The following is a 111,264-nucleotide window of genomic DNA, read 5'->3' as shown; positions in this document are numbered from 1 at the left end:
TTCCTCACTCATCCTTCGTCCTGCCTTTTTCTCGCTGAAAATATCCCGGGGAGCGCGAGGGGCTGGCCCCTCGCCCGGGTCCTTTGCGTTCCTGCGCTCAATGGGCGGGGGCCGCCACCGGGTCCAGAAGGGTCCGCCCGCCATCCACGGTAATCACCTGGCCGGTCATAAAGCCAGAGCCGTCCGATGCCAGGAACTGAACCGCGTCGGCCACTTCACCGGGGGACGCGACACGCGCCAGCGGCGTGTGGCTTTCGATATCCTGCCGATAGTCGCGATGTTCCTTGAGGATCGATTTCAGCGACGCGCTCATGACCGATCCAAAGGCAACCGCGTTGACCCGAATCCGATTCGGGGCCAGCGCCACGGCCATCGACCGCGTCATCTGGTCCAAGGCTGCGGAACTCACCGAATAGGCCAGCAAGTCAGGGTGGGTGCGGCGGGCAGCGATCGAACTGAGGTTGATGATTGAGCCCGATTGCTTCTCGCTCTCGGGGTCGGATTGCTTGATCATCCTGCGCGCCACCTGCTGGGTCAATCTCAATGCTGGCATAAGGTTCTGATTGAGCAGGTTGATGACCGACTCGTCATCTGGATCCAGCGGGTTCGAGGACACCACCTGCCGTGATCCATTGACCAGAATGTCGATTTCGTCGAACGCATCCAACGTTGCCGACACAAGGTTTGCGATGGTCAGGCGTTCGCGCAGGTCTCCGGCAAAGTAGCGGATATTGCTATCGTCGACCTGCTCGCCCAGCTCGTTCTTGAGCCGCTTTTCATCCATGTCGGCGAACATCACATTCGCTCCTTTTTCGGCAAACTGGCGTCCAATGGCGAGGCCAATGCCGTTGGCCGCACCGGTGACGATGGCGGTCTTGCCGGCGATGGAAAAGGACATGGGTTGTCTCCTCGTGCAGGGAAACGGCGCGGGTCAGCGTCGCATTCGGGTGGGCGTCGATTTGCTCGCTGTCTTTGGGCGCGCAGCGTGGAAAATCTTGAAGCGGCTGTCGCCACCAGCATCCTCGACCTTGGCAAAGCACTCGTCCAGCGTGCGTTCATAGGGCAGGTGCCGGTTCGCCACCAGCCAGAGCTGTCCCGACGGGGCCAGCATCCGCGCCGCCGCCGCTACAAAGGCCCGGCCCAGTGACGGATCGGCGGTGCGCCCGATGTGAAAGGGCGGGTTCATGACGACGGTATCGACACGGCCCTCTGCGGCCCAGTTGGTGGCGTCCGCCCAGTGGAACCGGGCGCGCGGATCGGACAGATTCTGGCGGGCGCAGTCGAGGGCAAATGCGTCGGCCTCGACAAGGTCCAGCCGCTCGACCGGTGAACTCTTCAGCACCTGCGCCGCGAGATACCCCCAGCCGGCCCCCAGATCGACGATCCGCGTGCCAAGCTTTGCTGGCAATGCCTGTCCCAGAAGCTCAGATGCCGGGTCGATCCCGTCGGCAGAGAACACCCCCGGCGCCGTAACAAAGCCGCTGACGGTTTGAGGAACGGCCTGCCAGTCTGCGAAGGCCTCCGGATCGGCGGCGAACCAGAAGAGCTTGCCATGTGATTTGGCCACCGGCCCGCAGACATCCACGCGCTTGCGGCATTCCCTGAGCATGCTGTCGATACCGTCGGTCTTGGCCCCGTCGACGATGACCAGTCCGGTGCTGCGCCGACAGGCAGTGGCGATCTGCGCGCGTGCAAGCGCCTTGGCGCGGGGCAGGCAGACGAGCGCGGCGCTACATCGGGTATCACTGGACGGAACACAGGAGTATCCCAAGGCCAGAAAATGGTCAAAATCCGGTTTGAACGACTGCACCACCTCGGTCCGCTCAATGGGCAGCGCCGACAGATCTGCTGATGCGACCGGATGTAGAACAGACAGCACGCCCGTTTCAGGCAGCAGGAGCCCGCCTGTATCAATCGCCAGAGGCAGCCGGGCGGACATGATCGGGGCTAGTCTTCCTTTTCCATCGTGCACTGCAACGGGTGCTGATGGCGGCGGGCGAAATCCATGACCTGGCCCACCTTGGTTTCCGCGATCTCGTGGCTGAAAACGCCAACGACGGCGACGCCTTTCTTGTGCACCGTCAGCATGATTTCGAACGCCTGTGCATGTGTAAGTCCGAAAAACCGTTCGAGCACATGCACGACAAATTCCATCGGAGTGTAATCGTCGTTCAACAGCAGCACCTTGTAGAGCGGCGGGCGCTTGGTCTTTGGGCGCGTCTCAAGCAGGACTGACGTGTCTGCATCGTCGTCTGCCTTATCCGACAAGGTTACGGGCACAAGTGTCATTGCAGTAGGAGGTCCGTTTTCGCGATTTTCTCTCAACGTTCATGGCTTATATAACCTTCCTGCAAGATTCGGAAAGAGCCAGTGATCAACCCAGTTTACACCAATACCCTGACCACTGTCGCGTTCGATGCCGACGATACGCTCTGGCATAACGAACGGTTCTTTCAAGACACGCAGGCGCAATTCACCGAATTGCTTGCCGATTATGCAGATCCCGAACATCTGGCAGACCGGCTTCTGGCAGCGGAAAGGCGAAATATCGGCCAATATGGCTATGGGATCAAAGGCTTTGTCCTTTCGATGATCGAGACCGCCATCGACGTCACCGATCAGCGTGTTCCGGCCAGCGTCATTGCCCGCCTGATGGAAGCAGGCCGCGAGATGCTGGCTCACCCGATCGAATTGCTGCCACATGCGCAGGAGACCGTCGAAGCAGTGGCAGCGACTCACCGCGTACTTCTCATTACCAAGGGCGATCTTCTGGATCAGGAGCGCAAGCTGGCCCAGTCGGGGCTGGGCGACCTGTTTGACGGGGTCGAGATCGTGTCGGAAAAATCCGCCGAGAGCTATGCCGCGATTTTCGCGCGCCACGGCGAGGGACCGGAAAGAGGACTCATGGTTGGCAATTCGATGCGCTCGGATGTGGTGCCGATGATCTTGGCCGGCGGTTGGGGGGTATATGTGCCGCACGGTTTGGCATGGGAAATCGAGCATGCGGACCCTCCGGTGGATGCGCCACGGTACCGCGCATTGGATGATCTGGGCGGCCTGGCCTGGCTGGTCGCGCAGATCGGTTGACAATTTGGTAATCTCTGCGGAAATCGCGAGTTTAGTTGCCGGCGATCCATTTACCACAACATCTAGCGCATTTCTTCGTGTGCCGATCGGGTAACAGCCTGCAACCAATGGGTTTATTTCAAACGACTCCTGTGCTACGGTCATCGCAATAATCAAAGTGCCAGTCGGAAAACCGGCGGCCCGAGGCAGACAGAGGCAATGATCGTGCAGGTTCGGCGGATACGTCCGGCCCAGAGGGGCCATTCTATTTTTCTCGCATTCTGGTTGTCGGTGCTGATTCCCATCAGCGCAATGGCAGCTCCGTATGCGGCTCATGTCATTGACGCCCGAAGTGGCAAGGTGCTGCATTCGCGAAATGCGGACACGCGGCTGCATCCGGCGTCCTTAACCAAGATGATGACGCTCTACATTGCGTTTGAGGCAATCAGGAACGGTGAAATCACACTCGATACCAAGGTGCGGATTTCCAAGCATGCCGCATCCGAGCCGCCATCGAAGCTGGGCCTGAGATCCGGTCAGCGAATTGCCCTGAGATATCTCATTCGCGCCGCGGCAGTGAAGTCGGCCAATGATGCGGCAACCGCGATCGGTGAAGCCATCAGCGGCAGCGAAGCAGCCTTTTCCCGGCGGATGAATCGCACTGCCAAGGCCATGGGGATGTCGCGTACAACGTTCAAGAACGCCCACGGGCTGACCGAAAGCGGGCACCTGTCAACCGCGCGCGACATGACCACCCTTGGACGGCACATGATCTATGACTATCCGCAGTACTATAACCTGTTCTCCCGCCAAACGGCGGATGCAGGGGTCAAGAGAGTCAGCCATACCAACCGTCGCCTGCTGCAATCCTACAAGGGAGCGGACGGGATCAAGACCGGGTACACACGGGCTGCGGGATTCAACCTCGTGGCATCGGCACAGCGGCGCAACGAGCGCATCATTGCCACCGTGTTTGGCGGAAAATCCACGGCGTCACGCAATGCCAGGGTGGCCGAATTGCTTGACATGGGCTTTCGCCGTGCGCCATCGCGCGCGGCACTGCGCAAGCCCGCCCGCCCGGCCTACGCGGGAAACGTGGCGTCGGGCGGGGGCGCGACAGTGGCAAAGACCGTTAGAGTCATCGCATCGGTACAAAAGAGCCTGAGACCGCGTCCGCGTCCAAGCCCGTCGGTTGAGGTTGCCGAAACCGTCGTCACGGCAGCTGTGGCCGATGGGGACAAGATGCAGGCCAGCGTCGAGGCGGCGATTGCCGCAGCCGCGCAAAGCGTAGCGGCGGCCGCAGACGAGACACCAAAGGTTGAGGTTGCAGATGCCTCGCCTTCCTCCGCACGCGCGTTAGCGCCGAGGCCCGAGGCTCGTCCTGCGGAGTTGACCGTTGCCCTGGTGAAGCCGACCGCCGCACCACCGAAACCGGCAGAGCCGGAAATCGTCACGCGGCTGTCGACTTCCGGAGGACAGTATTGGGGTATCAATGTCGGACGTTATGGCAGCCGCTATCAGGCGGAAAAGGTCCTGCTGCGCACCGCGCTTGCGGAAATGGCGACGCTTGACGGTTCCCTGCGCAAAGTGAATCAGACTTCCGCAGGTTTTGATGCGAATTTCGTTGGTATGACCCGGGACACCGCCGATCTCGCCTGTCGCCGTCTCAAGGCGCGCAACGTGACCTGTTTCATGATCGGTCCCTGACCGAACCGGCGACCGGCTCCTCGGCTGACATGCCGGGGACAACGCACTATCAGGATCGGAGTGATTGAACTCTCGCGGGACTCTGCGAGAGGCGCTCCCATTGAATACAAATCCCCGACACATGCCCCTTTCGGGAGCGTCGTTACTAAAGCAATTCGTGTTGGGTGATACCGGATGGCCCAGTTCAAACGCGAAACGCTCTAGTCCGGTAGCACCTTGCCGGGGTTCAGGATGTTGTCTGGATCGAAGGCCGCCTTGATCGCCGCCATGTAGCGCGTACTGGCACCCAGTTCCTGGGTGAGATAGGGCCGTTTGCCCTGCCCTATGCCGTGTTCTCCGGTGCAGGTTCCGTCCATCGAGATCGCAAGCTCATTCAGTCTTCCGACGAACGTGTCGGCACGGGCGATTTCGTCCTGATCCTCCATGTCGACCAGCAGGGTGGTGTGAAAATTCCCGTCCCCGACATGGCCGACAATCATGCCGGTCAGCCCGAGTTCCTCGACCATTTCATTGTTGCGCGCGACGCATTCGGCGAGGCGTGAGATCGGCACACAAACATCGGTGGCGATGGCGGTCTTGCCGGGGCTGATCTGAAGCGTCGCCCAATAGTAATCATGTCGCGCTTGCCAGAGTCGGTTGCGTTCTTCGGCATTCGTGGTCCATTCGAAACCAGTGCCACCCGCGTCCTCGGCAATTTCGCCAAACGTGGCCGACTGCTCGGCGACGCTGGCTTCCGATCCGTGGAACTCGAGCAGCAGCAGGGGAGACACCGGCAGGTCGAGTTTGGAATAGGCGTTGACGGCCTCGACAGAAGCGGTGTCGAGCAGTTCCATCCGGGCCACCGGAACGCCAAACTGGATCGTCGCCATCACCGCCTGGCAGGCGGCATCGACGGTTTCAAAGGAACAGCGGGCGGACGACATCGCCTCGGGGATACCCTGTAGCCGAAGAGTGACCTTGGTGATGACACCCAGCGTGCCTTCGGAGCCGACCATAAGCCGGGTCAGATCGTATCCGGCAGAGGATTTCTTGGCGCGCTGAGCGGTCTTGATGATGTCGCCATTGGCCATGACAACCTCAAGCGCGATCACGTTGTCCTTCATCGTCCCGTAGCGCACGGCGTTTGTGCCTGAGGCCCGTGTTGCGGTCATGCCGCCGATGGTCGCATTCGCGCCGGGATCGATCGGAAAGAACAGCCCCTGATCACGCAGATAGGTGTTGAGTTGTTCGCGGGTGACGCCCGGTTGCACGACACAGTTCAGGTCTTCTGGATAGACTGCGAGGATCTCGTTCATCTGGCCCAGATCCATCGAAATGCCGCCCGCCGGGGCGTTCACATGTCCCTCCAGCGACGTCCCCACGCCAAACGGGATCAGCGGCACCTTGTGGGTGGCGCAAACCTTGATGACATCGGCAACCTCGTCGGTCGACCGCGGGAACACCACACCATCCGGCGGCTGGTTCCTGATCCACGTCGTGGTGTGGCCGTGTTGCTCGCGAATCGAGTCGCCGGTCTGGAACCTGTCGCCAAATTGTTGCTTCAAGATACCAAGCGCTGAGGCGATGCCATCTTCGTTGCGTGGCAGGTCTGTTGCCTGGACCATTTGTCTTTCTCCCCTGTGCTCCGCGATTTCTGAAGCAGTTTGGGCCAGCCTACAATGGCGGGGCCATTCGCCCAAGGCGATTTCCTCGCGCCTTGGGTCAGCGCCCCATCGGCGTTTGTCCGTGTCGCCTGCGGCCGCGACTTCAGGTCACGCAGGTTGACCGGGTATCCCATGTTTCTCAGCGGCCCTTGCGGGGTCGTGGCATCGGTTCCGTTCTCCAGAGCATAGGTGTCAAACCGGTTGAGGGTATGGGGCGAGGCGTCACTGTGGCTGCGAAACGAGAAATCCGTGCGTTCGTTGTTCACCAGAAGAACCCGGACTTTCAGGCGCGACCCAAAACCACTTGCAATGGCGGTGGTCATCGGCAGCACATTGCCATGCAGATCGAAAATCGAGCTATAAGAGGTCGACGGCAGTTCGGTGGGATCGCCCTACGCTCGCAACCCTCGCCTCCTAAAGCGTTCCGCGTTAAACCTGAATCACATAACGCTGCCTGAAATCATAGATTTCAACGCGTTAGGTGACACCAGATGATCCAAGTTAAACGCGAAACGCTCTAGACCAGATCATAACGGGCAAGTTCGTGATAGATCGGTCCGTCGGGATGCAGATCAGAGCGATAGAGCGAGAAAGAGCTGACAGGTGTGGCGGGAAACAGCAGGTCGTTGAGCGTGGCGATTGCATTGGCAATCCGATCCCCCCTACCTGCGCCGGGGCGCATCCGGGCGAGGGTGACATGCGGATGAAAACGGCGGCGCGCGACGATAATTTCCGCACGGCGCGCCGCGTTCAGAACCTTGCGGTGCAAGTTTTCCAGTGCCGGATTGTGCAGGACATTCGCAAAAATCAACCGGGGCTTGTCGCCGCCAAAGCTGCCGAGACCAGACAGGGAGACAGTGAATTCCGGTGCCCGGAGATGTTCCAGTTCCGCGTGCAGAAGTTCCAGTGCTTCTTCGGACTGATCGTCAAGAAATGCCAGAGTCAGATGCAGGTTCTCGCGTACGACCAGCCTGCCCAGGGGCAACCGTAATTGGGCCGCCTCCAAGGCATCGCGCGTGTCATCCGGAAGGGGAATGGCAACAAAGGACCGCACCGGTCAGAGCATCGACGGAACCACCTGATCCGGCGGACGGTGGCCGTCTTCGAAGGTCTTGATGTTGATGATGACCTTTTCGCCCATTTCGATCCGGCCTTCGAGCGTCGCCGAACCCATATGCGGCAGCAACACGACGTTGGGCAGTTCACGTAGGCTTGGGTTCACATCGGTGCCGTGTTCATAGACGTCGAGCCCGGCCCCGGCCAATTCACCGGCACGCAGCATCCGGGTGAGGGCGCTTTCGTCGATCACTTCGCCCCGGCTGGTGTTCACGATCACCGCAGTGGGTTTCATGAGCTTGAGCCGTCGCGCGTTCATCAGGTGGAACGTGCTTGGCGTCGAAGGACAGTTGACCGAGATCACGTCCATGCGCGCCACCATCTGATCGAGGCTTTCCCAATAGGTCGCGTCGTATTGTTCTTCGATCTCGGGACGCAGGCGTTTGCGGTTGTGATAATGCACCTGCATGCCAAATGCGGCGGCGCGGCGCGCGACCGCCTGACCGATCCGGCCCATGCCGAGAATGCCAAGCCGTCGCCCACCGACGCGCCCACCCAGCAGCGCAGTGGGTGCCCAGCCCTGCCATTCACCTTTTTGCATGATGGCCAGACCTTCGGGAATGCGGCGGGTCACGGCAAGCAGCAACGACATGGCCATATCGGCGGTATCATCCGTCAGAACGCCGGGCGTGTTGCTGACCAGAATGCCGCGTTGCCGTGCCGTGGCCACGTCGATGTGATCCACACCCGCGCCATAATTGGCGATCAGCTTGAGCCGCTCCCCGGCCTGACCGATCAGCCGGGCGTCGATTTCGTCGGTCACGGTCGGCACAAGCACATCGGCGTCGCGCATGGCTTCGGCCATCTGTGACCGTGACATAGGCGTGTCGTCGTCCCGCAGCTTGACGTCGAACAACTCGCTCAGTCGTGTCTCGACCGCATCTGGCAACCGTCGCGTAACAACAACACTCAGACGTTCTCTTGGCACTCTGTCTCTCCCGCCGCTTTTCAAATCGCTTCGCACCGTGTCATGGTGGCGTAGTACGCATCGGGGCACAAGAACCCTGGGCCGAAAAACACGTGGCAGTTTTGTAAAGAGCAGGCAGACCGACAGTGACAGTTCAGGTTTCGATGTGGCGCCTTTTGGGGGCGGGTTGTCTGGTGTTCGCGCTGGTCGCAAGCGCTGCTGTTGCCCAGAGCAACGTGGGGCGCGGGCCGATCACCAACCTGCCGATGCCACGCTATGTCTCGATGAAGGCCAGTGAAGGGAATGTGCGACGCGGACCATCGCTGACCCATCGCATCGATTGGGTGTTCAAGCGTCGTGACATGCCGGTGCAGATTACTGCGGAACATGGCCATTGGCGGCGGGTACAGGATCGCGACGGTGCGGGCGGATGGGTGCATTATGCGCTGCTGTCCGGTGTGCGGACGGTGCTCGTGGAAAAGGACATGCTGGCTGTGCATGCGCGGCCAGATCCGACCTCTCCGATCAACGCGGCATTTGAACTGGGCGTGGTGGCCCGGTTGGGATCCTGCGTTTTGGACTGGTGTCAGATCAGCGCAGGCGGCTATCGCGGCTGGGCCTCGAAAGAAGACCTGTGGGGCGTGGCGCCCGATGAAATTCGCGACTGACGCATTTGTCGTTCGGGTGACCGGCTAACCGATCGACACTCGACCATCGTGCGATGCGCAGTATGGTCCCGCGAGGGAAACCCAAATCATCTGAAGGAACCGGGTAATGAAAGCCATCACCTATGATCGGTTCGGCGCGGCGCGCGATGTGCTGCGCCTGCAAGAACTCGAATCCCCGCGTGCCGGACCGGGCGAGGTCACCGTTGATCTCGTCTTTTCCGGGGTCAATCCATCGGATGTCAAAGCGCGCGCCGGATCACGCCCCGGCGTCACCAAGCCGCCATATCCGCAGGTCATTCCGCACAGCGACGGCGCCGGGGTGATCACCGCTGTGGGCGAGGGCGTGAACGAAGCACGGATCGGGGAACGCGTCTGGATCTGGAACGGTCAGTGGCGGCGCGCATTCGGAACGGCTGCGAGCCGGATCACCCTGCCGCAGAAGCAGGCGGTGGTGTTGCCTGATAGTGTGAGCTTTGAAACCGGCGCGATCCTTGGAATTCCCGGCCTGACGGCTGCTTTCACCGTGTTCAACGGGGGAGAAGTGGCGGGCCAGACCGTGTTGATACAGGGCGGCGCGGGCACTGTCGGCCTGTTGGCGGTGCAACTGGCAAAATGGGGCGGGGCCAAGGTCATCGCGACGGCACGAGGGGCCGGGGTGGATCGCGCGCGCGAAGCTGGTGCCGATGCCGTGGTCGACTACACCGATGCCGACCGTGTCGCGCGCATTCTTGCGGCCAATTCCGGCCAACCGGTTGATCGCATCATAGAGGTGGAATTCGGCAAGAACATTGCGGTCGACACCGACGTGATCGCGGAAAACGGCACAATCTGCGCCTATGGTTCTGCGCTGGAGATGGAGCCGGTGCTGCCGTTCTATCCGTTGCTCTTCAAGGCAGTGACCATCGAGATCGCGCTGATCTATCTGCTGACCGAGAGCCAGCGCCACGCAACCGTCGACCGGCTCACGCGCGCCTTGAGCGAAGGCGCGCTGCACTGCCCGGTTGAGCGGATATTTCCCCTCGCCGACTGCGCGGCGGCGCATGAGGCGGTCGAGGCCGGAAACCGGGCAGGGGCCATTCTGCTGGGCACCGCCTAGAGCGTTTCGCGTTTAACTTGGATCATCTGGTGTCACCTAACGCGTTGAAATCTATGATTTCAGGAAGCGTTAGGTGATTCAGGTTTAACGCGGAACGCTTTAGTCAGGCCGCCGAGTAATATTAGTCTTGATCAGTGGCCCAGGTGGTATCTTACGCCATGCGATCCGCGATCAGGGCGATCAGCTTCTTGTGGTCGGCGTCAAAGTTGCGAATGCCTTCGGCAAGCTTCTCGGTGGCCATGGCATCGCTGTTCATGTCCCAACGGAAAGTCTTTTCATCCATCGCGATCCTGGCGGCACCGCTGGTACTGTCAGGCGACAGGGCGCGCGGCAACGTGCCTGATTCGTCGCCGAGCTGGTCGAGAAGCTTTGGCGCGATGGTCAGGCGGTCGCAGCCCGCCAAAGCCTTGATCTGATCGATGCTGCGAAACGATGCGCCCATCACGACCGTGTCGATGCCGTTCGATTTGTAGTAGTCGTAAATCTTGCGAACGGATTTCACCCCGGGGTCTTCGTCGGGCGCATAGCTCTCCACGCCTTCGGCTTTCTTGTACCAATCGGTGATCCGGCCCACGAAGGGCGAAATCAGAAATGCCCCGGCGTCCGCACAGGCCACGGCCTGTGCCATGCTGAACAGCAGTGTCAGGTTGCAGTCGATGCCTTCGTTCTGAAGCACCTCTGCCGCGCGAATTCCTTCCCACGTCGATGCCAGCTTGATCAGGATGCGGTCCTTGCCGACCCCGCGCGAGGCATAGTCGGCAATGATGTTGCGGGCGCGGACCAGGGAGCCCTCGGTGTCAAACGAGAGGCAGGCGTCGACCTCGGTCGAAACCCGGCCGGGAACCAAAGCGGCCAGCTCCGTTCCAACGGCCACGGTCAGCGCGTCACAGACCGCTTCGGGGCTGAGCCCGGCCTTGCGTCCCGCCTCGATCTCGCGCACGACAAGCGCTTCGGAGGCCGGGTCTTTCAGAGCGCCCAGCACCAGCGATGGGTTGGTGGTGCAATCAACCGGCGCGTGGGCCTTTACCGCTTCGACTTCGCCAGTGTCGGCGACTACGACAGTCATTTCCCTGAGTTGATCAAGCACGTTTGTCATTTGTTTTCTCCTCTGCCCGGACCCGGGCGCGATGGCGGGTGTCGATGGTCCGCCTTAAATCGTCTGTGCAGGCTTTCAAATTAGCGTTTCGCCAATTTGACCCGTTTGCGCATGGGCAAGACCGCGTTTGGGCGAAGTCGCGTACATTGCTGGTCACGGTGCCGACGTCCTTGTTGCTGGCATATCGGGTTCCGCAGAAATTGGCCACCGCGTAGATGCGATGACGTCGATCACGACGATCGCGGATCAGGCGGCGTCAAGCGCCTCTATGATGCCGGAGAAATCGGACGAATTCAGCGACGCGCCCCCGACCAAAGCGCCATCGACGTTGGACACCGCGAATATCTCCGCGGCATTGCCGGGTTTGACCGATCCGCCGTAAAGCAGGCGCAGATTTGCGCCTTCCGTGCCGAGTTGGCGCGTGAGGGTGTCGCGCAGGAAGTCATGCACCTCGCCAATCTGCTCAAGCGTCGGGGTCCGGCCCGTTCCGATGGCCCAGACGGGTTCGTATGCGATCACGGTGCTGTCACCCGTCACGCCATCGGGCAGAGAGCCGGCAATCTGCGCGCCGACAACGTCCAGGGCACGGCTGTCGTCCCGTTCTGCCTCGGTCTCACCAACGCAGACAATCGCGACCAGCCCCGCGGCGTGGGCGGCGCGGGTCTTGGCCTTGACCATCGCATCGGTTTCGCCATGGTCTGCGCGCCGTTCGGAATGGCCGAGAATGACGTGGGTTGCGCCGGCATCGGCCAGCATCGCTGCGGAAATGTCGCCGGTGTGGGCGCCGGATTCGTTGGCATGGCAATCCTGCCCGCCAATCAAGAGGTCCGAGCTCCCTGCCCAGTTCTTCATGGACGTGACAAGCGTCGCCGGAGGGCAGAGCAGCACCTGGCAACTGACATCGGCGATTCTCGGAAGCAGAGCGGCGACCTCGGGCGCAGAGGCGCTGGACCCGTTCATTTTCCAGTTTCCGGCAGCAAGTTTCTTGGGCATGATTTTTCCTTACCAACAGCAAATGCCGTCGTGATTGCGTCGGCCTGAATGTTTGAGTGTCGGATCATTTCGATGGCGGATTACCGACTCGATCTCGGACCCATCGTTGACTTCCAGATGACCACTGACAAGGCCCGTTGGCCTTTGATGGTGAGAGTGAAACGGTGCGAGAGCCAATGCAAATCCTCAACGTCGGAACCGCTGATGATAACGGCATCACTCGCGTCTGCAAGGCCGCGAACCGGTCGGCGACATTGAAACGTACCGGTTGATCCGGGTCCACGATCTCGCCGAGCCGCCTGATGCCGGAAACAAAAAAACTCCCGCATCGGAATGCGGGAGTTGATCTTGAACAACAGGGTTGGATCAGGCGGTTTTCTTGCCTTTGATCGGTGCCCAGATTCGCTTGTTTGTCAGGTACAGCAGAACCGACAGCATCGTCAGGAACAACACGCCGACAAAACCGGCCTGCTTGCGGGCCATCATCTTGGGTTCTGCGGCCCACATCAGGAATGCAGACACGTCCTGGGACATGTGATGCACCGTGTTCGAATGCCCGTCGGCGAACTCAACCAGCTCGTCAGATAGAGGCGGTGCCATGCTGATCCAGCCGCCGGGGAAGGCGGTATTTTCATAGAGGATCGAGCCCGCTTCCTCTTTTTCCTCACCGGTGTAGCCCGTCAGGAGCGACGCGATGTACTCCGCTCCGCCCATGCCCTTGAACATCTGATTGATGCCCAGACCATAAGGGCCGTGGAACCCGGCGCGGGCCTTGGCCATCATGCTCAGGTCCGGTGCCCCGGCCGCATTGTTCTCGGGAAAATGATCGACCGGCGTTGCGGGTCGAAAATCATCCAGTTCGGGGTCGAACACTTCAAAGTACTCTGCCGCATAGGCCCGGATCTGATCTTCGGGCATGTGAGGCCCGCCTTCATCAGACAGGGTGCGGATGGGCACCAGCTTCAGCCCGTGACAGGCGGCGCAAACTTCGGTGTAGATCTGCAGGCCGCGTTGCAGCTGGTGTTGGTCGTAGGTGCCGAACGGTCCCTCGAACGAGAACGCAAAATCCTCGATATGCTGCTCTCCGCCGCCAGCCGCGAACGTCGCGGCAGGGGTCAGAGCCAGGGCGAGGGCGGCACCGATTGCGAGTTTCTTCATCATCTGTCCCGGTCCTCTTCTTATTCGGCTGGGGCTGTTGCGGCATCACTACCTGCATCAGCTTTCTTGCCATAATGCGCCTCGAAATCCTCTTCGATGGTCGCCGGTTGCGGATCGGGTTTCTCGATGACGCCAAGGATCGGCAGGATCACCAGGAAATAGGCGAACCAGTAGGCCGAGGCGATGAGCGAGAAGCTGGCATAGGGTTCTTCCGCAGGCATGGCACCCAGCCACATCAGTGCGAAGAAATCGATCACCAGCAACCAGAACCACCACTTGAACATCGGGCGGTATTTGCCCGACCGGACGCCGGATGTATCCAGCCACGGCACCAGCGCCATTACGGCGATGGCCCCAAACATCGCCAACACGCCAAAGAACTTGGCGTCGATGATGCCACCGGTGACAAACGAGGCGATTTGCACGACCCAGACTTCCGACGTAAAGGCCCGCAGGATTGCGTAGAACGGCAGGTAATACCATTCCGGCACAATATGCGCAGGTGTGACCAGCGGGTTGGCTTCGATGTAGTTGTCGGGGTGGCCGAGATAGTTCGGCATGAAGCCGACGACCGCCCAGAAGATCGCCATGATAACGGCCAGTGCGAACAGGTCCTTGATCACAAAATAAGGCCAGAACGGAACCGTGTCTTTTTCCGCCTCGGCCTTGGACCCGCGCCGCACTTCAACCCCGGTCGGGTTGTTGTTGCCGGTGGTGTGGAACGCCCAGATGTGTACGGCGACCAGGCCGACGATCACGAAGGGCAGCAGGTAGTGCAGGCTGAAGAAGCGGTTCAGGGTGGCATTGTCCACCGCAGGTCCGCCCAGGAGCCATGTTTGCAGCGGTTCGCCAATGAACGGGATCGCGCCAAACAGGCCGGTGATCACGGTTGCACCCCAGAACGACATCTGCCCCCAGGGCAGAACATAACCCAAGAACCCGGTTGCCATCATCGCGAGGTAGATCAGCATTCCGATGATCCAGGTGATTTCGCGGGGTGACTTGTAGCTGCCATAGTACAGGCCGCGGAAAATGTGGGCATAAACCGCGATAAAGAACAGCGACGCGCCGTTCATGTGCAGATATCGCAGAAAGTGCCCGCCGTTCACGTTGCGCATGATGTGCTCGATGCTGGCAAACGCCATGTCCACATGCGGCGTGTAATGCATCACCAGGATGATGCCGGTCACGATCTGCAGAACAAGGCAGAACGTCAGAACGATTCCCCAGATCCACATCCAGTTCAGGTTCTTGGGTGTGGGGATCATGATCGTGTCATAGAGCAGACCAACGATGGGCAGGCGGCTGTGCAGCCACTTTTCTGCGCCCGTCTTCGGCTCGTAGTGATCGTGCGGAATTCCAGACATGAGCGCGCCTCCTTATCCCAGTTTGATTGTGATTTCATCCTCGAAGGCCGAGATCGGCACGTCGAGGTTGCGGGGGGCCGGACCCTTGCGGATGCGCCCTGATGTATCATAGTGCGATCCGTGGCAGGGGCAGAACCAGCCGTGGAACTCGCCCGCGCCCTCACCCAGCGGCACACAGCCGAGGTGCGTACAGACGCCCATCATCACCAACCATTCGCCGGCTTCGTCAAGCGAGCGGTTCTCATCGGAGGCGTCGGTGCCGGGCTTGTTTGCGTTCTCGGAATTCGTGTCGATCAGATCGGCCATCGCGACTTCGCGTGCCTCGATGATCTCACCCTCGGCGCGGCGGCGAATGAATACCGGTTTGCCCAACCATTTTACCGTGATCTGGGTGCCGACTTCGACATCGCTTATATCGACGAGGATCGAGGACAGCGCCTTGACGTCGGCAGACGGGTTCATCTGGTTGACGAGCGGCCATATGGCTGCCCCTGCGGTTACGGCTCCGGCGCCAGCGGTGGCATAGTAGAGGAAATCTCTCCGGGTGCCTTCGTGGTCTTCTGCGTGGGACACGAGGTTTACTCCAATTCCTGCGCCCGGATCCGGGCAAACATGCATAGGGGTTGCATTTTCATGCAACTTCTCAAGGGCGTATTACCGTTGTGGTCATGGTTCGTCCAGCGGTCATAGGCGCGCAGGATGCCGCAATTCGGTTCCTGTGTCGCAACTGCGTCGGTTCAGCGCGCCCTGGAGGCCCCAGATTCGGGTCTTGCAAGCGGATCATCAGCTGGCAGGTGGCAGGGTTGCCTGCATCGACGGGCGCGATTCGAAGTCCGCGAACCATGCCGCAAGCGCGTCGTTTCCCTGCCTCCAGTTGCGTGCGTCGTGGCGAAAATCAAGGTAGGCAAGCGCGCAACCAACCGAAACATGCCCCATGGTGATCGGTCCGGAAAGATGACTGATCCATCGTGCATTCAAAACAGATAGCGCGCGCGATATCTTCGTCCATTGCGCCTCGATCCATTCCGTTGATTGCGCCTCTTCGGGGCGCAGCCGCACTTCATAGGTCATGGATACTGCTGAATCCATGATGCCATCGCCTGTGGCCTCAAGCGTCAGGGTATCCCAACGCCCGCTTGTCTGGGGATAGAGCGCGCCGCCGTAAAGATCGTTGAGATACGCCGTGATCACCCGACTGTCGTAGAGTGTGGTCCCCTCCGGGCGCTCGAGCGCGGGCAGCCGGGCCAGGGGGTTGGCCGCCTTCAGCGCCTCATCAGAGGCCAGCGCCGTGGTCGTGACCGTTGCCAGCTCGACCGAGTCCTGCCGGTTCAGTTCATGCAACAGAACGCAGACCTTGCGCACATAGGGTGAGGCCGGCGAGTGAAAGAGCTTCATATCAAGTGTCCCGTCTTGTTTATTGCAGACTAACGCACCGCTCAGCCCTGTCCATCCGTGCCGCGCATCAGCGCCGCGAGCAGCGCGGTTTCAGACCCGATACCAAAGGCCTCCATATGCTGTGCCGCACCAAGACGGGCGGCGTCGGGCTTGTTTTGGTTCAGTTTCCAGGTTCCATCGACTGCGTCCACCCGCATTCGAAACGGGACGATCATCCGCATCATGCGGTCCAGCGCCTCTCCGTCCATCTTGTCGGCGCGCCAGGGCGTTTTGGGGAGTAATCGCTTTTCGAAGAACGCCGTTTCCCGGTCGAGCAAATCGCGAAGCTCTTCCTGAGGGCGCATTTCCAGTATGCCAGTCAAATGCACCGCGACATAGTTCCATGTCGGCACCTGATCCTCTAGCCCGTACCAATCCGGCGACACGTACCCGTCCGGTCCCGAGATCGCGACCCGGACGGGGCGCGGCGATTTGGTGATCCGCGTGATCGGGTTCGAGCGCACCAGGTGCAGATCCGCGATGGCCCCGTCCTTGGACAGAAGGAACGGCACATGCGACAACAGCGGTGCGCCGGTCTCATCCGATACGGCCAACACGCCAAAGCCACGATCCCGCGCAAAGGCGATGTTCGCCGGTGAGTCGGCGGTGTGAAAAACCGGATTGGGATGCATATCGCCGTCTCCTGTGCGCCATTCCTCTTGCAGAGCGGGGCGGTGTTTGGCAAGTGTGCTTTCGTTCTCAGGGCGGGGTGAAATTCCCCACCGGCGGTATGCAGGTCCAATCCTGCGAGCCCGCGAGCGCAAGGGAGAGCCCTTGGTCAGCAGATCTGGTGAGAGGCCAGAGCCGACGGTCAAAGTCCGGATGGAAGAGGACGTGCATGTGCGCTGCATTCGCAGCGTGCCTGTTCGTGATCGCCTTGGGTGGACGTGTCTGAACCAAAGGAGATTACCGATGACACTCACCCGATATGCCTTTGTCAAAGCCAGCTGGCACGCCGATATCGTCGATCGCGCGCTTGACGGGTTTTGCGAACTGGTCCCCGCCGCACAGGTCGATGTATTCGCCGTTCCCGGTGCGTTTGAGCTGCCCTTGATGGCGCGCGATCTCGCGCTGAGCGGGCGCTATGGGGCCGTAACTGGTGCAGCGTTCGTGGTCGATGGTGGCATCTATCGCCACGACTTTGTGGCGCAGGCGGTTGTCGATGGGTTGATGCGGGCAGGGCTGGACAGCGGTGTCCCCGTCTTGTCGGTGTCCCTGACCCCACACCACTATCAAGAGACCGATCATCACAACGCGGTGTTCCGCGCGCATTTCGTCGAAAAGGGCCGCGAGGCCGCAAAGGCCGCGTTGATGATGGCAGAGTTGCGCGGCAGTCACGCAGCGTGAAATACGGAGCGCGAGCCTATCCCAGATAGGCGCGCAATGCCGGAGGCGGGTTATCAAGCAGGCTGATCGTTTCCCGCGGCGGATGGGCCGCGCCCTCGGCGACCAGAATGACCTGATCCGCGATCCGCCGGGCATCCTGCGGGTCGTGGCTGACCATCAGCAGGGTGGCCTTGGTCTCGGCAACGAGTGTGTCCACTAGATCGAGCATTTCGACCTTCAGGGCTGGCCCCAACGCAGCAAAGGGTTCATCCAGCAACAACAACGGTCGCCCCTGGATCAACACCCTTGCCAAGGCCGCGCGACTTTGCTGGCCACCGGAAAGCGCAGCAGGCTTGCGCGTGCCCATACCTTCCAGACCGACGCGCGCGAGGGCCTGATTGACCCGATCCCACTGCGCTGCACTCAGCCGCAGATCAGGGTTCAGTCCCAGACCGACATTCTGTGCGATGCTCAGATGCGGAAAGAGGTTGCCGTCCTGAAACAGCATTGCAAGCGGGCGGGCGCCGGGTGTAGCGCCGGTCAGGTTCTCGCCATTCCAGCACAAGCGGCCGCTAACAATCGGGTGAAATCCCGCAATGCCACCGATCAGCGTCGATTTACCCGCGCCCGATGGCCCGATGATGGCGGCCTTGCTGCCGGCCGCCAGCGTGAAATCCGCCGAAAGTTCGAAACCGCCATTGTCGATGACCAGTTTCTCAAGCTTCAGCATGCCAGCGTCCTCCGCGATCCAGAAGCCAGAACAACGCCATCGACATGGCCAGCAAGAGCAATGCCGCCGCCGCCGCCGCCTGCATTTGATAGGCGCCCATCAGGCGATAGACCTGCAACGGCAATGTCGCGCGTTCGGAATCGGCAAAAAGCGTGATAACCCCAAGATCCCCCATCGACAACGCCGCCGACAATCCGGCGGCAAAACCAATCTGTGCGCGCATCCGGGGCAACAGAACCCGCCGCAGAAACGGCCGCCCCGCCATGCCAAGTGTCAGCGCCAGCCGCCCATAACGGTCAATCACCTGTCGGGCGCGTGGCACGAGGATGCGCAAGGCAAAGGGCAGGGCCATCAGTGCGTTGACCAGCGCCGTCACAGGCAAGGCAAGAAGGGCCGGGTCCACCACCGGATAGATCACGACAAAAAAACCCGTCCCGATAACCAGTGGCGAGGCCGCCAACCCCAAAAGGCCGGAAAATTCGACAAACCCACCACGGCCAAGTGCCACTGCAATCGCCATCGGCAGCGCCAGCGCAAGGGTGACCAATGTGCTGATCCCGGCGACAAAGACCGAATTCAGGGTGGCCGCGAGTACCGTGACCGGCAGGTCCACCAGACCCGGAAGGCCAGCCAGGACAATTGCCGCCAGCGGCACCAGCAAGAACCCTGCCGCCAGCATGATGAGACCGCCATCCAACACGCGCGCGGCTTTGCCCCGCGCATCCCACCGCTGCACCGGGCGATCAAGACCGCTGCCAAACCCATCCCCGCGTGCGGTGCGCAGCGCGATCAGCGCGGCGGTTCCGGTCAGGGCGATCTGAATGCAGGACAGAAGCGCGGCACGCCCAAGGTCAAAATCAAACCGGAACGCCTGATAGATCGCCAATTCGATGGTGGTGGCCCCGGGTCCGCCCCCCAACGTCAGCGCAACGGCGAAACTGGTCAGACAGATCGCAAAGATCACGGCCAGCACGCTGGGCACGATCTGTCGCAGCATCGGCCATTCCAATAGCTGCCACATCGCGCGCGGCCCGGCACCAAGCTGTGCGGCGAGGCGGAATCGCTCAGCCGGAATTTCCTGCCAGCCCTGCAAGATCAGCCGCGTTGCCAGAGGCAGATTGAAAAACACATGCGCCAGAACCACGCCGTGCAACCCATAGATTTGTAGTGGAGGGAGGCCGATCCAGCCAAGCGCAACGCTGATCCAGCCGTTGCGCCCGAAGACCGCCAGCAGGCCCAGTACCGCAACGATGACAGGCAGGATGAAAGGGGCCCCCAGGAGCGCGATCAGGATGCGGCGGCCAGGAAAACGCCGCCGCGCCAAGGCCCGGGCAACCGGCACCGCAATGGCAACGCTGAACCCGGCAGAGAGCGCGGCCTGAACCACGGTGAACTGCACCGCGCCCCAGTCAGACGGCCCCAATCCGCGCCCGGACTCGGCGCGCAGGGCGACTGCAACCAACGCACCCAGAATCAGCGCTGCGACAATCGCCGCCGCGCCAACCCCGCTGCGATGGCCTATTGGCTGAGCGCGCCGAGCCATTCCGCCAACGCTTCATCCCGCAGTGTCGCGACTTCGTCTGTGGGAATGATCAGTGCCTTTTCCGGTTTGGCCAAAGTTTCGAAACCCTTCGGAAGCCCGTCTGCGGGGGTCACCGCCGGATACATCCAATTCGTTGTCGGGATCACGGATTGAAACGCATCCGTGACCATGAAGTCCAGAAACGCCTCCGCCAGTTCGGGGTGATCGGAATTGGCGAGCTTTGCTGCCACCTCGATCTGCAGATAATGCCCCTCGTCAAAAATCGCCGCCGCCTTGCCGGCATCCTCTTCCGCGATCAGATGATAGGCAGGCGAGGTGGTATAGGACAGGACCATATCCGCTTCCCCATCCAGAAACAGCCCGTAGGCTTCGCTCCAGCCTTTGGTCACGGTGACGATATTATCTGCCAGTCCTTGCCAGATGACCGGTGCCTCATTGCCATAGGCCGCCTTGATCCACATCAGCAACCCCAGCCCCGGTGTCGAGGATCGCGGGTCCTGAATGATAATCTTGGTATCGCTTTCTCCGAGTGCGCGAAAGTTGGAAGGAGCGGACCCGTCGGCCTGATGCACAAAGGCAAAATAGCCCCAGTCATAGGGCACGAATACCGGATCGTTCCACGGCACCGGCAGCGCGTATTCGGCGCTGACCGCGTGAGGTGCAAACAGGCCGGTTTCCATCGCCGCCTCGGTCAGGTTGGTATCCAGCCCCAGAACGATATCCGCGTCACTGCGCGCGCCCTCAAGCTTGATTCGCGCCAGAAGGGCAGCACCATCACCGGCCCCGACCAGCTTCAGGTCACAGCCGCAACGTTCTTCAAACGCCGTCTCGATCACCGGGCCAGGGCCCCATTCCGCGACGAAACTGTCATAGGTGTAAACGGTCAGTTCCGGTGTCTCGGCACTCGCCGCCGTGGCACAGGACAATCCCGCTGCAATCGCAAGATACTTCATGGCATCCTCCATTTGCGGCGATGGGCAAGGATGGAAGACGATCCAGACCTTCCCTACGCCGGTGTTAGCCGGTTCAGGTTCAACGGGTCCGCATCGCGCGTCTCAGCCAATCAAGGCACCCCGAGGTAGGCCGGACCCTAGATCGCGGCCTACGGAAAGACAAGCTCTCCGCCCCTTCATCTTTGTCAAAATACTCCGGGGGAGCCGTCCGCAGGGCGGCGGGGGCAGCGCCCCCTGCAGCACGACAATCGCTTGCGACGCTTCCATCCCCCCGCTAAAGCACAAGCCAAAAGGAGCTTTGCCCATGTCGATCAACAGCTTTGGCCACCTGTTTCGCGTCACCACCTGGGGCGAGAGCCACGGCCCCGCCATCGGGGCGACGGTCGATGGGTGTCCGCCGGGTGTCATGGTCGACGAAGCGATGATCCAGCACTGGCTCGATCGGCGCAAACCGGGTCAGAACAAATACACCACCCAACGGCGCGAGCCGGATCAGGTGCGCATTCTGTCGGGCGTGTTTGAAGGCCAGACAACCGGCACCCCGGTTCAGCTGATGATCGAGAACACCGATCAGCGCAGCAAGGACTATGGCGACATCAAGGAGAAGTTCCGACCGGGCCACGCCGATATCACCTATTGGCAGAAATACGGCATCCGCGACTATCGCGGTGGGGGCCGGTCTTCGGCACGGGAAACCGCCTCGCGCGTCGCGGCGGGCGGGCTGGCCCGCGAGGCGATCCGGGCGCTGGTGCCGGATGTCCAGATCGCCGGATACATGGTGCAGATGGGGGAACACGCCATCGACCGGGGGCAGTTCGACTGGGCCCAGGTCGAACAGAACCCGTTTTGGGCCCCTGACGCAAAGGCGGCCAAAACCTGGGCCGCTTATCTGGACGGGCTGCGCAAATCCGGAAGCTCGGTCGGTGCCATTGTCGAGGTCGTTGCGCGTGGCGTTCCAGCGGGTTTGGGCGCGCCGGTCTACGGCAAGCTCGACACAGATCTGGCCGCCGCGATGATGAGCATCAACGCGGTCAAGGGGGTCGAAATCGGAGAAGGCATGTCGGCGGCGATGCTGACCGGCGAGGCCAATGCCGACGAGATTTTCATGGGGCAGGGCGGCCCGAGATACAGTTCCAATCACGCGGGCGGTATTCTCGGGGGGATCAGTACAGGGCAGGACGTTGTGGTACGCTTTGCCGTGAAACCGACCAGTTCCATCCTGACCACGCGCAAGACCATCACCAAATCCGGTGAAGAAACCGAGATCATCACCAAGGGCCGTCACGACCCCTGTGTCGGTATCCGCGCGGTGCCGGTAGGCGAGGCGATGATGGCCTGCGTCATCCTCGACCACATGTTGCTGCACCGTGGGCAGGTGGGTGAGAATCGCGGCAGGGTCGGCTGACTCTTGGCGGCCATTCCCCGCATCCCCTTTCCGATCTATGCCACGATTGCGATTGGCTGTCGTCTGGTGCGGGCCGGTTGATTTTCAGCCGCCGACATGAGGCTCTTGGGAAATTCTGTTCTGCACATCGCGATGCCCGCCCTGCTGTTCAGGGCGCTGGCGACCCGGGATTTTGCGCAGGAGTTCCAGCAGGGGTACGTGCTGGCCTATCTTGGTGGCGGGCTTTCCGTCATCGTGGTCGCCTACCTGTGGTTCACCCTGAAAGATATCGACCCCGTGCGCAGGGCACTGGCGGTGATGGGCCGCTCCTGCTCAAACTCCGGCTTTGTCGGATATCCGATCATGCTTCTGGCGTTTCCGGATGTCGCGGGGATCGTGCTGGCGCTGAACATGCTTGTGAAAAACATCCCTCTGAACCCGCTTTGCCTGGTCTTGATCGACTTTGTCCATCGCCAAACAGGCGAGTGTCATGGTGCACGGCTGGGCGTGAGCCTTTCGACCGCGATGCCGATGTTCGGACTCTACGTGGTGTTTGCGCAAGAGCAGGGGCTTGAAGGGGCCGCGCCCATTGCCATGCTTGTCGCTACATCCGGTGGGTTTCTGTTGCTGAACGCACTGATGCGCTGGCTGATCTGAGCAAATCCCATTGATCTTTGAGCCTGCGCGGCGCAGGAATGCGCAATGGCGAAAATGTTAACATCGCATCGACCGGGACTCGCCGTTTCGCTCAAGTTGTGTGCGGTCGGCCTGTTCACGATCATGGCGGCGCTGATCAAGGCCACGTCGGCAGAGGTGCCTCCGGGCGAAGCGGTGTTCTTCCGATCGTTCTTTGCAATCCCAGTGATTGTCATCTGGCTGGTCGCACGAGGTGAATTGCGAAACGGCTTGGTGAGCAAACAGCCAATGGGCCATTTCTGGCGCGGGCTGCTGGGCACGATGGCGATGGGGCTGACCTTTGCGGGGCTGGGTTTGCTGCCGCTGCCCGAGGTCACCGCGATCGGCTATGCAACTCCGATCTTTACGGTAGTCCTCGCTGCGCTGATGCTGGGCGAAACCATCCGCATGGTGAGAATTTCGGCGGTTCTGATCGGCCTGGTTGGCGTGATGATCATGGTTTGGCCGCGCCTTGGCGGCGGCAGTCTGGAGGACGGGGCGACGTTGGGGGCGATGTTCATCCTGGCGGCAACGATCGCCCGTGCTTTTGTCCAGATTCATATCCGCAAGCTGGTTCAGACCGAACACACGGCGGCGATCGTGTTCTATTTCTCGGCGACGGCCTCGCTCATCTCGCTCCTGACGCTGCCATTTGGGTGGGTCATGCCGAGTGCCGGCACGCTGGGCCTGTTGATCATCGCCGGGCTCATTGGCGGCATTGCCCAGATACTGGTCACGTCGTCCTATCGGTTCGGCCCCGCTTCGATGCTCGCCCCCTATGACTATGCCTCGATGATATTTGCCATCCTGCTTGGCTATTTCTGGTTCGGCGAATTGCCGACCGCCGTCATGTTGACCGGGGCCGCGCTGGTTGTTGCGGGCAACATCCTGGTGATCTGGCGCGAACACCAACTTGGCCTGGAACGCGCGCGGGCAAGGGCAGTCACCGATCCGAAAAGCTGAGCGTTGGCACCTTCACCTGTCTTCACATGCGCGTGTGTGTGCCAAAATCTCCTGCCTTCAAATGATCCGCGACGCGTATCGAGGCGTACCCCCTGTTATCGCGCATCCGAGAAACGGTGCCCTGACGCTCGCCAAATGAGCCCAAGAGCCTTGATCAGCGGGTGCCATGCCAACAGACCAAAGGGAGATCAGCATGTCATTTCTAAGTTTTCTGTCAGATATCTTGGACCGGTTCTTTCCACCCGCGCCGGAATCGAAACCAACGCTGTCGATTGGTGAAATCGCTGCGGCAAACGATAATTTCGACATACTCGAAGCCGCTCTGAGCGCGGCCGGGCTTGCCGATACGTTCACGGCTCCCGGTGATTTTACCGTTTTCGCCCCAACCGATGCGGCCTTTGTCGAACTGGCGTCCAACACGCTGGGGCTTGACGTGGCGGGCAAGACAGAAACTGAAATCGCGACGCTTCTGGTCGAAACGTTGGGGGTCGAGACGCTGACGGATGTTCTGACTTATCACGTGCGGGCCGGGAGCGCCGAGGTCAGCGACCTGCAAGCGGAAGGAACCGTTACAACGCTGTTGGGCGCGACGTTTGACGTGAACGGTACGACGCTTGTCGACGCAGATCCCGACGTTGAGAACCCGGACTTCATCGCCGGTTTGACCGATATTCAGGCCACCAATGGCGTCATTCAGGCCATCGACCGGGTTCTGCTGCCAATCGATGTCGCCGAAGCGATGGTTCGTCCGACGATCGCGGATGTTGCCGGTTCAAATGACAGTTTCGAAGTGTTGAATGCCGCGCTTGCGGCAACGGGTCTTGATGCGGTGGTGGATGATCGCGATGCCTCGTTTACGGTATTCGCTCCCACGGATGACGCCTTTCGCAAACTTGCAGCGGATTTGAACCTTGACGTCACCCATCTCGACGACGCGGATATCGCGGGCGCGCTGGTCGCGGCTTTGGGTGCGGAACTGGTCACGGATGTCCTGCTGTATCACGTCAAGGCAGGCGGAGCGTCGGTTGCCGAACTTCAGGACAGCGGCTTGATCGAAACCGCGCTTGATGGCGCACGTCTGGGCATCGACGGGACCGAGCTGATCGACGCCGACCCCGAGATCGCCAATGCCAATTTCATTGAGGGGCTGACAGATATCAGCACCGCAAATGGCGAAATTCAGGCCATCGACCGGGTTCTCATCCCGCTTGATCTGGGCGAGCCCACCGGCGGCATCATCAAGGGAACGCACAAGAAGGACATCCTGATCGGCAGCGGCGGAGATGACATCATCTTTGGTCGAAAGGGCAATGACATCATTCTTGGTGGCGACGGCGACGACTATCTTGTCGGCAATCGCGGCAGGGATACGCTCGTCGATGATGACGGCGACGACCGGTTCGTCGGAGGTTTCGGAGCGGACACGTTCGACTTCACCAATCTGTCTGGCGACAATATCGTCCGGGATTTCTTCTGGCGTGATGAATTGTTGCTGTCTCGCGACGACTTCGCAACAGAGCAACATGTCCTGGACGCTGCGACGGTGACCAAGCGCGGCCTCAAGATCGAGTCGGGCGAGGATTCAGTCCTCTTGCAATACGTGCACAAGATCGACGCGGACGACTTTGTCCTTGTCTGACCCTTGAACGATCAGGGCCCCGGAGATTTTCCGGGGTCCACATTTTTTCCTGCAGATGCCGGTCGCTCAGCTTCGCACCAGTTTTTCGTAGTCTTCCGCAATCTCACGGGTCAACGCGCCGACTTCGAATGTGTAGTCGCCGATTTGCCCGACCGGTGTGACCTCGGCGGCTGTGCCGGTCAGCCAGCATTGCTCGAACCCTTCCAGCTCTTCCGGCATGATGTGCCGCTCGTGCACCGGGATCTGGCGATCCTTCAGCATGCCGATCACCGTCTGCCGGGTCAGGCCATTCAGAAAGCAATCGGGATCAGGCGTGTGGACCTCGCCATCCTTGACGAAGAAGATGTTGGCCCCCGTCGCTTCCGCCACATAGCCGCGATAATCCATGAACAGCGCATCCGAGCAACCCTTGGCTTCGGCCTCGTGTTTCGACATGGTGCAGATCATGTAGAGACCGGCGGCCTTGGCGTGCACGGGGATGGTTTCCGGGCTGGGACGCTTCCATTTGGAAATGTCGAGCTTTGCGCCCTTCATCTTGGCGTCGCCGTAATAGGCGCCCCATTCCCAGACGGCGATCGCCATACGCACCGGGTTGCGCGCCGATGCGACGCCCATGTCCTCACCCGCACCACGCCAGGCAAGCGCGCGCACATAGGCATCCTTGAGCCCGCTGGCGGTGAGCACCTGTTGTTTGGCGGCCTCGATCTCATCGACCGAATAGGGGATTTCGAAACCCACCAGTTCGGCAGACTTCCTGAGACGCTCGGAATGTTCGCGTGATTTGAAGATCTTGCCGTTGTAGGCGCGTTCCCCTTCAAACACCGACGATGCATAGTGCAGTGCATGGGTCAGGAGATGTACGTTCGCACCCCGCCAGTCTACCAGCTTGCCATCCATCCAGATCTGGCCATCACGATCATCATAACCCGACATTGCGCATCCTCCTGTGCATTGGGCGCTTTTCATTTGTTGCGTGATTATGTCCGAACCGGACATTTTATTACGCCAAAATCGTGATTCGATACCTCTTCGCTCTTGGAATGTCAACAAGGCTGACGTATGCTGCAACAAATTGGGGAAGAGGCACATCATGTCTGACGGGCGTGCAGCGCAGGTCTACAGCGGCGAAAGCCTGTTGTTCCTGACGGATGAGCAGCTGAGACAGGGGATTGAGGCGATGTTTTTTGCCTATCGCGGATTTACCGCCGACCCTGACCGTATTCTGGGTGAAATGGCCTATGGCCGCGCCCATCATCGCGCGGTTCACTTCATCAACCGCGCACCGGGCACCACGGTCAACAACCTGCTGGCCATTCTGGGCGTCACCAAGCAATCGCTGAACCGGGTACTACGAACGCTGATCTCGGACGGGCTGGTGGAAAGCCGCATTGGCACCAGCGACAAGCGCGAACGCCACCTGTTCCTGACCGAAACCGGTTTGCAACTGGAACAACAGCTGAGCGACGCGCAGCGGGCCAGGATGCGCGCGGCCTTTCGGGATGCGGGCCCCGAAGCGGTCGCCGGGTTCAAACAGGTCCTTGAGGCAATGATGGATGCTGACATGCGGCGTGCTTATGTCAAACTGAGGGATGGTGTTTGATGGCTGAACTGGACGCACATCTGCTGATTGTGGATGACGACGAGCGGATCCGGGATCTCTTGCGCAAGTTCCTGATTCGGCATGGGTTCCTCGTTACCGCTGCACGGGATGCAGCACATGCCCGCCGGATCCTGGCCGGTCTGGATTTTGACCTTATCGTGTTGGACGTGATGATGCCGGGCGAGGATGGCGTCACACTGACCCGCAGCCTGCGGGAAACCCTGGCGACGCCGATCTTGCTGCTTACGGCGCGCGGCGAAATCGAAAACCGGATTTCCGGGCTTGAGGCGGGCGCCGACGACTATCTGGCAAAGCCGTTTGAACCCAAGGAGCTGCTCTTGCGGATCAATGCGATCCTGCGGCGGATGCCAGATACGCCGGCCGGGGATACGGTGCCAAAGATCCTGCATCTGGGGCCGATCCGCTATGATATCGAGCGTGGCGAGATGTGGCAGGGCAGCGATCTGGTGCGGCTCACGGCAACCGAGAGCCAGTTGATGAAGATTTTTTCGTCCTGCCCCGGCGAACCGGTCAGCCGCAACAAGCTGGTTGAGGATCTTGGTCGCGACAGGGGACAGGCACAGGAGCGGGCGGTCGATGTTCAGATCACCCGGTTGCGCCGCAAGATCGAAACCGACCCCAAACAGCCCCGTTATCTGCAAACGGTGCGGGGCGCGGGATACATGCTCGCGCCCGACTAGGGTACGCTCAAGGGCCAATCGGCCCTGAACAAGACGCAAGGAAGGACTCAGCAATGAAAACTGCGATGCTGACACATGCCGACTGTCTGACACATGTCACGCCCGAGGGTCATCCCGAGCGCGTGGCAAGACTCGAGCATGTCCTGCACACGCTGGAGCCGCTGGAGGTGAACCGGGTAACCGCGCCGATGGCTGCGGATGACGATATCTTGCGCATTCATCCGGAAAGCTACCTTGATGGATTGCGCCGCGCGCTTCCTGCCGACGGTCAGGTGGCGCTCGATGGCGATACATGGATGTCGCCCGGAACGTTGAACGCGGCCTATCGCGGGGCGGGTGCCGCAGTGCGCGCGGTCGATATGGTTCTGGGCGGTGAAGCGCCAAACGCCTTTGCCGCAGTGCGCCCACCCGGACACCACGCGGAAACCGAAACGCCGATGGGGTTCTGCCTGTTCGGAAATGCGGCGCTGGCGGCGAAACACGCGCTCGATCATCATGGGCTAAGCCGCGTGGCCGTGGTGGATTTCGATGTGCATCACGGCAATGGCACCCAGGATCTCTTGTGGGATGAACAGCGCGCGTTGTTGATTACCAGCCAGCAGATCCCGCTGTTTCCGGGCACGGGCCGCGCCAATGAAACCGGGGCCTATGATACGATCCTGAATATTCCCCTTCCGCCGGGTTCGGATGGCGCGCTGATGCGTCAGGAATATCAGGACAAGGCGTTTCCGCGCCTGCGGGCGTTTGCGCCGGAACTGATCATCATTTCGGCAGGGTTTGACGCACATGTGGATGATCCGTTGGCAAATCTCGAATGGCAGACCGAAGATTTCGCCTGGGTCACCGCCGAACTCTGCAAGTTGGCGGATGAGCTTTGCGATGGCCGGGTGGTCTCGACACTTGAAGGCGGATATGATTTGCACGCGCTGTCCGCGTCGGTGCTGGCGCATGTACAGGAACTGATGAAGGCCGCGAAATGACCGATACCCCCGTTTCAGAGATGAGTTTTGAACAGGCAATGAAAGAGCTTGAGACCGTGGTCGAGCGGCTGGAGCATGGAGATGTGGCGCTGGACGATTCGATCACGCTCTATGAACGCGGAGCGGCGCTGAAGAAGCGATGCGGCGAAGAACTGAAACGGGCCGAAGAAAAGGTCGCCGCGATCAAGCTCGACAGCGACGGCAACCCGACAGGCACGACCCCGGTCGACGCGCAATAGATGTTTTCACAACGACTGGCGGAGGCCGCAGAGCGGATCCAGAGCCATTTCGATGATGTTCTTGGCGCGTTTGAACCGGTTCCTGTGGTTCAGGCGATGGGTTATGCCACCCAGGGTGGCAAACGTCTGCGTGGCTTTCTGGTCCTTGAATCCGCGCGCCTGCACGGCATTCCGGCGGAACGCGCGATCTGGTCCGCCACAGCGATCGAGGCGCTGCACGCCTATTCGTTGGTGCATGATGATCTGCCCTGCATGGACGATGACGACCTGCGGCGCGGGCGACCCACCGTGCATATCAAATGGGATGAGGGCGTGGCGGTTCTGGCGGGCGATGCCCTGCAAAGCCTCGCCTTCGAGTTGGTCAGCCGTCCCGAAAACGGAGCGGCTGACAGACGTGCCGAGCTGGCCATTTCGCTGGCGCGGGCCAGCGGTGCACAGGGTATGGTGCTGGGCCAGGCGCTCGACATCGCGGCAGAAGCGGCAACAGCGCCGCTGACCCTTGATCAGATCACCGGGTTGCAGGCGGGCAAGACCGGCGCCCTGATCGAATGGTCGGCCTGCGCAGGCGCGCGACTGGCCGGAGCCGATCCGGACGCGTTGCGTCGATATGCCGGGGCGCTTGGGCTTGCATTTCAGATTGCCGACGACATCTTGGACGTAGAAGGTGATGCAGCGAAGGCCGGAAAGCGCCTGCAAAAGGATGCTGGCGCAAACAAGGCCACGTTTGTGTCTTTGCTGGGGCTGGATGGGGCCAAGGCCCGTGCGGCGGAACTGGTTGCGCAGGCTTGTGCTGCACTGGATCCCTATGGAACCGAGGCTGATACATTGCGCGCGGCCGCCCGCTTCGTTATTGCCCGCGACAGTTGAAACAGCCCCGTATGGAGGCGCAGATGGCAGACAGACCAAATACGCCCTTGCTGGACGGTGTGATCCGCCCCGCAGACATGAAACAGCTCAGCGATGCTGAGCTGACCCAGCTTGCTCATGAATTGCGCGCCGAAACCATTTCGGCAGTCTCCGTTACCGGTGGTCATCTGGGCGCCGGGCTTGGCGTGGTTGAACTCACCGTTGCCCTGCACGCGGTCTTTGATACGCCGCGCGACAAGATCATCTGGGATGTGGGGCATCAATGCTACCCGCACAAGATCCTGACAGAACGGCGCGAACGCATTCGCACCTTGCGGATGAAGGACGGGCTGAGCGGATTTACCAAACGGAGCGAGTCGCCCTATGATCCGTTCGGGGCAGCGCATTCCAGCACGTCGATCAGCGCGGCGCTGGGCTTTGCGGTAGCCCGCGATCTGGGGGGCATTACGCCGGAGGGACTCGGGGACGCCGTTGCGGTGATCGGAGACGGGGCGATGAGCGCCGGCATGGCGTTTGAGGCCATGAACAACGCCGGCCATCTGGACAAGCGGTTGATCGTGATCCTGAACGACAACGAGATGAGCATCGCGCCTCCGGTCGGTGCCTTGTCCTCGTACCTGTCGCGGCTCTACGCCGAAGAGCCATTTCAGGAACTGAAGGCTGCGGCCAAGGGCGCTGTGTCACTGTTGCCGGAACCGTTCCGCGAAGGGGCAAAGCGCGCCAAGGATGTTCTCAAGGGCATGGCCGTTGGCGGCACGCTGTTTGAACAGCTCGGATTTTCCTATGTCGGGCCGATTGACGGGCATGATATGGATCAGCTCCTGCCGGTCCTGCGGACGGTCAAGGCCCGCGCGCATGGCCCGATCCTGATCCATGTGCTGACCAGGAAGGGCAAAGGGTATGCGCCCGCCGAGACGGCTCAGGACAAGGGTCATGCAACCGCCAAGTTCGATGTTATCACCGGAGAGCAGAAAAAGGCGCCTTCGAATGCGCCAAGTTATACCAGCGTTTTTGGCAAGACGCTGACTGGGCTGGCCAAGGCCGATGACAAGATCGTCGCCGTGACCGCCGCGATGCCGGACGGCACCGGGCTGAATCTGTTCGCGGAACGCTTTCCCAGCCGGTGTTTCGATGTCGGTATTGCCGAACAGCATGGGGTGACATTTGCGGCGGCATTGGCGGCAGGTGGAATGAAGCCGTTCTGCGCAATCTACTCGACCTTCCTGCAGCGTGGGTATGATCAGGTCGTCCATGATGTTGCGATCCAGCGACTGCCGGTTCGCTTTGCGGTCGACAGGGCGGGGCTGGTCGGTGCCGACGGTGCGACGCACGCTGGCAGCTATGATATCGCTTATCTCGCCAACCTGCCGGGCTTTACGGTCATGGCTGCGGCGGATGAAGCGGAATTGATGCACATGGTGGCAACCGCCGCGGCGCATAACGACGGGCCGATCGCCTTTCGTTTTCCCCGTGGCGAAGGGGTCGGTGTGGAACTGCCCGAGCAGGGTGTGCCGCTGGAAATCGGCAAGGGCCGCGTGATTCAAGAGGGCAAGCGCGTGGCGATCCTGTCCTTTGGCGCGCATCTGGCCGAAGTTCAGGCCGCCGCCGAGGGTCTGGCCGCAAAGGGGATCAAACCCAGTGTTGCCGATGCCCGGTTTGCCAAACCCCTGGATCGCGATCTGATCCTGTCACTGGCGAATGGGCATGAGGCCCTGATCACCATCGAGGAAGGCGCGGTCGGTGGTTTTGGCAGCCATGTCGCACAATTGCTGGCGGAGGAAGGCGTGTTCGATACCGGGCTGAAGTTCCGGTCGATGGTCTTGCCCGATACGTTCATTGATCAGGCAAGCCCGGCGGATATGTACAAGGTCGCCGGCATGAGTGCCGCGCAGATCGAGGCCAAGGTACTGGATGTACTGGGCGTGGCGAGCATTGGTGAACAGCGCGCCTGATCAGCCCTTGTGCAGCGCCTCAAGCCCGACCCGATAGTTCGGATAGCGAAGCGTCACGCCAAGTTCACGCTTGATCCGGTCATTTCGCACGCGTTTGTTTTCGCTGTAAAAGCTGCGGGCCATTGGCGTCATGTCCGCCTCGTCAAAGGGCACCGCCGGCGGCAGGGGCAATCCCTGCAGCTCTGCGGCATAGGCGATGACGTCCTGCGGGGGCACGGGTTCATCGTCGCAGACGTTGTAGATCGCACCGGGATCGGGGCGCTCCATGGAGGCGGCCAGCACATTTGCGATATCGGCGACATGGATGCGCGAGAACACCTGTCCGGGCTTGATGATCCGGCGCAGGCTTCCGCGTTTCAGTTTGGAAAACGGGCCGCGCCCGGGGCCGTAGATCCCTGCGAGACGAAAGATGTGCAAAGGCAAATCCGCAATCGCGGCCCATTGCTGCTCGGCCTGAACACGCAAGGTTCCGCGCTTTGAGGCCGGAATGGCAGGCGTGGTTTCATCTACCCAGTCGCCGTGATGATCGCCATAGACCGCTGTTGTTGACAGGTATCCGACCCATTTGAACTGTGCCGCGCGATCGGCGATTTCCGCGCCGAGTTCGTGCAAAACCGGGTCGCCGTCGGCACCCGGAGCGGTTGAGATCAGAAGATGCGTTACCCCATCCAGAGGCGGTGTTTCACCCGGCCAGAGGATCGGTTCGGCCCCGGACTGGCGGATCTTGTCCAGTTGGTCGCGATCACGCGTGGTGCCGATGATGCGCCAACCCTGCGGTGCCAGCTGCTCTGACAACGCCCGCGCGGTATAGCCGTGGCCCATGGAGAGAAGTGTATTTGTCATCAGTCTTTGATGATACGCGACCGGCCCGGATGCAAGTGCCTGAAGGACGCACTTGATTCGAATCACGCCTGGACCCTTCATGGAAGGATGAGCGATGATGCACCTGATCTGAAAACCGCCTATGCGCTGAACACGCCGCAGGAGTCCAAGCGGCTCTATGCCCAGTGGGCGGGTGATTATGATCAGTCTTTTGCCGCGCGCGAAGACTATCATCTGCATATTCACACTGCGCGGGCCTTTGTGGCGGCGGGTGGTCAGGGCCCGGTGCTGGATGTCGGTGCAGGGACCGGGTTGTGTGGTGGGGTATTGGCCGAACTGGGCGTCGGCCCGATCGACGCAACCGATATCAGCGCCGAAATGCTCGACCAGGCGATGAGCAAGGATATTTACCGCGATGCCATCGAGGCGGATCTCAACCTGGGGATACCCGTCCAGCGCGAGAGCTATTCCGGTATCGTGTCCTCCGGCACATTTACCACCGGTCATGTGGGGCCGGACGCACTCGATGCTCTGCTGCGGGTGGCGCGGCACGGGGCGCAGATTGCGCTGTCAATCAATGCCAAACACTATGAGTCGGCCGGCTTTTCGGCCAAACTGGAGCATCTTGCCAAGACGCGTATTCAGAGCCTGACCCTCAAGGAAACGCGGATCTATGGCGACTTGGCCGCGGGCGAACACCGTGATGATCTGGCGCTGATTGCGCTGTTCGAAAAGGCCTGAAACGAACCGCCCTATCGGCCCTTCCATACAGGATCGCGCTTTTCGGCAAAGGCCCGTGCGCCTTCGAGCTGATCTTCGGACGAATAGAGAACGTCGACCGACTGCAATTGCCGCCCGGTGATCCGGTTCATCGCATCCTGAAACTTGGAATCCTCGGCATCGCGCACGATTTCCTTGATTGCCGAATAGACCAGCGGCGGACCGCTTGCGATCAGGTGCGCCAGTTCCAGCGCGCGATCCATCAGCTTGTCCGCAGACAGGACCTCGTTGACAAGCCCCCAGCGGTGTGCCTCCTCGGCATCGAACCAGCGCCCGGTCAGCAACAGTTCCATGGCGATGTGATAGGGGATACGCTTGGGCAGCTTGACGCTTGCGGCATCGGCAACCGTGCCCGACCGGATTTCCGGCAGCGCAAAGGTGGCGTGCTCTGTTGCAAGGATCATATCGGCGCTCAGCGCCAGTTCCAGCCCGCCGCCGCAGGCAATGCCATTGACTGCCGCGATGACGGGCTTGTTCATGCCGCGCAGTTCCTGCAGGCCGCCGAACCCGCCGACGCCGTAGTCGCCATCGACAGCATCCCCGTCTGCGGCAGCCTTCAAATCCCAGCCCGGGCAGAAGAATTTGTCCCCCGCACCAGTCAGAACCGCCACCTTCAGGTCGGGATCATCCCGGAAGTCGCGGAAGACTTCTCCCATGATGCGGCTAGTGGCCAGGTCGATGGCGTTTGCCTTGGGCCGGTTCAACGTGACGAGGAGGACCGCTCCGTCGCGGGTGGTGGTGATGGGGGATGTTGTCATGTTCTGGCCTTTCGGATCAGCGCATCCACCGCAACCGCCCGATCGGGGGTGCAGATCAGCGGATTGATTTCAACTTCGCCAACGTTCTCCGCGTTGGCAACTACATAGTCCTGGACCGCCATAACCGCGCGCAGGATCGCGGCCATATCCGCAGCTGGTCTGCCGCGATATCCCGTCAACAGCGGGCCGCATTTGAGTTGCCCAAGAGCCTGCGCGACCTGTGCCTCGGTCACCGGCAGCAACAGCGATATCGTATCGCGCAGCAATTCCGTCAGAATGCCTCCCGCACCAAGCGTCAGCACATAGCCATGCGCGTCGTCCCGCGTCACACCGATCAGTATTTCGGCAACACCGTCCGCGACCATCTCTTCGATCAGGTAGCCATCCGTGCCGATCTCTTGTGCGGCCTGTGCCAGCTGGTTCGCAGACAGTCCGAGCCGAACCGCCCCATGTTCCGACTTGTGCGCCAGCCCGACGCCTTTCAGAGCAAAGGGCGGGTGGAGGGTCTCTAGCGCCGCCATCAACCCATTCTTGCCGTGAACCGTACGAAAGACCGGAACGGTCAACCCATGTTCCATTAGCGCGGCCTTTGCCGCCGCTTCGGTCAACACGTCGTCAGCCTTGGTAATGCCAGGCAGCATAATAGGCACCGGATCAGGCGCGCTCACCCGCGCCGCGGCCTCGGTGGCGGCCAGCGCTTCGGCCAGCCCCGACATGGGAACAACCCCTTGTGCCATCAGGTGCTCCGCGACGGGCAGCGGCATCAGTTCAGGCAGGCTCGCCACAACGGCAAAAGGGGCGCCGGTTTCGGACCGCACGGCAATCGCCGCCTCCGTGGCGCAAGTCCAGTCGCCGGCGTCGGTATGCGGATAATCCACGATGCTCAGAGCCAGGCTGACATCACCCTCCACCATCGCTGACCAGGCCCGCGCCATCGCAGCCGGATCCCGCCAGACGTAGGTGTGATAATCCAGAGGGTTGGCCAGGGCAACCAGCGGCCCCAACGTGGATTTCAAAGAGTGTTCCTGCGCGTCGCTGAGCGGTGGAAACTCGAGGTCCCGCGCGGTGGCCATATCCGCAATCAGGCTGGCCTCCCCGCCCGAGCAGCTGATCGATGCGATGCGGTTCGAGGCAAGCGGGCCAACGCAATGCAACAGTTTCAGCGTTTCGATGAATTCCGGCACCGCGTTCACACGCGCGATGCCCAGCCGGTCCAGAAACGCCTGTGCTCCGGCATCACTCCCCGCCAGCGACGCCGTATGCGAAATCGTCGCGCGCTGCGCCTGCCCGGATTTGCCGACCTTGATGGCAACCAACGGTATCCCTTGCTGATGGGCCTTTTGCGCCAACGCTTCCCAATCGCGCAGGTTGCCGAACCCCTCGACATGCAACCCGATCGCAGTCACGCGCGCATCGTCGAGCAATGCAGTCGCGATCTCCGCCTGACTGGTCTGTGCCATGTTTCCACAGGTGATCATGTAGGCAATCGGCAAGGCGCGTTGCTGCATGGTCATGTTGATCGCCATATTCGAGGATTGCGTCAGGATCGCAACACCCCGTTCTACCGGCTGCATCCCGTGTTGATCCGGCCAGATTGCGGCCCGGTCCACCGCGTTGACAAACCCATAGCAGTTGGGACCAAGCATGGGCATGTCGCCGGCCGCCGCGACCAATCGCGACTGAAGGTTTACACCGTCGGCATCCTCGGCGTTTGCCTCGGTGAACCCCGAAGCAAAGCAGACCGCGCCTCCACTCCCGAGCCCCGCAAGCTCTGCAACAATTTCGATTGTGGCGTGCCTGTTCACGCCGACAAAAGCGGCGTCAATCGCAACGGGACAATCACCCGCTCTTGGCACCGCGTGAAGTCCGGCGATTGCCTTGCCGTCGGGATGAACCGGCACAATCGTCCCGCCAAAACCGATGCGCCGCGCTGCCCCGATGATGGATGCACACCAGTTGCCGCCGCCGATCACGGCAATGTTTCGCGGGGCCAGCATTCGGGTCAGATCGCGCCTCATTGTGCTGATTGGGCTCCTCGGTCAGACAATCTTCCCGTGCAATACGAATTCTGAACCCGTCGCCGCAAAGCTGCAGAAACGGTACAGGCGGGGACGCCGATGACCGTGCGAGGAAAAGGGAACTTTCCCGCTTTCCGGGGGGCGATCATCCGGTCGCCCTCCTTTTTTCTTGCTGAAAATATCCCGGGGAGCGCGAGGGGCTGGCCCCTCGCTTCGGTCGGATGGGCGCAGCCCATTCGAAATCCGGTCACGCGCCCATCGCTCGCAGCAGATCGCGGCTGATGATATGGCGCTGGATCTCGCTGGTCCCGTCCCAAATCCGCTCGACCCGCGCATCCCGCCAGAACCGTTCGAGCGGATAGTCATCCATCAACCCCATGCCACCGTGGATCTGAATCGCCGTGTCGGTCACCCGTGACAGCATCTCACTCGCATAAAGCTTGGCGCTCGCGATCTCACGATTGGCCGGCAACCCCTTGTCCAGCCGGTCCGCGGCGGCCAACGTCAATAGATCGGCGGCATCGATCTCGGTGATCATGTCGGCAATCTGGAACGACACGCCCTGGAACTTGCCGATCTTCTGGCCGAACTGTTCCCGTGTCGCCGCGTAGTCCAGCGCATAATCAAACACCCGTCGCGCCCGCCCGACCGACATCGTGGCGACGGTGATGCGCGTGGCATAAAGCCAGGTGTTCATCACCTCGAAGCCGCCATCGATCTCGCCCAGAACCTGTGCATCGGGCAGGCGGCAGTCATCAAACTCCAGGATCATGTTCTTATAGCCGCGATGGGACACGGATCTGTAGCCGTCGCGAATGGTAAAGCCGGGCATGTCCCGGTCGACAAGGAACGCGGTGATCCGCTTCTTTGGTCCCTTCGGGGTCTGATCCTCGCCCGTCGCGATGAAAACGATGATGAAGTCCGCGTGCTCTGCCCCCGAGATGAAGTGCTTTGTCCCGTTCACCACCCAATCGCCGCTCTCACGCACCGCGGCGCATTTCATGCCGCGCACGTCCGAACCCGCGCCCGGTTCCGTCATTGCCAGCGCATCCATGCGCTCGCCGCGCACGGCGGGCATCAGATAGCGCTCGACCTGCTCGCCCTCGCAGGCCATCAGGATGTTCTGCGGACGGCCAAAAAAGTGGTTCAGTGCCATTGATCCGCGCCCCAATTCCCGCTCCACCAGCGCAAATTCGATGTGGTTCAGACCGGCACATCCGACGCTCTCGGGAAAGTTGCAGGCATAGAATCCCAACTCTAGCGTCTTGCGCTTGATCTCCTTTGCGATCTCGTCCGGCACCTCGCCCGTGCGTTCCACCAGATCTTCATGCGGATAAATCTCCTTCTCGACAAAGGCGCGCACTGTCGAAACGATCATCTCCTGCTCTTCGTTCAACCCGTATTGCATCTGGATCCGCTTCTTGTTCTGGCTGAATTGTAGGTCTTCGCCGCCGGTGTCAGGCGTCAGTTGGCATAGTCCGATCCTTCATCGTCCAGGATCGCCTTGAGTTCGCCCAGATGACGCTCTGCCTGCTCCGGGTATTCTTCCAACTCGCGCGCAGTCTTTTCGGCGATGTCATCGGGCAAGACCCGCAGAGGCTGGCCGGTCTGCAGCGCGCGGACATAGGTTTCGGCGGCACGTTCAAAGAAATACAACCGGTTGAAGGTATCGGCGACCGTGTCACCGATGATCATGACGCCGTGGTTGCCCATGATCATCACCTTGCATTTCGGATCGGTCAGCAACGCGGCACAACGCTCGCCTTCGTCCTCGAACGCCAGCCCACCATATCCGTCATCAATGACATAGCGATTGAAAAACGTGGCGCAGTTCTGGTCGATCGGCGGCAAGCGGCTGTCCGCGAGACTCGCCAATACCGTGGCGTGAATCGAATGGACATGCATCGCACAGCGCGCGTGGGGGCAGTGCCGATGAATGCCGCCATGCAACCCCCACGCCGTTGGGTCAGGCGCATCCGGGCCGCTCAGGGTCTCCGGGTCGTTGGCGTCCAGTTCCAGCAGATCACTCGCCCGTATTCGGCTAAAATGCACCTGGTTGCGATTCATCAGGAATTTGGTGCCTTCCTCATTGGTCGCCATGGAAAAATGGTTGGACACGCCTTCATGCATGTTCAGTCGTGCGGTCCAGCGAAAGGCAGCGGCCAGATCGACCCGTTCATGCCAATGATCCATGTTCGGGCGCAATGTTGTAACGGCCATGTGAGGCTCCTCCGGTTGAGTCAAACTCTGCCCGTGATGATACGGTAAATCGAACGAAAAAATCGACCCTTTCGCATTAGCTTGGCTTATGGCAAGATTATGCCATGCAAGCTCCCCTGCCACCTCTGGGCTGGCTGCGCACGTTCGAAGCTGCCGCCCGCAACCTGTCATTTACGGGTGCCGCGCGTGATCTGAACATGACCCAAAGTGCGGTCAGTCAACAGATCAAGGCGCTGGAATCCTATCTGGGTCGGCTGTTGTTTCACCGGCGACCCCGCGCGCTGGAACTCACCGAAAGCGGCCTGACCTATCTGCCGGTGGTGCGCGAGGCGTTTCGCACGCTGGCGCGCGGCACCCGTGCGATCACCGGAACCGATCAGGATGTGGTACAGGTTCAGTCCAACCTGACATTTGCCGTGCACTGGCTGGCCCCCCGGTTGGCCCGGTTTCGCGCCGCGCATCCGGAAGTGCAACTGAACCTCTCGACCGAACTTTGGGAGCCGCGCGCGATAACCGAAGGAATCGACGTCGAAATCCGCTTTTCCCTGCGGCCCGCAGATACCATACGCGCAGAGTTGCTGCGTTCCGATCACTACTACCCGGTCTGTGCACCGGGTTATCCGGTCACGCTCGCCGATCTGGCCATGCATCCGCTCTATGACTGTTCCAACCTGTTGTGCAATTGGGCAGCCTGGGCCGAGGATCAGAACCTGTCATGGTCCGACCCTCCCGTGACCTATGCGACCACGTATACACTGTCCCTGTCGGTCGCGGCTGCCGGTGGCGGTCTGGCACTGGCTCATGACGCGATTGCCGGGGGTATGCTCAAGTCCGGCGGTCTCGTTGCGCCGTTTGCACATCGCGCGCCGATGCAGGAGGCCTACTACCTGATCCTGTCGCCGCAGGCCGAACACTCACCTGGCACGGTCGCCTTTGCCTCATGGCTCAGGGCCGAGATGGCAGCCGATCAAAGTGGTTTGCTGGGCACCCAGGCATAGCCGTTTTCACAAAGGATATAGGCCTCGCGCAGCCCATGCGGTTTGTCCGCCGGGCCTTGCAGAACCAGATGGCCCGCGTCTTCTGCTCGCGCGGCGGCCTCGTCTGGGTCGGTGTCGTACAGCCGTATCTCGATACCCGCACCGCGCGGCGGGTTATCGGGCAGCAGACCAAGCAGCGGGTTGGAATGGTAGGTGCCGTCGCTGTGCAACTGAAAGACCTGCGTGCCATAGGTCACGATGGCAAAGTCGGCGCTGATCCGATGGCTTTGCATGCCGAATATCGCGTCGAGAAAACGGCATTGTGCAACGACATCACGGACCAGAAGGTTCAGTCCGATGCCGGTCAGGCTGCGCCCAAAGTCGTCCGCGCTGATCGTCTTGTAATCCATGTGCGCCAGCCTCTCGGAAATTCTGCGCTCTGGCAAGCGCAATGCGTGCCTGCTACGGAGGCGAAGGGGTTGCGCCCATCCAATCAATCAGGACAATTGGGCTATGACACAGAACCTGTTCCCCGCTTGGCCCGAGGCCGCCCCAGACCTGATTGCCGTTGCCGCCGGTCGCGCGCCCGCTGACACGGTTGTTCGCGGCGGCGTCTGGGTAAACGTGCACAGTCGAGAAATCCTGTCAGATCATGATGTCGCGATAACACGTGGTCGCATCGCCTATGTCGGGCCGGATGCCGCCTATTGCACGGGACCCGATACGCAGGTGATCGAGGCTGCGGGGCGCTATATGATTCCGGGCCTGTGCGATGCCCACATGCATATCGAAAGCGGCATGCTGACGCCTGCGGAGTTTTCCCGCGCGGTGATTCCCCACGGCACCACCAGCATGTTCACCGACCCGCACGAGATCGCCAATGTGCTGGGGCTGGCCGGTGTGCGGATGATGCATGACGAGGCGCTGATGCAGCCGGTCAATATCTTTACCCAGATGCCGTCCTGCGCACCGTCCGCGCCGGGTCTGGAAACCACGGGTCATGAAATTGCGCCTGAAGACGTTGCCGAAGCGATGAACTGGCCCGGCATCATCGGGCTGGGCGAGATGATGAACTTTCCCGGTGTTGCCAATGCCGACCCCAAGATGCTGGCCGAGATCGCCGCGACGCAAAAGGCCGGCAAGACCGTGGGTGGGCACTATGCATCGCCCGATCTTGGGCCCGATTTTGCGGCCTATGTCGCGGGCGGCCCGGCGGATGATCACGAAGGCACCTGCGAAGCCGATGCGATTGCCCGTGTCCGGCAGGGGATGCGGTCGATGATGCGGCTGGGCAGCGCTTGGTATGATGTGGAAAGCCAGATCACCGCCATCACGGAAAAGGGTCTGGATCCGCGCAATTTCATCCTCTGCACCGATGATTGCCACTCTGGCACGCTGGTCAACGAAGGACACATGAACCGCGTGGTGCGGCACGCCATTGCCTGCGGATGTGATCCTCTGATCGCGCTGCAAATGGCAACTCTGAACACGGCCGCCCATTTCGGGCTCGAGCGCGACATCGGATCAATCACGCCGGGCCGCCGCGCCGATGTGATCCTGAGTTCGGATTTGACCACGCTTCCCATTGAACTGGTGATTGCGCGCGGTCAGATCGTCGCGCGGGATGGCGTGTGTCTGGTGGACTGCCCGCACTACGATTGGCCGGATACTGCGCGCAATACGGTGCATCTGGGCCATGACCTGACCCACGCCGATTTTGAGATCAAGGCCCCCGATGGCGCAAACCATGCCCGTGCGAACGTGATCGGTGTTGTCGAAAACCAGGCCCCGACCAAGGCGTTGCAGGTGGATCTGCCTGTGCGGGACGGGCTGGTCGAAGGAGAGGGCGACGTCTGCCAGATCGCGCTGGTCGAACGGCATCGCGCCACCGGCGGCGTCGTGAACGGCTTTGTATCGGGCTTTGGCTATGGTGGGCGCATGGCGATGGCGTCAACCGTGGCGCATGACAGCCACCACATGATCGTCGTCGGCACCGACCGGGACCAGATGGCGCTTGCCGCCAACCGCTTGGCCGAGGTCGGTGGCGGAATCACCGTGTTTCGCGACGATACCGAACTGGCGCTGGTCAAGCTGCCCATCGCCGGATTGATGTCAGACAGCCCCGCACAACAGGTTGCGCGGGATGCCGAACGCATGATGCAGGCGATGCGGGACTGTGGCTGTGATCTGAACAACGCCTACATGCAGCATTCGTTGCTGGCGCTTGTGGTGATACCTGAACTGCGGATTTCCGACCTGGGCCTGGTGGATGTTCGTAAATTTGAGAAGATCGACGTGTTAGAGGCACCGGCATGAGCGAAATACAAAGCCCTGATCCCGTCGAGCCACAAGACTTCACCGTTGCCAAAGAGGCAGTCGCGCACCTGTGCGCCCTCTACAGCCAAGCGACAGAGTTTCTGACCCAGCGGTTTCGCGACGCGATGCAGAATGGCGCGCCGGATCACCGCATCCGCGCCTTTTACCCCGAGGTTCGGATCACCACGTCAAGCTATGCGCAGGTGGATACCCGGCTCAGCTTTGGTCATATCGTAGCGCCCGGCACCTATGCCACGACGATCACGCGGCCTGATCTGTTCAATAACTACCTGACGCAGCAGATCGGCCTTTTGATCCGCAATCATAGCCTGCCGGTCACGATTGGCATGTCCGACACACCGATGCCGGTACACTTTGCAGTGGCACAGGATGCCGGTCTGACGGTCCCGCAGCAAGGCGCAGCAGACTTCATCCTGCGCGATGTCTTTGATGTGCCGGACCTTGCGACGACCAACGACGACATTGTCAACGGCACCCATGTCGCGGCGAATGGCACAGGTCCGCTGTCGCTCTTCACGGCGCAGCGCATCGACTATTCACTGGCCCGCCTGTCGCACTACACGGCGACCGATCCTGCGCATTTTCAAAACCATGTTCTGTTTACCAACTACCAGATCTATGTATCCGAGTTCGAGGCCTATGCCCGCACGCAACTCGCAGAGCCGGACAGCGGGTACTGCAGCTTTGTCTCGACCCACAACATCGAGATCACCGATCCGGACGCCCCCATCGAGCAACCACTGAAGCTGCCGCAGATGCCAACCTATCATCTGAAGCGGCCCGATGGTTCGGGGATCACACTGGTCAATATTGGCGTCGGACCTTCGAACGCCAAAACCGCCACCGACCATATTGCCGTGCTGCGACCGCATGCCTGGCTCATGGTTGGTCATTGCGCCGGGTTGCGCAACAGCCAGGCGCTTGGGGATTTTGTCCTCGCACACGCCTATCTGCGCGAAGATCATGTGCTGGATGACGATTTGCCTGTGTGGACACCAATCCCGGCCCTTGCTGAAATCCAGATTGCGTTGGAACAGGCGGTTGCCGAGGTCACCAAGCTGGACGGTTTCGATCTGAAACGGATCATGCGCACGGGCACCGTGGCCACCATCGACAACCGCAACTGGGAACTGCGCGATCAGTCCGGTCCGGTGCAACGTCTTAGCCAGAGCAGGTCGATCGCACTGGATATGGAAAGCGCGACGATAGCGGCAAACGGTTATCGGTTCCGGGTTCCCTATGGCACGCTGTTGTGTGTTTCCGACAAGCCTCTGCACGGTGAGTTGAAGCTGCCCGGCATGGCGTCGGACTTCTACAATACGCAGGTTTCACGTCATTTGAGCATCGGCATACGGGCGATGGAATCCCTGCGAAACATGCCGCTCGAACGGCTGCACAGCAGGAAATTGCGGTCTTTTGACGAAACAGCCTTCCTCTGACCCAACGAAATTGGCCCAAAACAGCTAAAAACAGCAATTTTGGGCTTGTCAGTCCCCACTATTCGTTGTGTTCATATACCATATACCGTTAAACAAGCGGAATGAGGCCCAAGAGTTCGGGCGGACGAAGGAGAGCAAAAACAATGTCGAAGCCAATGACCAAAACCCAACTCGTCGCCGCACTGGCCGAGGAAATGGACACAGACAAGAAATCCGCAGGCGCAGCACTGGATGCCATCACCGGGCTGATCACACGTGAAGTGTCGGGCGGTGGTGCCGTGACTCTGCCTGGCGTTGGCAAAATCTACTGCCGCGAACGCCCCGAGCGCATGGTCCGCAACCCTGCGACCGGCGAGCAGTTCAAGAAAGAAGCCGACAAGGTCGTCAAGATGACCATCGCCAAGGCGCTCAAGGACAGCGTCAACGGCTGATCTTGCACCACATTGAATTATGCGAAAGGGTCGCCCCGAGGCGGCCCTTTTTCGTTGGGCGCGGTTGAGGAGGATATGCAATGGCACAGGCAACTGGGATCGGGGGCGTGTTCCTGCGTGCGGACGATCCGGAAAAGCTGTCTTCTTGGTACAGTACCCACTTGGGAATTGACTTGTCCCAAGGCGCTTGGATACAGGCGGCGGGCCCCACGGTCTTTGCCCCGTTTCCCCGGGACTCCGACTATTTCGCGCAAGACAGGCAGGTCATGCTGAATTTCAGGGTCGACGATCTTGACGGGCTGATTGCCCAACTTTCTGCTGCCGGCATCACCGCCGAAACCCGCTCCGAATGGAATTCGGAAATCGGCCGCTTCGCCCGCATTCATGATCCCGAGGGCAACCCGATCGAGTTGTGGGAACCCGCCGGACCGGCGGCAGGCTGAGCATGGACCTGCGCTCTGTCCTTATGGGCCTTGCCTTTGCATTCATGTGGTCGTCGGCCTTTACGTCCGCGCGGATCATCGTTGCGGATGCATCGCCCCTGTTCTCCCTTGCCATGCGGTTCCTGTTGTCGGGGATCATCGGAATCGCGATTGCCCGGATGATGGGGCAGCCGTTTCGGCTCACACCGAAACAATGGTACGCGACGATCCTGTTTGGCGTGTGTCAGAATGCGCTGTACCTCGGCCTCAACTTTGTCGCGATGCAGACTGTTCAGGCCAGCGTCGCGGCGATCATCGCATCGGCAATGCCGCTGCTTCTGGCGATTGCCAGTTGGCTCTTGCTGGGAGAACGGATGCGACCATTGGGCATTTTCGGACTGTTCGCCGGGATCGTCGGCGTCGCGCTGATCATGGGCTCGCGCATCACCGCTGGCGTCGATCTTTACGGGCTGATGCTTTGCACCATTGGCGTTCTTGCGCTGACCTTTGCAACGCTCGCCGTGCGCGGCGCCACTTCTGGTGGCAATTTCATGATGGTTGTGGGGTTGCAGATGCTGGTCGGGGCCGTCTGTCTGCTTGTGGCCTCGGTGGCATTCGAAACCATCCACGTCAATTTCTCGACGCCGCTGATCCTGGCGTTCTCTTATACCACGCTGGTTCCCGGGCTCGCGGCCACCCTGATCTGGTTCATGCTGCTGGACCGAATCGGCCCGGTGCGCGCGGCGACCTTTCACTTTCTCAACCCGGTCTTTGGTGTGGCGATCGCCTCGGCCTTGTTGGGCGAAACGCTAGGCCCCCTGGACCTCGTTGGGGTTTTGATCGTAACGCTGGCCATTTTCGCGGTACAGGTGTCCAGACAACCACCACGTCGCCCGCCCGCGAGCTGACCGCTCAGCCGAACTGAACGCCCGCGTCGGTCATGCCGTCCATTGCCGAGCCAAGCGATCCGTTCAGGTCGATGGCGCGGCACAGGTCACGATTTACGGTCACGGAAAATCCCAGCCTTGCCGCGTCGACCGCCGAAAAGTTGACGCAGAAGTCGGTGGCAAGGCCAACCATGGTCAGATCGGTGATCCCGCGTGAGCGCAAATAGCCCTCAAGCCCGGTTGGCGTGGTCTTGTCGTTCTCGAAAAATGCCGAATAGCTGTCAATCGCCGGGTTGTATCCCTTGCGGATGATCATGTCGGCACGGCTGGTGTTCAGATCGACATGGAAATCCGCGCCCGAGGTGCCCTGGATGCAATGGTCGGGCCAGAGCACCTGTGTGCCATAGGGCATTTCAACCGTCTCATATGGCACCTTGCCCTGATGTGATGAGCCGAAGGATGAATGCCCTGCCGGATGCCAGTCCTGCGTCAGGATCACGGCAGGGAAATCGACCATCAACCGATTGATGCCGCCCACGATCTCGTCGCCGCCGGGTACGGCCAGCGCACCGCCGGGGCAGAAATCATATTGCACGTCGATCACGATGAGGGCGCGGGTCATGGGGCTTCTCCTTTGTCCTGTGCCCATGGGTAAGCGGACGGTCTGACCGCGTCAATGCAGGCCCTTGCGCGACAGGCCTCGCAGGGCTAGTTGGCGGCGCATGTATACCATCGCTGCCCTTTACCACTTTACCCGGCTTGCAGACCCTGCGGCGCTGAAACCCGCGTTGCTGGACCTGTGCCAGTCGCAGGACGTGACGGGGACGCTGTTGCTCGCCGCCGAGGGGATCAACGGCACCATCGCCGGGCCGCGCGCGGGGATTGACGCCGTTCTGGCGCATGTTCGGTCACTGCCTGGTTGCACCGATCTTGAGTGGAAGGAATCCACCAGCGCCAAGCCGCCCTTTGGCCGGATGAAGGTCCGCCTGAAGAAAGAGATCGTGACCATGGGCCAGCCGGATGTGGATCCCAGGGCGCGGGTGGGTCACTACGTCGATCCGAAAGGGTGGAACGAACTGATCCGGAGTCCGGATGTCGCGGTTATCGATACGCGAAACGATTACGAAGTCGCCATTGGGACATTCGAGGGTGCGGTCGATCCGCAGACCAAGTCCTTTGGCGAATTTCCCGAATGGTGGCAGCAGAACAAGCACAGGTTTCACAACAAGCGGATCGCGATGTTCTGCACCGGCGGGATCCGCTGCGAGAAGTCGACGAACTATCTGCTGGGGCAGGGGATCGAGGATGTTTTCCACCTGAAAGGCGGCATCCTGAAATACCTTGAGGAAATGCCTGCGGTAGACAGTAGGTGGACCGGCGATTGCTTTGTCTTTGACAACCGCGTCAGCGTTGGTCACGGGCTGAAGGAAGGGCCGCACGAGTTGTGCCACGGGTGCCGACGACCGATCCTCCCCGAGGACAAGGCGCGCGCGGAATACGAGGCGGGTGTGTCGTGCCACCATTGCGTCGATGAAACGACAGAGGATGACAAGGGACGCTTTCGCGAGCGTCAGAAACAGATGCGACTGGCGCGGGAGCGCGCCGAGGCGCAGCAGCCGCCCTGAGCCAGGATGCTGGCCACAAGCCCTGTCTGTCTTGATGTCTCAGACCACCACAGCGCGCGGGGCGCGGGGGCGAGAGCGGAGCAACAACATCACCATGATCGCGATATTAAGGCCGTTCCAGACGATGCCGTTCACAAAGGCGATCCGGTAACTGCCGGTGAGGTCGTAGAGCCACCCGGACATCCAGCCGCCCAACGCCATCCCGAGGATCGTCATCATCAGCACGAACCCGACCCGCGCACCTGCCTCTTTGGCGGGCATGTATTCGCGTACGACAAGGGCATAGCTTGGCACGATGCCACCCTGTGCCAGGCCGAACACAGCGCTGACCACATATAGCGACACCATGCCGTCATAGGGCAGGTAGAGAAACAGCGCGATGCATTGCAGCACCGAGCCGATCAACAATATCATCACCCCGCCCAGTTTGTCGGCGGCGAGGCCCGATATCACGCGGCTGACGACCCCGCCCAACAACATCAATGACAGCATCTCTGCTCCGACGGCCGGTCCATATCCCAGCCCGACGCAATAGGCGACGATGTGTACCTGCGGCATCGCCATCGCCACGCAACAGGCGATGCCCGCGAACCCCAGAATATACTGGAGCGTGCGAGGGCTGAATCCGGCGCTGCGCGCGCGCAGGGCGGATGCCGCTTCGGCCGCGACGTGGGCCTCGTCAGGCAGGCGCCGCCGCAAGAGCAGCGACAGTGGAATCAGCACAACAAGTGTCACGATCGCCAGCGTGACATAGACCTGTCGCCAGCCGCTGTCCGCCAGCACATCGGCCAGCATCGTCGGCCAAATCGCGCCGGACAGGTAGTTGCCACTGGCCGCCAGTGCCACGGCGATGCCACGTCGTTTGAGGAACCAGTGCGAGATGTCGGCGATCAACGGGCCAAAGCCAACTGCGGTGCCAAGGCCAAGCACAAGATGCGCCAGCGAAATGGTGAACATCGACGGCGCAATCACCGCCAGCCCGTATCCTGCGGCAATGCCAAAGGCCGCTCCGTTCAGCGCGATCGTCACGCCGAAACGATCCACCACACGCCCGATCAACAGATTGCCGACCGCAAATCCGATCATCGTCAGCGTGTAGGGCAGGGATGCCTCGGCGCGGCCCGCGCCAAACTCGGTTTCGATCGCCGGCAACACGACCACGACCGCCCACATGCCAGCGTTGGCCACCATGCCGATCAACAGCGTGATGCCCAGCCGAAGCCAGGAATAGGTGCTGTCGTGAATGGAAGCGGTGCTCATGCAAAGCACGCTAAGCGGGCGTCGCCGGAACACAAGTGGCAATCATCGCCGGGGCATCACCGGGGCCGGACCCGGACGACAGATCGAGGTCAGGTTTCGTCGCCGAAAAACGGAGTCATCTGTGCAATGATGACCGCGTTTTCGTCCAGCGCCCGTTGCATCAGCGCGCGCTCTTCATCATCAATCTCATGGCCTTCGGCCTCGCGCTCGGCAAGGGTGCCATAGCCGGTCACGTCCAGCGGCGCGGTGTCGGCCTGTTTCAGGATCGCCACCGTTTCACGCACGGCTTCGGCTTCGTCGATGCCGCTGGCAAAGCACATCAGCGCCGCGCCGCTGGCCCCCTTGGGCAGCCCGTCGCCGGTCTTGCGACCGATCTCCACCAGCAGGGTATAGACCTGCTGGCGGCTCGGTTTCTTGGCGGGCGTATCAGTCACGCAACAACTCGTTGATGCCGGTCTTGGAGCGGGTTCTGGCATCGACGCGCTTTACGATCACGGCGCAATAGAGGTTGATGTTGTTCTTGGAGGGCATGGAGCCGGCGACCACCACCGAATAGGGAGGAACTTCGCCATACATGACCTCGCCTGTTTCGCGGTCCACGATCTTGGTGGATTGGCCGATGAAGACGCCCATGCCCAGAACCGACCCTTCGCGCACGATGCAGCCTTCGACCACCTCGGATCGGGCCCCGATGAAACAGTTGTCCTCGATGATCGTGGGCCCGGCCTGCATCGGCTCCAGCACGCCGCCGATGCCAACGCCGCCCGACAGATGCACGTTCTTGCCGATCTGTGCGCAGGACCCGACGGTGGCCCAGGTATCGACCATCGTGCCTTGATCGACATAGGCGCCCAGGTTCACAAACGAGGGCATCAGCACGACGCCCGGCGCGATATAGGCCGATTTGCGTACGACACAATGGGGCACGGCGCGAAAGCCCGCATCCTTCCACTGGTTGTCGCCCCAGCCTGCGAACTTGCTGTCCACCTTGTCCCACCAGCCACCGTTCTGGGGGCCGCCGGATTGTTGCTCCATGTCCTTGATGCGAAAGCCGAGCAGAACCGCCTTTTTCGCCCACTGGTTGACATGCCAGCTGTTGTCGGCCTGCTTCTCGGCAACACGCAGAACGCCGCTGTCGAGCGCATTCAGCGTATCTTCGATGGCCTCGCGCTGTTCACCGCTGGTTGCGGGCGTAATTTCATCACGCGCCTCCCATGCGGCTTCGATGGCGGTTTCCAGCTGCGCGTTGGACATGAACGTCTCTCCTGTGAACAATCGTTGACAGCCCTATAGCGGGGCCGGCGGCGACAGACAATGTGAAGCATGGGCAACACGCAAAGACGGGTTGTCAGGGTTTGGCGCGGGTCAAGGGAGGGCAGGTGGCGCGATAGGCCGGATTTTCGGCGATGGCATCGAACCAGCGCAGGAGCGCGGGATACCGCCCGAGTGCGGCGGCCCCCTCGGGCGCCGCGTTGAAAAAGCCGATCATGGGCGCGAGGTGGAGATCGGCAAGGGTCAGGTTCGTTCCGTCAAGAACCAGCCCTTCGCGGGCAATGGTCTCAAGTCCGGAAAGGACGGTTTTCGCACGTTCCAGTCCGTCTTCGATTACAGCCTCGTCCGGCATTTCGCCGCTGGATGGGGCACTGATGCGTTGGCTGAAACCATACGCACGAGCGGCCAATAGGCCTGTGAGTCCACGATACTTTGAACCTGCACCATCCGGGCAATGGCACGGGGTGTGTCAGGAGACAACCGACCCCCGGCATATTGCGTATTGAGATAGCGCAAGATCGCAGCCGTTTCGGTAAGTTGAAAATCATCGTCGTTCAGTGTCGGGACAAGGCCGAAGGGATGTGGATTCGGCCCGGTACCGGTGAACGGATCAACCTCGACGATCTGCGCGGTCAAGCGAAGCTGATACAGCGCCATGCGAACGATCTGGCAATAGACGCTGGGCGGATAGGCATAGAGGGTAAGGCCCATGCGCCTAGGCCTGAAACGGATCAGGCGCGATGTTGCCGCCACAGATCAACACCGCGACCTTTTCACCGCGCGTAGGTTGATAGGCCCCTGACATCAGCGCGGCCAGTGCCGTTGCACCTGCGGGTTCGACAAGCTGCCGGCTGCTGCGCCAGAGGGCGTGCTGCGCCCTGGTGATGGCGTCGTCGCTGACCAGAACCGTGCCGCCAAGATGTTTCTCGGCAACCTCGAAGCAGATTGATCCGATACGCCGCGCGCCAAGCGCATTCGCTGCGACACCCGAAACCTCGACATCGACCGGTTTCCCGGCTTTGAGTGCAGCGTTCAGGGCGCAGGAGGTTTCCGGCTCCACCGCGACAACCTTGCGAGTACCCGCGAGCCATGCGAGCGCGCCCGCGATCAACCCGCCGCCGCCGACGGCAATCAGCAGCGTGTCGGCCTCAAGGCCCTGCGATTCCCATTCGCGCATGCAGGTGCCTTGCCCCGCAACGGTTGCAGGGGCGTCATAGGCGTGAATTTGTTTGGCCCCGGTTTCCGCCTCGTAGACCTGCGCCAGATTCAGCGCATTGGAATAGTCGCCCGGCACCACGGTGAGGTCCGCACCGGTTTCACGGATCAGTGCGATCTTGGATGTCCCGGCCATTTCGGGCACGAAGATATGCGCCTTGTGGCCCAGTTGGTGCGCTGCATAGGCCACTGCGGCACCATGGTTGCCGCCGCTCGCGGCGACCAGACCGGCTTCGGGCACCGGTTCGCCGAGCAATGTGTTGAACGCGCCACGTGCCTTGAAGCTGCCCGTGTGCTGCATCTGCTCCAGCTTCAACTGAACCGGGAACGTCAGGCCGACGTCGGTGAGGTCCAGAAGCGGAGTTCTGACCACGCGGTCGCGCACCCTTCCTGCTGCCTGTTCGATCTCCGATTTCCATTCCATCGCCGGGCCCTGTTGCTGGTCTTGCCACGCTGAACCCTATAGGGCTGGAACGAACACGCAAGCATGGATCCCCTTGATGACTGATGACCGCCAGAGCCCGTTCCGCGATGCCCATCTGGACCGCGATACCGCTGAACATGTACCTGACACACCGCAAACCCGCTCGCCTGCCTACCGGCTGGCCTTTGCCGATGAAGATTTCCTGTGCCGGGACGAGTTGCGCCCTGTCCGGTTGCAGCTGGAGTTGCTGAAGCCCGAGTTGATGCTGAACGAACGGGGGATCGAAAGCACCATCGTCATGTTTGGCGGCGCGCGTATCCCTGACCCGGCCAACAAGGCCGATGCGCGGACTGAAACACTGGCGGAGCTGTCGCGGTTCTACGACGAGGCAAAGGATTTCGCCCGGTTGATGACCGAGGCGTCCATCCAGACCGGCGGTCATGAAAACGTGATCGTGACCGGGGGCGGCCCCGGTGTGATGGAGGCGGGGAATCGCGGCGCGTATGAGGCGGGCGGGCAGTCCATCGGGTTGAACATCGTGCTGCCGCACGAGCAGGCACCCAACGCCTATGTGACTCCGGATCTGAGCTTCAACTTTCACTATTTTGCCATCCGCAAGATGCATTTTCTGATGCGTGCGCGGGCGATCTGCGTGTTCCCCGGCGGGTTCGGAACCTTGGACGAGATGTTCGAATCCCTGACCCTGATCCAGACTGGCCGCATGGAACGGGTGCCGTTCCTGCTGTTTGGGCGCGCCTTCTGGGAAAAGGTCATCAACTGGGACGCGCTGGCCGACGCCGGGACCATCTCGGAGGATGATCTTGACCTTTTTCGGTTCGTCGAGACCGCGCAAGAGGCGGCTGACATCATCGACAATTGGGAACCGGCTCCGGCGCGCGACAGCATTCCGGGCCGCTGAGATGGGCTAGGCTGACACCGGGCGCAAGCGGCGGGTGACGTCAGTCAAGGCTGCTGGTGCCACAGGGTGGATCGGCGTCAGTCTGCTCCACCGCGATCAGCTTTTCGAGCCGGTTGCGGGCAATTTTCCCGACAACCAATGTGCGGCCCACCAACAGCGCCGGCGTGCCGATGATCCCGAACGCGGCCGCCACCGCGCTGCTGCGGTCGATGGCTTGCGTCGTTTCCCTGCTGCTCCCATCGCGCTGGAACTGCGCGGGTTCGATGTCGAACCGATCTGCCAATGCGCGCAGTGACGCCGGCCCGGGCGGCAGGACCGAGCGCATCAGGTGCTCGTGCACCGGCAGATACTGGCCTTGGGCGCGGGCCGCGATGGCTGCGCGGGCGGCGGCCATTGATCGTGGCCCCAGAACCGGCATTTCGTGCCAGGTCACCGATATCGGGGCGCCCGTCTCGATCAGGACCATGATGATGCCGCTCAGCGTCGGGCAATAGGGACAATTGTAATCCGTGAAGACGGCGATCGGGACGGTTCCGCCTGCCCAGGGCTGCGGCCCGAATGCCGCAAGGCAGGGGTCCTTGGCAACCTCTTGGCGGAGCCGCGCGTCCTGCTCGGTCATCGGGTCAATGCCCGCGAACACGGCCTGTGCGCTCGACATCGACCCACCCGCGATGCTCCGAAATCCCGGCAGACCGGGGATCGGCTCAAATGTGAACTCTGGCCTGAATAGATCGATCACCCGCGGCACCGCAATGGTCGCCCCGATCGCACAGGCCGCGATCAAAACGTCGCGTCGGCGCAGTGGCATGGATCAGAGCCCAGCCTCGGACGCGATCTGTGCGCGGGATTTGCGCGCCCGCTCGGTGGCCGATTTCAACTGGCCGCAGGCGGCCATGATGTCTTCACCACGCGGGGTGCGGATCGGGCTTGCATAGCCGGCCCTGTAGATGATGTCGGCAAAGGCGTGGATCCGATTGCCAGAGGACCGCGTATAGGGCGCACCGGGCCATTCATTGAATGGGATCAGGTTGATCTTTGCCGGAATTCCCTCGATCAGCTGGATCAGGCGGCGCGCGTCTTCGTCGCTGTCATTGACGTCCTTGAGCATCACGTATTCGAAGGTGATGCGTTCCGAATTGCTGACCTTTGGATAGGCGCGCAAGGCGTCGAGAAGTTCGGCGATGTTCCACCGCTTGTTGATCGGCACCAGCTTGTTGCGGGTTTCGTCCGTCGTTGCATGAAACGATACGGCCAGCTGGCAGCCGATTTCCTGTGCCGTCCGGGCAATTTCCGGCACGACGCCCGAAGTTGACAGCGTAATCCGGCGGCGGGACAGCTGGATGCCTTCGGGATCCATTGCAATCTTCATCGCGTCGCGCACGTTTTCAAAGTTGTAGAGCGGTTCGCCCATGCCCATCAGGACGATATTGGACAGCAATCGTGTTTCGTCCTTGGGCGCACCGATTTCCGGCCATTCGCCAAGATCGTCGCGCGCCATCATCACCTGGCCAATGATTTCACCGGCCGTCAGGTTGCGCACGAGCTTTTGTGTGCCGGTATGGCAGAAGGAACAGGTCAGCGTGCAACCGACCTGAGAGCTGATGCACAACGTGCCGCGCCCTTCTTCGGGAATATAGACGACCTCGACCTCGTGATCGCCGGCGATGCGGACCAGATACTTGCGCGTGCCGTCGCTGCTGACTTGCTTGCTGACCACTTCCGGGGTCTCAATGACAAAGGTCTCGGCCAGCTGTGCCCGATAGGCTTTGGCGAGGTTGGTCATCTTTGCAAAGTCGCGAACGCCCCATTGGTAGATCCATTGCCAGATCTGACCAACCCGCATCTTGGACTGTTTTTCCGGAGTGCCATGGGCGATCAGAACGTCGCGCATGGCGGTGCGGGTCAGGCCGATCAGGTTGATCGGGCCATCGGGCAGTTTGCGTGGAATGGTCATCACGTCCTGAGTGATCGGCGTGGTGGCGGACATGGGTTTACCTTCGGGTTGCAGGGCCAGATCGCTTCTATATAGGGATTTGGTTTGGTTTCAAAAGAATTTGGCCTTACCGATTGTACGATAAGGCCGCAACTTGGTAGAAGATTCCGGACGGAGAGGTCAGCCGCCGCACCGCTTTTCGGCGTCTTCGATCGCTGCGGTGAACCCGAGCAACGAGAACGTATCCTTGGTTTGCGTCCCGCGCGCCGACCGGGCAGTGACCGTCGCCTGTGCGCCGCGCTTCATCGCGGTGATGATCTTGGAATCATCCGCGGCAGTTGCAGGCCAGGCCCATTCGCCTTCGCTGAAGAGCTCAAACTCGTTGCCCGAGATGTTCATGTTCACGGTCGAGCCGGGCGCAAAGGGATAGCCGCCGGTAAAGGTGACCTGGCCTTTTACATCGGCTCCCGGGCGATAGAACACGAACAACAGGATATCGCTGCGCCGCACGGCAACGACGCGACCATCGCGGGTGTTCACGGTTTGCTTGGGGGCCGAAACGCTCCAGCATTCCTTGGGATCGGCTTCGACAAAAACACTCCAGTCGGTCTTGGCTGCGACCCGATTGGTGCTTTGATCCTGTGCAATTGCGATGGTGGCCATACTGGCCAGACACAGGCCCGCCGCTGCGCGGGCAAGATAGGATTTCATGTGTACAGCCTCCAGACTGTCCTAGACCTCAATAATTCAGGGGTGCCCGAGCGATTTTTGCAACCGTCTTGACGCGCACCCCGCTGCTTGCCGACACATACACATTATCGTAAATTGCACCACAAGCGAAAGGCCATTTGGCAGGATTTCGCCAAGTTGTGAGGACTGATGTGACTGATCCTGTTCCGATGACCGAAATTTGGCGCGCTTCGCTGCTTGAAAGCCTGCATCTGGGCCATGCCGTGATCTGCGACGATACTGGCCAGATCGTCCGATCCTGGGGCGATCCCGATGCGGTGATCTATCCCCGCTCGTCCTGCAAGATGGTGCAGGCCTTGCCGCTGGTGACCTCCGGAGCCGCCGACAAGTTCGGGCTGACCAGCGAACAGCTGGCGCTCGCCTGCGCCTCGCACAATGGCGCAGCGATCCATACAGATAGAGTGCGCGCATGGCTCGATCAACTTGGGCTGAGCGATGATGACTTTCGATGTGGCCCGCAGGAGCCCGACGACATACCCGCGCGCAACGCCTTGATCCGTGCCGATGAAAGCCCGTGTCCGGTTCATAACAACTGTTCCGGCAAACATGCCGGTTTTCTGACGCTCGCCGCGCATATGGGTGCCGGGCCGGAGTATGTCGAGGTTGATCACCCGGTACAGCAGGCCAGTTTGACCGCGATCGAAGAGACCACGCAGCTGGACAGTCCGGGCTATGGAATCGACGGGTGTTCGGCCCCCAACTTTGCAACCACGGTGCATGGGCTGGCGCGGGCGATGGCCTTTTTTGCTTCGGCACAGGACCGGTCGGATCGACAGAGCAATGCCGCAGCCAGCCTGACCGCGGCAATGATGGCGCATCCCGCGCTTGTCGCTGGCGAGGGGCGGGCCTGCACGGAACTGATGCGGGCGATGAATGGCAGGGCGGCGATCAAGACCGGGGCCGAGGCCGTCTATATCGCAATTGTCCCGGAACGGCGCATGGGTATCGCGGTCAAGATCGTTGATGGCGGTACGCGGGCTGCCGAATGCACGATTGCAGCAATCCTTGTCGGGCTTGGTCTGCTCGACGCCGACCATCCTGCAACGCGGATGTTCATGAACGCCCCGATCCTGAACCGGCGCGGCATGGAGTGCGGTGTCATCCGACCGGCCGCGACGCTCGCCTGAGCGCCGCGACCCATCGGCTACATCGCGACGATTTCGGCGATTTCGACCGATCCGGAACCGTCAACGATCATCGGATTTGACTTTGCGATGGCGCAGGCGGCGTCGATGTCGTCTGCCGAAATGACGGAGTACCCCGAGGCCGGGTTGGCGCCGCCATTGTCCGCCACGCCCGAGGCGCTGACGGTCTTGGACATGCCGACGGGGTTTCCGGGTTCGACAAGGTTGGAGCCGTTGTCCTCCATCCATTTGCCCCATGCGGCCATGGTCTTGTCGATCTCTTCTTGAGATTCAGGCATGCTGCCTCCGTGATACACGAACAGAAAATTGGGCATTGTATTCCTCCTTGGTTGAAAGTTGCGGGCTCAGGCAAAGAGCCGGTCGAGTCTGGTAAGTGTCGATAGCCAGCCACGGCCATGATTCTGCGACGATTCGAGCGTGTCGAGCTGACGGTGCGACAGCGTAAATCGTGCGCCGATGCCGGTCGGGGCGACGGTAAAGGTGACATGGCTTTCTGCCCCCCGCTTGTCGTCGCCGTCATGCCAGCCCCAGGTAAAGCCGACAGAGCCTTCGCCGCCGGACTCCGGAGGAGAGACATGGGTGACCTGCCCGGACACCTTGAACCGATCTCCACTGTCTTCGCCGGTCATGGTGCAAAGCCACGGACCGGTTTTGGTGAAATCCATCTCGCAGGTTTCCAGCCGGACACCCTCTTTGCCAAACCATTGCACAAGTTCCTCGGGCCGGGTGACGGCCGCCCAGAGGCGATCAACATCGACCGGATATTCGCGGATGAGTTCGAGATCGTGTGTGTCTTTCATGACAAGTCCTCTGTTTCGGGGTTCAGGGCCAGAAGGCTGTCGAGCCGCTTGAGGCTGCCTTCCCAGAAGCTGCGGTGGTCCATGGTCCAGCGTGCGATGGTCTGCATCGCTTCGGGACGGACAGCGTAATAGCGGTGTGTTCCCGCCGCACGTTGACGGATCAGCCCCGACTCGCGCAGCACCTTGAGGTGCCGCGAAATCGCCGGCGCCGAGATCGGGAATTCTGAAACAAGCTCTCCTGCGGGCAACTCGCCCTCTGCCATCAGCTTTTCAACCATGGTCAGGCGGGTGGGGTCGGACAGGGCCGCAAAAGTCTGGGTCAGATCGGTCATGACCTGATACTTAGACGATTCGTTATTTAACGCAAGTGTTAATTAATAGGTTTGTCGGGGCCGAAGAAAATCATCCAGCGCATATCCCTGCAGATAAAGTAGTGCTGTGAGATCGCAAAAGTTGATTCGCACGTCACATTTTGCCGCGACCGACGGTTTGGCATGCAATGCGACACCGGTGCCCGCCCGGCCCAGCATCCCCAGATCGTTGGCCCCGTCACCAACGGCGATTACATCGGTTTCGGCAATCCCCAACCGCGCTGTGATCTGTTCCAGCGCCTCGATCTTGGCGGCGCGACCAAGGATCGGATGCTGCACCTGGCCGGTCAGTTTGCCATCTTTGGTCAGCAGCGTATTGGCGCGGTTTTCGTCAAAGCCAAGCTGCGCTGCCACGGCGGTCGTAAAGGCGGTGAACCCACCCGAAACCAACGCCGCATAGGCACCGTTTGCCCGCATCGTGGCCAAGAGGGTCCTGCCACCGGGCATCAAGGTAATGCGCCGCTCAAGCACCTTGGCAATGACGGTCTCGTCCAATCCGGCGAGCAGGCCGACACGTTCGGTCAGTGCGCCCTCGAAATCCAACTCGCCGTTCATGGCGCGTGCGGTTATGTCCTTGACGTGATCACCGACGCCGGCCTCGTCCGCCAGTTCGTCGATGCATTCCTGCTGGATCATCGTGCTGTCCATGTCGGCGAGCAGCATCGTCTTTCGGCGCCCCTCGATAGGTTGCACCACCAGATCAATCTGCATCTCTTGCAGGTCGTCCCAGACTTGCCATTGGTTGTCTGGCCGTTGGGAAACAGAAAACTCCGCCGCCACGTCGGGAGACAGCCAAAACGCAGCGCCTCCGCCCCACGCATTGCGCAGCGATTCAACCAGTGTAGGCTCGAGCCGTGGGGTATCCGGGTTGCTCAAGAGGGTAACGACAAACATGGGCAGGTTTCCGATAGGCAACAGAAGAGTCGCATTTGAGGGTTCAAACGGCGCTATAGCGACAATTTTTGTCTTGTGAAAGGCCGGGACGGGCCGTATTCCCGCCAGTGGGACACCCCTCCCCAACGAGGGGCGCTTATCTGGAAGGGTAGCATAATGGCTATTACACAACCGGCGATGCGCGAAGCCGCGCGCCAACCTGAAATGCGGCCGGCAAATCCGCGTTTTTCATCTGGCCCCTGCGCCAAACCCCCTGCCTTTGATCTGAGCAAGCTTGCGGACGCGCCTTTGGGTCGGTCGCACCGTGCCGCGATCGGCAAGGCCAAACTGAAGGCCGCGATCGAGGAAACCCGCGACATTCTGGGCATTCCTGCGGACTACAAGATCGGCATCGTACCGGCCTCTGACACCGGCGCCTTTGAAATGGCAATGTGGAACCTGCTGGGCGAACGCCCGGTCGAGATGCTCGCCTGGGAAAGCTTTGGCGCGGGTTGGGTCACGAATGTGGTCAAGCAGCTCAAGCTCGATGCGGCGGTCAAGACTGCCGACTATGGCGAGATCGTCGATCTGGCGGGCGTCGATTTTGACAGGGATGTATGTTTCACTTGGAACGGCACCACATCGGGCGTGCGGGTCCCGAACGGCGATGTCATCCCCGCAAACCGCGCGGGGCTGACCCTGTGCGATGCGACCTCGGCGGCCTTTGCGATGGATTTGCCGTGGGACAAGCTGGATGTGACCACTTTCTCCTGGCAGAAGGTGCTGGGTGGCGAGGCCGCGCATGGCATGCTGATCCTGTCGCCGCGTGCCGTTGCACGGCTTGAAAGCTATACGCCGGCATGGCCGCTGCCCAAGATTTTCCGCCTGACCAAGGGCGGCAAGCTGATCGACGGTATCTTTACCGGCGCAACGATCAATACACCCTCGATGCTCTGCGTCGAAGATTACCTGCTGGCGCTGGACTGGGCGCGCTCGGTCGGCGGGCTCGACGGGATGATTGCGCGCGCAGACGCCAACACCGCTGCCGTCACAGACTTTGTTGCGGCGCATGACTGGATCGAATTCCTCGCGGTTGACCCGGCGACCCGCTCTAACACATCGGTTTGCCTGAAGTTCGCGGATGCCCGGATTGTGGATGGCGCGGCATTTGCCAAGGCCGTGGCAAAGCGGCTCGAGCAGGAAGAGATCGCGCTGGATATCGGGGCCTATCGGGACGCTCCCGCAGGTCTGCGTATCTGGTGCGGCAGTACGGTCGAAACCTCCGACATCGCGGCGATGCTGCCGTGGCTTGCCTGGGCGTTCGAGGCGGAAATCGAGGCGCTGAGCGAAGCGGCCTGATCAACGCTGATTCGGCTCCGGGCACGACCCGGGGCTGACCATTCCAAATCTTCTAGCAGGAGGTTCCGGGCGTGATCCGGAACAGGCAGACAATGACAAAACCCAAAGTACTCGTCTCTGACAAACTGTCCCCGACCGCCGTGCAGATCTTTCGCGATCGCGGGATAGACGTAGATTTCGAGCCCGATCTGGGCAAGGACAAGGACAAGCTCGCCGAGGTGATCGGCCAATATGACGGCCTTGCCATCCGCAGCGCCACCAAGGTGACAGAATCCATCCTGCGCCATGCGGGCAAGTTGCGGGTAGTAGGCCGTGCCGGGATCGGCACCGATAACGTCGACAAGGACGCGGCGTCCAAGAAAGGTGTGATCGTGATGAACACGCCGTTTGGCAACATGATCACCACCGCCGAACACGCCATTGCGATGATGTTCGCCGTGGCGCGCCAGATCCCCGAGGCATCGGCCAGCACCCATGCCGGCAAATGGGAAAAGTCCAAATTCATGGGGGTTGAACTGACCAGCAAGACCCTGGGCGTCATCGGGGCGGGCAATATCGGTGGCATCGTCTGTGACCGGGCACGTGGTCTGAAAATGAAAGTTGTCGCCTATGATCCGTTCCTGAGCGAGGATAAAGCGCAGAAAATGGGCGTCGAAAAGGTCGAACTCGACGAGCTTTTGGCGCGCGCCGATTTCATCACGTTGCATGTGCCGTTGACGGATACCACCCGCAACATCCTGTCGGCTGAGAACCTGGCCAAGACCAGGAAGGGCGTGCGCATCATCAACTGCGCGCGCGGTGGGCTGGTTGACGAAGAGGCGCTGGCCGAGATGTTGAAGTCGGGCCATGTCGCTGGTGCCGCATTTGACGTGTTCTCCAAGGAACCCGCCACCGAAAACCCGCTGTTCGGTTTGCCCAACGTGGTCTGCACCCCGCATCTGGGTGCCGCAACCACCGAAGCACAGGAAAACGTCGCCTTGCAAGTGGCCGAGCAGATGTCCGACTATCTCCTGACCGGGGCTGTGAGCAACGCGTTGAACATGCCGTCGGTCACCGCCGAAGAGGCCAAGGTCATGGGCCCATGGGTCAAGCTGGCCGGGCATCTGGGAGCCTTCATCGGCCAGATGACGGATGAACCGATCAAGGCGATCAACATCCTGTATGATGGCACCGTCGCGCAGATGAACCTCGATGCGCTGAACTGTGCAGTCGTGGCCGGGATCATGAAAAAGGCCAACCCGGATGTGAACATGGTCAGCGCGCCGGTTGTGGCCAAGGAGCGCGGCATCAAGATCAGCACGACAAACCAGGACAAGTCCGGCGCGTTTGACGGGTATATCAAGGTGACCGTGGTGACCGAGAAGCGGGAACGCTCGATCGCCGGAACGGTGTTTTCCGATGGCAAACCGCGCTTTATCCAGATCAAGGGTATCAATATTGATGCCGAAATCGGGGCGCATATGCTCTATACCACCAACGCTGACGTTCCCGGCATCATCGGGACGCTGGGGCAGACCATGGGCGAGAACGGCGTGAACATCGCGAACTTTACGCTTGGGCGCTCCGACAAGGGCGGCGAAGCGATTGCGCTCTTGTATGTGGACGCCGAGGTGCCGGCACCGGTACGCGAAAAGCTCGCCAGCACCGGCATGTTCCGTCAGATCAAGCCGCTGGAATTTGACGTGGACTGATCACGCGCTGCGCAGGCGGTACCAACATGATGCCGACCGCTTGTCCGAGCGGGCGGCATCATAGCTTTCAGATCACGGTGCCGGACTCTCTGCTTTTCATTGCCCGCAAGCTGCGCTAGCCCACGGATATGACCCAACCGATCTACGCCGTAGGCGACATTCATGGCCAACTCGATTACCTCGAAGCCGCGCTCGACCTGATTTCGGCAGATGGCGGCGAGGATGCCGAAATCGTGTTTCTGGGAGATCTGGTGGATCGCGGCCCCAAGAGCCGAAGCGTGATAGAGCGCCTGATGGATGGTCAGGCCGCCGCGAAAAACTGGCATGTGATCAAAGGCAACCATGACCGCATGTTCGCCCGCTTTGTCAGCGAAGCCGAGGAGAACGACAAACGTATCCTGTCCGGGATCGGCTGGCTCAACCCCCGGCTGGGCGGTGCTGCGACACTTGCCTCCTATGGTGTCGATGTCGAGTCGGACACTTCGTCGTTCCGTCTGTTCGCCGAGGCGCAGAGCGCAGTTCCACATTCGCACCTGGACTATGTGAGCAACCTGCCGCTCTATCTTCAACGCGGAGAGGTGTTGTTCGTGCACGCTGGCATCGCGCCCGGCGTGCCGTTGCAAGATCAGGTCGAGGATGATCTGATCTGGATTCGCGATCCGTTTCTGAAATACACCGACCCCCACCCGTGGCTGGTGGTGCATGGGCACACGGCGCTCGAAATTCCGTTTCACTTTGGCAATCGGGTAGATCTGGATGGCGGTGCAGGATATGGCCGACCTATTGTTCCTGCGGTGTTTGAGGGCACCGATTGCTGGCTGTTAAGCACAGGCGGCCGGGTACGCTTGACGCCCTAGATCGCATCCCAGAGATCCGTTGACAGGTATTTCAGCCCGCTGTCACAAATGACGACGCCGATCCGACCACCGGAGTCCGACCCCGCCAGCAGCCGCAGCGCCGCAGCGACGTTTGCTCCGGCCGAGTATCCAGCAAAAATTCCCTCTTCCCGCGCCAGCGCCCGGGTGGTTTCCCGCGCCTCCTGGCCGCTGATTGTCAGATATCCGTGGACGAGATCGGGATCCAACAGGGACAGATCGGACATGGCATAGCCGCCGCCTTGAATCGGATGTCCGGGTTGTGTGACCGCATGTCCGGCCAGGGCCGCAGCACCTTCGGGTTCGACGACATAGCCACGCAGCATCGGATTGCGTTGCCGTAACGCTTTCATCGTGCCGCCGAAGGTGCCGCCGGAGCCGGCGAAATCCGCGAAAGCAGTCAGGCTGCAGTCGCTATCGGCCCAAAGCTCCGGGCCCGTCGTGTCAAAATGCGCCTGCGCATTGCCGGAATGGGCGAACTGATTGGCGCGAAACGCCCCGCGACTGGCGGCAATGCGCTGCGCTGCGTCCTCGACCAATGCCAGGTCCGCGCCCGATACCTCGCCCGGAACGCTGTCAGGTGCCTGATCGACCAATACGACCTCTGCGCCAAGCGCGGTCATCATGCGTGCCCGTTCCGGCGAGTTTCCCCGACTCATCACCGCGACAAACGGGTGACCCAGAACGCTGCAGACGATCGCCAACCCGGTGCCCATATTGCCGCTGGTCAGTTCCACCACGGTTTGCCCAGCCGCGAGGGACCCATCCGCGCGCGCGATTTCGATGATTCCACGCGCGGCACGGTCCTTCTTGGAGAACCCCGGATTGAGGTAATCGAGTTTGGCCAGAATGCGTCCGTCCAGCCCGCGTGCCTCGACCATCCGGTCCAGCCAGACCGACGGCGTGCGCCCGATTACATCGACGATCGATGCTCCAGCCATTCCTGCGCCCTTCATCTTTGGAAAAATACTCCGGGGGTGAACGGTGAAAATCCCCGATTTTCACCGGAGGGGGCAGCGCCCCCTGATCACGTCCAGTCCAGCACGACCTTGCCGCTTTGCCCTGATTTCATCGCGGCAAAGCCATCGGCAAAATCAACTGCGGCAAACCGATGCGTAATCACGCCGCTCACATCAAGCCCGTTTTGCAGCATGGCGATCATCTTGTACCAGGTTTCAAAGATTTCGCGGCCATAGACACCCTTGATGGTGATCGCCTTGAACACGATGCGGGACCAGTCGACCGGGGATTTGCCCGGCGGAATACCCAGCATCGCGATCCGCCCACCCATAGTCATCGCTTCGATCATCTGGTCGAGCGCCCGTTGTTTGCCCGACATTTCCATGCCCACGTCAAAGCCCTGCTTCATGCCCAACCGTTTGATCACGGCGTCAAGTTCTTCGGTCGCGACGTTCACCGGCACGACGTCGGCGACCTTTGCCGCCAGATCGAGGCGCGCCTGATTGATATCGGTAATCGCGACATGACGGGCCCCCACGTGCCGCGCCACCGCCGCGGCCATGATCCCAATCGGCCCGGCCCCGGTGATCAACACATCCTCGCCCACCAGATCAAAGCTCAGCGCCGTGTGCACCGCGTTGCCCAACGGATCGAGAATGGCACCGATATCGTCGCTGATCTCCTCGGGCAAAGGCACGACGTTGAACGCCGGAAGGCGCAGGTATTGCGCAAATGCGCCCTGCTCGTTAACGCCGATGCCACGGGTCTCGGGGTCAAGGTGAAACTTGCCCGCCCGTACCTGTCGCGAGTGATGGCCGATCAGGTGGCCTTCGCCGCTGCAGCGTTGGCCGATCTCGAGATCCTCGACATCGCGGCCGATTTCGACAATCTCTCCGGCAAATTCATGGCCGGTGACCAGCGGCACCGGCACGGTCTTTTCCGCCCATTCGTCCCAGTTCCAGATATGGACATCGGTGCCGCAAATGCCGGTCTTGTTGATCCGGATCAGCACGTCATCGGGGCCGATTTTGGGCACCGGCGCATCGATCAGCCAAAGCCCTTCTGCCGATTGGGACTTTTCCAGTGCTTTCATCGTGTTTTTCATTTGATAACTCCCAAGGCCTTGCCCACGGTTTCAAAGGCGTTCAGCGCGCGATCCAACTCATTCTGCGTCAGCGCCGCGTTCATCTGTGTGCGGATGCGGGCCTGTCCGCGCGGTACAACCGGAAAGAAAAAGCCCGAGACATAGACCCCTTCGTCAAACAGGCGGGCGGCCATGTCCTGCGCCAACTGCGCGTCACCCAGCATCACCGGAACAATCGGGTGCTCGCCGGGCAACAGATCAAAGCCCAGCTTTTCAAGGCCTGCCCGCCAGTAGCGGGCGTTTTCAAACAGGCGCGCGCGCAGGTCGGCACCGTTTTCGATCAGCCGGATTGCTTCGATCCCGGCGGCGACGATGGCGGGGGGCAGCGAGTTTGAAAACAGGTAGGGTCGCGCGCGCTGGCGGAGCAGGTCGATCACCGGCTGGGGTCCGGCGACATAACCACCGATGGCACCGCCAAGCGCCTTGCCCAGCGTGCCAGTCATGATATCGGCGTGGATGCCGAAATGGTCGGGCATTCCTGCCCCGTTTGGCCCCATGAAACCCGTCGCGTGGCAATCATCAACCATCAGAATCGCGTCATAGCGGTCGGCGAGCGCGCGAATTTCCGGCAGCTTGGCGAGATAGCCATCCATGCTGAACACCCCGTCAGTGGCGATCATGATATGGCGCGCCCCGTTTTCGCGTGCCGATTGCAGCTGTGCTTCGAGATCGGCCATATCCGAATTGGCATATCGATAGCGTTTGGCCTTGCAGAGGCGTATCCCATCGATGATCGAGGCATGGTTCAGCGCATCGGAAATCACCGCGTCCTCGGGGCCGAGCAGGGGCTCAAAAACACCGCCATTGGCATCGAAGCAAGCGGCAAACAGGATCGAGTCGTCGGTTTCCAGAAATCCGGCCAGCCGCTTTTCCAGATCGCGATGGAGGTCTTGCGTGCCGCAGATGAACCGCACACTGGCCATTCCAAACCCGCGCGGTTCCATGGCTGCACGCGCGGCCGAGATCAGGTTGGGATGGTCAGCCAGCCCAAGGTAGTTGTTGGCGCAGAGATTGATGACGTGCCGGTCGCCGACGTCGATTTCACCGCCTTGGGGCGAGGTGATCAGGCGCTCGCGCTTGGTCATGCCTTCGGCTTCGATCTGGTCGAGTGTTGCCGAGATATGGGACAGGAATGCTTGGGACATGGTGGGACCTCCGTTCGAGTCGCGTTTCTATCATAGCGGATGATATTCCGAAATAGAAGAATTTGTTATATCGGAAAAAGATCCGCAAAGCTGGAATGTCCTGGGATTTTCGGCGTCATGGCGGCGGGGCGACCCTGAGAAATTCCGAAATCACATCGTCTGCGGGATCTATCCGCAAGCGGACGGGCAGGGTGATCACCTTGCTTCTGAAGGCTGGGGGCAAACGCACAGCATCCTTTTCGGTGGTGACCAACTGCGCTCCCAGGGACCGCGCCTCGGTCTCCATTCGTGACATGAGAGCGGGGGTCAGCGGCTGATGATCGTCCAGCGGTTCGCATCGGCGCAGGTCAGCTCCGAGGTTGCGCAGCGTGGCAAAGAACTTTTCCGGCGCGCCGATCCCGGCAAAGGCAAGAACCGGGGTGCCGGCCCAGTCCATACCAGTCTGCAATGGTTCAACTACACCTGTCACGTGCGGGACGTTCAACGCATTGGACCAGTCCTTTGCGAATTTCGCCTGCGCAGTCTTGTCGCCCAGCGACAGAACCAGATCGGCGCGCCGCAATCCCTCTGTCACGGGTTCCCGCAGCGGGCCCGCAGGCAGGCAGCGCCCATTGCCAAAGCCCTGGGCCGCATCCACCACGATGATCGAAAGATCCTTGGCGACCGCAGCGTTCTGAAATCCGTCATCAAGCACGATGACGCTGGCTCCCGCCCGGGCGGCGGCCTGTGCGCCGGCAGCCCGGTCGTTCGCCACCCAGACCTGCGCAAAGGCGGCGAGCAGCAATGGCTCATCGCCGGTGTCGGCTGCGGAATGGATCGAGGGGTCGACGGAGACCGGTCCAGTCAATCGGCCGCCATACCCCCGAGTCACCACAAAGGGATCGTGCCCGGCATTGCGCAGCTGTTCGACCACCCAGATTACCGTCGGGGTCTTGCCGGTGCCGCCGGCGTTCAAATTGCCGACACAGATCACCGGCACACCGGGACGACAAGCCGTACCGCGCGCCACGCGTCGGGCAGTGATGGTCGCATAGAGATGCCCCAAAGGTGACAGCAAGCGCGAGCGCCAGTCAGGGCTGTCTGGTCCCGTGAACCAGAAATCAGGTTGGCGCATGATTTGCCCGGCCTCTGTCCAATTGATCAAGGATCATGTCGACCAGTTCATCGGTCATGTGCGCGCCTTCGGTGACAACCTTCCATCCGGACAGCGCCATCGTTGCCGCCTGGTCGGGCGCGGCCAGTTGAACAACCGCGCTGCCCAGCGACTCGCTATCATGGACCGTACGCGCTGCACCTGCCGCAGCCAACCGCGCGTAGGTTTCCATATGGCCGGTAACGTGGCTGCCATAAAGGACCGCAGACCCCAGGGCGGCGGCGTCCAGCGGTGAATTGCCGCTTGCTCCGGGTGTTAGAGAGTTCGCCATGAACGTCAGCGGGGCAAGACGATACCACAGGCCAAGATTGTCCGCATCACGGGACAGGACGATCTGGGTATTGTCGTCAATCGTATCACCGGTGTCCCAGTCGGCGCTGCGCATGTTCCGGGTGACGATCCCGCGCTTCAGTGCCTCTGCATCCGCATCGGCATGGGTCACGAGAACCAGCAAGAGCCGATGCAGAAGCCTGAGTGCGGCGCGATGCGCGTCGAGCACGGCGTCAAACTCCGCCTCGGCCACATGCGCCGCGAGCCAGACCGGACGCCCGGAGATTTCGTTGGTCACCTCCGCGAGTTCATCATCCGAGCAGAGCGGTGGCGTGGCACAGCTGCGAAGGCGCGCTGCGACGCGGATCTGGGCATCCGCAACACCGACGTTCCGGATCATCTGCGCGGCGGTATCGGTATTCGCGAGGATGGTGTCAAAACAGGCGAGGCTGGCTCCCGTCAAATCGGGAAGCCAGTTGTATCGCCGCGCCGGGAAATCGGATTCGCCGACATCCAGAAGGATCATCGGCAACTTGGCCTCGGATGCTGCCGCGATCAGGTTGGGCATCAGGTGGCCGCCTGTCCACAGGCACAGATCGGGTTGCCAGTGCTCAAGAAACCCCTGGGCGGTGCCTGGGTGGTCGGAGTCGAGGGACACGATGTGATCACAGCCGTTCTGCGGTGCCGGTAACGGATCGAACCGGGCGTGTTCGATGGTGATAAGCAAATGCAGATCCGGACGCATGATGCGCAGGCGCAGGCTGAGATCACAGAGCGCGGAATAGCGCTGTTCGTTTGTGGCGTGCGCCCAGATCAGTTCGCCCCGTGGGCGCGGAGGCTGTTGCGCGGATGCATTGAAAGGCTGACGCCGCGCAAAGGCGCGATAGGCCGCGAGACCGAGCGAACGGTTCATGGCAACAGCCCGGCAGTTCGGATCAAGCGACCGCTGTGCCGCGTGACACAGGACGAAGGCGTTGGATCATAGTCAATATCCTTTGCGCAAGCGCAGTATCAGGAACCGCTCTAGCCTACGCGATGCGTGACGCGCGTCAAGGCAAGGGCGCTTCAGGAAGGGCGCAACGCCGCGCAGAGCAGGCCGTGCATATCCTGCCCGCCGGCAACCAGCCCGTTGATCGTAGGATGCGCGTTATTGAATAGAGGCGGTGCGCCGGTCTTGTCGGTGCAAAGCGCCCCTGCCTCGCGCAGGATCAAGTCCCCCGCTGCGACATCCCATTCCCAGCAGGGGTGAAGGGTGATCATGCCGTCAAAGCGCCCTTCGGCGACCGTTGCCATGCGATAGGCCAGCGAGGGGCGATAGGCGCGCGTGAACTTCGGGACTGCGCCGCCCCGCCAGTTGGCCGCCAGCATGCTGGGCCGGTTGGCCAGAATCGCGGCGGTGTTCAGATCACGGGTCCGCGACGGTTCCAGCGGTTTGCCATTGACGGTCGCGCCCTGGCCCGTGGCCGCGACATACATGAGGTCCCGCATTGGCAGATAGATCACGCCGGCGGTCACGATCCCGCGTTCAGCCACTGCAATCGCATGCGCCCAGGTCGAACTGCCTTCGGCAAAGCTGCGCGTTCCGTCGATAGGGTCTACGATGAACACACGCTCGCGCGACAGCCGGTCATCGTTGTCCTCGGACTCTTCGGAGAGCCAGCCATAGTCCGGCCGTGCAGTGCGCAACCTATCGTGCAGCAGGTCGTTGACGGCGAGATCCGCCTCGGTCACGGGGCCGGTCCCGTCCGGTTTGTCCCAGCGGCGCGTTTGGGGGCCGGTATAGGTCATCGCGATCTTGCCCGCCGCCCGTGCAGCGTCAATCAGCAGTTCCAGATCAGTCGCCAGCAAGGGTCATCCCTTCGATCAGCAGAGACGGAACCACGCGCGACAGCCAGGGGCGTGCATCGTTTGCCGGGATGATCCGGCGCAACATGTCGCGCAGGTTGCCGGCGATCGTACATTCGTTGACCGGATAGGTGATCTCACCATTCTCTATCCAGAAGCCCGAGGCTCCGCGTGAATAGTCACCGGTATTCGGGTTGATGGTGCTGCCGATCATCGAGGTCACAAGCAATCCCGTCCCCATGGAGGCAATCAGGTCTGCCCGGCTCTGCTCGCCCGGTGTCAGTGCGATGTTCCAGTTTGCGGGTGACGGTGGTGACGACACGCTACGCGCGGCGTTTCCGGTCGGTGTCATGTCCAGCTTGCGGGCGCTGGAAAGATCCAGAGACCAGCCCGTCAGCACGCCGTTTTCCACTATGGCGCGGCGGGCGGTGGGCAGACCCTCGCCGTCAAAGGGCCGCGACCCGGAGGCGCGCGCACGGTGTGGGTCTTCGATAACCGACAAATGGTCCGGCAGGACCGGTTCGCCCAGGCAATCCTGCAGCCAGGAAGAGCCACGCGCGACGGCAGCGCCATTGGCGGCGGACAACAGATGCCCGATGAGCGACGCCGCGATGCGTTCGTCGAACAGAACCGGATAGCTGCCGGTGGCGGGTTTGCGCGCGCTCAGCCGTTCAACTGCGCGCTCGCCGGCAACCCGTCCGATTTCGCCTGCGCTGCGCAGGTCGGACTGGAATATCCGCGCATCGCCATCGTAGTCGCGTTCCATATCCGTGCCGGTACCGGCGATGGCGACACAGCTGATTGACCGGCTGGTGCGACTGTAGCCGCCGGAAAATCCGTTGCTCGATGCCATGTGCAGCGTTTGCGCGCCGTATGCGGCGTTTGCGGACTGCACCTGCGCCACGCCTGCGACCGCGCGCCCTGCGGCCTCGGCGGCCAATGCGTCCTGTTCCAGCGTGGCGGGGTCCGGTTCGGGTGTGGAATCGGCCAGTTCGAGTGCTGCGACGTCCCAGTCCTGTGCGATCTGCCCCGGCTCCGCAAGCCCCGCATGAGGGTCTTGGGGCGCTTCGCGGGCCATTGCGACGGCGCGTTCGGCCATCGCTGCGATGGTGGTGGCGCTGCTGTCCGAGGCAGAGGTGATGGCCGAGCGCTGGCCGATGAACACCCGAAGCCCCAGATCCGTTGCCTCGGATCGCTCGGCCATCTCAAGCGTTCCATTGCGTACGTCGATGGAGAGCGACGCGCCCCGAACCATGAGCGCCTCGGCAGCATCGGCTCCGGCATCGCGCCCGGCGCGCAGCAAGGCATCGGCAAGGTCTTGCAAAGAGTCGGGCATGTGCTGTCTCTCCGGGTTGAGGCCACAGGTCACGCCAGCAGGTATCCCCACTGGCGATGGCCTGCAAGAGGTGGCCGGCGACCCTGAAAGAACCGCCCGCCTGCCGCGCCTACTGAATGCGCTGACCGTTGGCCATGATGTGCCCCTGATCGTTGATTTCGATCTTGGAGTTCAGCGTGTCGGGCTCATCGCCCGGTACGGCAAGCAGCCCCATCATCATGCGTGCGCCCATGGCTTCCTCGTCGGCGATAAGGCCCATGCTGCTGAGCTTGTCAAGCAGCGCGTTGGCCCCGACCAGTTTCAGATCGAGATAGCCGGTAGGCTTGGGAAAGCCATCCATCGTGGTGGTGTCCGTATTGTCAAAGGTGAAATCGCCTGTGCCCGAGAGGCTGGCGCCAACCAGTGAGACGAGCAGCTTGTTGATGGTCAATGCGCTGATCTCTGCCGGTGGAGTGCCCGACTGATCAATCAGCGCGGCCTCTTCCGGGTCGAGCAGGTTGAAGAGCATCCTTCCCTTGCCGACGGCATCCAAGACGACGGTGGCCGGATCGCGGGGCAACTGGGCCGCCGGGTCGATCATTGACCACAGCACATCGGACATGGTGAATTCGCTCAGGTTGAGACCGAATGCAAAATCCTGATCATCATCTGACTTTTGGATCGGCATGCTGAAATTGAACGCCGACAGGGCCGCCGCGATCTCGACCGGTACGGGCAGCTCCCCGCCTTTCATCGTGATCGACGTTTGTTCCTGTTTCACATCATAGGCGATGTGGTTCTCATCCATCTTGACCACCAATTTGCCGCCTTGCGAAGAGCTGTCAAAGGCAAAGGTCTCTCCATCGCCGACGCCCAGAATGTTCGCGTTGCCAGCACTATAGGACAGCGTGGCATCTACCGCGAACCCGGCCTCGAGCGTGGCGTTGAAATCGGCGGGGTCCATTTCGAGCGGCATCGCGCCTGTGCTGTCGGTGCGGATATCCTGCATTGCGCCCTTGACGCTGCCCATGTCTTCGGAATTCGGGTCATCAAACGCGATATCATAGGTCAACGTATCCGCCGACATCTGCTGGCTGAAGCTCCGCAGATCACCTGTCAGCAGCCGATTCATCGACTCGACCTTGTCCATCGTCACCAACATCTGCAACATCGATGCGGGCATTGGTTCGTTGTTAACGGTCAGCGACGCCAGTTCCATCGAGACCCGCTGCGACGCATACACATAGGTAACATCACCGGGGCTTCCCGAGGCGGTCATGGCGGTGTCGCTTTGGGCAATGTTCAGAACACCCGACACCGGCTCTTCGCCTTCGGCCCGGGCGTCAAACGACAACGGAATCGTGTCCGGCATTGCGATGTCGACTGTTCCATCGCCGTTTTCTGTGAAAGTCAGGTTGTCCATCGTGATCGCAAATGAACCCTCGGTGTCGGGAATCGGCATCGAGATCAGGACATCGCTGATGGTCAGGCTGCCGCCGGTACTCTGTTCGTCGCCGGTTACGGAGTATCCGTTGGACGCGAGGTAGTCTTGCCAGTCTTTCCAGACATCACCGGCCATCATATCCGCATTGGCGGCCTGGCTCACGAGAACATAGACAACAGCGGCGCCGAGGCCCCGCGTGAAACGAGCGGTCATGGGTAAACCCTTCCAAGGAAAATTTCGGCGCATCGTCTGCGCTTGGCAATCGGGCGTCAAGGGGTGGACCCGATCAATTCGTGGCATTACCACGAGACCGTGCAGCATTGTGAAGGATCGTGCAGATGGACATGACGGGAAAGACGGTACTGATCACCGGTGCCAGTCGCGGTATCGGTGCGGAAGCGGCGCGGGTCTTTGCGCTGGCCGGGGCCAATGTCGGTCTGGTGGCGCGCAGCGCTTCAACTGTCGAAAGCCTCGCCGCCGATTTGGGCGAACGAGCCTTTGGCATGGTCTGCGATGTCAGCGATTTTGCCCAGGTCGACGCCGCCGTCCAGGCCTGTCTGGAGCGTTTTGGCGGGCTGGACGTGCTGATCAACAACGCCGGTGTGGTCGAACCGATCTCACATCTGGCAACCGCAGACCCCGCCGACTGGGGGCAGGTCGTGGATATCAACCTCAAGGGTGTTTTCTATGGTATGCGCGCTGCTCTGCCGGTGATGACCCAATCCGGCGGCGGCAGTATTCTCACCATAAGTTCAGGCGCGGCACACAGTCCGATCGAGGCGTGGAGCCACTATTGTGCGTCCAAGGCCGGGGCGGCGATGCTGACCCGTTGTGCCGACAAGGAAAACCGCGCGGCGGGTATCCGTGCGATGGGCCTGTCGCCGGGCACCGTGGCGACCCAGATGCAGCGCGAGATCAAGGCCAGCGGCATCAACCCGGTCAGCCAGCTTGACTGGGAAGATCATGTTCCGCCGGACTGGCCCGCCCGCACGTTGCTGTGGATGTGTTCACCGGATGCGGACGAGTTCATCGGCTCCGAGATTTCCCTGCGTGACGAAGGCATTCTCAAGCGGGTCGGCCTGGCATGATCGAACTGATGCGCGATGACGGCCTCTGGACGGTCACGATCAATCGACCGGACAAAGCCAACTCGCTGACGGGTGACATGCTCGCCGAACTTGCGGGGATCGCCGAGTCCGCGACCGAAGCGCGCGCGCTGATCCTGACCGGCACCGGAAAGGTGTTCAGTGCCGGTGCGGATCTCGACGAAGCCCGCGCGGGATTGGCCAAATCGGAGGTTTGGGAGCGTCTGTCAGGCGCGATCGCGCGCTTGCCCTGTCTTACCGTTGCCGCGCTGAACGGGACGTTGGCCGGGGGGGCGATGGGCATGGCGCTGGCCTGCGACCTGCGCATCGCGGTGCCCGGTGCCAAGTTCTTTTACCCGGTGATGAAGCTGGGCTTTCTGCCGCAACCCTCGGATCCCGCGCGCCTGATGGCGCTTGTCGGTCCATCGCGCGCCAAGCTGATCCTGATGGCCGGCCAACGGGTTCTCGCGGATGAGGCCCTGCAAATCGGGCTGATCGACCGGATCGTGGAGCCGGAGGCGTTGCTGGGCACCGCCCGCGATTTGACGGCAAATTCCTGCGCGGCACATTCCGACATCGCAACGGGGATCGCCCGGTTGTGCGGCAAACCCGTCGATTAGGACCTGCTGCGCCGTTTTCCCGGCACGCGCGACCGAAATTCAGGCGGCCGTTTGCGGACCCAGGCGATGAACCTGGCCAGCCTCGGATGAGACCGCAGCGCGTCCACGGTAGAAAAGTCACGTGCGAGTTCGGTTTCCGTCAGACTGGCGTGGATCTCGCGATGACAGATATCGTGGAGCAAGACGGTTGGTCCGCCCTTGCCGCCCCGCAGCCGCGGGATCAAATGATGCTGGCTTCGCGGGACATCGGGCGGGATGGGGCGACCGCACAGAGCGCATATTGGGGGCGTGTCACCGGACATCGCGCTTGATCCTTTGGCGCCAGATGGGCAAGGGTCTTTGGGTAGTACGCGAAAAGAGTGTGAGCAAGAGTGATGGATTTTGATCTGGAGAACCAACCGGAGATCGTACGGCAGGCCGTTGATCTCGGGTTACAGGGTTGGGAACTGGCCAGGGGATGGCTGTTGAGTCCGGCGGCGTGGACGCAGTTTGCCCTGCTCGTCGGGGCGTTTATCGTGGCCCTGTTGGTGACCCGCAAGATTCGGCCGGCCCTGACCCGGCTTCTGTCACCTCCTGAAGATCAGAACGGCATGATTGCCACCGCGCGACGTACGGTTCTGGCGTTTCTGCCGCTGATCCTGCCGCTCTTGGCCTATCTGTTTACCGGTGTCGGCGAAGGTGTCGTGCGGTCGCTGTTTGACAGCGGCGAGGTCATCGCGTTTGGAAAACGGGTGTTCCTGTTCCTGGCGGCGCGCATTCTAGTCAAAGAGATCATCGACGAACCCTTCCTCAATGCGCTCGGTCGGTTCGTATTGTTGCCCATGGCGGCCCTATACGCCCTGGGCCTTCTGGATGATGTCAGCCTGTGGCTTTCCGAAACCACCGTGGGGCTGGGCAATATCCGGTTCTCGCTGATTGCCCTGGCACGGGGGGTGATTGCCGGCAGCTTGCTGTTTTGGTTCGGGCGATGGTCCAACGATCAGTCCGCGGCGTTTCTCAAGAAACAGGAACAGATGCGTCCCGCCACCCGCGAGCTTGCGATCAAGGCAGCAGAGATCGCGATCTTCGGTCTCGCCTTTATCCTGTTGATGAACATCATGGGTGTGAACCTGTCGACACTCGCCGTGCTGGGCGGTGCGATTGGCGTTGGTCTCGGCTTCGGTCTTCAAAAGATCGCGTCGAACTTCATCTCGGGTGTGATCCTGCTGCTCGAAGGGCAGGCCACGGTGGGTGACTATGTGGAACTGGATGGCGGCGAAGCTGGCACCATCGTCAAGATGACCGCGCGGGCAGCCATTCTGGAAACGTTTGATGGCCGCTGGATCGTGGTGCCGAACGAGGATTTCATCACGACGCGCGTGGTCAATTATTCCGACAGCGGATCGGCCAATCGGTACGAAGCCCCGTTTTCAGTGAGCTATGACACCGACATCAACAAGGTTCCCAAGATTATCGAGAGCGCCGTGGCCAAGCTGCCGTTCGTGTTGCAAGAGCCGGATGGCCCGGATTGCGAGTTGCGCGGGTTTGGCGACAGCGGCATTGATTTCGCAGTCGAATTCTGGGTGAACGGAATTGACGATGGGCGCAACAAGTTCACGCCCAAAGTGTTGTTTGCGGTGTGGAATGCGCTCAAGGACAACAATATCGAAATCCCCTATCCGCATCGGGTTGTCGAGTTGAAGGGCGGGTTGCCTGCACCGACTGAATGAGCCACTGCAACGCGCTTGTCATAGGTACCGGACCGGCGGGATTGATGGCCGCGGAAGAGCTGGCACGCGCCGGGTGCCGCGTGACGGTGGCCGAGGCCAAGCCATCGGTCGGACGCAAATTTCTGATGGCGGGAAAGTCCGGGCTGAACCTGACCAAGGATGAACCCGCGTCCATGTTCAATTCGGCCTATGCCGACGCGGCCGCTTGGTTGCAACCGATGCTCGCGAAGTTTGACGCCAGGGCGGTGCAGGACTGGGCACGCGGGCTGGGGCAAGACCTGTTCACCGGCAGCAGCGGGCGGGTGTTTCCGGTGGCGATGAAGGCCAGCCCGTTGCTGCGCGCATGGCTCGCACGGCTTGATGGCCTGGGCGTTGCCCGGCAGACGCGATGGCGCTGGACCGGTTGGACAGAGTGCGGCGCTGCCCGCTTTGACACGCCTCATGGGCTGCAGGAATTGGCAGCGGATGTAACGGTTCTGGCATTGGGCGGCGCCAGTTGGGCGCGGTTGGGATCAGACGGGGCCTGGGCGGAAATTCTGGCGGCGCGGGGCGTGGAACTGGCTGCGTTTGCGCCATCCAACGTGGGGATCAATCTGGACTGGAGCGCACATATGGCACCGCATCTGGGCGCGGCGCTGAAGTCGGTGCGCTGGCAGGCGGGAGACCTGTCTTCGCGCGGAGAGGCGACAATTTCACGGCGCGGTCTGGAAGGTGGCGGGGTCTACGCGTTAACGCCTGCGCTGCGCGCGGGGGCCACGCTGAGCGTTGATCTGGTGCCGGATTTGACGGCCGAGGTGCTAACGAAACGGTTGGCGTCGAAGGGGGCGAAAGTTCGATTGTCCCACTGGTTGAGGAATGGGTTGCGCTTGCCGCCTGCAAAGCTCGCGCTGTTCTTCGAAATGACGCAAGGTGCACCGCTGCCACGAGAGAAATGGGTGGCGACGCTCAAGGCATTGCCAGTGCGCACAGCAGGTTTGCGCCCGATGGATGAAGCGATCTCGACGGCGGGGGGCGTTGCGCGCAGGTCTCTGGATGACGGGCTGATGTTGCGGGCAATACCGGGTGTGTTCTGCGCCGGAGAGATGCTGGATTGGGACGCGCCGACCGGAGGCTATCTGCTGACCGCGTGTCTGGCCACCGGGCGTTGGGCAGGGCGCGCGGCGGCACAGGTCGCGAAAGTCAGGTGACAGACGCCCGTCCCGCTATCAGGCGGCGTCAAGGGCGCGAGCGCGTTTGAACGCGTCTCTTTCGCGCATGGTTTTGGCATAGCCTGCAAGGGTCTCGTTTTCGACGGGAAACTTTGCGCTGTAGGCCCAGTTCAGGCAATGGATCGCAATGATGTCAGCAATCGTCATGGTCTCGCCCATGAGAAATGGCCCCTCAAAGCGGGCGGCCAGCCGGTCGAGGTTCTGTTTGAATTCCCATTGCAGGCTTGGTTTGACCTCGGGCACGCGCTTGTCTTTGGGCAATGCAAAACTGTGACGGGCCGCAGTCCAGAGCACCGCATCCAGTTCGTCGAGAATCATGAAGGTCAGCGCATCCTGCCGGGCACGCTCGATGCTGCCTGCGGGAAAGGTCAGTTTGCCGTGCTTGTCGGCCAGGTAGGTCATGATCGCAGAGGAGTCGGTAATGGTGTTGTCGCCATCCTGAAACACCGGAATCTTGCCCGACGGGTTTAGCGCCATGATGACATCGCTGCGCGGTGGAGCGACGATGAACTCGTAAGGCTCACCCAACTCTTCCAGCATCCAGAGAACACGAAACGTGCGCGTGACGGTGATTCCATAGACCTTGTACATGTGGCAACTCCCGATGACATCCTGACTCATAGGCGCTCGACAGACGGCTGGCGTCAAGGTTGGTTATCGTGATCTGATCCGCATGGCGAGCCAGATCAGGGTGCGCTCCATGATCGCCATCGCCGGGGCGGTCTGTCCGGCGGACCGCAGTTGCAAATCCGTATCGGTGAGCCGCGTCAGCGCCTTTTGCAGCTCGGCAGGTCCCCAGGTCTTGGCCTGGCGGATGATCCGGTCGCGGCGCGGGCCATAGACCGGTGGGCGCAGCCGTCCGACTCCGGACGCGGGTCCGCCGGGGTCTGCGGCAGCCGTATAGAGCGTGCGAAAATGCCGGGTGGCCCCGATGCAGAGCGAGACCGCGTTGGTGCCCTGCGCCTGCAGGCGGTTGAGCAGCGGCCCGATCTCTTCCTTGCGCTGCTCGGCGACCACGTTCAGGATGTCATCCAGCGCCGCTTCTGTCGATTGCGGGGCGCAGGCCGCGATATCGTCAAGGCCAAGGTCGCTGTCATCGCCGTGTTTGTAGATCGACAGCTTTTCAACGGTGCTGGCAAAATCACCCGGGCCAAGGGCCGCCGCGAGATCGACAAGCGCTGCCATGCTGTCGGCAGGCACCTTGTGCAGGCCGGCGGCGGCCAGGATGCGCTCGACCTCGGCGCGGCTGGGCGGATCGTCATAAAGGCCGACGGCAACGGTGTTACGGTGGTTCTCAAACAGTTTTCGCAGCTTGGAGCTGGCCTTGAGCTGGCTGGCCGTGACGATGATCTGGGCGTCGCCGGCCTGCCAGTCCGCGACAGCGGTCTGGATCGCTGGGGTTGCCGCATCGGTGGCCGATTCGACAAAGACCGCGCGCAGGCCGGGAAAGAAGCCGACCGCCTTGACCGCATCCAACAGCAATGCCGGATCGCCGCGCAGATCGGCACCGGGCATGCGGGTCAGGCGCATTTCTTCTTCGGCCCCATCCCCAAGCAGTGCCGCGATCACCTGTTGCCGTTTCAGGGCGACGCGCATGGCATCCGCGCCATAGATCAACAGGCCGGTGCGTTCCGGATCGGGCTTGGCAAAATAGCTGTCCGCGTCGCGCCCGCCGAGCTTCACGACGGAAGATCCGCTGTCGCATTCAGTTCGCGCACGACCTGATCTGCGAGAATCACCATCAACCGTTCGCGGGCATCCCGCTGGGCCGCAAGGGTTTCCACGGTGTTGCCGGTCGCGGAATAGCCAGTGAAGTTGCTCACGCGACCTTCTTCAACGATCTGCGCGCTGGCGATGTCTTGAAGGGCATAGTTGATGGCCCCGATCACGCTGTAATATGTGATTGCGCCAGAGGCGGTGATTGCCTGTCCCTGAAAGCCGATTTCCAGCACCATGGACAGACGATAGACCGGGTCGGCGGACCGGCCCAGCTGTTCTTCCATGCGGCGCACAAGGAAGTAGGTGTTAACACCCTGCGGCGCGTCGACGCGAACCTTGCCATAGAGCGCCTTGCCCCCACCGCCGGGCCCATAGACCGGTTGAAACCCACAGGCGGCAAGCGCCAGTGGCATCAGCAAGAGAGAGCGTCGATCAAACAACGACATTCACGATCCGGCCGGGGACCACGATGACTTTTTTCGGCACCGCCCCGTTCAGCGCCCTTTGCACAGCGTCCACTGCCAGCGCGGTTTTTTCAACCTCGTCCTTGGGCATCTCCTTGGGCACGCTGATTTCCGCGCGGCGTTTGCCGTTGATCTGGATCGGCAGGGTCACCGTGTCATCAACGAGCATTGCGGGATCGGCGACCGGCCACGGCGCGGTCGTGATCAGCCCATCACCGCCAAGTCGGGTCCAGATTTCCTCGCTCAGGTGCGGGGTCATTGGGGACATCAACTGGGCCAATGTCTTTACCGCTCGCAGTTTCGCGGCACTGCCCGCCTTGGACTTTGCCAGCGTGTTGGTAAAGGCGTAGAGCCGGGCAATCGCGGCATTGAAGCCAAAGGATTCGACGCCCAAGGTCACATCATTGATGGCCTTGTGCATCTCGCGCAGGAGATCCTGGTCATCGGCATGCGGGCCTGTGTCTGAGGCGGCGATGTCATCGGCGATCCGGTAAACCCGACTAAGGTGCTTGTGCGCGGCCTCGGCCCCGGCGGCGGTCCACTCCACGTCACGCTCCGGTGGGCTGTCAGACAGCACGAACCAACGCGCGGTATCGGCGCCGAAGGCTGCGATGATGCTCACCGGGTCGACCACGTTTTTCTTTGATTTCGACATCTTGGCCGAGGGAATGATCTCGACGGGGGAACCATCGGCGAGTTTGCCGTCCGTGATGTCTTCGGGCAAATGATAGACCGGGCGGCCCCGCGCGTCGCGGGTCTGGTAAATCTCGTGCGTCACCATGCCCTGCGTGAACAGCGCATCAAAAGGCTCGGTCGCCTTGGCGGGCAGATGCCCGGTGATCTTCATGGCCCGTGCGAAAAAGCGGGAATAGAGCAGGTGCAGGATCGCGTGTTCGATGCCGCCGATATACTGGTCGACGTTCATCCAGTATTCGGCCTCGGCCAGATCGGTCGGGGTCTTGGCGTGGGGCGCGGTGAAGCGGGCGAAGTACCAAGACGAATCGACAAAGGTGTCCATCGTGTCGGTTTCGCGTTTGGCAGGCGCACCACAGGACGGGCAGGTGCAGTCGCGCCAGGTCGGATGATGATCGAGCGGGTTGCCCGGCTTGTCGAAGCTGGGATCGTCGGGCAGGCGCACAGGCAGGTTTTCTTTCCTTTCGGGCACCAGCCCGCAGGTCTCGCAATGTACCACCGGGATCGGTGCGCCCCAGAAGCGCTGGCGGGACAAGCCCCAGTCGCGCAGGCGGAACTGGGTCTTGCCCGCGCCCAGCCCCTGTGCTTCGGCCCAGTCGATGGTGGCGTCTATCGCCTCTTGACCAGTGGCCACATCCAATCCCGCGGGCTGGTCGATCCAGCGAACCTTTTCGGTCTTGGGCGGCACGAACGCGGTGTTTCCGACCCGGCTGTCATCGTCCAGCGCAACGAATGTGTCGATCACGTTCAGGTTGTATTTGCGTGCAAAATCAAGGTCACGCTGGTCATGGGCGGGGCAACCGAAGATCGCTCCGGTTCCATAATCCATCAGCACGAAATTGGCGACCCAGACCGGCAGGATCTGATCGGGGTGCAGCGGGTGCTGTACCGTCAGCCCGGTGTCAAAGCCACGTTTTTCGGCCTTTTCCAGTTCGACCTCGGATGTGCCCATCTTGCGGCCAGCGGCGTTGAACGCGGCGAGATCGGGGTTGTCCGCTTCCAGCGCGCGCGACAGCGGGTGATCGATGGACAGCGCCATGAAGGACGCGCCCGCGAGCGTGTCGGGGCGGGTCGTATAGACATCGATGCCAGTGTGATCGTGTACGGGCTCTGACAGGGCAAAGGTCATCTGAAGCCCGCGCGACTTGCCGATCCAGTTTTCCTGCATCAACCGGACCTTGGCGGGCCAGTTGTCAAGCCCGTCCAGTGCGTCGAGCAACTCCTCGGCCATGTCGGAAATCTTGAAGAACCACTGGGTCAGTTCCCGCCGCTCCACATCGGCACCAGAGCGCCAGCCCTTGCCGTCGATCACCTGTTCGTTTGCCAGAACGGTCATGTCGACCGGATCCCAGTTCACCAGCGCGTTCTTGCGATAGACGAGGCCGGCCTGAAGGAAATCGAGAAACAGCGCCTGTTGCTGGCCGTAATACTCCGGATCACAGGTGGCGAACTCGCGTGACCAGTCGATGGACAGGCCCAGGGGCTTCATCTGCTCCCGCATGTCGGCGATGTTCTGATAGGTCCAGTCGCGCGGATTGGCCCCAACCGCCATGGCAGCGTTTTCCGCCGGCATGCCGAATGCGTCCCATCCCATCGGGTGCAGCACGTTGTGTCCTGTTGCGATCTTGTAGCGCGCGATGACGTCGCCCATCGTGTAGTTGCGCACATGGCCCATGTGAATCCGGCCAGACGGGTATGGGAACATCTCAAGCACATAGTACTTGGGGCGGTCGGTTTTGTGGCTGGCGGTAAAGACGTTGGCCTTGTTCCAGGCCTCTTGCCACTTTGATTCGATTTCTGCGGCGGAGTAGCGCGACATGAAAGCGGTCCTTTGACTGAAAACGCCGGGCATGAACCCGGCGCCCTGATAGTTATGTGTGCAGAGGCGTCAGATACGGCTGGCTTGCACGCGAAGCTGGCGGGCGCGGGACAGGATGGCGTCTTCGACAGCGCGCGTGGTTGCGGCGCTGACCGGGCCGCCCTGAGTATGCAGGGAAACCTTCAGCGAGCGCGCATCCAGAGCCGGATCGTCAATCAGCACGGTCGCCCGATAGGAGCGGCCGCCTCCGGGGGGTCTGCCATATCCGGTTATGATGACGCCGGTGAACGGATCAACTTCGGTGACAGGCAGAAACGAGAGGACGTCAAGTGAAGCAGACCAAAGATACTTGTTAACGTTGACGGTCTGGTCCGTCTTGTTTGGGCCAAAGATGTCCCAGATCGTTGATCCACCAGCCCCGGTATAACCTGCCGTCTCGCGGCTGTTTGCTTCATACGCCGATGGAGGAGGCGTCTGAGGAACGGAGCGCGTGGCCGACCGACGGTTGCCGCAGGCAGTCAGGCCCAGGCAGATCAGAATGATCAGCGTCGCCTTGAAAAATCCAGTGAGGTTCATCGTCAAATCCTGAACAGTGTTGGCAAGGTTCCTACCCAAGCGGGCAAGGTGGGGCAAGGCTTTAGAGCGCTTTGGGGTTGATGTATTCCACAAATCGCCTTCTGTTTATTGGCCGAACGTGCCCTAAAGTACGCATGCAGCAGAGAATATTGCAAAGGGCGCGGACAGACCGGGCATGGTGCAAGTGACCTTGGACAACTTCAGGGCTGCGTGGTACGTTCATTGGTGGTCGGAATTGACCCCGGTTTGATCGACTTGGACTGTGGCAAAGCTGCACCATCCGCAACCACTTTGATGCGGGCCTGCTGCGAGCACTTGCCAAAACGACCCCGAAAGAGCGAAACCCCTCTTCATACCCACACCGGATTCCCCGGTTTGGGCTTATGATTTTAAACCGAGGGAAAAACGATGAAAAAGGTTCTCTTCGCAACGACTGCGCTGATCGCTCTTGGCAGCATGGCAGCAGCAGACGTTCGCCTGAGCGGTTACGGCCGTTTTGGTTTGGACTATAACGACGCCAACGACGACAACTACAACGGCGGCAACAACTCTGCCTATAATGGTATCTCGTCGACCAACATCACATCGCGTCTGCGTCTGCAGATCGACATGTCGACCGAAACCGACGGCGGCGTGGGCTTCAACGCACGTTTCCGCGCACAGGCCGAAAGCCGTGACAACCAGCCGGGCGGTGCCACCTTCAACGGTGCACGCTTTGGCGTGACCTATGGCGGCCTGATCGTCAACGTCGGCAACATCATCGGCGCGGTTGAAAACGCACCCGGCCTGTACACAACCGGAACCCGTTCGGCTGGTACCGGCATCGACGGCATGGGCTTCCAGTCCCTGCCGCTCAAAGGTCTTGGTGTCGATAGCACTGCCGACGATTTCGGCAGAGGCGGTACATCGTTTGACTGGGATGCGTATGACTCCACTGGCGTTGGCGCCAACGGCATCGAAGCGATCTATACCGTTGGCGGGTTCACCGGCCACATCTCGCTTAGCCGAAATAATGATCAGGTTCCGGTTGCCGCAACTCCAGGCAATCCGCCCTTCACTAACCCAACTCAGGCAATTGCGCAGTCTGACGGCGAAGAGCGTGCGGCGATCATGCTGAGCTACAGCTTCGGCGACTACTATGTCACCGGTGCCTATCAGGCTGTTGACGACAACGGAACCTACACCAATGGCAACGGCCAGGTCTACAATCAGGCCGACGGCCTGTACTTCCTGGCTGCCGGCGGTGACTGGGGCCAGTTCGGTGCCAAGCTCGCCTACGGTTCCACCGACGTCGCTGACTCGTGGACTCTGGAAGGCAACGTCGATGTCGGCGCGGCCAGCAACATCCTGGTCTGGGTGAATAGCACCGATGTTGACGGTGGTCTGCTTGACCCGGCTTTCAACGATGCCACAGTTGTCGCGGGTGCTCAGCGCCTTGACGGCACTTCCTACGGTATCAACTACCAGTATGACCTGGGTGGCGGCGTGACCTTCGTTGCCGGTGCAGCAGAATCTGCCGGTGACAACACTCAAGTCCAGGCAGGTGTGTACTTCAGCTTCTAAGCTGAAACACGTTTGACCTGAATTTTGGGCGGGCCTTCGTGGCCCGCCCTTTTCTTTTGCGCCTGTCTGGTGTTTCTGTCGAACAAACTGCCCGAGAGGAACAGATGCCACTACAAGACATCAAAGCACGTATTTCCGCCGCGGAATCCGCCGCCGGACGCCAACTCGGTTCAACCAGGTTGATCGCTGTATCCAAGGTGCAGCCGAACGAACGGGTCGAAGCCGTTCTTGAACAGGGTCACCGCTGTTTTGGCGAAAACCGGGTGCAGGAGGCGGCAGGCAAGTGGCCAGCGTTTCGCGAGCGCTTTGATGCGATCGACCTGCACCTGATCGGGCCGCTTCAGACCAACAAGGCGCGGCAGGCAATGGAACTGTGCAACGCCATTCATTCAGTAGACCGCCTGAAACTGGTCAACACCCTGGCTCGGCTCGCGCAGGAGCGCGGCGCCTGTCCCGATCTTTTCATTCAGGTCAATACGGGTGAAGAAGAGCAGAAAGCAGGCGTCTTGCCGATGGATGCCGACGGGTTCGTCACCGAATGCCGCGCGCTTGATCTGCCGATCCGCGGGCTGATGTGTATTCCGCCGGTCGATGAAGAGCCGGCGCTGCATTTCGCACTCCTTGCCAAGATCGCCGCGCGTAACGGCCTTGATGGCTTGTCGATGGGGATGAGCGCGGATTTTGAAACTGCGATAGCGCTCGGCGCGACTCATGTTCGCGTCGGATCGGCGATCTTCGGCGACAGAGCACCCGCCAGACCCTAATGCGTTTCGCGCTAGAGCGGCTCATCTATCGCAGCCTGAAATCATTTATTTCAATGCGTTAGGTGATGCCAGATGACCAAGGTCAAACGCGAAGCAATCTAGCCGGACACGACAAGCCGAGTGCCGGGAGCGGCACGCCGCGCGATCCACCGCAGATGATCGCGCCGAAACGCGATACATCCTTCGGTCGGATATCCCGGTCTGCGCCATTGATGCAGAAAGATCGCCGACCCTCGTCCCGCCACCGCAAGCGGCCAGTTCCAGTCGGTGAGCAACACCAGATCATAGAGAGGATCCGCGCGCCGAAGGGCCTCGTGACCAAATTCATGCGGTGTGCGGACATGTAGATTGTATTCCGGATCGCGCACATCATCAGACCAGAGATCAACCGGCCCGATGGGATGTGCCCATCTGGTCGGGCGTGCCATTCGATCAGGGCGATAGATCAATCCGACGATGCGAAGCACGCCAATCGGTGTGGCCCCATCACCCTCGCGCTTGCGTGCAGTGACACCGCCCTTGCCGATGGAACAAGGAAGCCGACGGCCGCCGAATCGCAGGCCCATCGGGGTCAGCACCATGTCGGTGACGCTCAAAGAAGGTGACCGGATTTCGTCGCCTTCGTCGCGAGATAGCCCGCGTTATGCGCGGTTTTGCCCACCTTCAAGGGTACGCGTTCCACCACGCTGATTCCGGTTTTCTCCATCATCGCGATCTTGGCGGGGTTGTTGGTCAGCAACCGGACAGACGAGAACCCCAGTGATTTCAGGATATCGGACCCCAGGCGAAAGTCACGCTCGTCATCTTCAAAGCCCAGACGGTGGTTGGCCTCTACCGTGTCAAAACCCTGATCCTGCAGGCTGTAGGCGCGCATCTTGTTGGCCAGCCCGATGCCGCGCCCCTCCTGGTTGAGATACAACAGGACGCCTGCGCCCTCGGCTCCCATCTGTGCCATGGCCGCGCGGAGTTGCGGGCCGCAGTCGCATTTCAGGCTGCCGAGCAGATCTCCGGTGAAGCAGGCGGAATGCAGCCGCGCAAGCACCGGCTTGTCACGAAGCGCCCTGCCGATTTCAATGGAGTAGTGTTCCTCGCCGCCATCCTCGGGCCGAAAAACATGAAGCCGTCCGGCCTCCGACACCTGCATTGGCAGGCGGGCGCTGACAACAGCGGCAAGCGGGTTACGATCTTCCAGATGTCGCTTGGCCAGCTGGTGATCGATCATTGTCAGCCCGTTCTGTGCCGCAAATGCTGCTGGATCCGCAACCGGAACTGCCACGACAGCTGGCAGCAAGCGGGCGGCCTTGGCGAGTTTCAGCGCGGTGCGATGCAGGTTGGCATCGCCGCCGCGTTCGGTCCTGAGAGGGCCCTTCATCGGGGCCTTCAGATCATCCGCCGGATCGGCAACCGCCTGCACCCAGTTGACATCCGCGTCCGCCGGCATGATCACCCGCGCCAGATCGCCGTCATAGGCGTGCGCCTTGAGTGTCGCGGTACGCCGTGCAGTGATAGCCACGATCGGCGTATTTGCGACAGCGCGCAGGTCGGCAAGTCTTTGCTCCGTCAGCGTTTCTGTCGACAGGGCGAGAATCGCCGCGCCCTCACCGGCAAGAACGATCGGCACACCCATGCGCAGATCAGCCCGGGCGCGGGCCAGCAGTTCGGAAATGTCGGGCATTAGGCTCATGAGATCACATCCATTTCTGTGACGTTCCTACCCCAGGAAATAGCCATTTTAAACGACAAACGCGGTGTACGGGCAAACCAGCTTTGCGATCGGTCGCGAGAGCCTCCGCCTCCGCCCTGATCCCGACGCAGCGCGCGGAATGCAAGGAAAGGTATTTCACTGCAACGCCTTAGACGGCCGGATCAAAGATATCTCCCTGCCGCCGATTGCCCCCCTTGAAGCGGTTTTCGATTGCGCGCAATCTGGAATGCGCGTTCAAACGAAAAAAGCTGCCGATTGGACATGAACGTGATCCTGACTTCGGCTGGCGCAATTGGGTCAAGATTTTCAATGGAGTGGTATCACGGATGAGCCTGACCTCGGACCAGATGGAACTGCGCGAAGATGACATTCGCAAACACTATCCCGCGGCCGAGGCGATGCTGGCGGGCTTTGATCACGCCCCTCGAATCGCCTCGGCAGGCGAGGGCACGGTGCCGGAACGGTCCTCGGGTATCGGCACGCGGCGGCGGTTTCGCTCCACCACGCCGGGGCTCGTGACACAACGAAGCGTGCGCCCGGAAGGCGTGCGGTTGATCAACCGGATAGAGTCGGCGGATGGAGGCGATGTGCTGACCTCGCCGCAGCAGGCGGCCGTGATGCATGCGCTGCGCCGGGCGCTGGCAATCGCACTGGCCGTGGCGGATACCTATGGCGATGTGACTCCGCTCGCCGACCTCAAGCGCGCAAACCTCGCAGGTGATCTCGCGGCGGCGCGCAAGACCGAGTTCTCCGAACTGTTGGTGGCAGAGGCGCTTGTGACGCTGCACGTCTTTGCCAATGCACTGGCTTACCTTCTCTCGTCGCACCTTTCGGAAGTGTCGGTGGAGGTCGGTGAAGTGCAGGAGGTCTTGACAGACAACGGACAGCTGGCCCTGCACGGCGCGCTATGGGAACTGGATCAGGATTTGGCCGCACATGCGACCGATGATGCCAGGCTTGTTGCAACCACCAGCGCCTTTTCCGAGCAGTTGATGGAAAAGGCTGCGTTGCGCGCACAGAACGCGCCGCATCTCGCCCCGTTCAACGGTGCCGTCTGGCGGATCGAGGCGGATGATCTGACATTACGCGGTTTTGTTCCGGCAGCGCGGGCGAAATCAACGTCACTGACCATGACGTTCAAGAAGCCGAACGAGGTCGTCGGAAATCACATTGCCAAGTATCAGGCCATGAAGCTCGCCAAGATGTTGATGGCGTATGATTTCGACCGCCGCCTGAACCCGTTCGCGGAGCTGGGCGGATTTATCTTTACCTTCATGGGTGATGGGAAACCGGGCACCGGGAAAACCACACTGATCCAGATGATGGCGGGGATGATCAATGACTATTGCCAGATCGCTGGCTATCCGTTCCGTTACCAGAACCTGAGCACGGACAATATCGACAGCTATCAGGGCAAATCGGGCCAGAACGCCAAGGCGTTCATCAACACTATTCTTGATCCTGCAGTGATCGGGTTTGGCACCATCGACGATATCGACACGCTGGCCGGCAAGCGCGGCGACCGGCAATCGTCGGCAGGCCAGCTCGAGATCACCGCCGTTCTGATGGAGAGCTTTGCCGGTGCCAATACCGTCGTGCGCGGGAATTGTACCTTTGGCATGTTCTCCAACTATCCCGAAAACGTCGATGATGCCCTGCGCCAGCGCGCCGGCGCACGGTTTCTGGTCGATGGGCCGCAGACGCGAGAGGATTACATCGACATCCTTTACCTGCTGATGGGCAAGAACCACGATATCCCGCTGGGCGATCACGAAGCCTATGCGGCACAGGAAATCAAGAAAGCCGTGGCTGCCAGCTTTGCCGGCCACTCCCGACCACACGAAGACGGGCTGCTGCGGGTGTTTGACCGGGTGCGTGACGAGGTGGGCGAATTGAACACGATTGCCCGGATGGGGGTGTATCTCAAGGGTATTCAGGAGGCGGATGAGCGGTTCACCGGTCGAGCCATCAAGAACATCACCGATGCGGTCAAAGTGCGGTCAATGGATTTCGAACTGCCCGACGTCTGGATGGAAGACCCTGACCTGTTCCTGTTCAAGGACTATGACACCAAGAAGGCCATGATTTCAGACCTGCGGGTGCCGATCACCACCGAAATGGTTCTGCAGGAAATCAACCGCTACGCGGACAGCGAGTTCCGCTATGCCGACAAGTCGGATGAGGTGGCGATTGACGCGATGGTGCGGGAGTATGGCCGCACAGAGGAGGCCAAGCGGCGGTATCTGGAGACTAAGGCTGAATTGTAGAGTCTGTGCCGTCAGCCGTCAGCTACAGAACGGGGCATCTGGTTGTCGGCAGGAACATTCCCGCCTTCCGATAACACAAGTCCTATCACTGAGGTTCAGGAGCTTGGAAGGCATTTTTCGCTCGCGCAAGAAGCTTGGATCGCCCATACGGGTCTCAGAACTCCAAGACAAATCAGGCTGGTAATGTGGACAGGATTGTAGTTGGTATCTGGCAGAATGCGCCGGGTTGGGTGTGGCCGTTATTCGTTGTTCTTGTGGTGATCGGCATATTGTCGATGAAGACGCGAGACAGTTCGACCATTCCCTATTTCTTTTATCCGCTCTTCGGTCTGAGTGCGGTGGGTTCGATCGGCGGACTTGTTCACGTTCCGACAAATTGGGTGGTTTTTGGTTTCAGCTATCTGATTGGCATTCCGCTGGCAGGATGGCCTGATTCTCGAGAAGCAGGGCCAGCGAATGGTTCTTCAAGGTGATCGGATAACGATTGTGATCCTAATGTTGATCTTCTTTTCCAATTTTGTGAATGGCGTGGTTCAGGCGGTTGGCCCGCAATTGCTCGAAGCGACGGCCTATTCTGTCGGTTTTGCCGCCGTTATCGGTCTGTGCTCGGGCAGCTTCACAGGGCGGGCCCTGCGAGTCGTTACTCTTGGAGATCGCGGCGCATCCCCGGCATAGGTCACAGGCATATTCGCACAAGCTAGCGGTCAAACGCGCTTCAGGTTGGTCTCCCGCCATTCCTGTTATGGCGGGCGTAGCGCCTACTGCGACTTGCACCTTTGCCCAATCTTTGCCATTGCCTCTGCGACGCTCATCCAACGCAAGGGCCCGTGCCATGAAATTCACGCTTTCCTGGTTGAAAGACCATCTGGACACCGAGGCCAGCCTTGACGAGATCCTCTATGCCCTGACCGATCTGGGTCTTGAGGTCGAAGAGGTGACGAACCCCGCCGCGCGGCTGGCGGATTTCACGCTTGGCAAGGTCGTGCACGCGGAACAGCACCCCGATGCCGACCGGCTGCGGGTGTGCAAGGTGGCGACGGACGAGGGCGAGTTGCAGATCATCTGCGGCGCTCCGAACGCGCGCGAAGGCATTACCGTGGTTGTGGCCAAACCCGGCGTCTACGTGCCCGGCATCGACACGACGATTGCCATCGGCAAAATCCGGGGCATCGAGAGCTTTGGCATGATGGCGTCCGAGCGCGAGATGGAGCTGTCGGAAGAACATGACGGCATCATTGAACTGCCCAGCGGCGAGGTGGGCGACCGGTTCATCGACTGGCTGGCAGAGAACGATCCCGCCAAGGTGGATCCGGTGATCGAGATCGCGATCACGCCGAACCGCCCCGATGCATTGGGCGTCGAAGGGATTGCGCGCGATCTGGCGGCGCGGGGGCTGGGCACGCTGAAACAGCATGACATCGTTCCGGTGCCGGGCGATTTTGCTTGCCCCGTTTCCGTCACTATCGACGATGACACTCTGGATGGCTGTCCGGTCTTTGCCGGGCGGGTGATCCGGGGCGTCAAGAACGGCCACAGCCCGCAATGGCTTCAGGATCGGTTGCGCGCCATCGGGTTGCGACCGATTTCGGCGCTGGTCGATATCACCAACTATTTCACCTATGACCGCAACCGTCCGCTGCACGTTTTTGACGTGGGCAAGATGAATGGCGGGCTACGGGTGCACCGTGCCGCAGGGGACGAGACCCTGACGGCCCTGGATGACAAGGATTATACATTTGCGCCGGGCATGATGGTCATCTCCGATGATAATGGTCCCGAGAGCATCGCGGGTGTCATGGGTGGCGTGGCGACAGGTGTGACCGAAGAGACAGTGGACGTATTCGTCGAAAGCGCGTTCTGGGACCATGTGCAGATCGCGTTGACCGGGCGGGCGCTCAAGATTAATTCCGACGCGCGGTATCGCTTTGAACGCGGGATCGATCCCGAATTCACGCTGAACGGGTTGGAACTGGCGACACAGATGATCCTTGATCTTTGCGGTGGCGAGCCGTCCGAAGTTGTGGTTGCCGGCGCGGTTCCCGATCATTCCCGCGCCTACCGGCTGGATGCCGCGCGGGTGCAGAGCCTTGTGGGTATGGATATTCCCGAAACAGTTCAGCGCGATACGCTGACCAAACTCGGCTTTCGCCTCGAGGGCGATATGGCGCATGTGCCAAGCTGGCGGCCCGACGTGCAGGGCGAAGCCGATCTGGTTGAAGAGGTCGCGCGCATTGCGTCGCTGACCGGGCTGCAAGGGCGTCCGTTGCCTCGTCTGACCGTGGGTATTCCGAAGCCGGTGATGACCCCCGCACAGCGCCGTGGACAGGCGGCACGGCGGACCTGTGCATCGCTTGGCTACAACGAATGCGTCACCTATTCGTTCATCGATCAGGCCAGTGCCGCGCTGTTTGGCGGTGGTGACACCGCGACCATGTTGGAAAACCCGATCAGTTCCGAGATGAGCCACATGCGTCCGGCGTTGTTGCCGGGCCTGTTGCAGGCTGCGGCTCGCAACCAGGCGCGCGGGTTCATGGATCTGTCACTGTTCGAGGTCGGACCGGCCTTTCACGGCAGCGAGCCGGGAGAGCAGCATACGCTGATCACCGGTCTGCTGGTCGGGCGAACCGGGCCAAAGGACGTGCACGGCGCGTCGCGACCGGTCGATCTCTATGACGTCAAGGCCGATGCCGAGGCGGTTCTAGCCGCCATCGGTGCCCCGGGCAAGGCGCAAATCCGGCGCGGCGCCCGCGAATGGTGGCACCCCGGTCGTCACGGCCAGATCTGCCTCGGGCCGAAAAAGGTGCTGGGCGTGTTTGGCGAGCTTCACCCAAAGGTGCTGGCCGCAATGGACATCAAGGGGCCGGCAATGGGCTTTGCCATCTGGCCCGACGAGGTGCCCATGCCCCGCAAGAGCGGCGCAACACGCGCGGCGCTGGAGTTGCGCGATTTGCAGGCGGTCGAGCGTGACTTTGCCTTTGTCGTCGACGCCGATGTCGATGCCCTCAATCTCGTCAATGCGGCGGCAGGTGCTGACAAGGCGCTGATCGAAGGCGTGCGCGTGTTTGATGAGTTTGTCGGCGGCAACCTTGGCGCGGGCAAGAAATCACTGGCGGTAACAGTCCGGTTGCAACCCTCCGAGACGACGCTGAAAGAGGCCGATATCGAAGCTGTCAGCGCCAAGATTGTGGAAAAAGTGGCCAAGGCGACCGGCGGTGTGCTGCGCGGATAGCAGTGGATTGAAGTCGTTCAGTTCCAAATTCCGGTCGCGGCGCTGCCCCAGCCCGGCCTTGGGTCTAGTCGCCTACGGCACGCTTGCGTGCACTCAAGGGCAGAGTTGCCAGGCGGTGTCGCGCCCGATTGGAAACGCCGGCGTCAATCCTTGCTCAGTATGGCGGTGAATTCCAAACGGTTGATTGGAGTATGCCAGACCCGTTGCGGCCTAAGCTTGATCATTTCAAGCTCTCTGAGCGTCGACAGGATTTGTAGAAAACGGGTAGGTGTGAATTGCCAGGCGTGAGAGTCGATGTACCTGCCATCCGCACTCTTAATACGGTCGATCACCTTTCTGGTGCGCTCGCTTTGGTCTTCGCCCCAGCCAGGGTCGACATGATCGCCGGCCCAATGTCGCGCCGGCTCATTGTGTGTCGTGAGGACAGCCATATCGACGATGGATTGCATTGTATGGCGCTGGCGATTTTCGTCCGCCGCCTGCAGGACTGACCCTAGTGATGTTTCGGGACGCAGATGATCAAAACAATATCGCTTGTCCGGTGCTATGATGAAATACTGCCCACCGGGGTTTAGCAGGTCATGCACCTGGTTCAGATGTTCGACAAGATTGGGCTGGTGCTCGATGCAATGCGAACTGAACGCAATATCAAAGGTTTCCGGTATGCACGACATATCGCCGTCGCCGTTGTGGAAGTGTATTTCGGGTATGGTATCCGGGTCCACGGATGCTTCTGGATCCAGCTTTGCGTTTTCGCGGAGTTCTTCTGTCGAAAACACGTCGAAGTACTTTACGGAATCCCCGGAAAAGGAGGGGGCATAATAGGGGCCGATTTCAAGAACCGTTTTGACCGAAGGATCGATGAAACCCAGAAAGTTCTCGCGAGCGGCCTCCTTTTCCACCGCACTTCCCAACAATTGTGACGCAGCCGATGACAGATGCGGCGCGTCCGCAGCGATGTTGGCATTGCCTATCCTGTTGCTGCGAAAAGTCTTGAATAGACGGCGTATACCCAACCAGATTCCCTCCATCGATCGAGCGCTTGAAACATTCAGCCCTCATGGTCATCGAAAAATTAGCGGGTCGGAAAACAAAAGACCACCTCGGCGTTGACGTGTCAGCATCATCGCGGGTCAACTTGATCGGCATCGGGGATGTTCCAATTGATCTTGCGGACATGACGGCACCGCGAACCAGCATATCGGCACCGATGAGCAACCCGGACCTCGCAGACATCCAGGTACTCATGAGCCCCTCTCTCATGGGGCAGTACATGCACCGGCAATATCGGATCGAAACACGGATGGCCCTCTTTCCGGGCATTGGTCCAGGCCTTGCGATCGCCGCGCGAGACAACGCGACGTGACCCTCGGTTCGGGCCGAAAAACGTGCGGCTGTGGATAATCGCGTTGATTGTGGCGGGAAAGCTGGGCTAGGAACAATAAGCACCGAAAAGGCATTTGACCCCACATGACCATGCTTGGCACTTTCATCAAACCCATGCACCGCGAAGGCATCCCCTTTGTCGCCGGGTTTGCCGTCATTTCCCTGTTGTTGTTTCTGATACTTGAACCGCTTGGTTGGATCGGGGCCGGGCTGACGGTCTGGTGTTATTACTTTTTCCGTGATCCGCAGCGCACCACCCCGATCCGCGAAGGGTTGTTCGTCAGCCCGGCTGACGGGGTCGTATCCCTGATCGAGCCCGCTGTTCCACCGGCAGAGCTTGGCATGTCAGACGCGCCCCTCACGCGGGTCAGCGTGTTCATGAACGTATTCAATTGTCACGTGAACCGCGTGCCGATTGCCGGGCGTATCGCGTCCGTGGCGTATCGGCCGGGCAAATTCCTCAATGCGTCGCTCGACAAGGCCAGTTCCGACAACGAACGCAACAGCCTATGCATCGAAATCGCCGATGGCCGGCAGATCGCCGTCGTGCAGATTGCCGGTCTCGTGGCCCGACGCATCGTCTGTTTCGTAGAGGAAGATCGGCAAATGATGACCGGCGAGCGCTTTGGTCTGATCCGGTTCGGCTCTCGCGTCGATGTCTACCTGCCGGATGGGGTGTCGCCTCTCGTCAGCGTCGGGCAATCCATGGTCGCGGGCGAAACCGTGCTGGCCGATCTGACCTCTGACGAAACGCCCCGCACCGGGCGGACCGCATAGGCCATGAAGGAAGACCGGCATCCCCAACGTTCGGACATGCCTCTGACGATGCTGCTGCCCAACGTGGTGACCATCACCGCGCTTTGCGCCGGACTGACGGCGATCAAGATGGGATTTCACGGCCAGTTCAAGGGCGCGGTGATCATGATCCTGATCGCCTGCGTGCTGGACGGGATGGATGGCAAGCTGGCGCGGCTGCTGCGCTCTGAATCGCCGATGGGGGCCGAATTGGACTCGCTGGCTGACGCCGTCAACTTCGGCGTTGCGCCGGCGCTGTTGGTCTATGCGTTTGCGATGCAGGACACGACCGGGGCCGGCTGGATCGCGGCGCTGGTCTATGCGGTCACATGCGTGATGCGTCTCGCCCGTTTCAACCTCGACAGCAAATCCGAAACAACCAGCCCCTCGGGCAGTCGCTTTGTTGGTGTTCCCGCACCGGCCGGAGCGTTTCTGGTATTGCTGCCCCTGTTCCTTTCCTTTCAGGCGAACGACCCGGATCTGATACCTCCCCTTCTGGTCGGGTGCTACATGATCGGCATCGGGCTGTTGATGATCAGCCGGATACCGACGTTTTCGTTCAAGAAAACGCGGGTGGCCCGCAAGAGCGTGAAGTTCCTGCTTCTGGGTTTTGTCTTTCTGGCCGCAGCGCTGTTGACGCAGACGTGGTTGACCCTGATCGCTCTGGAACTGGCCTATGCCATAAGTGTGGTCTGGGCATGGGTCACCCGCGACAATATCGAAGCGACGTAGGACCGCCGCGCAACATCGCGCAACGATTGTGCGCGGGTGCAGGTGGACTTTGCGCGCATCGCCCTCACATTTGGCGGCAGACACCACTCAGGAGAACAGCCCGACATGACCGATAGCAGTGACTATTCACCTCCCCGCGTCTGGACCTGGGAAGCGGAGAGCGGCGGTCGATTTGCCAGCATCAACCGTCCCATCGCCGGGCCGACCCACGACAAGGAGTTGCAAGTCGGCAGGCATCCGTTCCAGCTCTATTCGCTCGCCACGCCCAACGGGGTCAAGGTGACGGTGATGTTCGAAGAACTGCTGGCCGCCGGTCACACGGCTGCCGATTATGACGCTTGGCTGATCAACATCGGCGATGGCGACCAGTTCGGCAGCGGTTTTGTGTCGGTGAACCCGAACTCCAAGATCCCTGCGCTAATGGATCATACGACAACGCCTCCAACACGCATTTTCGAGAGCGGCGCGATCCTGTTGCACCTTGCAGAGAAATTCGGTGCTTTCCTGCCGTCCGATCCGGCCAAGCGCCCTGAAATGCTGTCATGGCTGTTCTGGCAGATGGGCAGCGCGCCCTACCTGGGCGGCGGCTTTGGCCATTTCTATGCCTATGCACCGACCAAGATGGAGTACCCGATCAACCGCTTCACGATGGAAACCAAGCGGCAGCTTGATGTTTTGGATCGACAGTTGGCCGAGAATACCTATCTGGCCGGTAAGGACTATACGATTGCCGACATTGCGAACTGGGCGTGGTACGGGCAGCTGGCACTGGGTCGCCTTTACGATGCCGGCGAGTTCCTCGATGTGGAAAGCTACAAGAACGTGGTTCGCTGGGCCAAGGCGATTGATGCGCGGCCTGCGGTGCAACGCGGTCGCATGGTTAACCGGGCGTCCGGTGATCCCAAGATGCAGTTGCGCGAACGCCACGATGCGGCAGATTTTGACACCCAGACCCAGGACAAGATCGGCGAGCCCGAAACCGATTGATCAGCGATATGGTCAGGGGCAGGTCACCTTTCCCTGACGCACAAAGCCCTAGCCGGCGTGTGCTACGCTCAGGTTATCGATCAACCTGACATCGCCGAGCCAAATGGCGACAAACAAGCGCGCGGGTATGCGTGTGTCCTCGGCCGGAGCGAGATCGCTTTCCCTGCGGAGCTCCAGATAATCGATCGGTCCCAGCCCCTGATCAAGCAATGTGTCCCGCGTGTTTTTCAGAACGTCCGAAACATCATGCCCGGCCAGTATCGTTCGTGCGGCCTCGGTCAGGCTTGCGTGAATGGCGCTGGCCTTTTGCCGCCCCGCATCGTCCAGTCGCTTGTTCCTCGACGACAGCGCCAGCCCTGACGCTTCGCGCACCGTGGGGCAGCTCACGATCTCGCACCTCAGGTCAAGATCCTCGACCATGCGGCGCACCACCTGCACCTGCTGAAAGTCCTTTTCGCCGAAAAACGCGAGATCCGCATCCGTCTGCAACAGCAGCTTGGCCACCACGGTCGCAACCCCTTCAAAATGCCCCGGACGCGTGGCCCCGCACAGTCCGTCGCTGACACCGCTGACGGAAATGGTCGTGGCAAAGCCGTCCGGATAAATCTCGGCGCCGTCGGGCACATAGAGGACATCCACGCCAAAAGGAGCGAGTTTGCGGGCATCAGACTCTTCGGTGCGCGGGTATTTGGAAAGGTCCTCGGGGTTGTTGAACTGCTTGGGATTCACAAAGAGCGTCACGATAACCCGGTCGGCACGTTCGCATGCTGCAGACACAAGGCTCAGATGGCCTTCATGCAATGCACCCATTGTCGGCACCACACCAACGGTTTCGCCTGCGGTACGCCAGCCACGGGTCACCTCGCGCAGGTCCGATTTGCTGCGGATGATCTTCATGCGTCGTCGTGGCCGTCGGCGAACATGTGCTCGGACCCCGGAAAGCTGCGTGCGCGGACCTCTTGCGCATACTGGCGCACAGCCTCGGTCGCATCCCCTGAAAGATGGGCATATCGCTTGACGAATTTCGGTTTGAACGCATCAAACAGCCCGAGCATGTCATCGATCACCAGGATCTGGCCGTCACAGCCAACCGATGCTCCAATCCCGACGGTTGGAATGTCGATTGCCGCCGTAATCTCGTTTGCCAGTGCCGCCGGGACTTTTTCCAGAACCACCGAGAACGCGCCCGCATCGGCGACGGCGGTCGCATCGTCGAGTATCCGTTGCCGGTCGCTGCCCTTGCCCTGCACAATGTAGCCGCCAAGGGCATTCACCGATTGCGGCGTCAGTCCCACATGGGCCATCACCGGAATGCCCCGTTCGACCAGAAACCGGATTGTCTGCGCCATATGCTGCCCACCTTCCAGCTTGACCGCACCCGCACCGGTTTCCGCCATGATCCGGACCGCGTTGCGCAGCGCCTGTTCCGGGCTTTCCTCGTAACTCCCGAACGGCATGTCCACGACCATCAGCGCCCGCTTCAGGCCGCGTGCCACCGCCTGCCCGTGCAGGATCATCATCTCCATCGTGACAGACAAGGTCGATGGCAAGCCGTGCAGGACCATGCCGACACTGTCCCCGACAAGAACAAGGTCACATTCGGTATCGGCGATCTGCGCAATCTGCGTCGTATAGGCGGTCAGACAAACCAGCGGCGTGCCACCCTTTCGGTCGCGGATGTCGCTGGCCCCAATGGCCTTGATAGGTGGTGTATGGCTCAAGTTCCTGCCCTCGTTTTACCCTACGTCAACTAGTTATGCCGGGCGGCTAGTGGTTGCAACCGATCCGCGATCATGCCGACCGTTGAAACAGCGCGGCCAGCGCGCTCCGGTCGATGCCGCGACAGAGGTGCCCGCGTGGTTTGACCGTGGGTGTATCCTCGCCCGCGACGAGGGCGTTGATCACGGCCTCTTCTACCGCCTCGACCGCGCCGAGATAGAGTGGATCAAGCCGCTCGGTGTTGAGTGTCGCGGGGTGCTGCACCATGGGCGCATGTTGTGGCATCGGTCCGGGGTTGGCGGTCGAGAACGCCAGAAAGATATCTCCTGAACTGTTGCCGCCGGGCGTGCCGGTGCGTCCGATGCCGATGGCGGCGCGTTTGGCGATCTGGCGCAGGGACAGCCCGGAAAGCGGCGCGTCCGTGCCCAGAACAACGATGATTGATCCGGTTTCCTGCGAAAACAGCGCGCCGTCGGGCATCATCCGGCCAACCGGGTAGCCGAGAATGTTCAACCAGGGCCGAATGCCGAAATTGGCCTGCACCAGCGCGCCGATCGTGTATGTCGCCTCGCCTATCACAACCTGTCGTGACGACGTACCGGTGCCGCCCTTGAACTCGTAGCAGATCATCCCGTTGCCGCCCCCGACGGAGCCTTCGGCAACCGGCCCGCTCGTCGCGCCTTGCAGCGCCGAAATCGCGTGGTGCGGCTCAACGAACATGGCATTGATATCGTTCAGCACGCCGTCATAGGTCTCGCCTACCACCGGCATTGCCCAGGCATGATTGTCACGAAAGAACTCGGCATAGGTGTCAATCATCCAACGGGTCGCGCCGGAATGCACCGCGCCAACGCCATGCGTATTGGTGATACAGACCGGGCCGATGAAGTACCCCGCATCCTTGATCCAGTGGCTGCCCGTCAGCTCGCCATTGCCATTCAGGCTGTATTGTCCGGCCCAGACCGGCATCGGCGCGGCGCTGGTCCCGCGTGGAATGATCGCCGTCACGCCGGTGCGCATGTCACGTGCCGGATCGGTGAGCGTGGTAAACCCGACCGTGACCCCGGCGATATCGGTGATCGCGTTGTAAGGTCCGGGGCGTCCCGCAAAAGGCAGGCCAAGGTCGCGGGCTCGGATTGGATGCATGGATCGTCTCCTGTCTGTCGCTGCAGAATGGGGCAGCCTCTCCCCCCATGCAATGGCCGTGGTGCACGCCGTTCAAAACCGCAAGTTCCGGGTCGCCTCGGCAACCGGCATGTCCTAGTTTGGGACCACAGACAAAGGACAACAGGTCATGAACGTGCAAATCCAGGAAGACGGTTACCATTTCAACGTCATGCGACGCGCGATCGATCTGATCGACGATGGCGGCGAAACCCAGACGCTCGAACAGCTGGCGGCAAAGATGGATATGAGCCCGGCGCATTTTCAGCGCCTGTTTTCCCGCTGGGTCGGGGTTTCGCCCAAACGATATCAGCAATATCTGACGCTTGGACATGCCAAGGCGCTGTTGCGCGATCGTTTCACCACGCTCGAGACCAGCCACAGCAGCGGCCTGTCCGGGTCGGGTCGCCTGCATGATCTGTTTCTCCGGTGGGAAGCGATGAGCCCGGGCGAGTTCGCGGCCAAGGGCGCGGGGCTGACGATTTTCTGGGGTTGGTTTGACAGTCCCTTTGGTGCGGCACTTGTGATGGGCACCGAAAAGGGCATTTGCGGTCTCGGCTTTGCGTCCGAGACCGGCGAGGAGGCGGCGATGGACGATCTGACCGCCCGTTGGCCGCTGGCCGAGTTCGTGGAAAATCCGGACGTTTTGCGACCCTGGGTACGCGCCGCCTTCGGGGCACAGCCGGCGGATGAAAGGGCCCCGCTCTACATGATCGGCGCGCCGTTTCAGATCAAGGTCTGGGAGGCATTGCTCGCCATCCCATCGGGCCATGTCACCACCTATTCCGAGATTGCCGAAGCCATCGGGCACCCCAAGGCAGTGCGCGCGGTTGGCACGGCGGTGGGGCGCAACCCGGTCAGCTGGCTGATCCCCTGCCACCGCGCCCTGCGCAAATCCGGTGGTCTGGGCGGTTATCATTGGGGTTTGCCGGTGAAACGCGCGCTGCTTGCCTATGAATCCGCGCGGGCCGAAGCGTGAAAACCTGCGTCCGGCGATAAACTGCCGTCACTCTCGATAATGTGGCTTGAGACCGGGCATGCGGATCATGCTATACTGCGCGCAACCAGCCCTGCCGGAACAGGGCGCGAGCAGAAGGTACATGAACAATGATCTCCAAGTATTCGATAGGTGCGGCTCTGGCCGCTTCGCTCGTCCTGAGCGCCTGTAACGATCCGTCCGCTCTGGGGGGTACGGCCGACCCCAACGCCAAGGCCAAGCAAGGCGCGCTCCTCGGGGCTGTGGTTGGCGCCGGGCTGTCTGCCGCGACAGGCGGCGAGGGCGGGAATATCCTGCTCGGCGCTGCTGCGGGCGCCGCCGCAGGGGGTATTGTGGGCAACGAGCTTGACAAGCAGGCCGCCGAGTTACGGTCGCAACTGGCCAGCGATGGGATTACCATCACCAATGCCGGTGACCGCCTGATCGTCACCTTGCCACAGGATATCACCTTTGCCACCGACAGCGCCGATGTCACCCCGTCATTGCGTGCGGATATCGGACGTGTCGCCCAGAATCTGCTGCGCTATCCTGACAGCACCGTGCAGGTGGTCGGCCATACCGACAGCACTGGCGACGCCACCTATAACCTCGGCCTGTCGCTGCGCCGCGCCAATTCGGTTGCCAGCATCCTGCAAAATGGCGGAGTCAGCTCTGGCCGGATCAATACCTACGGAAAAGGCGAAGAACAGCCGCTGGCGTCAAACCTGACCGCCGAGGGGCGGGCGCAGAACCGACGTGTCGAAATCGTCGTGATCCCCAGAAACTCCTGACCCTGCCGGCTTTGCCGCTGAAGCTGCCTGTGTGGCCCTGCAATGATGACTGGGAAAAACATGAAACAACCAACTCTTCTGGGTCTTTCGGGCGCCTTGCGGGCTGGTTCGACCAATTCCAGGCTGATCCACGAAGCGGCACGGCTCTTTGGCCCATGCGACTTTACCGAGGCCAATCTGCGCTTGCCACTCTATGATGGCGACATAGAGGATGGGCCAGGCATTCCGGATGAGGTACAGGTCCTCGCCGACCAAATCGCCGCCGCTGATGCCGTCGTGATCTCGACACCGGAATACAACAAGGCTCCGTCCGGTGTGCTCAAGAACGCGCTGGACTGGATCAGCCGGACCAAGACCAGGCCATGGCAGGACAAGCCGGTTGCCGTGATGTCCGCAGCCGCAGGTCGGGCGGGTGGAGAACGATCCCAGTCGATCCTGCGCGCCATGATGGTGGCCTTTCAGCCGCGCATCCTGCAAGGGCCGGAGTTTCACCTCGCCGACACACGAAACCAGTTCGATGATAACGGGCAGCTCAAGAGCGATCTTTACATCAAGACATTGCAGGGGCTCATGGACAAGCTGCGGGCTGAAATCGACCGCTGAAGCCGGCGCTCGGTTGTTGATTGCGGCGCGTTTCGGGCGTTTGGCGGTGCAAGCTTGACTGGATGCGTAAGGTATCACCCGGCGATATGTGATACAGATTCAATCCGAAATGCTGTAGACTGCGGGTCATGAAGTATGCCCATCCCGCCACGGAAACCCAACACGATCTTCTCGATCCGGCGCGCGCGCAGGCGTTTCAGATCGCGCTTGGGCAGGCACCCGATATCGAGGCGGGCAGCCCGCTGCCGCCGTTCTTTCATCAGCTCTATTTCTGGTCTCCCCAACCGGCCACCGATCTTGGTCGTGACGGTCATCCGCGCCTTGGCGTCGGGCTGATCCCTGATCTCGGTCTGCCACGTCGGATGTGGGCGGGTGGTCGGCTCGGCTTTGCCCATGAACTGCGCGCCGGCGTTTCGGCCGAACGTCACAGCACGGTTGAAACCGTCGTGCACAAGCATGGGCGCAGCGGTCCTCTGGCCTTTGTGACGCTGCGCCACGAGTACCGGCAGACTGATCGGGTCTGCCTCACCGAATGGCAGGATCTGGTCTATCGTCAGGACCCCAGCCATGATGCGCCACGCCCGGTGCCGCCCGCCGCCCGCAAGGACGAAACCGAATTGCGCGAGCGGCGCTTTGATCCGATCCAGCTGTTTCGGTACTCGGCGCTCACCTTCAATGGTCATCGCATCCACTATGACCTCAACTATGCCCGCGAGGTCGAAGGCTATGATGGGTTGGTGGTGCATGGTCCGCTGCTGGCGCAACACCTTATGCTGATGGCCCGTGAATTGATCGGCCCGCTGGCCCAGTTCTCCTACCGGGCCGCCTCGCCGCTGATGGAGTTTGAAACCGCCAGCCTGTGCCGCCATGACACCGACCTTTGGGTGCGCGGTCCGGACGGGCGCACGGTGATGACGGCGAATGCGGTGCCTATGCTGTAGTCAAGCGATCCTGATGCGGCCATGCGAAATCGCGCGCTACAAGGAGGCCTCTACCCGAAAACCCTCGGGGATGGCGTCTTGTCCGTCAAGCAACAGATCGGCCATGACCTGCGCCACCTTCGGGGCCATGCCAAACCCGATCTTGAAACCACCATTCGCGATGAAATGATCCGGCCTGTCCGGCCAACGGCCCAGCATTGGCGCGCGGCTCTTGGCGCGTGGACGAATGCCAGCCCAGCGTTCAATCACCGCAACGCCGTGCAGGATCGGCATCGCGGCGACCGCCCGTTCGATCACGTCGTCCAGCAAGGCATCGGTTGTCCGGGCATCGTCATAGTCACGTTCGCTGGTCGAGCCGATGGCAAGGGTTCCATCCGCGTGGGGGATCAGGTGCAGACCGTCGACAAAGAGTTGCGGAGCATCTTCACCCGCATCAAACCGCAATAGCGCCGCCTGGCCCTTGACGCCAACACCCACGGACTTGCCCCGCGCGTGCGACAGGTCGGCCAAGCCATCTACCCCGGTGGCATGTACGATCTGCCCGCGATCCGGTGCATCCGCTAAAATCGGCACGCCACGTACGCCGAGCGCGGCCACCAGCGCCGCGCATGCGCGTCTTGGATGTATCCGCGCGCTGAGGGTGTCGTGAATGACTTGACCGGTGGCGCTGGATGGGGCAAACGGGCCCAGATCAGCGGCATGGCGTACGGTCCACACTGCCTGCCCTTGCCAGAGGCTCTCTGCGTTCACCGCCCGCCGCTGCGCGAGATCCAGTGCGCGTTCATCGGCGATGGGTTGCAGGCGGCCGGTTCGACCATAGCCTGCCGTAACACCGCCGGTTGCTTCGACATCTTGCCAGAAATCCGGGGCCATCAGCAGGCTCTCAAGCTGAAACGCCTTTTTGGTGTTCCAGTTCTCCGGGACGTGCGGCGCCAGCGCCCCGACGATCCCGCCGGACGCGCCGGATGCGGGGCCGTTGGGGTCAACCACCTGCACAGATGCGCCACGGCGGGCACAGGTCCAGGCGATCGACAGGCCAAAGATGCCCGCGCCGCGTATCGTTACATCGACCATTGCCTAATTCCACTCCTTGCGCCATGTCTCGCGGCGTTGCCAGACATTCTTACGGACTCCGGACATGCAGGACCAGCAGGCAGAATTGCAGTGGCGCGATGGCCATGTGCCGGTTTCGACCCGGTTTGACGATCCGTATTTCAGCCTCGAAAACGGGCTGGCCGAGACACGGCACGTGTTTCTGGATGGCAATGACCTGCCGGATCGGTTTTTCGACGGGTTCCATATTGCCGAGCTTGGCTTTGGCACCGGGTTGAACATGCTGACCGCATGGGCGGCGTGGGAAGAGGCGGGGCACCGGTCTCCGCTGCAATTCACCAGCTTTGAGGCCTTCCCGATGACGCCTGTCGACATGGCGCAGGCGCTCGGGGCCTTTCCATCGTTGTCTTCGTGGAGGGATCGGTTCCTTGAGGTCTGGACAGGGGAGGGGGCCTGCGATCTGGGCACGATGCACCTGAAGGTCATCACCGGCGATGCGCGCCAGACCTTGCCGACATGGGCGGGGCACGCCGATGCGTGGTTTCTCGACGGCTTCTCGCCTGCAAAGAACCCGGAACTCTGGGGCGACGCCCTGTTGTCGGAGGTTGCCCGCCACACCACCCCCGGCGGCACGGTCGCGACCTATACCGCGGCAGGGTTCGTGCGGCGCGGATTGAACGATGCGGGCTTTGCCGTGACACGCGTTCCGGGATACGGGCGCAAACGGCATATGGTTCGGGGGGCCCTCGCATGAGCGCGCCCAACCTGTCGCAGCAGTCCAACAACGTCCCGCTTGGCGTCACGCTGATGATTGCCACCACCATCGTATTCGCGCTTCAGGATGGGATTTCGCGTCATCTGGCCAGTGAATACAACACGATGATGGTGGTGATGATCCGCTACTGGTTCTTTGCCGCCTTCGTGATAGCGCTGGCCGCCCGTGCGCGCGGCGGGCTGCGCGCCGCAATCCGAACGTCGCAACCGGCGATACAAATCACGCGTGGTCTGCTGCTGGCCACTGAAATCTGTGTCGCAGTATTCGGTTTCACGCTGCTGGGTCTGATCGAGAGCCATGCGGTCTTTGCGTGCTATCCGCTCCTGATCGCTGCGCTGTCCGGGCCGATCCTGGGCGAAAAGGTCGGGTGGCGACGGTGGAGCGCCATCGCCGTCGGCTTTGTCGGGGTTCTGATCATCTTGCAACCGGGCTTTGGTGTGTTTGATCCGGCGGCGATCATCCCGCTGGTCTCGGCAATCATGTTCGCGGTCTATGGGTTGCTCAACCGATACGCGGCGCGGCGCGACACCACGGCGACCAGCTTTTTCTACACCGGCACAGTCGGTGCGGTCCTGATGACGGGTATCGGCATCTGGTTCTGGCAGCCGATGGCCGGGCCGGACTGGCTATGGATGATCACGCTCTGCATCACCGGGGTTCTGGGCCATTGGCTGCTGATCCGCTGTTACGAGGCGGCAGAGGCCAGCGCGGTCCAGCCCTTTGCCTATTTCCAGCTGGTCTTTGCCTCGTTGCTTGGCTTGCTGGTTTTTGGTGAGACCCTGCGCGACAACGTCGCTATCGGGACCGCGATCATCGTTGCGGCAGGGCTGTTCACCTTATGGCGCGAACGCGTTAAGAGTTGAGCCCGCCAGTTCCCGTGAAAACGGGATCGGCAACGCCGCACCGCCCAGCCGTGCGCGATAGACCGGCAGGCTCTCGGTCACCCGCATCACGTAGTTGCGCGTCTCGTTGAACGGAATGAACTCGATCCAGTCGATCACATCCACGTCCGGGCTGCGCGGATCGCCAAAGTCCAGCGCCCATTGCAGCGGCCGACCAGGCCCGGCGTTATAGCCCGCCGCCATCATTACCACGTTGCCGTTGAAGCCGCCCGCCAGCCCGGCCAGGTAGCGGGCGCCGAGCCTTGCATTGTATTCCCATTCCGCGATCAGCCGTGACGTCTTGTGGGCGGCGGCGATGCCCATGTCCGCAGCCACGGCACTTGCGGTTGCGGGCATAACCTGCATCAATCCGCGCGCGCCCGCGCCGCTGATCACCTTGGGGTCAAATTCGCTCTCGCGTCGGGCAATCGCCAGCGTCATCTCGGGGGCCATCGGCAGATTCATCTCCGCGACGGGATGCAAGGGATAGTAGGCGGCATGCAGCACCATAGCCTGTTGCGCCGCGCGCTTGGCGATCATCACCGCCAGATGCGGCTGGCCGATATCAATCACCATCTCGCCCAGTTGTCCGGCCTGTACCGGGTCAAGGCTTTCGACCAGATGCGCGAGAAACCGTTCTGCGAGATCCAGTTCTTTGGCTTCCAGCAACAGCATTCCGGCCTCCAGCACGCTGGACGACATGAACGGGGCATCTTTCCAGGGCGGCAGGTCAGGCGGGGCGGCAAGCACCGGGTCAAAGGGCCGCCCGATCTGCTCTGCCGCGAGCAACCCGTAGAATGACGTCTGGTGCTCGGCTCCCTGGGAATAGGCGTCATGCGCTCCGTCACTGTCACCCAACGCCTCATGGGCCCGACCCAGCCAGTACCCGGCACGACCCCTTGAAATAGGTGATACCACGGCCGCGTCGAAATGCTGGAAATGGCGAAGGGCGGTGGTTGGATCCTCCAGTTGACGCAGGGCAATGAACCCGGACAACCATTCCAGATCTGCATAGGCGGAGCCTTCGGTCAGGTAATGTCTCGATGCAATCTGGTAGGCACGCTCTGGTTCGCCGGCGCGCATCACCTGGCGTGCCAGATTGGCACGGCGGCGCGCCCATTTCTCGGGCTCGCCAAGCATTTGGGCGCTGGCGCTGCGCTCCATCATGAGGTCTATCGCGTCGTCGTCGCGGCCCTTGCGGTCGCGCCAGACGAACCGATCATAGGCCAGACCCGGCGCATCGCTCAGTGCTTCGGGGACCGCCTCGATTCGGACATCCACGCCGGGGGCCATTTCGTGCAGGGCGATTCGAGCCTCGGCCAGCGCCCGGTGGTCGTCATCGACCAGCGACAGCATCTGGCGCGCGCTGACCAGATGGTTGTCCCACAGCATCCGGTCCAGACGGGCGTTGTGATGCGGCGCCAGCAAGGCCTTGTGTTGTCGCAGATAATTCGCCTGTATCAGTCGTCCCATCGGCATGGTGCGCCAAGCCAGAACCAGTTCGGCCTCGGCATCGCCCTTTTGACCCTTCGCGATCAGGACCCGTGCACGACTCAAGACGCCTTCGGGCGACTGCGGCGGCATCTCTTCGTAAAACGCGATGATTTCATCCGGCGGCAATACGTCTATCGCGGCCTCGGTCTTACGCCGCAGCCAGGCCAGACCGGGCCAATCGGGGCGGCGTGCGAGAAACCCGGTCACGTCATCCGCATCGCCCAGCCCGGCTCGCAGTCTGTGCCATTCGACAATGTCGCGTGCCACGCTCTCGGGTTTGCCAGCGGCGTTCAGCGCCTCGGGCCATTCCCATTTTCGCAACAACTCCATCGCGCGCGCCACATTCTGCGCATCATCTGCCAAAGTAGCCCCCCAAGGGGCCGCAGAAAGGCACAACAGAACTGTCAGAATGCGCAACATCACTTGCATTACCCGATCATCCAAGGCTAGAGCCTGTGACGATAATCCGTGGCGGGCCGGGATCAACACACAATCACGGAACCGTTGCAGTTAATGCGGGGTTTTCCGCGCAGATCGAAGGAAAAGGAGCGTGCCCATGTTCAAAGGCTCAATGACAGCCCTCGTCACACCGTTTCGCAACGGCGAGTTGGATCTGGATACGCTGAAACAACTGGTCGAATGGCAGATCAGCGAAGGGACAACCGGGCTGGTTCCGGTCGGGACCACAGGCGAAAGCCCCACTCTCACCCACAGGGAACATGAATCCGTCGTGACCGATGTGGTCAAGGCAGCGGCTGGCCGCGTGCCGGTAATTGCCGGGGCGGGGTCCAACAACACGCTGGAAAGCCTGCGGCTGGCCCAACATGCCGAGTCGGTCGAGGCGGATGCGGTTCTCGTGGTCACACCCTATTACAACAAGCCGACACAGCGCGGCCTGATCGCGCATTTCACTGCGATCCACGATGCAACGGCGCTGCCGATCTTCATCTACAACATCCCACCGCGTTCGGTGATCGACATGTCGCCGGCAACCATGGGCGAGTTGGCAGAGCTTCCGCGCATCGTCGGCGTCAAGGACGCCACTGGCGATCTGGCCCGGGTCAGCGCCCAGCGGATCACTTGCGGCACCGATTTCATCCAGCTTTCGGGCGAAGACGCGACCGCGCATGGGTTCAATGCACAGGGCGGGGTCGGGTGCATCTCTGTCACCGCAAACGTAGCACCGGGCCTATGCGCGCAGGTGCAGGCGGCCACCGCCGCGGGTGACTATGGCAAGGCACTGGAGATCCAGGACCGGCTGATGCCACTGCATCAGGCGATCTTTACCGAGCCGGGGCTTGTCGGCGTAAAATACGCGATGAGCAAACTGGGCCTCTGCAGCGAAGAGGTGCGCCTGCCACTGACCGGGTTGATGGACAGCACCAAGACGCTGGTGGAAGACGGTTTGCGCCACGCCGGTCTGCTGAGCTAGAGCGTTTCGCGTTTCACCTGGATCATCTGGCATCAGCCAACACGTTGAAATCCACGATATCAGGCGGCGTCAGGTGATCCGGCACATCGCGAAACCACTTCCACCAAGCTGATATTGGTTTCCGCTTCGGCCGAGATCGGAGTCCTATTACTTGACCTTGCGATGCCGAGTTGTCTCAATCGCCCGATTCCGTCTTGTCCGGGACCGGATCATATCCGGACCCGCCCATCGGATGACATCGCCCAATGCGGCGCGCGGCAAGCCACGTGCCTTTGACCGCTCCGTACTTATCGAGCGCTTCCAGTGCATAGGCCGAGCAGGTTGGTTGAAATCGACAGTTATAGCCAACCCAGGGCGAAAAGATCAGCCGATAGGCGCGCACCGGCATGGCCACGATATGGGCAAATGGGCTCAAAGCCTTCCATGCAGGCGACGCAGGGCATAGCGCAAGTCCTCTTGCAGCGCCTCGAATGGGCGTGATGCCGTTGCCTCAGCACGCCCGATCAGAACATAGTCCCAGCCGGCCCGCCCATGTTCGGGCAGCACGAGGCGAGCGGCCTCGCGCAATCGCCGCTTTGCACGGTTGCGCGCCACGGCGTTTCCGACCTTCTTGGAGCAGGTGAAGCCGACGCGTATGCCCTCGGCCTCGTCCGGCGCGCGTTTGCGTCCCTGAACCATCATAGAGGTTGTGCCCTGTCGCCGGGCCCGCGCCGCGCGCAGGAAATCCGCGCGCGCCGTCAGCACGCCAGGAGTTTCAGGCACGCGAACGGAAACCGCCGGGGGCTTGCTCCCTCGGGCGGCATTGCCATCCAGGGGGACCTCCGGCGGTGTCATGTCCGTCAGAAAGTCTGATGCGCTTACGCGCTCAGTTCCTTGCGGCCGCGCGCACGACGCGCGTTCAGAATCTTGCGTCCGGCCTTGGTCGCCATACGCGCACGGAACCCATGGCGGCGCTTGCGAACCAGGTTCGAGGGTTGAAAGGTGCGTTTCATCGCTCCGTCTCCAGCTATTCTCGGTCGGGTAGGGCGCGGAATCGCCCCCCGTGTGTACTTTGAAGCCCGTCCTCTAATGGTGCTTGGACGTCAAGTCAAACCCTGCCTGCGAAAAATGCAGGGGAATCTGCAACAATTCGCGCTGCGACAACAGTGGAATTGTTTCAACCGGATCGATCCCCGCCGGGATTCTCACGAAAGCGGCGGGCCACATCAACGGCCCGTGATGGACCTGTCGCTTTTCTGCTGCGAGGCGCATGTTGAGCCAGCAAGACCCCCCGGACGATGGATCCAGATTGATGAAGGCTACACCCGATCAGAGCGGAAACAGATTTCTGCGTCATATGCCGCTGATGTTGATTCTCTGCGTCGCGCTGATCGGGAGCTTTGCCTTGCGCGACTATCTCACCTTCGACACGCTGCGCGCCAACCGCGAGGCCTTGCTTGCGTTCCGGGATCAGAACCTGCTGGGCCTCGCGGCGGGGTTTGTGATGCTCTATGTCGTGATCGTCGCCTTTTCCCTGCCCGGAGCAGCGGTCGCATCCGTGACCGGCGGTTTTCTCTTTGGTCTTACCGCAGGGACGATGCTGAACGTTCTGTCGGCGACCATCGGCGCCTGCGCGATCTTCCTTGCCGCACGCGCAGGTCTGGGTGCGACGCTCAGCGCCAAGCTGGACGCATCCGAAGGTGCCGCGAAACGCATACGCGACGGGTTGCGCGAACATGAAATCAACGTGTTGCTCCTGATACGCCTGGTCCCGGCGGTGCCGTTCTTTGTCGCCAACCTGCTGCCGGCGCTCGTCGGAGTAAGGTTCCGCAACTTTCTCTGGACCACGGCCATCGGGATCATCCCCGGTACCATCGTCTTCACCTGGATCGGCGTTGGGTTGGGCGCGGTGTTCGACCGTGGAGAGACCCCGGATCTGTCGCTGTTGTGGGAGCCGCATATTCTCGGGCCGATCCTTGGCCTGTGCGTTCTCGCCGCGCTGCCGATTGTCATCAGGCTCTTGAGGGGCCGGAAAGAGATTTGAAATGGTGAACCCGATCAAGACAGACGTGCTCGTCATTGGCGCAGGCTCTGCGGGGTTGTCCGTCGCGGCGGGTGCCAGCCAGATGGGGGCCGATGTCGTGCTGCTGGAAGGGCACAAGATGGGCGGAGATTGCCTGAACTACGGCTGCGTCCCGTCCAAGGCCCTGATCGCCAGCGCCAAGGCAGCCCACGCGTGTACGCAATCCGCACCGCTCGGAATCGCCAATCAAACCCCGAGTGTCGACTATGCCGCAGTGATGGACCACGTCGCGCAGGTGATCGCCCGGATTGCGCCGGTTGATAGCCAGGAACGCTTCGAAGGGCTGGGGGTGCTTGTGATCCGCGATTTCGGCCGGTTCGTATCGCCCACAGAGGTACAGGCAGGCGATCACCGCATCACGGCCCGACGCATCGTGATCGCAACCGGATCATCACCGCTGGTGCCGCCAATCCCCGGACTGGACACGGTCCCCTATCTGACCAACGAAACCCTGTTCGATCTGCGCGAGCGGCCCGACCACCTCCTGATCATTGGCGGCGGTCCGATCGGCGTGGAGATGGCGCAGGCCCATGCGCGTCTGGGCTGTAAGGTGACAGTGATCGAGGGTATGACTGCGCTGGCCAAGGATGACCCGGATTTTGCGACAGCGGTGCTGGATACCTTGCGAACCGAAGGGGTATCGATCCAAGAAGCGGCAATGGCGGCGGAAATCCGCGGAGAGGCCGGGGCCATCGAGGTCGAGGCCAAAGATGGCCGGATATTCCGCGGCTCACATCTGTTGATGGCCGTTGGACGCAAGGCCAACACTGACAAATTGAACCTGGAAGCGGCAGAGATCGAAACCACCAAGTCCGGCATCAAAGTGGATGCACGAATGCGCACCAGCAACAGGCGCGTCTTTGCCATTGGCGATATCGCCGGGGGGCTGCAATTCACCCATGTCGCCGGTTATCAGGCCGGGATCATCCTGCGACCGGTCCTGTTCGGACTGCCCGCAAAGGCCGGGGTTTCCCATATTCCATGGGCCACCTATACCGATCCGGAACTGGCGCAGGTCGGTTTGAGCCAAGCCGAGGCACAGGAGGTACACGGAGACAGGGCAGAGGTTGCGACATTCGCTTATGATGAGAACGACCGGGCCATTGCCGAGCGGAAAACCACGGGCAAGATCAAGGTGATGGTGGTTCGCGGGCGCCCGGTGGGAGCCACTATTGTCGGGCATCGGGCAGGCGATCTGATCAGCCTCTGGTCGCTTGCAATCGCGAACAATCTGAAGATGAGCCAGATCGCCGGGATGGTTGCACCCTATCCCACATACGGTGAAATCAACAAACGTGCTGCAGGGGCCTATTTCTCACCCAGACTGTTTGATAATCCTAGGGTTAAGCAAGTGGTTGGGTTGATCCAGAAATGGCTGCCCTGACGAACAAGGAGCAGCATGCTGAACACGCTTTCGGGCCGGCTTCTGGTACTGACGACGATCTTTGTGATGCTGGCCGAGGTGCTGATCTTCGTGCCTTCGGTGGCAAGGTTTCGCGAGGACTATCTGCGGAACAGGCTTGAACGTGCGCAAATTGCGTCGCTTGCCCTTCTGGCGGGTGACATGCTGTCGACAGAGCTTGAGGCCGAATTGTTGCAGACGGCCGGGGTGTTCAACGTGGTTCTGCGCCGTGACGAAGTCCGCGAGCTGGTGCTGAGCTCGCCCATGCCGCCGACGATAGCCGCCACCTTTGATCTGCGCGAGGCCGGTCCATTTACGCTGATTCGGGACGCCATGATGCGGTTGTTTGTGCCCAAAAATCAGGTCATTCGGGTGATTGGGTCTCCTGTCCAAATGGCGGGGTTGCTGATCGAAGTGACGATAGAAACCGCGCCGCTGCGCGCCGAGATGATTGACTATGGCCTGCGCGTCCTGGCGCTGTCTGCAGTGATATCGGTGTTCACCGCAGTGCTGTTGTTCTGGGCCGTGCGGGTTCTTCTGGTGCGCCCGATCAAGGGCATCGTTGGCCACATGCAGCGCTATGCCGTTGCCCCAGAAGACGCGCGCGGGCTCATACATCCCAGTTCCGGTGTCGTCGAAATGCGCGAAGCCGAGGACGCGTTGCAAAAGCTTCAGACCGATCTGACACAGGCCCTCAAGCAACGCGAACGACTTGCACAGCTTGGCGGCGCAATTGCCAAGATCAGCCACGATCTGCGCAATATCCTGACCAGCGCCCAGCTGTTCACTGACAGGATCGAAGCGTCGGATGATCCGCTCGTGCGTCGCTTGGCGCCCAAGCTGGTCAATTCGATCACGCGTGCCGTGTCGCTTTGCGAAAACACGCTGGCCTTCGGTCGCGCCGAAGAGCCGGCACCGACGCTTGGCATGGTGCGACTGCTTGACGTGGTGGACGACGTTGTCGAGGGTGAACGCCTGGCCGAAGACAGCAGAGAGATCACTTTTGACCTCGACGTCATGCCTCTCCTGACACTACGCGCAGACAAGGAGCAACTCTATCGGGTGCTGTTGAATCTCGTGCGCAACGCGCGGCAGGCCATCGCGGCAACCGGCAACCCAGGAACCGTTTCCATCGCCGCGCGCGAAGGCGACGAAGCCTGGATGATCACAGTAGCCGATACCGGCCCGGGTCTGCCACCCCGTGCCATCGAGCATCTTTTTACGCCGTTTCAAGGCGGCGCGCGCAAGGGCGGCTCAGGTCTCGGCCTCACCATCTCCGCCGAGTTGGTCCGAGGGCATGGCGGCAAGCTGACGCTCAAAGAAAGCAACGCGGACGGCACGGTGTTCGAGATTTGCCTTCCCAAGGGAGACGGCATGGTCTGAGGTCGTCTTGTTTTTTCACCTGACTGGCGCTTTCTCCTTGCAAACCAAGGCTACGCCCTCTAAATCGCCGACCAGTGGACCGATAGCTCAGCTGGATAGAGTACTTGACTACGAATCAAGGGGTCGGGGGTTCGAATCCTCCTCGGTCCGCCACTTTTACCGCACAAAAGAGTGGCGATGCTTGGAAGATATATGAAAATCAATGGCTTGCGTCCTGGATTGGCCGCCTATTTTTCGAGCAATCCCGCAACATTGAAAATCCCGCAACACTACGAATTTTCGGACGCAAAGTAGCGTTTGGGTCTTCCTCGTTAGCCGTTGCGTTTTGCCGCACAAGACTCCTCTCGACGTGAGACATTTTTCGTAAGCATCCGCCGTGTACCGCGGTCAGGCTGCCTTGACGTGTTGCGTTGCTCCGTCCCATTCCCAAGGCAGAAGCTCGTGCAGGCGTGAGACCGGCATGTCGGAGATGCGGGCGATGACGTCGGCGAGCCAGGCCTGCGGATCGATACCGTTCAGTTTGGCCGTGCCGATCAGGGAATACATGGCGGCGGCGCGCTGCCCGCCACGCTCGGACCCGGCGAA

Annotated in this window: 117 protein-coding genes, 1 tRNA gene and 2 riboswitches (1 of these 120 only partly in view); of the genes, 53 read left to right on the top strand and 65 right to left on the bottom strand. The window is 61.2% G+C overall.

The features are described 5' to 3' along the window. The 4 genes from hemF to clpS form a co-directional block, all read right to left on the bottom strand. Positions 1-12, bottom strand: partial view of an oxygen-dependent coproporphyrinogen oxidase gene (gene hemF, locus QO231_RS10035; RefSeq protein ID WP_316775692.1) — the 5' end (the start) only. 882 nt of this gene lie to the left of the window's left edge; the window shows 12 of its 894 coding nt (coding positions 1-12); its start codon is at positions 10-12; its stop codon lies beyond the left edge, outside the window. 85 nt (positions 13-97) lie between these two features. Next, a complete protein-coding gene (locus QO231_RS10030) occupies positions 98-898 on the bottom strand; it encodes an SDR family NAD(P)-dependent oxidoreductase (protein WP_316775690.1) in 801 nt (266 codons plus the stop codon). 33 nt (positions 899-931) lie between these two features. Next, positions 932-1,939, bottom strand: coding sequence for a class I SAM-dependent methyltransferase (locus QO231_RS10025; RefSeq protein WP_316775688.1), 1,008 nt, complete (start codon positions 1,937-1,939; stop codon positions 932-934). Between the two features lie 8 nt (positions 1,940-1,947). Beyond that, a complete protein-coding gene (clpS, locus tag QO231_RS10020; RefSeq protein WP_316775686.1) occupies positions 1,948-2,289 on the bottom strand; it encodes an ATP-dependent Clp protease adapter ClpS in 342 nt (113 codons plus the stop codon). Between the two features lie 81 nt (positions 2,290-2,370). Here clpS and QO231_RS10015 point away from each other — a divergent pair, with 81 nt between their 5' ends. Together QO231_RS10015 and QO231_RS10010 are read left to right on the top strand one after the other, a co-directional pair. Continuing rightward, entirely contained in the window at positions 2,371-3,087 is a 717-nt protein-coding gene (locus QO231_RS10015; protein WP_316775684.1) for an HAD family hydrolase, read from the top strand. A gap of 291 nt (positions 3,088-3,378) precedes the next feature. Continuing rightward, a complete protein-coding gene (locus tag QO231_RS10010; RefSeq protein WP_394356590.1) occupies positions 3,379-4,773 on the top strand; it encodes a D-alanyl-D-alanine carboxypeptidase family protein in 1,395 nt (464 codons plus the stop codon). A 200-nt stretch (positions 4,774-4,973) separates the two neighbouring features. Here the strand turns inward: QO231_RS10010 and QO231_RS10005 are convergent, their stop codons facing one another. The 4 genes from QO231_RS10005 to QO231_RS09990 form a co-directional block, all read right to left on the bottom strand. Then, entirely contained in the window at positions 4,974-6,377 is a 1,404-nt protein-coding gene (locus QO231_RS10005) for an FAD-binding oxidoreductase (RefSeq protein ID WP_316775680.1), read from the bottom strand. After that, positions 6,314-6,739 carry a hypothetical protein gene (locus QO231_RS10000; protein WP_316775678.1) on the bottom strand — a complete coding sequence of 142 codons (426 nt, stop codon included), beginning with the start codon at positions 6,737-6,739 and terminating at the stop codon, positions 6,314-6,316. Before QO231_RS10000 ends, QO231_RS10005 begins: the two co-directional genes overlap by 64 nt. A gap of 194 nt (positions 6,740-6,933) precedes the next feature. Beyond that, positions 6,934-7,470: an RNA 2',3'-cyclic phosphodiesterase gene (gene thpR / locus QO231_RS09995; RefSeq protein ID WP_316775676.1), complete on the bottom strand. Its 537-nt coding sequence runs from the start codon at positions 7,468-7,470 to the stop codon at positions 6,934-6,936. 3 nt (positions 7,471-7,473) lie between these two features. Continuing rightward, positions 7,474-8,460, bottom strand: a complete 987-nt coding sequence (locus tag QO231_RS09990; protein ID WP_316775674.1) for a 2-hydroxyacid dehydrogenase — start codon at positions 8,458-8,460, stop codon at positions 7,474-7,476. A gap of 143 nt (positions 8,461-8,603) precedes the next feature. Here QO231_RS09990 and QO231_RS09985 point away from each other — a divergent pair, with 143 nt between their 5' ends. Beyond that, entirely contained in the window at positions 8,604-9,107 is a 504-nt protein-coding gene (locus tag QO231_RS09985; protein ID WP_316775922.1) for an SH3 domain-containing protein, read from the top strand. A 106-nt stretch (positions 9,108-9,213) separates the two neighbouring features. Further along, on the top strand, positions 9,214-10,203 hold the full coding sequence (locus QO231_RS09980; RefSeq protein WP_316775672.1) for an NADPH:quinone reductase: 990 nt from the start codon (positions 9,214-9,216) through the stop codon (positions 10,201-10,203). A gap of 151 nt (positions 10,204-10,354) precedes the next feature. On the opposite strand, the gene tal is transcribed toward QO231_RS09980, so the two are convergent. From tal to QO231_RS09945, 7 genes are all read right to left on the bottom strand, one after another. Continuing rightward, positions 10,355-11,299 carry a transaldolase gene (gene tal, locus QO231_RS09975; protein ID WP_316775670.1) on the bottom strand — a complete coding sequence of 315 codons (945 nt, stop codon included), beginning with the start codon at positions 11,297-11,299 and terminating at the stop codon, positions 10,355-10,357. 246 nt (positions 11,300-11,545) lie between these two features. Further along, positions 11,546-12,292, bottom strand: coding sequence for a triose-phosphate isomerase (gene tpiA / locus QO231_RS09970; protein ID WP_316775668.1), 747 nt, complete (start codon positions 12,290-12,292; stop codon positions 11,546-11,548). Positions 12,293-12,658: 366 nt separating this feature from the next. Continuing rightward, complete coding sequence (locus QO231_RS09965) at positions 12,659-13,453, bottom strand: cytochrome c1 (RefSeq protein WP_316775666.1); 795 nt, start codon at positions 13,451-13,453, stop codon at positions 12,659-12,661. Between the two features lie 17 nt (positions 13,454-13,470). After that, positions 13,471-14,817, bottom strand: coding sequence for a cytochrome b (petB, locus tag QO231_RS09960; protein WP_316775664.1), 1,347 nt, complete (start codon positions 14,815-14,817; stop codon positions 13,471-13,473). Positions 14,818-14,829: 12 nt separating this feature from the next. After that, a complete protein-coding gene (gene petA / locus QO231_RS09955) occupies positions 14,830-15,390 on the bottom strand; it encodes a ubiquinol-cytochrome c reductase iron-sulfur subunit (protein WP_316775662.1) in 561 nt (186 codons plus the stop codon). 210 nt (positions 15,391-15,600) lie between these two features. After that, positions 15,601-16,212 carry a glutathione S-transferase gene (locus QO231_RS09950; RefSeq protein ID WP_316775660.1) on the bottom strand — a complete coding sequence of 204 codons (612 nt, stop codon included), beginning with the start codon at positions 16,210-16,212 and terminating at the stop codon, positions 15,601-15,603. A 41-nt stretch (positions 16,213-16,253) separates the two neighbouring features. Continuing rightward, complete coding sequence (locus tag QO231_RS09945) at positions 16,254-16,883, bottom strand: FMN-binding negative transcriptional regulator (RefSeq protein WP_316775658.1); 630 nt, start codon at positions 16,881-16,883, stop codon at positions 16,254-16,256. Between the two features lie 59 nt (positions 16,884-16,942). Then, a riboswitch (FMN riboswitch) is annotated at positions 16,943-17,089 on the top strand. Between the two features lie 74 nt (positions 17,090-17,163). Between QO231_RS09945 and QO231_RS09940 the strand changes: the two genes are divergently transcribed. Beyond that, positions 17,164-17,598 (top strand): 6,7-dimethyl-8-ribityllumazine synthase, encoded by a 435-nt coding sequence (locus QO231_RS09940; RefSeq protein ID WP_316775656.1) that lies wholly within the window; start codon positions 17,164-17,166, stop codon positions 17,596-17,598. A gap of 16 nt (positions 17,599-17,614) precedes the next feature. Here QO231_RS09940 and QO231_RS09935 read toward each other — a convergent pair whose 3' ends face one another. Genes QO231_RS09935 through thiB form a run of 3 tightly spaced genes read right to left on the bottom strand, consistent with a single transcriptional unit; the run spans position 17,615 to position 20,803 of the window. Then, the gene (locus tag QO231_RS09935; protein WP_316775654.1) at positions 17,615-18,307 is read right to left on the bottom strand and encodes a thiamine ABC transporter ATP-binding protein; all 693 of its coding nucleotides are present in this window, start codon (positions 18,305-18,307) and stop codon (positions 17,615-17,617) included. Then, positions 18,294-19,850, bottom strand: coding sequence for a thiamine/thiamine pyrophosphate ABC transporter permease ThiP (locus tag QO231_RS09930; protein ID WP_316775653.1), 1,557 nt, complete (start codon positions 19,848-19,850; stop codon positions 18,294-18,296). Before QO231_RS09930 ends, QO231_RS09935 begins: the two co-directional genes overlap by 14 nt. After that, positions 19,826-20,803 carry a thiamine ABC transporter substrate binding subunit gene (gene thiB, locus QO231_RS09925; protein ID WP_316775651.1) on the bottom strand — a complete coding sequence of 326 codons (978 nt, stop codon included), beginning with the start codon at positions 20,801-20,803 and terminating at the stop codon, positions 19,826-19,828. The genes QO231_RS09930 and thiB overlap by 25 nt, the downstream gene beginning before the upstream one ends. Positions 20,804-20,836: 33 nt before the next feature. Next, a riboswitch (TPP riboswitch) is annotated at positions 20,837-20,936 on the bottom strand. 171 nt (positions 20,937-21,107) lie between these two features. Between thiB and aroC the strand changes: the two genes are divergently transcribed. The 4 genes from aroC (at position 21,108) to QO231_RS09905 (ending at position 25,464) form a co-directional block, all read left to right on the top strand. Next, a complete protein-coding gene (gene aroC / locus QO231_RS09920) occupies positions 21,108-22,208 on the top strand; it encodes a chorismate synthase (protein WP_316775649.1) in 1,101 nt (366 codons plus the stop codon). Positions 22,209-22,313: 105 nt separating this feature from the next. Beyond that, the gene (locus QO231_RS09915) at positions 22,314-22,844 is read left to right on the top strand and encodes an AEC family transporter (RefSeq protein WP_316775647.1); all 531 of its coding nucleotides are present in this window, start codon (positions 22,314-22,316) and stop codon (positions 22,842-22,844) included. 45 nt (positions 22,845-22,889) lie between these two features. Next, on the top strand, positions 22,890-23,825 hold the full coding sequence (locus QO231_RS09910) for a DMT family transporter (protein ID WP_316775645.1): 936 nt from the start codon (positions 22,890-22,892) through the stop codon (positions 23,823-23,825). A 193-nt stretch (positions 23,826-24,018) separates the two neighbouring features. Beyond that, positions 24,019-25,464 carry a fasciclin domain-containing protein gene (locus QO231_RS09905; RefSeq protein ID WP_316775643.1) on the top strand — a complete coding sequence of 482 codons (1,446 nt, stop codon included), beginning with the start codon at positions 24,019-24,021 and terminating at the stop codon, positions 25,462-25,464. A 66-nt stretch (positions 25,465-25,530) separates the two neighbouring features. Here the strand turns inward: QO231_RS09905 and QO231_RS09900 are convergent, their stop codons facing one another. Then, positions 25,531-26,397, bottom strand: coding sequence for a branched-chain amino acid aminotransferase (locus QO231_RS09900; protein ID WP_316775642.1), 867 nt, complete (start codon positions 26,395-26,397; stop codon positions 25,531-25,533). Positions 26,398-26,554: 157 nt separating this feature from the next. Between QO231_RS09900 and QO231_RS09895 the strand changes: the two genes are divergently transcribed. The 6 genes from QO231_RS09895 to dxs are packed head-to-tail and all read left to right on the top strand — an operon-like array spanning position 26,555 to position 31,803. Continuing rightward, positions 26,555-27,064: a MarR family winged helix-turn-helix transcriptional regulator gene (locus QO231_RS09895; protein WP_316775640.1), complete on the top strand. Its 510-nt coding sequence runs from the start codon at positions 26,555-26,557 to the stop codon at positions 27,062-27,064. After that, positions 27,064-27,765, top strand: coding sequence for a response regulator (locus tag QO231_RS09890; protein ID WP_316775638.1), 702 nt, complete (start codon positions 27,064-27,066; stop codon positions 27,763-27,765). The genes QO231_RS09895 and QO231_RS09890 overlap by 1 nt, the downstream gene beginning before the upstream one ends. Before the next feature lie 53 nt (positions 27,766-27,818). Beyond that, a complete protein-coding gene (locus QO231_RS09885; protein ID WP_316775637.1) occupies positions 27,819-28,745 on the top strand; it encodes a histone deacetylase family protein in 927 nt (308 codons plus the stop codon). Further along, positions 28,742-28,984 carry an exodeoxyribonuclease VII small subunit gene (locus QO231_RS09880; RefSeq protein ID WP_316775635.1) on the top strand — a complete coding sequence of 81 codons (243 nt, stop codon included), beginning with the start codon at positions 28,742-28,744 and terminating at the stop codon, positions 28,982-28,984. The genes QO231_RS09885 and QO231_RS09880 overlap by 4 nt, the downstream gene beginning before the upstream one ends. Continuing rightward, positions 28,985-29,851, top strand: a complete 867-nt coding sequence (locus QO231_RS09875; protein WP_316775633.1) for a polyprenyl synthetase family protein — start codon at positions 28,985-28,987, stop codon at positions 29,849-29,851. A 23-nt stretch (positions 29,852-29,874) separates the two neighbouring features. Beyond that, on the top strand, positions 29,875-31,803 hold the full coding sequence (dxs, locus tag QO231_RS09870) for a 1-deoxy-D-xylulose-5-phosphate synthase (RefSeq protein WP_316775630.1): 1,929 nt from the start codon (positions 29,875-29,877) through the stop codon (positions 31,801-31,803). Here the strand turns inward: dxs and QO231_RS09865 are convergent, their stop codons facing one another. Further along, complete coding sequence (locus QO231_RS09865) at positions 31,804-32,646, bottom strand: SDR family oxidoreductase (RefSeq protein WP_316775628.1); 843 nt, start codon at positions 32,644-32,646, stop codon at positions 31,804-31,806. Positions 32,647-32,733: 87 nt separating this feature from the next. Between QO231_RS09865 and QO231_RS09860 the strand changes: the two genes are divergently transcribed. Continuing rightward, positions 32,734-33,366 carry a class I SAM-dependent DNA methyltransferase gene (locus QO231_RS09860; protein WP_316775626.1) on the top strand — a complete coding sequence of 211 codons (633 nt, stop codon included), beginning with the start codon at positions 32,734-32,736 and terminating at the stop codon, positions 33,364-33,366. 11 nt (positions 33,367-33,377) lie between these two features. On the opposite strand, the gene QO231_RS09855 is transcribed toward QO231_RS09860, so the two are convergent. The 4 genes from QO231_RS09855 to QO231_RS09840 form a co-directional block, all read right to left on the bottom strand. Continuing rightward, positions 33,378-34,163: a carnitinyl-CoA dehydratase gene (locus QO231_RS09855; protein ID WP_316775624.1), complete on the bottom strand. Its 786-nt coding sequence runs from the start codon at positions 34,161-34,163 to the stop codon at positions 33,378-33,380. Then, entirely contained in the window at positions 34,160-36,181 is a 2,022-nt protein-coding gene (locus QO231_RS09850) for an acetate--CoA ligase family protein (protein WP_316775622.1), read from the bottom strand. Before QO231_RS09850 ends, QO231_RS09855 begins: the two co-directional genes overlap by 4 nt. A 247-nt stretch (positions 36,182-36,428) precedes the next feature. Then, positions 36,429-37,589 (bottom strand): acyl-CoA dehydrogenase family protein, encoded by a 1,161-nt coding sequence (locus QO231_RS09845; RefSeq protein ID WP_316775620.1) that lies wholly within the window; start codon positions 37,587-37,589, stop codon positions 36,429-36,431. A 56-nt stretch (positions 37,590-37,645) separates the two neighbouring features. Continuing rightward, positions 37,646-38,401 carry a class II aldolase and adducin N-terminal domain-containing protein gene (locus QO231_RS09840; protein ID WP_316775618.1) on the bottom strand — a complete coding sequence of 252 codons (756 nt, stop codon included), beginning with the start codon at positions 38,399-38,401 and terminating at the stop codon, positions 37,646-37,648. A 104-nt stretch (positions 38,402-38,505) separates the two neighbouring features. Here QO231_RS09840 and QO231_RS09835 point away from each other — a divergent pair, with 104 nt between their 5' ends. Beyond that, a complete protein-coding gene (locus QO231_RS09835) occupies positions 38,506-39,399 on the top strand; it encodes a LysR substrate-binding domain-containing protein (RefSeq protein ID WP_316775616.1) in 894 nt (297 codons plus the stop codon). Here the strand turns inward: QO231_RS09835 and QO231_RS09830 are convergent. Continuing rightward, on the bottom strand, positions 39,369-39,788 hold the full coding sequence (locus QO231_RS09830) for a glyoxalase (RefSeq protein ID WP_316775615.1): 420 nt from the start codon (positions 39,786-39,788) through the stop codon (positions 39,369-39,371). The genes QO231_RS09835 and QO231_RS09830 overlap by 31 nt on opposite strands. Before the next feature lie 103 nt (positions 39,789-39,891). Here QO231_RS09830 and ade point away from each other — a divergent pair, with 103 nt between their 5' ends. The 5 genes from ade (at position 39,892) to QO231_RS09805 (ending at position 44,915) form a co-directional block, all read left to right on the top strand. Continuing rightward, positions 39,892-41,694: an adenine deaminase gene (gene ade, locus QO231_RS09825; protein WP_316775613.1), complete on the top strand. Its 1,803-nt coding sequence runs from the start codon at positions 39,892-39,894 to the stop codon at positions 41,692-41,694. Next, the gene (locus tag QO231_RS09820) at positions 41,691-43,154 is read left to right on the top strand and encodes an AMP nucleosidase (RefSeq protein ID WP_316775611.1); all 1,464 of its coding nucleotides are present in this window, start codon (positions 41,691-41,693) and stop codon (positions 43,152-43,154) included. The genes ade and QO231_RS09820 overlap by 4 nt, the downstream gene beginning before the upstream one ends. Before the next feature lie 143 nt (positions 43,155-43,297). Further along, positions 43,298-43,585 (top strand): HU family DNA-binding protein, encoded by a 288-nt coding sequence (locus QO231_RS09815; protein ID WP_316775609.1) that lies wholly within the window; start codon positions 43,298-43,300, stop codon positions 43,583-43,585. A gap of 80 nt (positions 43,586-43,665) precedes the next feature. After that, positions 43,666-44,028 carry a VOC family protein gene (locus QO231_RS09810; protein ID WP_316775607.1) on the top strand — a complete coding sequence of 121 codons (363 nt, stop codon included), beginning with the start codon at positions 43,666-43,668 and terminating at the stop codon, positions 44,026-44,028. 2 nt (positions 44,029-44,030) lie between these two features. Next, positions 44,031-44,915, top strand: coding sequence for a DMT family transporter (locus QO231_RS09805; RefSeq protein ID WP_316775605.1), 885 nt, complete (start codon positions 44,031-44,033; stop codon positions 44,913-44,915). Between the two features lie 4 nt (positions 44,916-44,919). Here the strand turns inward: QO231_RS09805 and pncA are convergent, their stop codons facing one another. Further along, positions 44,920-45,516 (bottom strand): bifunctional nicotinamidase/pyrazinamidase, encoded by a 597-nt coding sequence (gene pncA, locus QO231_RS09800; RefSeq protein ID WP_316775603.1) that lies wholly within the window; start codon positions 45,514-45,516, stop codon positions 44,920-44,922. A 100-nt stretch (positions 45,517-45,616) separates the two neighbouring features. Between pncA and trhO the strand changes: the two genes are divergently transcribed. After that, positions 45,617-46,519: an oxygen-dependent tRNA uridine(34) hydroxylase TrhO gene (trhO, locus tag QO231_RS09795; protein WP_316775601.1), complete on the top strand. Its 903-nt coding sequence runs from the start codon at positions 45,617-45,619 to the stop codon at positions 46,517-46,519. 39 nt (positions 46,520-46,558) lie between these two features. On the opposite strand, the gene QO231_RS09790 is transcribed toward trhO, so the two are convergent. The 6 genes from QO231_RS09790 to QO231_RS09765 all read right to left on the bottom strand — a co-directional run bounded on the left by QO231_RS09790 (position 46,559) and on the right by QO231_RS09765 (position 50,690). Further along, positions 46,559-47,779, bottom strand: a complete 1,221-nt coding sequence (locus QO231_RS09790) for an MFS transporter (protein ID WP_316775598.1) — start codon at positions 47,777-47,779, stop codon at positions 46,559-46,561. An 89-nt stretch (positions 47,780-47,868) separates the two neighbouring features. Next, positions 47,869-48,213: a hypothetical protein gene (locus QO231_RS09785; RefSeq protein WP_316775597.1), complete on the bottom strand. Its 345-nt coding sequence runs from the start codon at positions 48,211-48,213 to the stop codon at positions 47,869-47,871. Further along, the gene (dapD, locus tag QO231_RS09780; protein ID WP_316775596.1) at positions 48,206-49,033 is read right to left on the bottom strand and encodes a 2,3,4,5-tetrahydropyridine-2,6-dicarboxylate N-succinyltransferase; all 828 of its coding nucleotides are present in this window, start codon (positions 49,031-49,033) and stop codon (positions 48,206-48,208) included. Before dapD ends, QO231_RS09785 begins: the two co-directional genes overlap by 8 nt. Positions 49,034-49,127: 94 nt before the next feature. Then, positions 49,128-49,403 (bottom strand): glutathione S-transferase domain-containing protein, encoded by a 276-nt coding sequence (locus QO231_RS09775; RefSeq protein ID WP_316775594.1) that lies wholly within the window; start codon positions 49,401-49,403, stop codon positions 49,128-49,130. Continuing rightward, positions 49,385-49,762, bottom strand: coding sequence for a glutathione S-transferase family protein (locus tag QO231_RS09770; RefSeq protein ID WP_316775592.1), 378 nt, complete (start codon positions 49,760-49,762; stop codon positions 49,385-49,387). Before QO231_RS09770 ends, QO231_RS09775 begins: the two co-directional genes overlap by 19 nt. Positions 49,763-49,766: 4 nt before the next feature. Further along, complete coding sequence (locus QO231_RS09765) at positions 49,767-50,690, bottom strand: threonine/serine dehydratase (protein WP_316775591.1); 924 nt, start codon at positions 50,688-50,690, stop codon at positions 49,767-49,769. Between the two features lie 76 nt (positions 50,691-50,766). On the opposite strand from QO231_RS09765, the gene QO231_RS09760 reads away from it, so the two are divergent. Then, positions 50,767-51,609 carry an LOG family protein gene (locus QO231_RS09760; protein ID WP_316775588.1) on the top strand — a complete coding sequence of 281 codons (843 nt, stop codon included), beginning with the start codon at positions 50,767-50,769 and terminating at the stop codon, positions 51,607-51,609. Positions 51,610-51,649: 40 nt separating this feature from the next. Here QO231_RS09760 and QO231_RS09755 read toward each other — a convergent pair whose 3' ends face one another. The 3 genes from QO231_RS09755 to QO231_RS09745 form a co-directional block, all read right to left on the bottom strand. Next, entirely contained in the window at positions 51,650-52,417 is a 768-nt protein-coding gene (locus QO231_RS09755; protein WP_316775586.1) for a DsbA family protein, read from the bottom strand. A 3-nt stretch (positions 52,418-52,420) separates the two neighbouring features. After that, positions 52,421-53,596, bottom strand: coding sequence for a 23S rRNA (adenine(2503)-C(2))-methyltransferase RlmN (gene rlmN, locus QO231_RS09750; protein WP_316775584.1), 1,176 nt, complete (start codon positions 53,594-53,596; stop codon positions 52,421-52,423). Between the two features lie 126 nt (positions 53,597-53,722). After that, positions 53,723-54,253, bottom strand: a complete 531-nt coding sequence (locus QO231_RS09745) for an invasion associated locus B family protein (RefSeq protein WP_316775582.1) — start codon at positions 54,251-54,253, stop codon at positions 53,723-53,725. 170 nt (positions 54,254-54,423) lie between these two features. On the opposite strand from QO231_RS09745, the gene QO231_RS09740 reads away from it, so the two are divergent. Next, a complete protein-coding gene (locus QO231_RS09740; RefSeq protein ID WP_316775580.1) occupies positions 54,424-55,419 on the top strand; it encodes an asparaginase in 996 nt (331 codons plus the stop codon). 17 nt (positions 55,420-55,436) lie between these two features. Here the strand turns inward: QO231_RS09740 and QO231_RS09735 are convergent, their stop codons facing one another. From QO231_RS09735 to serB, 4 genes are read right to left on the bottom strand one after another with little or no spacing between them, the layout of a single operon-like run. After that, positions 55,437-55,751: a YciI family protein gene (locus QO231_RS09735; RefSeq protein WP_316775578.1), complete on the bottom strand. Its 315-nt coding sequence runs from the start codon at positions 55,749-55,751 to the stop codon at positions 55,437-55,439. A 30-nt stretch (positions 55,752-55,781) separates the two neighbouring features. Continuing rightward, positions 55,782-56,237 (bottom strand): SRPBCC family protein, encoded by a 456-nt coding sequence (locus tag QO231_RS09730; RefSeq protein WP_316775576.1) that lies wholly within the window; start codon positions 56,235-56,237, stop codon positions 55,782-55,784. Continuing rightward, complete coding sequence (locus QO231_RS09725) at positions 56,234-56,569, bottom strand: ArsR/SmtB family transcription factor (protein WP_316775575.1); 336 nt, start codon at positions 56,567-56,569, stop codon at positions 56,234-56,236. Before QO231_RS09725 ends, QO231_RS09730 begins: the two co-directional genes overlap by 4 nt. Positions 56,570-56,611: 42 nt before the next feature. Further along, the gene (gene serB, locus QO231_RS09720) at positions 56,612-57,502 is read right to left on the bottom strand and encodes a phosphoserine phosphatase SerB (protein ID WP_316775574.1); all 891 of its coding nucleotides are present in this window, start codon (positions 57,500-57,502) and stop codon (positions 56,612-56,614) included. A 156-nt stretch (positions 57,503-57,658) separates the two neighbouring features. On the opposite strand from serB, the gene QO231_RS09715 reads away from it, so the two are divergent. The 3 genes from QO231_RS09715 to QO231_RS09705 all read left to right on the top strand — a co-directional run bounded on the left by QO231_RS09715 (position 57,659) and on the right by QO231_RS09705 (position 61,388). Then, complete coding sequence (locus tag QO231_RS09715; protein WP_316775573.1) at positions 57,659-58,840, top strand: phosphoserine transaminase; 1,182 nt, start codon at positions 57,659-57,661, stop codon at positions 58,838-58,840. A 92-nt stretch (positions 58,841-58,932) separates the two neighbouring features. Beyond that, positions 58,933-60,531, top strand: a complete 1,599-nt coding sequence (gene serA / locus QO231_RS09710) for a phosphoglycerate dehydrogenase (protein ID WP_316775572.1) — start codon at positions 58,933-58,935, stop codon at positions 60,529-60,531. A gap of 128 nt (positions 60,532-60,659) precedes the next feature. Next, entirely contained in the window at positions 60,660-61,388 is a 729-nt protein-coding gene (locus QO231_RS09705) for a metallophosphoesterase family protein (RefSeq protein WP_316775571.1), read from the top strand. Here QO231_RS09705 and QO231_RS09700 read toward each other — a convergent pair. From QO231_RS09700 to QO231_RS09665, 8 genes are all read right to left on the bottom strand, one after another. After that, positions 61,385-62,347 carry a PLP-dependent cysteine synthase family protein gene (locus tag QO231_RS09700; protein ID WP_316775569.1) on the bottom strand — a complete coding sequence of 321 codons (963 nt, stop codon included), beginning with the start codon at positions 62,345-62,347 and terminating at the stop codon, positions 61,385-61,387. The genes QO231_RS09705 and QO231_RS09700 overlap by 4 nt on opposite strands. Positions 62,348-62,433: 86 nt before the next feature. Beyond that, entirely contained in the window at positions 62,434-63,471 is a 1,038-nt protein-coding gene (tdh, locus tag QO231_RS09695) for an L-threonine 3-dehydrogenase (protein WP_316775567.1), read from the bottom strand. Next, positions 63,468-64,655 carry a glycine C-acetyltransferase gene (locus tag QO231_RS09690; protein WP_316775565.1) on the bottom strand — a complete coding sequence of 396 codons (1,188 nt, stop codon included), beginning with the start codon at positions 64,653-64,655 and terminating at the stop codon, positions 63,468-63,470. The genes tdh and QO231_RS09690 overlap by 4 nt, the downstream gene beginning before the upstream one ends. A gap of 115 nt (positions 64,656-64,770) precedes the next feature. Beyond that, entirely contained in the window at positions 64,771-65,769 is a 999-nt protein-coding gene (gene lpxK, locus QO231_RS09685; protein ID WP_316775563.1) for a tetraacyldisaccharide 4'-kinase, read from the bottom strand. Further along, a complete protein-coding gene (locus QO231_RS09680; protein ID WP_316775561.1) occupies positions 65,756-66,991 on the bottom strand; it encodes a 3-deoxy-D-manno-octulosonic acid transferase in 1,236 nt (411 codons plus the stop codon). Before QO231_RS09680 ends, lpxK begins: the two co-directional genes overlap by 14 nt. A 152-nt stretch (positions 66,992-67,143) precedes the next feature. Continuing rightward, positions 67,144-67,926 (bottom strand): inositol monophosphatase family protein, encoded by a 783-nt coding sequence (locus QO231_RS09675; RefSeq protein WP_316775559.1) that lies wholly within the window; start codon positions 67,924-67,926, stop codon positions 67,144-67,146. Further along, positions 67,913-69,259 (bottom strand): TldD/PmbA family protein, encoded by a 1,347-nt coding sequence (locus tag QO231_RS09670; protein WP_316775557.1) that lies wholly within the window; start codon positions 69,257-69,259, stop codon positions 67,913-67,915. The genes QO231_RS09675 and QO231_RS09670 overlap by 14 nt, the downstream gene beginning before the upstream one ends. A 109-nt stretch (positions 69,260-69,368) precedes the next feature. Beyond that, positions 69,369-70,895 (bottom strand): DUF2125 domain-containing protein, encoded by a 1,527-nt coding sequence (locus QO231_RS09665; RefSeq protein WP_316775555.1) that lies wholly within the window; start codon positions 70,893-70,895, stop codon positions 69,369-69,371. Between the two features lie 125 nt (positions 70,896-71,020). Here QO231_RS09665 and QO231_RS09660 point away from each other — a divergent pair, with 125 nt between their 5' ends. Then, a complete protein-coding gene (locus QO231_RS09660; protein WP_316775553.1) occupies positions 71,021-71,770 on the top strand; it encodes an SDR family oxidoreductase in 750 nt (249 codons plus the stop codon). Further along, complete coding sequence (locus tag QO231_RS09655) at positions 71,767-72,387, top strand: enoyl-CoA hydratase/isomerase family protein (protein ID WP_316775552.1); 621 nt, start codon at positions 71,767-71,769, stop codon at positions 72,385-72,387. Before QO231_RS09660 ends, QO231_RS09655 begins: the two co-directional genes overlap by 4 nt. On the opposite strand, the gene QO231_RS09650 is transcribed toward QO231_RS09655, so the two are convergent. After that, complete coding sequence (locus tag QO231_RS09650) at positions 72,384-72,689, bottom strand: HNH endonuclease family protein (RefSeq protein ID WP_316775550.1); 306 nt, start codon at positions 72,687-72,689, stop codon at positions 72,384-72,386. The genes QO231_RS09655 and QO231_RS09650 overlap by 4 nt on opposite strands. A 72-nt stretch (positions 72,690-72,761) precedes the next feature. Between QO231_RS09650 and QO231_RS09645 the strand changes: the two genes are divergently transcribed. Together QO231_RS09645 and QO231_RS09640 are read left to right on the top strand one after the other, a co-directional pair. Continuing rightward, a complete protein-coding gene (locus QO231_RS09645) occupies positions 72,762-74,096 on the top strand; it encodes a mechanosensitive ion channel family protein (protein ID WP_316775548.1) in 1,335 nt (444 codons plus the stop codon). After that, on the top strand, positions 74,093-75,283 hold the full coding sequence (locus tag QO231_RS09640) for a TIGR03862 family flavoprotein (RefSeq protein WP_316775546.1): 1,191 nt from the start codon (positions 74,093-74,095) through the stop codon (positions 75,281-75,283). Before QO231_RS09645 ends, QO231_RS09640 begins: the two co-directional genes overlap by 4 nt. An 18-nt stretch (positions 75,284-75,301) precedes the next feature. Here QO231_RS09640 and QO231_RS09635 read toward each other — a convergent pair whose 3' ends face one another. The 5 genes from QO231_RS09635 to QO231_RS09615 all read right to left on the bottom strand — a co-directional run bounded on the left by QO231_RS09635 (position 75,302) and on the right by QO231_RS09615 (position 80,575). Continuing rightward, entirely contained in the window at positions 75,302-75,895 is a 594-nt protein-coding gene (locus QO231_RS09635) for a glutathione S-transferase family protein (protein WP_316775544.1), read from the bottom strand. Positions 75,896-75,958: 63 nt separating this feature from the next. Continuing rightward, complete coding sequence (gene holA / locus QO231_RS09630) at positions 75,959-76,987, bottom strand: DNA polymerase III subunit delta (RefSeq protein ID WP_316775542.1); 1,029 nt, start codon at positions 76,985-76,987, stop codon at positions 75,959-75,961. Beyond that, positions 76,984-77,469, bottom strand: a complete 486-nt coding sequence (locus tag QO231_RS09625; protein ID WP_316775540.1) for a hypothetical protein — start codon at positions 77,467-77,469, stop codon at positions 76,984-76,986. The genes holA and QO231_RS09625 overlap by 4 nt, the downstream gene beginning before the upstream one ends. After that, complete coding sequence (gene leuS, locus QO231_RS09620; protein WP_316775538.1) at positions 77,456-79,999, bottom strand: leucine--tRNA ligase; 2,544 nt, start codon at positions 79,997-79,999, stop codon at positions 77,456-77,458. Before leuS ends, QO231_RS09625 begins: the two co-directional genes overlap by 14 nt. Positions 80,000-80,068: 69 nt before the next feature. Next, complete coding sequence (locus QO231_RS09615) at positions 80,069-80,575, bottom strand: DUF3576 domain-containing protein (RefSeq protein WP_316775537.1); 507 nt, start codon at positions 80,573-80,575, stop codon at positions 80,069-80,071. Between the two features lie 408 nt (positions 80,576-80,983). On the opposite strand from QO231_RS09615, the gene QO231_RS09610 reads away from it, so the two are divergent. Next, a complete protein-coding gene (locus tag QO231_RS09610; protein ID WP_316775535.1) occupies positions 80,984-82,138 on the top strand; it encodes a porin in 1,155 nt (384 codons plus the stop codon). 104 nt (positions 82,139-82,242) lie between these two features. Then, on the top strand, positions 82,243-82,902 hold the full coding sequence (locus QO231_RS09605) for a YggS family pyridoxal phosphate-dependent enzyme (RefSeq protein ID WP_316775534.1): 660 nt from the start codon (positions 82,243-82,245) through the stop codon (positions 82,900-82,902). A 98-nt stretch (positions 82,903-83,000) separates the two neighbouring features. Here the strand turns inward: QO231_RS09605 and QO231_RS09600 are convergent, their stop codons facing one another. Continuing rightward, a complete protein-coding gene (locus QO231_RS09600) occupies positions 83,001-83,498 on the bottom strand; it encodes a L,D-transpeptidase family protein (protein WP_316775533.1) in 498 nt (165 codons plus the stop codon). Then, the gene (ribA, locus tag QO231_RS09595) at positions 83,495-84,586 is read right to left on the bottom strand and encodes a GTP cyclohydrolase II (RefSeq protein ID WP_316775530.1); all 1,092 of its coding nucleotides are present in this window, start codon (positions 84,584-84,586) and stop codon (positions 83,495-83,497) included. Before ribA ends, QO231_RS09600 begins: the two co-directional genes overlap by 4 nt. 347 nt (positions 84,587-84,933) lie before the next feature. Here ribA and QO231_RS09590 point away from each other — a divergent pair, with 347 nt between their 5' ends. The 4 genes from QO231_RS09590 to pheT all read left to right on the top strand — a co-directional run bounded on the left by QO231_RS09590 (position 84,934) and on the right by pheT (position 90,103). Continuing rightward, the gene (locus QO231_RS09590) at positions 84,934-86,874 is read left to right on the top strand and encodes an AAA family ATPase (protein ID WP_316775528.1); all 1,941 of its coding nucleotides are present in this window, start codon (positions 84,934-84,936) and stop codon (positions 86,872-86,874) included. 185 nt (positions 86,875-87,059) lie between these two features. Then, positions 87,060-87,347, top strand: a complete 288-nt coding sequence (locus tag QO231_RS09585) for a hypothetical protein (protein WP_316775526.1) — start codon at positions 87,060-87,062, stop codon at positions 87,345-87,347. 13 nt (positions 87,348-87,360) lie between these two features. Beyond that, on the top strand, positions 87,361-87,549 hold the full coding sequence (locus QO231_RS09580; protein ID WP_316775523.1) for a hypothetical protein: 189 nt from the start codon (positions 87,361-87,363) through the stop codon (positions 87,547-87,549). 157 nt (positions 87,550-87,706) lie between these two features. Next, a complete protein-coding gene (gene pheT, locus QO231_RS09575) occupies positions 87,707-90,103 on the top strand; it encodes a phenylalanine--tRNA ligase subunit beta (RefSeq protein WP_316775522.1) in 2,397 nt (798 codons plus the stop codon). A gap of 143 nt (positions 90,104-90,246) precedes the next feature. Here pheT and QO231_RS09570 read toward each other — a convergent pair whose 3' ends face one another. Next, positions 90,247-91,134 (bottom strand): class I SAM-dependent methyltransferase, encoded by an 888-nt coding sequence (locus tag QO231_RS09570; protein WP_316775521.1) that lies wholly within the window; start codon positions 91,132-91,134, stop codon positions 90,247-90,249. 83 nt (positions 91,135-91,217) lie between these two features. Between QO231_RS09570 and QO231_RS09565 the strand changes: the two genes are divergently transcribed. The 4 genes from QO231_RS09565 (at position 91,218) to yghU (ending at position 94,003) form a co-directional block, all read left to right on the top strand. Then, positions 91,218-91,469, top strand: coding sequence for a hypothetical protein (locus tag QO231_RS09565; RefSeq protein WP_316775520.1), 252 nt, complete (start codon positions 91,218-91,220; stop codon positions 91,467-91,469). Between the two features lie 104 nt (positions 91,470-91,573). Further along, positions 91,574-92,266: a phosphatidylserine decarboxylase gene (locus QO231_RS09560; protein WP_316775518.1), complete on the top strand. Its 693-nt coding sequence runs from the start codon at positions 91,574-91,576 to the stop codon at positions 92,264-92,266. Between the two features lie 3 nt (positions 92,267-92,269). After that, positions 92,270-93,016 carry a CDP-diacylglycerol--serine O-phosphatidyltransferase gene (pssA, locus tag QO231_RS09555; RefSeq protein ID WP_316775517.1) on the top strand — a complete coding sequence of 249 codons (747 nt, stop codon included), beginning with the start codon at positions 92,270-92,272 and terminating at the stop codon, positions 93,014-93,016. Between the two features lie 105 nt (positions 93,017-93,121). Further along, entirely contained in the window at positions 93,122-94,003 is an 882-nt protein-coding gene (gene yghU, locus QO231_RS09550; RefSeq protein WP_316775516.1) for a glutathione-dependent disulfide-bond oxidoreductase, read from the top strand. Positions 94,004-94,051: 48 nt separating this feature from the next. Here yghU and panC read toward each other — a convergent pair whose 3' ends face one another. The 3 genes from panC to QO231_RS09535 all read right to left on the bottom strand — a co-directional run bounded on the left by panC (position 94,052) and on the right by QO231_RS09535 (position 96,868). Then, complete coding sequence (gene panC, locus QO231_RS09545) at positions 94,052-94,900, bottom strand: pantoate--beta-alanine ligase (protein ID WP_316775514.1); 849 nt, start codon at positions 94,898-94,900, stop codon at positions 94,052-94,054. After that, complete coding sequence (gene panB, locus QO231_RS09540; protein ID WP_316775513.1) at positions 94,897-95,724, bottom strand: 3-methyl-2-oxobutanoate hydroxymethyltransferase; 828 nt, start codon at positions 95,722-95,724, stop codon at positions 94,897-94,899. Before panB ends, panC begins: the two co-directional genes overlap by 4 nt. A 70-nt stretch (positions 95,725-95,794) precedes the next feature. Next, positions 95,795-96,868, bottom strand: a complete 1,074-nt coding sequence (locus QO231_RS09535) for a DmpA family aminopeptidase (RefSeq protein ID WP_316775511.1) — start codon at positions 96,866-96,868, stop codon at positions 95,795-95,797. A 148-nt stretch (positions 96,869-97,016) separates the two neighbouring features. Between QO231_RS09535 and QO231_RS09530 the strand changes: the two genes are divergently transcribed. From QO231_RS09530 to QO231_RS09515, 4 genes are all read left to right on the top strand, one after another. Next, on the top strand, positions 97,017-97,865 hold the full coding sequence (locus tag QO231_RS09530; RefSeq protein WP_316775510.1) for a bifunctional helix-turn-helix domain-containing protein/methylated-DNA--[protein]-cysteine S-methyltransferase: 849 nt from the start codon (positions 97,017-97,019) through the stop codon (positions 97,863-97,865). A gap of 128 nt (positions 97,866-97,993) precedes the next feature. Next, positions 97,994-98,653 (top strand): OmpA family protein, encoded by a 660-nt coding sequence (locus tag QO231_RS09525; protein ID WP_316775507.1) that lies wholly within the window; start codon positions 97,994-97,996, stop codon positions 98,651-98,653. A gap of 60 nt (positions 98,654-98,713) precedes the next feature. Then, positions 98,714-99,256, top strand: coding sequence for an NADPH-dependent FMN reductase (locus QO231_RS09520; protein ID WP_316775505.1), 543 nt, complete (start codon positions 98,714-98,716; stop codon positions 99,254-99,256). Between the two features lie 128 nt (positions 99,257-99,384). Then, positions 99,385-100,197 (top strand): FAS1-like dehydratase domain-containing protein, encoded by an 813-nt coding sequence (locus tag QO231_RS09515; RefSeq protein WP_316775504.1) that lies wholly within the window; start codon positions 99,385-99,387, stop codon positions 100,195-100,197. A gap of 36 nt (positions 100,198-100,233) precedes the next feature. Here the strand turns inward: QO231_RS09515 and QO231_RS09510 are convergent, their stop codons facing one another. Then, a complete protein-coding gene (locus QO231_RS09510) occupies positions 100,234-101,271 on the bottom strand; it encodes an NAD(P)/FAD-dependent oxidoreductase (protein ID WP_316775503.1) in 1,038 nt (345 codons plus the stop codon). A 64-nt stretch (positions 101,272-101,335) separates the two neighbouring features. Between QO231_RS09510 and mnmD the strand changes: the two genes are divergently transcribed. Together mnmD and QO231_RS09500 are read left to right on the top strand one after the other, a co-directional pair. Continuing rightward, positions 101,336-102,004: a tRNA (5-methylaminomethyl-2-thiouridine)(34)-methyltransferase MnmD gene (gene mnmD, locus QO231_RS09505; RefSeq protein ID WP_316775501.1), complete on the top strand. Its 669-nt coding sequence runs from the start codon at positions 101,336-101,338 to the stop codon at positions 102,002-102,004. Further along, on the top strand, positions 102,001-102,888 hold the full coding sequence (locus QO231_RS09500; protein ID WP_316775499.1) for a DMT family transporter: 888 nt from the start codon (positions 102,001-102,003) through the stop codon (positions 102,886-102,888). Before mnmD ends, QO231_RS09500 begins: the two co-directional genes overlap by 4 nt. On the opposite strand, the gene QO231_RS09495 is transcribed toward QO231_RS09500, so the two are convergent. After that, positions 102,862-104,820 (bottom strand): lytic transglycosylase domain-containing protein, encoded by a 1,959-nt coding sequence (locus tag QO231_RS09495; RefSeq protein ID WP_316775920.1) that lies wholly within the window; start codon positions 104,818-104,820, stop codon positions 102,862-102,864. The genes QO231_RS09500 and QO231_RS09495 overlap by 27 nt on opposite strands. A 136-nt stretch (positions 104,821-104,956) precedes the next feature. Here QO231_RS09495 and dapA point away from each other — a divergent pair, with 136 nt between their 5' ends. Next, entirely contained in the window at positions 104,957-105,832 is an 876-nt protein-coding gene (gene dapA, locus QO231_RS09490) for a 4-hydroxy-tetrahydrodipicolinate synthase (RefSeq protein WP_316775497.1), read from the top strand. Positions 105,833-106,007: 175 nt separating this feature from the next. On the opposite strand, the gene yidD is transcribed toward dapA, so the two are convergent. Genes yidD through rpmH form a run of 3 tightly spaced genes read right to left on the bottom strand, consistent with a single transcriptional unit; the run spans position 106,008 to position 106,824 of the window. Further along, positions 106,008-106,247, bottom strand: a complete 240-nt coding sequence (gene yidD / locus QO231_RS09485) for a membrane protein insertion efficiency factor YidD (RefSeq protein WP_316775495.1) — start codon at positions 106,245-106,247, stop codon at positions 106,008-106,010. After that, positions 106,244-106,666, bottom strand: coding sequence for a ribonuclease P protein component (gene rnpA, locus QO231_RS09480; RefSeq protein WP_316775494.1), 423 nt, complete (start codon positions 106,664-106,666; stop codon positions 106,244-106,246). Before rnpA ends, yidD begins: the two co-directional genes overlap by 4 nt. 23 nt (positions 106,667-106,689) lie before the next feature. Next, positions 106,690-106,824: a 50S ribosomal protein L34 gene (rpmH, locus tag QO231_RS09475; protein ID WP_027241708.1), complete on the bottom strand. Its 135-nt coding sequence runs from the start codon at positions 106,822-106,824 to the stop codon at positions 106,690-106,692. A 299-nt stretch (positions 106,825-107,123) separates the two neighbouring features. Here rpmH and QO231_RS09470 point away from each other — a divergent pair, with 299 nt between their 5' ends. The 4 genes from QO231_RS09470 (at position 107,124) to QO231_RS09455 (ending at position 110,832) form a co-directional block, all read left to right on the top strand. After that, the gene (locus QO231_RS09470; protein ID WP_316775482.1) at positions 107,124-107,855 is read left to right on the top strand and encodes a TVP38/TMEM64 family protein; all 732 of its coding nucleotides are present in this window, start codon (positions 107,124-107,126) and stop codon (positions 107,853-107,855) included. A gap of 4 nt (positions 107,856-107,859) precedes the next feature. Further along, positions 107,860-109,278 (top strand): dihydrolipoyl dehydrogenase family protein, encoded by a 1,419-nt coding sequence (locus QO231_RS09465; protein WP_316775919.1) that lies wholly within the window; start codon positions 107,860-107,862, stop codon positions 109,276-109,278. A gap of 15 nt (positions 109,279-109,293) precedes the next feature. Beyond that, positions 109,294-110,679 (top strand): sensor histidine kinase, encoded by a 1,386-nt coding sequence (locus tag QO231_RS09460; RefSeq protein WP_316775479.1) that lies wholly within the window; start codon positions 109,294-109,296, stop codon positions 110,677-110,679. A 76-nt stretch (positions 110,680-110,755) separates the two neighbouring features. Continuing rightward, a tRNA-Arg gene (locus tag QO231_RS09455) sits at positions 110,756-110,832 on the top strand. Between the two features lie 234 nt (positions 110,833-111,066). Here QO231_RS09455 and QO231_RS09450 read toward each other — a convergent pair. Continuing rightward, on the bottom strand, positions 111,067-111,264 hold a 198-nt coding region (locus QO231_RS09450; protein WP_316775477.1), incomplete at its 5' end, for a transposase domain-containing protein.

Origin of the sequence: Sedimentitalea todarodis (assembly GCF_032595355.1) — a bacterium.
GTDB lineage: Bacteria > Pseudomonadota > Alphaproteobacteria > Rhodobacterales > Rhodobacteraceae > Sedimentitalea > Sedimentitalea todarodis.
The sequence above is the reverse complement of the archived record's forward strand: the minus strand, read 5'-3'. Positions and strand labels throughout refer to the sequence as shown.

What these genes read in the sequence shown, in the direction of transcription:
- QO231_RS10030 (WP_316775690.1), bottom strand. Translation starts at nt 898, where the DNA reads ATGTCCTTTTCCATCGCCGGCAAGACCGCCATCGTCACCGGTGCGGCC.
- QO231_RS10025 (WP_316775688.1), bottom strand. Translation starts at nt 1,939, where the DNA reads ATGTCCGCCCGGCTGCCTCTGGCGATTGATACAGGCGGGCTCCTGCTG.
- clpS (WP_316775686.1), bottom strand. Translation starts at nt 2,289, where the DNA reads ATGACACTTGTGCCCGTAACCTTGTCGGATAAGGCAGACGACGATGCA.
- QO231_RS10010 (WP_394356590.1), top strand. Translation starts at nt 3,379, where the DNA reads ATGGCAGCTCCGTATGCGGCTCATGTCATTGACGCCCGAAGTGGCAAG.
- QO231_RS10005 (WP_316775680.1), bottom strand. Translation starts at nt 6,377, where the DNA reads ATGGTCCAGGCAACAGACCTGCCACGCAACGAAGATGGCATCGCCTCA.
- QO231_RS10000 (WP_316775678.1), bottom strand. Translation starts at nt 6,739, where the DNA reads ATGACCACCGCCATTGCAAGTGGTTTTGGGTCGCGCCTGAAAGTCCGG.
- QO231_RS09985 (WP_316775922.1), top strand. Translation starts at nt 8,604, where the DNA reads ATGTGGCGCCTTTTGGGGGCGGGTTGTCTGGTGTTCGCGCTGGTCGCA.
- QO231_RS09980 (WP_316775672.1), top strand. Translation starts at nt 9,214, where the DNA reads ATGAAAGCCATCACCTATGATCGGTTCGGCGCGGCGCGCGATGTGCTG.
- tal (WP_316775670.1), bottom strand. Translation starts at nt 11,299, where the DNA reads ATGACAAACGTGCTTGATCAACTCAGGGAAATGACTGTCGTAGTCGCC.
- tpiA (WP_316775668.1), bottom strand. Translation starts at nt 12,292, where the DNA reads ATGCCCAAGAAACTTGCTGCCGGAAACTGGAAAATGAACGGGTCCAGC.
- QO231_RS09965 (WP_316775666.1), bottom strand. Translation starts at nt 13,453, where the DNA reads ATGATGAAGAAACTCGCAATCGGTGCCGCCCTCGCCCTGGCTCTGACC.
- petB (WP_316775664.1), bottom strand. Translation starts at nt 14,817, where the DNA reads ATGTCTGGAATTCCGCACGATCACTACGAGCCGAAGACGGGCGCAGAA.
- QO231_RS09950 (WP_316775660.1), bottom strand. Translation starts at nt 16,212, where the DNA reads ATGAAGCTCTTTCACTCGCCGGCCTCACCCTATGTGCGCAAGGTCTGC.
- QO231_RS09945 (WP_316775658.1), bottom strand. Translation starts at nt 16,883, where the DNA reads ATGCATCCCAATCCGGTTTTTCACACCGCCGACTCACCGGCGAACATC.
- QO231_RS09940 (WP_316775656.1), top strand. Translation starts at nt 17,164, where the DNA reads ATGACACTCACCCGATATGCCTTTGTCAAAGCCAGCTGGCACGCCGAT.
- QO231_RS09935 (WP_316775654.1), bottom strand. Translation starts at nt 18,307, where the DNA reads ATGCTGAAGCTTGAGAAACTGGTCATCGACAATGGCGGTTTCGAACTT.
- QO231_RS09930 (WP_316775653.1), bottom strand. Translation starts at nt 19,850, where the DNA reads ATGGCTCGGCGCGCTCAGCCAATAGGCCATCGCAGCGGGGTTGGCGCG.
- thiB (WP_316775651.1), bottom strand. Translation starts at nt 20,803, where the DNA reads ATGAAGTATCTTGCGATTGCAGCGGGATTGTCCTGTGCCACGGCGGCG.
- aroC (WP_316775649.1), top strand. Translation starts at nt 21,108, where the DNA reads ATGTCGATCAACAGCTTTGGCCACCTGTTTCGCGTCACCACCTGGGGC.
- QO231_RS09910 (WP_316775645.1), top strand. Translation starts at nt 22,890, where the DNA reads ATGGCGAAAATGTTAACATCGCATCGACCGGGACTCGCCGTTTCGCTC.
- QO231_RS09905 (WP_316775643.1), top strand. Translation starts at nt 24,019, where the DNA reads ATGTCATTTCTAAGTTTTCTGTCAGATATCTTGGACCGGTTCTTTCCA.
- QO231_RS09900 (WP_316775642.1), bottom strand. Translation starts at nt 26,397, where the DNA reads ATGTCGGGTTATGATGATCGTGATGGCCAGATCTGGATGGATGGCAAG.
- QO231_RS09895 (WP_316775640.1), top strand. Translation starts at nt 26,555, where the DNA reads ATGTCTGACGGGCGTGCAGCGCAGGTCTACAGCGGCGAAAGCCTGTTG.
- QO231_RS09890 (WP_316775638.1), top strand. Translation starts at nt 27,064, where the DNA reads ATGGCTGAACTGGACGCACATCTGCTGATTGTGGATGACGACGAGCGG.
- QO231_RS09885 (WP_316775637.1), top strand. Translation starts at nt 27,819, where the DNA reads ATGAAAACTGCGATGCTGACACATGCCGACTGTCTGACACATGTCACG.
- QO231_RS09880 (WP_316775635.1), top strand. Translation starts at nt 28,742, where the DNA reads ATGACCGATACCCCCGTTTCAGAGATGAGTTTTGAACAGGCAATGAAA.
- QO231_RS09875 (WP_316775633.1), top strand. Translation starts at nt 28,985, where the DNA reads ATGTTTTCACAACGACTGGCGGAGGCCGCAGAGCGGATCCAGAGCCAT.
- dxs (WP_316775630.1), top strand. Translation starts at nt 29,875, where the DNA reads ATGGCAGACAGACCAAATACGCCCTTGCTGGACGGTGTGATCCGCCCC.
- QO231_RS09865 (WP_316775628.1), bottom strand. Translation starts at nt 32,646, where the DNA reads ATGACAAATACACTTCTCTCCATGGGCCACGGCTATACCGCGCGGGCG.
- QO231_RS09860 (WP_316775626.1), top strand. Translation starts at nt 32,734, where the DNA reads ATGAGCGATGATGCACCTGATCTGAAAACCGCCTATGCGCTGAACACG.
- QO231_RS09855 (WP_316775624.1), bottom strand. Translation starts at nt 34,163, where the DNA reads ATGACAACATCCCCCATCACCACCACCCGCGACGGAGCGGTCCTCCTC.
- QO231_RS09850 (WP_316775622.1), bottom strand. Translation starts at nt 36,181, where the DNA reads ATGAGGCGCGATCTGACCCGAATGCTGGCCCCGCGAAACATTGCCGTG.
- QO231_RS09845 (WP_316775620.1), bottom strand. Translation starts at nt 37,589, where the DNA reads ATGCAATACGGGTTGAACGAAGAGCAGGAGATGATCGTTTCGACAGTG.
- QO231_RS09840 (WP_316775618.1), bottom strand. Translation starts at nt 38,401, where the DNA reads ATGGCCGTTACAACATTGCGCCCGAACATGGATCATTGGCATGAACGG.
- QO231_RS09835 (WP_316775616.1), top strand. Translation starts at nt 38,506, where the DNA reads ATGCAAGCTCCCCTGCCACCTCTGGGCTGGCTGCGCACGTTCGAAGCT.
- QO231_RS09830 (WP_316775615.1), bottom strand. Translation starts at nt 39,788, where the DNA reads ATGGATTACAAGACGATCAGCGCGGACGACTTTGGGCGCAGCCTGACC.
- ade (WP_316775613.1), top strand. Translation starts at nt 39,892, where the DNA reads ATGACACAGAACCTGTTCCCCGCTTGGCCCGAGGCCGCCCCAGACCTG.
- QO231_RS09820 (WP_316775611.1), top strand. Translation starts at nt 41,691, where the DNA reads ATGAGCGAAATACAAAGCCCTGATCCCGTCGAGCCACAAGACTTCACC.
- QO231_RS09815 (WP_316775609.1), top strand. Translation starts at nt 43,298, where the DNA reads ATGTCGAAGCCAATGACCAAAACCCAACTCGTCGCCGCACTGGCCGAG.
- QO231_RS09810 (WP_316775607.1), top strand. Translation starts at nt 43,666, where the DNA reads ATGGCACAGGCAACTGGGATCGGGGGCGTGTTCCTGCGTGCGGACGAT.
- QO231_RS09805 (WP_316775605.1), top strand. Translation starts at nt 44,031, where the DNA reads ATGGACCTGCGCTCTGTCCTTATGGGCCTTGCCTTTGCATTCATGTGG.
- pncA (WP_316775603.1), bottom strand. Translation starts at nt 45,516, where the DNA reads ATGACCCGCGCCCTCATCGTGATCGACGTGCAATATGATTTCTGCCCC.
- trhO (WP_316775601.1), top strand. Translation starts at nt 45,617, where the DNA reads ATGTATACCATCGCTGCCCTTTACCACTTTACCCGGCTTGCAGACCCT.
- QO231_RS09790 (WP_316775598.1), bottom strand. Translation starts at nt 47,779, where the DNA reads ATGAGCACCGCTTCCATTCACGACAGCACCTATTCCTGGCTTCGGCTG.
- dapD (WP_316775596.1), bottom strand. Translation starts at nt 49,033, where the DNA reads ATGTCCAACGCGCAGCTGGAAACCGCCATCGAAGCCGCATGGGAGGCG.
- QO231_RS09775 (WP_316775594.1), bottom strand. Translation starts at nt 49,403, where the DNA reads ATGCCGGACGAGGCTGTAATCGAAGACGGACTGGAACGTGCGAAAACC.
- QO231_RS09770 (WP_316775592.1), bottom strand. Translation starts at nt 49,762, where the DNA reads ATGGGCCTTACCCTCTATGCCTATCCGCCCAGCGTCTATTGCCAGATC.
- QO231_RS09765 (WP_316775591.1), bottom strand. Translation starts at nt 50,690, where the DNA reads ATGGAATGGAAATCGGAGATCGAACAGGCAGCAGGAAGGGTGCGCGAC.
- QO231_RS09760 (WP_316775588.1), top strand. Translation starts at nt 50,767, where the DNA reads ATGACTGATGACCGCCAGAGCCCGTTCCGCGATGCCCATCTGGACCGC.
- QO231_RS09755 (WP_316775586.1), bottom strand. Translation starts at nt 52,417, where the DNA reads ATGCCACTGCGCCGACGCGACGTTTTGATCGCGGCCTGTGCGATCGGG.
- rlmN (WP_316775584.1), bottom strand. Translation starts at nt 53,596, where the DNA reads ATGTCCGCCACCACGCCGATCACTCAGGACGTGATGACCATTCCACGC.
- QO231_RS09745 (WP_316775582.1), bottom strand. Translation starts at nt 54,253, where the DNA reads ATGAAATCCTATCTTGCCCGCGCAGCGGCGGGCCTGTGTCTGGCCAGT.
- QO231_RS09735 (WP_316775578.1), bottom strand. Translation starts at nt 55,751, where the DNA reads ATGCCCAATTTTCTGTTCGTGTATCACGGAGGCAGCATGCCTGAATCT.
- QO231_RS09730 (WP_316775576.1), bottom strand. Translation starts at nt 56,237, where the DNA reads ATGAAAGACACACACGATCTCGAACTCATCCGCGAATATCCGGTCGAT.
- QO231_RS09725 (WP_316775575.1), bottom strand. Translation starts at nt 56,569, where the DNA reads ATGACCGATCTGACCCAGACTTTTGCGGCCCTGTCCGACCCCACCCGC.
- serB (WP_316775574.1), bottom strand. Translation starts at nt 57,502, where the DNA reads ATGTTTGTCGTTACCCTCTTGAGCAACCCGGATACCCCACGGCTCGAG.
- QO231_RS09715 (WP_316775573.1), top strand. Translation starts at nt 57,659, where the DNA reads ATGGCTATTACACAACCGGCGATGCGCGAAGCCGCGCGCCAACCTGAA.
- serA (WP_316775572.1), top strand. Translation starts at nt 58,933, where the DNA reads ATGACAAAACCCAAAGTACTCGTCTCTGACAAACTGTCCCCGACCGCC.
- QO231_RS09705 (WP_316775571.1), top strand. Translation starts at nt 60,660, where the DNA reads ATGACCCAACCGATCTACGCCGTAGGCGACATTCATGGCCAACTCGAT.
- QO231_RS09700 (WP_316775569.1), bottom strand. Translation starts at nt 62,347, where the DNA reads ATGGCTGGAGCATCGATCGTCGATGTAATCGGGCGCACGCCGTCGGTC.
- tdh (WP_316775567.1), bottom strand. Translation starts at nt 63,471, where the DNA reads ATGAAAAACACGATGAAAGCACTGGAAAAGTCCCAATCGGCAGAAGGG.
- QO231_RS09690 (WP_316775565.1), bottom strand. Translation starts at nt 64,655, where the DNA reads ATGTCCCAAGCATTCCTGTCCCATATCTCGGCAACACTCGACCAGATC.
- lpxK (WP_316775563.1), bottom strand. Translation starts at nt 65,769, where the DNA reads ATGCGCCAACCTGATTTCTGGTTCACGGGACCAGACAGCCCTGACTGG.
- QO231_RS09680 (WP_316775561.1), bottom strand. Translation starts at nt 66,991, where the DNA reads ATGAACCGTTCGCTCGGTCTCGCGGCCTATCGCGCCTTTGCGCGGCGT.
- QO231_RS09670 (WP_316775557.1), bottom strand. Translation starts at nt 69,259, where the DNA reads ATGCCCGACTCTTTGCAAGACCTTGCCGATGCCTTGCTGCGCGCCGGG.
- QO231_RS09665 (WP_316775555.1), bottom strand. Translation starts at nt 70,895, where the DNA reads ATGACCGCTCGTTTCACGCGGGGCCTCGGCGCCGCTGTTGTCTATGTT.
- QO231_RS09660 (WP_316775553.1), top strand. Translation starts at nt 71,021, where the DNA reads ATGGACATGACGGGAAAGACGGTACTGATCACCGGTGCCAGTCGCGGT.
- QO231_RS09655 (WP_316775552.1), top strand. Translation starts at nt 71,767, where the DNA reads ATGATCGAACTGATGCGCGATGACGGCCTCTGGACGGTCACGATCAAT.
- QO231_RS09650 (WP_316775550.1), bottom strand. Translation starts at nt 72,689, where the DNA reads ATGTCCGGTGACACGCCCCCAATATGCGCTCTGTGCGGTCGCCCCATC.
- QO231_RS09645 (WP_316775548.1), top strand. Translation starts at nt 72,762, where the DNA reads ATGGATTTTGATCTGGAGAACCAACCGGAGATCGTACGGCAGGCCGTT.
- QO231_RS09640 (WP_316775546.1), top strand. Translation starts at nt 74,093, where the DNA reads ATGAGCCACTGCAACGCGCTTGTCATAGGTACCGGACCGGCGGGATTG.
- QO231_RS09635 (WP_316775544.1), bottom strand. Translation starts at nt 75,895, where the DNA reads ATGTACAAGGTCTATGGAATCACCGTCACGCGCACGTTTCGTGTTCTC.
- QO231_RS09625 (WP_316775540.1), bottom strand. Translation starts at nt 77,469, where the DNA reads ATGTCGTTGTTTGATCGACGCTCTCTCTTGCTGATGCCACTGGCGCTT.
- leuS (WP_316775538.1), bottom strand. Translation starts at nt 79,999, where the DNA reads ATGTCGCGCTACTCCGCCGCAGAAATCGAATCAAAGTGGCAAGAGGCC.
- QO231_RS09615 (WP_316775537.1), bottom strand. Translation starts at nt 80,575, where the DNA reads ATGAACCTCACTGGATTTTTCAAGGCGACGCTGATCATTCTGATCTGC.
- QO231_RS09610 (WP_316775535.1), top strand. Translation starts at nt 80,984, where the DNA reads ATGAAAAAGGTTCTCTTCGCAACGACTGCGCTGATCGCTCTTGGCAGC.
- QO231_RS09605 (WP_316775534.1), top strand. Translation starts at nt 82,243, where the DNA reads ATGCCACTACAAGACATCAAAGCACGTATTTCCGCCGCGGAATCCGCC.
- ribA (WP_316775530.1), bottom strand. Translation starts at nt 84,586, where the DNA reads ATGAGCCTAATGCCCGACATTTCCGAACTGCTGGCCCGCGCCCGGGCT.
- QO231_RS09590 (WP_316775528.1), top strand. Translation starts at nt 84,934, where the DNA reads ATGAGCCTGACCTCGGACCAGATGGAACTGCGCGAAGATGACATTCGC.
- pheT (WP_316775522.1), top strand. Translation starts at nt 87,707, where the DNA reads ATGAAATTCACGCTTTCCTGGTTGAAAGACCATCTGGACACCGAGGCC.
- QO231_RS09570 (WP_316775521.1), bottom strand. Translation starts at nt 91,134, where the DNA reads ATGGAGGGAATCTGGTTGGGTATACGCCGTCTATTCAAGACTTTTCGC.
- QO231_RS09560 (WP_316775518.1), top strand. Translation starts at nt 91,574, where the DNA reads ATGACCATGCTTGGCACTTTCATCAAACCCATGCACCGCGAAGGCATC.
- pssA (WP_316775517.1), top strand. Translation starts at nt 92,270, where the DNA reads ATGAAGGAAGACCGGCATCCCCAACGTTCGGACATGCCTCTGACGATG.
- yghU (WP_316775516.1), top strand. Translation starts at nt 93,122, where the DNA reads ATGACCGATAGCAGTGACTATTCACCTCCCCGCGTCTGGACCTGGGAA.
- panC (WP_316775514.1), bottom strand. Translation starts at nt 94,900, where the DNA reads ATGAAGATCATCCGCAGCAAATCGGACCTGCGCGAGGTGACCCGTGGC.
- QO231_RS09535 (WP_316775511.1), bottom strand. Translation starts at nt 96,868, where the DNA reads ATGCATCCAATCCGAGCCCGCGACCTTGGCCTGCCTTTTGCGGGACGC.
- QO231_RS09530 (WP_316775510.1), top strand. Translation starts at nt 97,017, where the DNA reads ATGAACGTGCAAATCCAGGAAGACGGTTACCATTTCAACGTCATGCGA.
- QO231_RS09525 (WP_316775507.1), top strand. Translation starts at nt 97,994, where the DNA reads ATGATCTCCAAGTATTCGATAGGTGCGGCTCTGGCCGCTTCGCTCGTC.
- QO231_RS09520 (WP_316775505.1), top strand. Translation starts at nt 98,714, where the DNA reads ATGAAACAACCAACTCTTCTGGGTCTTTCGGGCGCCTTGCGGGCTGGT.
- QO231_RS09515 (WP_316775504.1), top strand. Translation starts at nt 99,385, where the DNA reads ATGAAGTATGCCCATCCCGCCACGGAAACCCAACACGATCTTCTCGAT.
- QO231_RS09510 (WP_316775503.1), bottom strand. Translation starts at nt 101,271, where the DNA reads ATGGTCGATGTAACGATACGCGGCGCGGGCATCTTTGGCCTGTCGATC.
- mnmD (WP_316775501.1), top strand. Translation starts at nt 101,336, where the DNA reads ATGCAGGACCAGCAGGCAGAATTGCAGTGGCGCGATGGCCATGTGCCG.
- QO231_RS09500 (WP_316775499.1), top strand. Translation starts at nt 102,001, where the DNA reads ATGAGCGCGCCCAACCTGTCGCAGCAGTCCAACAACGTCCCGCTTGGC.
- QO231_RS09495 (WP_316775920.1), bottom strand. Translation starts at nt 104,820, where the DNA reads ATGTTGCGCATTCTGACAGTTCTGTTGTGCCTTTCTGCGGCCCCTTGG.
- dapA (WP_316775497.1), top strand. Translation starts at nt 104,957, where the DNA reads ATGTTCAAAGGCTCAATGACAGCCCTCGTCACACCGTTTCGCAACGGC.
- rnpA (WP_316775494.1), bottom strand. Translation starts at nt 106,666, where the DNA reads ATGACACCGCCGGAGGTCCCCCTGGATGGCAATGCCGCCCGAGGGAGC.
- rpmH (WP_027241708.1), bottom strand. Translation starts at nt 106,824, where the DNA reads ATGAAACGCACCTTTCAACCCTCGAACCTGGTTCGCAAGCGCCGCCAT.
- QO231_RS09470 (WP_316775482.1), top strand. Translation starts at nt 107,124, where the DNA reads ATGAAGGCTACACCCGATCAGAGCGGAAACAGATTTCTGCGTCATATG.
- QO231_RS09460 (WP_316775479.1), top strand. Translation starts at nt 109,294, where the DNA reads ATGCTGAACACGCTTTCGGGCCGGCTTCTGGTACTGACGACGATCTTT.